Raw genomic sequence first — 115,091 nt, 5'->3', positions numbered from 1 at the left:
TCGTCAGCACCGCGCTGGCCAACGAACTACACCGGCGGTTGACCTTCCATGCCGCCGGCCGGGTGGGCTGGCTGGCCGCACAACTCGAGGGCGGCGGGCTGGCGCTGGCGGGTCTGGCCATCACCTCCGGCGCACTGGCCGTTCTCGATCTGGTGGCGCCGGGACTCGACGATGTGACCGAGGCGATCGCGGTCATCGGTATCACGGCCGCGGTCGGCGCGATGCGCTTCGTCACCCTGCGCTGGTGGGTGTTCTGATCCACCGCCGACGGCCGGCACCTCATGCACGGGGTGCGGCTACAACCTGGTCATTTGTGCAAGGAACCAGGGCGAATTACCCCGCGTCCTAACTCAGCAAACGTTGTTGCTAGTTCTCATCGTGGGAGGTTCGGCAATGCACCAGTGTTCCCGTCACCGCAGGTCATGGCGCAACGGTCTGCTGCACAGCACCACAACACCGCGGCACGGCGCGACGCCGCGCTATCCGCGAGTACAGCCGGCCGCCGCCTGTCGACGGTTGTCCGAGGAGCGTCGTTCCCGGCCGCGGACCGATCCGGATCCGCAGTGAGCGCCGGAAACGGCCGCGCGCACATCGACTTCGCCGACCGGCGCACCGAGACGAGCGAGCGGCCCGGCTCGTCCGGAACCGTCACATATTCGGCGCGCGCTACCGGTGTGCACCGGCGCCGGGACGTGGTGTCCGGCGGCATGAGCGATGACGAGATCCGCCGCCGATGCGCGGGCGGCGCCTGGCGCCGGGTGCGGCGGGGTACCTACGCCGAATCCGACGCGTTCGCGGAGCTGGATCCGGTGGCACGGCATCGGCTGGCGGTCACGGCTCTGTTGCCGGAGATGGCGGCCGACGCGGTGGTGAGCCACCAGTCGGCGGCTGTTCTGCTCGGTGCGCCGATGGCCCCGACGCTGCTGGATCGGGTGCATGTGACCCGCAACCGCCGCAACGGTGGCCGCATCAAGGCGGATCTGCAGGTGCACTGCGCACCGGTCGACCTGGTCGCCGAGCGTGCCGGACTCGCCGTGACCAGTCCGGCACGGACCGTGGTCGATCTGGCCCGGACGGTGGCATTCGAGCCGGCGGTGGTGGTCGGCGATGCGCTCAGCCGGGAATTCGGTGTCACCGCAGCAGATCTCGCCCGCGAACTGGAGGCCGCGCGTGGACGGCACGGCGCCCATGCCGCCCGCCGGATCGCCGGATTCCTGGATCCGGGCAGCACCGGGGTCTCCCAGTCCCGGGCCCGGGTGCTTCTGTGGCGCCTCGGTTTTCCGCCCGCCGGCGCCGGCGGCATCGTCTGCGCCGACGACGGCACGGTGCTGGGCGCGGTCGATATCCACCTGGGCCGCATCGGCGTGGTGATCACGATCGCCGGGACCGCGCAGGACGAGCGCCGGGCCGCGCCCAGCGATGGACTGTTGCGCCGCTACGGATTCCATCTCGTGCGCACCACGCTGCGGGACCTGGCCGCCGGTGCGGCCACCGCCCGTCTACAGGCCGCGCTGGCACGGGCCAGGGCCGAACCCGCTCGCGGGATCGTCCGGCCGGCACCCCCGCCTGCGCCGAGATCTCTCCGGTTACGACGCCTGTGAACCGGTGGTGCCGCCCGGGCGGTCCACCGAGGCGGCACCCACCGGTACCTGTTAGCGTCGCGGTATGGCTGGAGCACTGTGCCCCGGGTCCTTCGACCCGGTCCACAACGGACATATCGACGTCATTTCACGGGCGGCCGCGCAATTCGACGAGGTTGTCGTGACCGTGTTGATCAACAAGAACAAGCAAGGCATGTTCAGCATCGACGAGCGGATGGAGATGTTGCGCGAGGCGACCTCCGATCTGCCCAACGTGCGCATCGAGTCCTGGTACGGACTGCTGGTCGACTTCGCACGCGAACAGGGCATCAACGCGATCGTGAAGGGCCTGCGCGACGCCACCGACTTCGGCTACGAACTGCAGATGGCGCAGATGAACAGGAAATTGACGGGCGTCGACACCTATTTCCTGGCCAGCAATCCGGCCCACACCTTCCTGTCGAGTTCATTGATCAAGGAGGTCGCGGCCTTGAGCGGCGATGTTGCCGACATGCTTCCGCCTGCGGTGCACAAGCGGCTGCTGGCTCGCATCGCCGAACGTCGCGGCTGAGAGGTACCCACTCGGGCACCGCGTGCCCGATCTCGTCGGGGCGACTGCCGGAGCGGAACACACGCGAGGATCACGGCCGGAGCGCAGAGAACAGGCCCCACCACCGTCGGACGCCGTCCGGCACGGACAATGATCCCGAGGGCTCGCGGCCGACCGTCGCCGGGGCGCCCGCGGTGTCGTTCAGGGGCGGTATTCCGCCAGGTCGATGCGGGTTTCGCCGTAGCGGCGGGGCTTCAGCGCCGAATACGGTGCAGGCCAATCGGTTTCCGGTGAGCGGGCCGATCGCTCGACGACGATCAGGGCGTCCTCGTGCAACCACGCGCCGGTGGCCAGCGCCGCGAGATCCGCCTCGATCGCGGCTTCGGTCACGGCGTAGGGCGGATCCGACAGCACCAGGTCATAGGGTTCGGCCGGCGCGGTCGCCAGGACCGAAGCGACTGTGCCCGCACGTAATTCGGCGCCGGAGATGGCGAGGTCGGCGATATTGCCGCGGATGATCGCGGCGGCCTTGCGGTCGGATTCGACGAGCAGCGCGTGAGATGCCCCGCGCGACAACGCCTCCAGCCCCAGCGCACCCGAGCCCGCGTACAGGTCCAGCACCCGGGCGCCGTCGAAATCCATCCGGGCGGCGAGCAGATTGAACAGGGCTTCGCGAACCCGGTCGGAGGTGGGCCGGGTCCCGGCCGGTGGGACGCGCAGCCGCCGCCCACCGGCCGAACCCGCGACGATCCTGGTCACCGCGGGACCTCGATATCGCCTCGGCCGGTCCGAAACACCGTCCGGGTCACTCGGCGGATGCCTCGTTGATCCGCAACTCGACCAGTAGATCTCCGCCTTCGACCTGCTGGACCGGTCCGATGGCCACGCGGGCGACCACACCACCGCGGGGTGCGGTGATGGCGGCCTCCATCTTCATGGCCTCGATGGTGCCGACCGTGCCGCCCGCGGTGACGGTGTCGCCCTCGCCGACGGTCAGTGTCACCACCCCCGCGAACGGTGCCGCGATGTGCGCGGCGTTGTTCTTGTCGGCCTTCTCCGCGACCGGGACGTCGCTGGCGATGGAACGGTCACGCACCAGAACCGGACGCAGTTGCCCGTTGAGGATGCACATGACCGTGCGCATACCGCGATCGTCGGGCTCGGAGATCGCTTCCAGCCCGATGAGCAGGGTGACACCCTTCTCCAGCTCGACCCGGTGTTCCTCGTTGTGCCGCAGTCCGTAGAAGAACTGGTTGGCCGACAATCCGGTCGTATCACCGTATTTCTCACGATGTGCGAGGAATTCGGCGGTCGGCGCGGGGAACAACAAGCGGTTCAGGGTGTCGCGGCGCTGCTGTGAGGTCCCCGCCAGTGCGGCCGAATCCTCGTCGGTGAGCGGCACTTCCGGTTTCGCGGGCCCACGGCCCTCCAGCGCACGGGTGCGGAACGGCTCCGGCCAGCCACCGGCCGGAGTGCCGAGTTCCCCACGCAGGAAACCGATCACCGAGTCCGGGATGTCGTACCGAGCCGGGTCGGCGGCGAAACTGTCCACGTCGACCCCGGATCCCACCAGCGACAGCGCCAGATCGCCGACCACCTTCGACGACGGCGTCACCTTGACCAGTCGGCCCAGCAGCCGGTCCGCCCCCGCGTATTTCGCCTCGACCTCCTCGAACCGATCCCCCAGCCCCAGTGCGATGGCCTGCTGACGCAGATTCGACAACTGCCCGCCGGGAATCTCGTGCTCGTACACGCGCCCGGTCGGGGATGTCAGGCCGGATGCCGCAACATCGAACGGCGCGTACACCTTTCGCAACGCCTCCCAGTACGGCTCGAGGTCGCACACGGCCTCCAGATTCAACCCGGTGTCGCGCGGCGAATGCGCGGCGGCGGCCACGATCGCCGACAGCGCGGGCTGACTGGTCGTACCCGCCATCGGCGCGCTGGCACCGTCGACGGCGTCCGCTCCGGCCTGCCACGCCGCCAGATAAGTCGCCAGCTGACCGCCCGGAGTGTCGTGGGTGTGCACGTGCACCGGCAGATCGAAGTTACTGCGCAGGGCCGTGACCAGGGTGTGCGCTGCGGGAGCCCGCAGCAGTCCGGCCATGTCCTTGATACCGATGACGTGTGCCCCGGCCTCGACGATCTGCTCGGCCAGCTTCAGGTAGTAGTCGAGGGTGTAGAGGTTCTCGTCCGGGTTCGACAGGTCACCGGTGTAGGACAGCGCGACTTCGGCCACCGCCGTACCGGTTTCGCGGACCGCGTCGATCGCGGGACGCATCTGGTCGACATTGTTGAGTGCGTCGAAGATCCGGAAGATATCAATGCCCGTATCGGTGGCCTCTTGCACGAACGCGCGGGTCACCTGTTCCGGATACGGGGTGTAGCCGACGGTGTTGCGGCCACGCAGCAGCATCTGCAGGCAGATGTTCGGGATCGCCTCCCGCAACGCGGCAAGGCGCTCCCAGGGATCTTCGTACAGGAACCGAAGCGCCACATCGTAGGTCGCGCCGCCCCAGCACTCCACCGACAGCAACTCCGGCGTCATCCGCGCCACGTGCCCGGCGACCTGCAGCAGGCCGCGAGTCCGCACCCGAGTGGCCAGCAGCGACTGATGCGCGTCACGGAAAGTGGTGTCGGTGACCCCGACCGCGTCGCGCTCGCGCAGCCAGCGAGCGAAACCCTCGGGTCCCAGGGTCAGCAGACGCTGACGGGTGCCGTCCGGCGGCGCGGCGCTCAGATCGATCGCGGGCAGTTTGTCGTGCGGATACACCGCCGTCCGCCGTTCTCCGTGCGGCTTGTTCACCGTCACATCCGCCAGATAGCGCAGGATGCGGGTGCCGCGGTCGGCGGATCCACGCTGGGTCAGCAGCTGTGGCCGCTCGCCGATGAACGAGGTGGTGATCCGCCCCGCCCGGAAATCCGGATCGTCGAGGACGGCCTGCAGGAACGGAATATTGGTGGCCACGCCGCGAATCCGGAACTCCGCCACCGCACGCCGGGCCCGCGCCACGGCCTGGTCGAAGTCGCGGCCGCGGCAGGTCAGCTTCACCAGCATCGAGTCGAAGTGCGCGCCCACCTCCGCACCCAGATTCGCGCCGCCGTCGAGCCGGATACCACCACCGCCCGGACTGCGGTAGGCGGTGATGCGGCCGGTGTCGGGCCGGAAGCCGTTGGCCGGATCCTCGGTGGTGATCCGGCACTGCAGCGCCGCACCGTGAATCGAGACGCTGTCCTGGCTCAGGCCCAGATCGGTCAGGGTCTCTCCGGCGGCGATGCGCAGCTGTGACTGCACGAGATCGACATCGGTGATCTCCTCGGTCACCGTGTGCTCGACCTGGATACGCGGATTCATCTCGATGAACACATGCTGTCCGCGCTCGTCGAGCAGGAATTCCACGGTGCCCGCACAGGAGTAACCGATCTGGCGGGCGAAGGCCACCGCGTCCGCGCAGATCCGCTCGCGCAGTGCGGGGTCGAGATTCGGCGCGGGCGCGAGTTCGATCACCTTCTGGTGCCGGCGCTGCAGCGAGCAGTCCCGCTCGAACAGGTGCATCACGTTGCCGTGCTGATCCGCCAGAATCTGGACCTCGATGTGACGCGGATCGATCACCGCCTGCTCGAGGAACACAGTCGGATCACCGAAGGCCGACTCCGCCTCGCGCATCGCGGCCTCGATGGCCTCGCGCAACTGGACCCGATCGGCGACCCGGCGCATACCGCGACCACCACCACCGGCGACCGCCTTGACGAAGACCGGGAACTCCATCGACTCCGATGCCGTCAGCAACTCGGCGACGTCCGCCGAGGGCTCGCTGGAGTTGAGCACCGGCAGACCCGCGGCCCGGGCCGCGGCAATGGCGCGCGCCTTGTTGCCGGTCAGCTCGAGCACCTCGGCCGACGGCCCGATGAAGGTGATTCCCTCCGCCGCGCAGGCGGCGGCCAGATCCGGATTCTCCGACAGGAACCCGTACCCCGGATAGACGGCATCGGCACCGGCCGATTTCGCCGCACTCACGATTTCGGGAATCGACAGATAAGCGCGCACCGGATGTCCGGGCACCCCGATCTGATACGACTCGTCGGCCTTCAGGCGATGCACCGAATTGCGGTCTTCATAGGGGAAAACCGCCACGGTGCCGATGCCCAGCTCGTATGCGGCACGGAAGGCGCGAATGGCGATTTCCCCGCGGTTGGCGACCAGCACTTTGGAGAACATTCGACCAAGGTACCCGGCCGCTGAGCGGGCACGAACAGCGAATACGGCTTCGCAGCCATCCTCACAGAGCGGCCCCGGGAATCTGCGAAGTTGTGTTGTCGCGGCCGTAACATCCGGGCACTCCCGGCGACGACCGATCACTCGCGTGGATTACCCTGGACGGCGCAGCTGGTTCGCTGCCGTCGACGAGTTGGAGCCCCGAGCGTCGCGTGCAGCGTCGACACCGGTCCTCGCGGACCGGCGAAGAGGGAACCCGGTGGGAACCCGGGACTGTCCCGCAGCGGTGAACAGGAACGAACGCCGTCATGAGCACTGGAATCTTCCGGGAAGCGACGGCCAGTAGGCGATATCCGGGGCGCATCTCCGGACCGGTCCCCGACCGATGCCTGTGAGTCCGAAGACCTGCCGGTTGTGCCGGATACGCCGTATCCGGCGGTCACCGCCTCGTGGATCGGGCGGGCGGACCCGGTGGGCCGGACCTCGGTGCGGCCAGGTGTGTGGGCTCCGTCCGTCCTTGCGGCGGTGTCCCGTGACTTCCACTACTGGAGAACACCGTGACCGTCACAGACAATCACCATCCGACCGCGCAACATTTCACCGCGACGGTCCTGGGCCTGCCGCGCATCGGGCCACGGCGCGAGCTCAAACGCGCCATCGAAGGCTATTGGGCCGGGCGGATGGACGCCGCCGAACTGACCTCGGTCGGCCGCACACTGCGCACCGAGGGACTGACCGCCGCTCAGGCCGCCGGGCTCGATTCCGTACCGGTGGGTACCTTCTCCCACTACGACCAGATGCTCGACACCGCTGTCCTGCTGGGCGCGCTGCCCTCGCGAGTCGCCGGCATCGCCGATCCGCTGGATCGCTACTTCGCCGCCGCTCGCGGCGCCGACGGGATCGAACCCCTGGAGATGACCAAGTGGTTCGACACCAACTACCACTATCTGGTCCCCGAGATCGGCCCGGACACCCAGTTCGCACTCGATCCGTCGAAGCTGCTGGCCGAATTGGCCGAGGCCCAGGAACTGGGGGTGAACGCCCGGCCGGTGGTGATCGGCCCGCTGACCTTCCTGGCACTGTCCAAGGGAGTCGACGGGGTCGCGCCGGCGGATCGGCTGGGTGAGCTGATTCCGCTCTACCGCGATCTACTGGGACAGCTGGCCGACGCCGGCGCCGGCTGGGTGCAGATCGACGAGCCCGCACTCGTACGCGATCTGTCCGACGCCGAGGTCCAGACGGTGCGTAGCACCTATGCCGAACTCGCGGCGGCGACACATCGCCCGAAGATCCTGGTGGCCACCTACTTCGGCTCACCGGGCCCCGCTCTGGGCGCACTGGCGGCCACCGAGATCGAGGGTGTCGCACTCGACTTCCGTTCCGGCGCCACGGTTTCCGAGGTGGCGGCGATCCCGGCGCTGGCGGGCAAGCTCGTCGTCGCCGGCGTCGTGGACGGCCGCAACATCTGGCGCACCGATCTGGAGTCGGCGCTCGGCGAACTGGGCACTCTGCTGGGATCGTCCGGGACGCTGGCGGTCTCGTCCTCGAGTTCGCTGCTGCACGTGCCGTATTCGCTGGCCGCCGAACCCGATCTGGATCCGGTCCTGCGGACCTGGCTGGCCTTCGGTGCGGAGAAGATCACCGAGGTCCGGATCCTGGCCGAGGCGATCGGCGCGGGTACCGAGTCCGTCGCCGCCGAGCTCGCCGAGGCACGCGCCGCCATCGAGAGCCGGCGCGCGGATCCGCGACTGCGTAACGAGGCCGTCCGCACCCGCCTGGCCGGCCTCGACGACGGGGACACCGGGCGCGCCCCGGCGGATCGGCGCCGGGAGCTGCAGCGCGAACATCTGCGCCTGCCGCTGCTGCCGACCACCACGATCGGCTCCTACCCGCAGACCACGGCGATCCGTACCGCCCGCGCCGCACTGCGTTCGGGTGAGATCACCGACGCGCAGTATCAGGAACAGATGCGTGCCGAGGTCGCCGATGTCATTGCGCTGCAAGAAGATCTGGGTCTCGATGTGCTCGTGCACGGCGAGCCCGAGCGCAATGACATGGTGCAGTACTTCGCCGAGCAGCTCGACGGCTTCGCCGCGACCCACAACGGGTGGGTGCAGTCCTACGGCACCCGCTGCGTGCGGCCCCCGATCCTCTTCGGCGATGTGGTGCGCACCGCGCCGATGACGGTGGAATGGATCACCTACGCCCAGTCGCTCACGCAGAAGCCGGTCAAGGGCATGCTGACCGGTCCGGTCACCATCCTGGCCTGGTCGTTCGTGCGCGATGATCAGCCGCTGGCCGATACCGCGCGGCAGGTCGCACTGGCGATCCGGGACGAAACCGTCGACCTCGAGGCCGCCGGCATCCGGGTGGTCCAGGTCGACGAGCCCGCGTTGCGAGAACTGCTGCCGCTGCGGCGTGGCGATCAGCAGCAGTACCTGGACTGGGCGGTGACCGCATTCCGCCTGGCCACCAGCGGTGTTCGCGACGACACCCAGATCCACACCCATCTGTGCTACTCCGAATTCGGTGAGATCATCGGCGCCATCGCGGCTTTGGATGCCGATGTCACCTCCGTGGAGGCGGCACGCTCGCACATGGAGATTCTCGACGACCTCAATGCCGTCGGTTACGCCCTGGGGATCGGGCCGGGTGTCTACGACATCCACTCGCCCCGGGTTCCGAGTGTGTCCGAGATCGAGACCTCCCTGCGCGAGGCGATGAAAGCCGTTCCCGCCGAACGGCTGTGGGTCAATCCCGACTGCGGGCTCAAGACCCGCGGCCGCACCGAGGTGGAGGCCTCGCTGCGCAACATGGTGAACGCCGCCCAGCTGGTGCGCTGACCCGTACCGGTCGGCGACCCGGCGCATCCGGGTCGCCGACCGGGCGATCCGGATGCCGGCATCGGGTCAGCAGCGACGCACCGGCCGTGTGCCGGATGATTGCGGGGGCGGCGACACGACCGCGCCGCGCACTTGTTCACGTTCGTCGAATCCCCCGCACTTCGCACAATACGCAGGGCTTATGTAGATCAAATACCCCTGTGCCCAGGGCCCTGGATCGCCCACACCCGGCGAAATTGCAATGATTGCGAAGGTTGGTGGGTACCATCTCCGGCGTGCGCAAGATGTATGCGGGTGCCCGGTTACGGCGGTTGCGCGAAGAACGACGAATGACTCAGGCCGCCCTGGCCAAGTCGTTGGAGCTTTCGCCCAGCTATCTCAATCAGCTCGAACGCGACCAGCGGCCACTCACCATTCCTGTTCTGCTGAAATTGAATTCGACCTTCGATCTGGATGTGCAGTTCTTCGCCGCCGATTCCGATGCCCGGCTGGTGTCGGATCTGCACGAGGTGCTGGTGGAGGCGGCCGGCGGCACGGCGCCCCCCGCGGCCGAGGTGGAGGATCTCGCGACCCGGCTGCCCGAAATCGCCAAGACCATCGTCGCCATGCACCGCAGACTGCGGGCGACCACCGATCAATTCGACCTGCTGTCGTCCAGGGTGGCCACGCCGGCCGGTGCCCCCGGTGTGCCGATGCCCTACGAGGATGTGCGCGACTTCTTCTACGACCACCACAATCACATCCCGCAGCTGGATCTGGCGGCCGAGCGGCTGTTCGACGAGTGCGGGCTGAGTATCGGGTCGATCGATCGGCAGTTGGCTCGGGTCGCCGAGGAACGGGCCGGCGTCACGGTGCTGGTGCGCGGTGACGGCGCGGATCCGGGCGTTCCGAAGCGCCGCTACGACCACGAAACCCGCACTCTCACCCTGGCCCGGCGCCTGCGGCCCGGACAGCGGGCCTTCCAGATCGCCACCACCCTGGCATTCCTGTTGCACGGCCGGCTGCTCGACGAGGTGCTCGACGCCACCCCCTCACTGGTCGGTGAATCGCGCGCACTCGCGCGGGTGGGGCTGGCCAACTACTTCGCGGGTGCGCTGGTCCTGCCGTACGGGCGGTTTCTCCGGTCGGCCGAGGAACTCGCCTACGACATCGATCTGCTGTCGTTGCGTTTCGAGGTCGGCTTCGAAACGGTCTGCCATCGGCTCAGCACCCTGCAGCGGCAGGGGCAGCGCGGTGTGCCGTTCTTCTTCGTCCGCACCGATCGGGCCGGAAACATCTCCAAGCGCCAGTCCGCCACGGCCTTCCACTTCTCGCGTGTGGGCGGCAGCTGCCCGCTGTGGGTGGTGCACGAGGCGTTCTCCCACCCCGGCCGCATCCTCACCCAGGTCGCCGCCATGCCGGACGGGCGCCGCTATCTCTGGATCGCCCGGACCACTCATCCCGGTCAGCAGGGATTCGGCACGGCCACCAAGGAATTCGCGGTCGGTCTCGGCTGCGATATCGAATACGCCGACCAGCTGGTGTATTCGAAGGGCCTGCAGCTCGACGAACCCACGGCGGCGGTACCGATCGGCGCCGGCTGCAAGGTGTGTGAACGCCCGGCCTGTCCGCAGCGGGCATTCCCGCAGATCGGCCGTCCGCTGGCGGTCACCGAGAACACCAGTGTCGATCTGCCCTATCCCCCGGCGGTCCGGTAGTCGGTCAGGATTTGGCCAGATATTCCAGGCGCTCGGAGTCGACGGCCGCGTGCATCATGCTCGCCAGGCCAGGGTGACCCGTCAGGCCCGGATCGGCGTCCACGACCTCGCGCGCCAGAACCTGTGCTGCGGTGATGACTTCGAGATCGTCGAGCAGGGACAGCAGCCTCAGGCTGCGCGCGGTACCCGACTGTGCCGAGCCCAGTACATCGCCCTCGCGGCGCTGACGCAGATCCAGTACGGAGAGTTCGAATCCGTCCAGCGTCGCCGACACCGACTCCAGGCGCGCCATCGCGGTTCCCATCGGGGAGGTCTCGGTGATGAGCAGGCACAGGCCGGGATCCTTACCGCGCCCCACCCGGCCGCGCAGCTGATGCAGCTGGCTGACACCGAAGCGGTCGGCGTCCACGATCACCATCACTGTGGCATTCGGCACGTCGACGCCGACCTCGACGACCGTGGTGCACACCAGGACATCGATGTCGCCGTCGTTGAACGAGCGCATCACCCGATCCTTGTCGTCGGTGGGCAATCGGCCGTGCAGCAGCCCGAGGCGCAGATCGGCCAGCGCACCGGTGCGCAGCGTGTCGTAGACCTCGACGGCGGCGTGGGTGGTGGGCCCCTCACCGGTATCGGGTTCGGCGGTTCGCTTGCGGCCCTTGGCCTTCGGCTTGCCGTTCTCGTCTTCCTCATCGCCGATGCGCGAGCACACCACATACGCCTGGCGGCCCTCGGACACCTCCTCGCGGATGCGTTCCCAAGCGCGATCGACCCACGCGGGCTTCATCCGGGCCGGGACCACCCGGGTGGTGATGGGCGAGCGTCCGCGTGGCAGTTCGGTGAGGGTGGAGGTCTCGAGATCGCCGAGTGTGGTCATCGCGATGGTACGCGGGATGGGGGTCGCGGTCATGACCAGCAGATGCGGGGTGATGCCTTCGGAAGCCTTGGCTCGCAACGCATCTCGCTGTTCGACGCCGAAGCGATGCTGTTCGTCGACGATCACCATGCCCAGATCGAAGAATTCCACGGCGTCCTGGATCAGCGCGTGCGTGCCGATCACGATGCCGGCCGTCCCGGTCACCACATCCAGCAGTGCCGCCTTCTTGGCACCCGCCGACATCGAGCCGGTCAGCAGGACGACCTTGGTGGCCTGATCGGCGGCGCCCAGTTCACCGGCCTCGCCCAGATCGCCGAGCATCGCGCGCAGTGACCGGTAGTGCTGGGAGGCAAGGACTTCCGTCGGCGCGAGCAGCGCGCACTGCAGTCCGGCATCGACCACCTGGAGCATGGCGTGCAGCGCGACGATGGTCTTGCCCGAGCCGACCTCGCCCTGCAGCAGGCGATGCATGGGATGCGGCCGGGTGAGATCGGCGGAGATCTCGGCGATGACCTTGTTCTGCCCGGCGGTCAGCTCGAACGGCAACCGCTGCTCGAATTCGGCCGCGATACCGTCGGCGCGCGGTGGGCACGCCCGCGCGGTCCGACCGGCCGCGTCGTGGCGGCGCTCGGCGAGCACCAGTTGCAGCGCGAGCGCCTCGTCGAAACGCAGTCGCCCCCTGGCCTGTTCGATATCGGATTTGCTGTCGGGCAGGTGGATCAGGCGCAGTGCTTCCGACACCCCGAGCAGATCGTGTTCGTCGCGAATGTCGCCCGGCAGTGGATCGTCGATCGGATCGAGCTGATCGAGCACCTGCCGCACACAGGCCAGCACGTCCCAGCTCTGCACCTTGGCGGTGGCCGGGTAGACCGGGATGTACTCGCGCTCGAAGAACGAGATATCCACTCCCCCTGCCCCTTTGGCGCTTTCGGCCAGACCGCGCAGCGCGCCTCCGCCCCGCACCGAGGTGAGCGTATCCACCGATTCGACGGACTCGGGCAGAATCAGATAGGACGGGTGCGACAGATTCCACCGGTCCGGCCGCCACCAGTGCACGGTTCCCGACATCATCGCCCGAACGCCCTGTTTGACAAGGTAATTCACCTTGTCGCCGTTGAAGAAGGTGATCTCCACCGGCTTCGCGGAACCGGTGTCGAGGTCGACCTTGAGCAGTTTGCCGCGGCGCTGGCGCATCGGGCGCAGTTCGGTTCTGCTCACCCGCCCCACGACGGTGATGTGCGTGCCTTCCTCGGGCGCCTCCTCGGTGAGTGGCTGTCCCTGGGTCGCATACCGTGCCGGGTAATGGCGCAGCAGATCCTCGACGGTGTGCATATCGAACGCGTCGGCCAGCGGTTCGGCCGCCTTCACACCCAGTACGTGGTCGAGCCGGTCGCCCAGTGTCGCCATCTATTCCACCCCGATCTGAACCAGGTCCACGGCCTGCCCGCCGTCGTAGATGACGACTTCGACACCCGGGAACTCCGCGGTGATGTGTGCGGTGAGATCGTCGGCCAGCCCGGCCGGGGCCGCGGCCCCCAGCAACAGGGTGACCAGTTCGCCACCCAGGCCGAGCATCCGATCCAGCAGCGTGCCGGCGGCACGGCGCACCTCCGGATCGATCACCACCACATCGTGACCGACCAGGCCGAGCCCGTCGCCCTGTGCACAGGTGCCGACGATGGTCAGCGCGCGCTCGGCCGCGATACGCACCGCACCCCAGCGTGTACTCGCCGACGACTGCGACATCGTCAGGGCGTCGTCGACGGCCGTACTGCCGCTGTCGTGCAGGGCCAGCGCCGCCAGTCCCTGCACCATCGACAGACTCGGCAACATGAAGACCTCACGCCGGGCGGCACGCGCGGCCACGCCGATCGCGACCAGATCCGGCGCCGGAAGTGCACCGTTGGGCAGGACCAGAACCTCGCGCTGGGGCATCGCGCGAATGGCGTCGAGCAGGCGGTCGGCGGTGACCGCACCGGTGAGAACGACCGCACCCGCGTCCTCGAACAGCCGCACCGCACCGGGTCCGGTGGCGATCGCGAGAATTCCGCGGTCGGCCGGACCGGCCGCGGGCGCGGCATCGACGACCAATCCCTCGATCCGGATGGCGCGCAGTGCACCGGCGGCGAGCCCGGCCTCGACGGCGGCCCCGGCGTCGGCACAGTGCACATGTGCCGACCAGGTGGCCGCGCCGTCACCGACCACGACGACCGAATCACCGATCGCCGCCAGCGCCGCGCGCAGCGCGTCGATGCGCTCGCGGTCGGTGGCCTCGATCACGTACATGACCTCGTACTGCGGACCGCCCGGCACGGTCGCGACAGGGCACTCCCGCACCACCGATGCGGTACGGGCCGGGCGTGCCGGGCGAGGATCGGTTCTGCCGTAGACGGGCCGGGCGGGCGGGCGCCCGGTGCAGATCTGTACCAGTGCGTCCAGCAACACCAGAAGTCCGCGCGCACCGGCATCCACCACACCGGCCGCCCGCAGAACTCCCAGCTGCGAGGGTGTCTCACCGAGTGCCTTGGCGGCTCCCTCGGCCGCCGCGGTGGCCACTGCGGCGAGCGTGTCCTCGGCGCAGTCGGCGGCCCGGTCGGCGGCGGCCTCGAGCACTGTCAGCATGGTGCCGTCCACCGGTGCGCTCAGCGATTCCCGGACCAGGATCGCGGCCCGGCGCAGGGCGGCACGCAGGGTGTTCGCCGTCAGTGCCGCGGCACCCGCCGCCTCGGACAGCCCGCGCAGGACCTGGGACAGGATGATGCCCGAGTTCCCGCACGCACCCGCGGTGGCCGCGCGGGCCATCGCGGTGAGCGGATCCGCCGGGGCCGCGCCGTCGGGCACCGCGGCGGCATCCATCGCCGCGCGCATGGTGATCAGCAGATTGGTGCCGGTATCGGAATCGGCCACCGGAAAGACATTGAGGGCATTGATCTCGTCACGGTGTTCGGACAACCGATCGACACACAGATCTCCCCACTGCCTCAGCGCCGCCGCGTCCAGCGTCTCCCGGACCCCGAGCACCGTCACCTTCCTTCCGCCGCCGCTGTGACCCACCTCGAACCGCGACCGCCAGGGTAGTCGCCCGCACCGACACCACCCGCACTCGAATACGCTCGCTACCGGCGGCGCGGGGGCGATTGGACATCGAATACGACCGCCCGCTACTCTTGCAGGGTTGCCTCACGCGACCAATCGTTCGGACGCGTTGACCGGCCGGTAGGGCCGGTAGGCATTGAGGATAAGGTTTCCGGACAGGCTGTCTCTCGACAGCGGTCCCCACATGACATGAAGGAGCTCGCGACTATGGCTGCCGTCTGCGACGTCTGCGCCAAGGGCCCCGGCTTCGGTAAGTCGGTTTCGCACTCGCACCGGCGCACCAACCGTCGCTGGAATCCGAACATTCAGACCGTTCGCGCGCAGGTTGCCCCCGGCAACACCCGCCGGATGAACGTCTGCACTTCCTGCCTGAAGGCAGGAAAGGTTGTTCGCGGCTGAGCTGCGTAAACATCAACGAAGCCCCGGTACACCCACACAGGGTGACCGGGGCTTCGTCATGTCATCCGCCGTCATGTCATCCGCCGCACCGGGGGACAATCGGCCCGTGAGCGAATGGGCAATTCGGGAAGCCACGGCGGACTATGCCCGCGACCTGGCGGTCTGCCATATCGAATCCTGGCGGGAAGCGTATCGGGGCCTGGTTCCCGATCACCTGCTGGACGCTTTCGATATCGACCGCAGAACGCGGCAGTGGGCCCGGATCATCACCGAATTCGGGCCGGCGGGAAATCTCGAAACCACCGGCACCGAGTCGTATACGACAAAGATGGCCGTCGACGACACCCGTGATCCCGGACTACGAGTTCTCGGATTCGCTCATGCCGGGCCCCCGCGCGACGAACCCCGCCCCGCTGAGCGGGAACTGTTCGCGCTCTACGTCCGTGCCGCTCAGCACGGCACGGGGGTCGCCGCGGATGTGATGCGTGCGATTCTCCTCCCCGACATCGACACCGCGTTATGGGTGTTCGAGGAGAATCCACGCGCCAGAAATTTCTATCGGAAGTTCGGATTCGCGGCCGACGGTGCCCGCAGAATCGAACCGTTGTCCATGGCGAGCGAAATTCGAATGATCGCCCGCCGCGGGACTACTGGGCGCCGTTGAAGCAGTCCAGTCCGCCCGCCGCACTGACACTCTGGAAGATGCACAGGCCGCTGGCGCTGACATTGGACGACAACGAGGCCGACCCGGTCTGCGGATCCCACAGCGCGAGCACCGGTCCCGCCTGCTGGGTGGTGGCCTGCTCCTGCGGGGAGGCGGGCTCCAACGCCAGGCCGGCGGCTTGAGCCACCGCCGGTGCGCCCAGTACTGCCGCGCCCGCGGCGACCGCTACGACGGCACCGCGCACGGATGAGATCTGCATACGTCTGCTCCTGTTTCGCTAGAAATCTTGTCACGCCACGGTCAGGGCAAGAGCCAGTCGACCGGGGCGGCACCCAATGTACCGAGCAATTCGTTGGTTCGGGAGAAAGGCCTCGATCCGAAGAACCCGCGCGACGCCGACAGCGGTGAGGGATGGGCGGATTCGATATTGGGCACATCGCCGAGCATCGGCTTCAACGTCGAGGCATCACGACCCCAGAGGATCGCCACCAGTGGCTGGTCACGAGCGACGAGAGCACGAATCGCCTGCTCGGTCACCGCTTCCCAGCCCTTGCCCCGATGTGAGGCGGGTTTGCCCGGCGTCACGGTCAACACTCGGTTGAGCATCAGTATCCCCTGGTCCGACCAGGGCGTGAGGTCACCGCACGACGGTGTCGGATGTCCGAGATCACGCGAGTACTCCGAGAAGATGTTGGCGAGGCTGCGCGGAACCGGCGAAACATCCGGCGCCACCGAGAAACTCAGCCCCATGGCGTGGCCGGGCGTGGGGTAGGGATCCTGGCCGACGATCAGCACCCGGACCTTGTCGAAGGGCCGAGAGAAGGCCCGTAAAACATTCTCTCCCTTGGGAAGATACCCGCGCCCCGCGGAATTCTCCGCTCGCAGGAACTCCCCCATCTCGGCGATTCGGTCGGCCACCGGTTCCAACGCCTCGGCCCAGCCCGTATCGATGATCTCCGGCAATGGTTTCACGCCCATGTGGGGACAAGATAGTCGGCGCCGATCGGCGCGGCGACGCCGCCCACCCACAGCCGCGCCCGCCGGGCACACCGTCACTGCCCGCCGGTGAACGACTCCCAGCCCAGCGGTCCCGCCCACCGCTGCCCGTCGACGAAAACCCCGGTGCCGGAGCGGACCCGGCCGATTCGACGCCAGCCGGGCGGCAGCGAGGCGCCGGCCCGGAACGTCGCGGCGAAGGCATGATCCTCCCCACCGGTGAGTGCCCAGGTCAGCGGGTCGGCGCCGAGCGCCTCGGCGGCCGGGCGCAGGGCCGGATCGGTCACTGCCGCGGCGTCCACGTCGATCGCCGCGCCCGAGGCATCGGCGATATGGGCCAGATCTGCGAGCAGCCCGTCGGAGATGTCGGTCATCGAGGTGACCACCGCGGTATCCGGCAGATCCAGGACCGCCTCGTACGGCGGTCGCGGAATCCGATGCGCGGCAACCAGATCGGCGAAACGATCGCGATCGGCATCGGCGGTCAGTACCGCCAGTCCCGCCGCGGAGAAGCCCAGCCGGCCCGCGACGGCGACGATATCGGTGTCGCCGGCCCCCGAGCGCAGTACCGCCGACTGTCCCGGATCACCGAACGCGGTCACCGACAGCACCAGCAGCGGACTGCTCACCACATCGCCTCCCGCGATCGAGGCCCCCGCGCGGCGCGCCTCCGCCCACATCCCCTCGACCAACCCGTCGACAAAGGCCACGGACGTCTCCCCGGGGCATCCGAGCGCCACCACGAACGCGCTCGGGGCCGCGCCCATCGCGACGACATCGGCGGCGTTCTGCGCGATGGCCTTGGCACCGATCTCGTGCGGGCCCGACCAGTCGAGCCGGAAATGGCGCTGCTCGATGAGCATGTCGGTGCTGACCACATAGCGGCCCGCCGGAGCCGCGATCTCCGCCGCATCGTCGCCGGGGCCGAGCAGGACACCGGGCCCGGGCGACCGGCCCGCGTTCATCCGTGCGATCAACGCGAATTCGCCCAGTTCACGGACGGTCCGCGGGGTGCTCTCGGTGATGTCGCTCTCCTTCTTCCCACCCGGGCGCGCGGCGCCGGGGACATCGCGCACCGACGCTACCCTCCGGCGGGTGGGACGCCCCGGCGACCCGTCCGCGCCGGTTCGATACCCTCGAACTCGCCTTTTCCCGACGAACCAGCCGGTCCGGCGTCGGCCCGCGACACCGGCACGAGTGGAGACGAACCCCGGATGAGCAGCGATACGGACCGGCCGGATACCGACACACCGTCGGCCGACCGACCGGCCCCCGAGCACGGCCCGCGCGATGCGGAGACCCCGGCCGAGCCCACCGGGACCGCTTCGGCATCGCATCCGGGCGCCACCGCCGAGACCGGCACCGCCGATCCCGCGGAGTCGGATGCCGCCGCCGACGATGCCGCCGGCGCATCCGAAGCGGAATCGGAGCCGGACGCCGAGCCGGAGGCCGAAGCGTCGACCGATTCCGGCACCGGTCCGCAGCTGCACCCGGCTCTGATCGCCACCGCGGTGGCCCTGCCCGTCGCGCTGATCGTCGCCGTCCTGGTGATCGCCGTCATGTCCCGTCAATCCGTCGACCGGGAACCACTGGCACTGTCCGCGATCGACGCACCGGCCGCCGGCGGCCAGGAGTGCGCGGCATTGCTGGCCGCGCTGCCCGCCTCGTTGAGCGACGACTACACCCGATCGGAACTCGTCCAGCCCGCCCCGCCCGCGACCGTGGCCTGGCAACTGCCCGATGGCGGCGACCCCATCGTGCTGCGCTGTGGCCTGCAGCGGCCGCAGGAATTCGACCAGGCCTCCGCACTGCAGGTCGTCAACGGCGTCAACTGGTTCGAGGTACGCGACGAAACCAGTGGCGTCACCTCCGGTACCTGGTACGCGGTGGACCGTGGCACCTACATCGCGGTGACCATGCCCAACGAGGCGGGTCCTTCTCCGCTGCAGGAGATTTCGAACATGATCGCCGAGAAGATCCCCGCGAAACCCCTCGACCCCGGGCCGGTTCCGAACTAGTCCGCGCGCCTCATCCGAACCCGGCCGGACGCCAGATCGATACCCGATCCACCCGGTGAACCGTCGCCGGGATTCTCGCGGTGCATGAGGACCGTCCGGCGCTCGTCGAACTCGTATCGCTTACCCGCCTCGAACACGGCGTCGAACTGCTCGAATCCGATCGCGGCCGCACCCGGTCCGGCGGCATCGCGCATCCAGGGCAGCGCCGTGCGACCGGTCACCTTGCGGTAGGCGATCTCGGCGAAGGCGACCGCGATGATCAGCAGCGCCAGCCCGGGCAGGGTCATCGCGAACATCACCCGGCCAGGATACCCGCGGGCCCGGCCGTGGCGGCGCGTCAGCGCAGGCCGGTGCCCCTGGTCAGCGCGGTTTCGATCAGTGTGGTGATCAGCGTGCGATTGTCGATGCCCGTGGCGTCCCACATGCGCGGGTACATCGAGATGGAGGTGAACCCGGGCAGTGTGTTGATCTCGTTGATCACCGGACCGGATTCGGTGACGAAGAAGTCGACCCGGGCCAGCCCCTGGCAGTCCAGGGCCTGGAAGGCGCGCACCGACAACTCCCGGATCTGCTGGGACACATCGTCGTTCAGCTTCGCCGGAATATCGAATTCACAGACATCGTCGAGGTACTTGGTGTCGAAGTCGTAGAACTGTGGTGCGGGAGAAGAGGGTTCGGCGCCGGAGGTCTCGTCCTCGGGCATCCGGATCTCGGCGATCGCACTGGCCTGCACCCGGCCGTCCGGGAATTCCAGTACGCCACACTCGACTTCGCGGCCGACGATCGCGGCCTCCACTATCACCTTGGGGTCGTGGACGCGCGCCGCGGCGACGGCGGCATCGAGATCGCTCCAGTCCCCGACCTTGGTGATTCCGATCGACGATCCACCGCGCGCGGGTTTGACGAAGACCGGCAGGCCGAGCCGATCGCGGTCGGCCTCGGCGACGGTGTCGGTCCCCGGCCGCAACACCACCTGCGTGCCCACCGGAAGTCCCTCCGCGGCAAGCAGTTTCTTGGTGAACTCCTTGTCCATCCCGGTGGCACTGGCGAGCACACCGGGACCGACGTAGGGCACACCCGCCAGCTCCAGCAGTCCTTGCAGCGTGCCGTCCTCACCCCACGGTCCGTGCAGCACCGGGAACACCACGTCGACCACGCCCAGCACCGCCTCGGCGCCGTCGAGTGGTACGAGGCTGCCCGACCGGCTCGGGTCGGCCGCCAGGGTCAGCGGGGTACCGCTGGAATCGACTGCGGGAAGAGCACGCTCACGAATGGCCAGGGCGCGCGAATCCTCACCGCTGAGCACCCACGAACCCTCACGGGTGATACCGATCGGCACCGCCTCGTAGCGCTCCGGATCCAGGTTGGTCAGCACCATGCCGGCAGAAACGCACGACACCGCGTGTTCGCTGCTGCGGCCGCCGAAAACCACCGCCACCCTGATCCGGTTTGTCATAGTCCGAACCGTACCCCGATCGGACCCGAATCATTCATTCCGGTTTGATCCGGCGTCCCAGTAGTTGCCCGACCGCATCCGACACCGCCAGTCCCTCGTGGCAGACCCGGTGTACCGCGGAGGTCAGCGGCATCTCCACCTGATTCGCCTCGGCCAGCGCACGGATCGAGGTGCAGGATTTCACGCCCTCGGCGACCTGCCCGTTCGTCGCGTCCTGGGCGGCCTGCATGGATCCGCCCTCACCCAGCACATAGCCGAAGGACCGATTGCGCGACAGCGGCGATGTGCAGGTTGCCACCAGGTCGCCCACACCAGCCAGACCGGCCAAGGTGACCGGGTTGGCCCCCAGTGCGACCCCGAGCCGGATGATCTCGGCGAGTCCCCTCGTGATCAGGCTCGCGACGGAGTTGTCCCCCAGGCCCATGCCCGCGGCGATACCGCAGGCCATCGCGATCACGTTCTTGCACGCGCCACCGATCTCGCACCCGACCACATCGGTATTGGTGTAGGGACGGAAGTATCCGGTGGCGCAGGAGTGCTGCACCGCCTCGGCCCGTGCGGCGTCACCACACGCCACCACCGAGGCCGCGGGCTGTTCCGCGGCGATCTCGCGGGCCAGGTTGGGCCCCGACAGCACCGCGATCCGGCCGGGGTCGGCGCCGGTGACCTCCTCGACGACCTGACTCATCCGCAGCAGGGTCCCGGTCTCGATGCCCTTGGCCAGGCTCAACAGGGTCGCATCGGCGCCGATGCTGTCCCGCCAGGTGGCGAGGTTGGCACGTAACGACTGCGACGGCACCGCCAGTACGACGATATCGGCGCCGGCCAGGGCCACCCGGTAGTCGTCGGTCGCGGAGATACCGTCGAGCCGCGCGTCGGGCAGATAGGCGGGATTGCGATGTTCGGTCGCCAGCGCCTTCGCGATCTCCGGTCGCCGTGCCCACATCGTCACCTCGGTGCCCGCGTCGTTGAGCACCTTCGCGAACGCGGTGCCCCACGAGCCCGCACCCATCACTGCCGCCCTCGTCATCATTTCAATATGCCACTCGCCCAGGTGTGCTCGCCGTGTACTCGGCAGTTCGCGTGTTCGGTCCGGCCGCGTACCTCGGCCGATCGGACACTGCTCACCGGCGGTGCCCACGCGGAACGTGCGACCATTGGGTCATGCGTCCGGATGCCGTCCACGCCGTGATCGCGGTCAAGAACCTCGACCGGGCCAAGAGCCGCCTCGCCGAGCGATTGCCGGCGCCGGCCCGCTCGCGGCTGGTGCTGGCGATGCTGTCCGATACGGTCGCGGCCGCGCTCGCGGCCGGACTGGGTTCGGTGACGGTGGTGACCCCCGATCAGCGCGTCGCCACGGCGATGGCCGAGCTGGGCGCGGTGGTGCATCCGGATCCCGCGGCCACCCCGCCCGCCGATGCGCCCACCGACTCCGGGGACGGACTCAATACCGCGCTCGCCTCCGCCGCCGCCGCGGTCCGCGAACGGCACGGCGCGGTCGATCTGCTCGCACTGCAGGCCGATCTGCCCGCGGTGCATGCCGAGGATCTGGTGTCGATGCTGGCCACCGCACCACCCACCGGCCGGGCGGTGGTGGTCGACCACACCGGGCGCGGCACCGCGGCACTGCTGGTCCGCGCACCCGGACCCACCGCGCTGATGCCCCGCTTCGGACCGGACTCCGCCCGGCGCCACCGCGAATCCGGTGCGGTCGAGCTGCTGGGTGCCTGGCCGGGCCTGCGGCTGGATGTCGACACCGCCGCCGATCTCGATCGGGCGATCGAACTCGGCGTGGGTCCGGCCACCGCGGCACTGCTGCGAGACATCGGCTGGCCGGGAGGAGTTCACGAGAAACTCATCGGGAGGTGTCCCACACCGTCACACGTGTGCTAGATGATCGCCAGAACCGCAGTGAGGTCGCACAACGGTGGTGTCGAGCAAGACAGCACCCGAGCCGTAAGGAATGATCGTGAGCGTGAGCGATACGGAGACCGCCCCGCAACAGCCCCGACTACCGGCGGCACCGCCGGCGGCCACACCGCCGCCCACCACCACCGCCGCGACTCAGTTGCCCGCCGATCGCTACCTCAACCGCGAGCTGAGCTGGCTGGACTTCAACGCCCGCGTCCTGGCCCTCGCCGAGGACACCTCCGAGCCGTTGCTGGAACGTGCCAAATTCCTGGCCATCTTCTCCTCGAACCTCGACGAGTTCTACATGGTCCGGGTGGCGGGGCTCAAACGCCGGGCCGAGGCCGGGCTCTCGGTTCGCTCGGCGGACGGCCTGTCGCCCACCGAACAGCTCACCCTCATCGCCGAACGCACCCAGGAATTGGCCGGTCGGCACGCGCGCGTGTTCCTCGACCAGGTCGCACCGGCGCTGGGCGACGAGGGCATCGACATCATCGGCTGGGCCGAACTCGACGACGACGAGCAGCGGCGGCTGTCGGGGTACTTCCTCGACCAGGTCTTCCCGGTGCTGACCCCGCTCGCGGTCGACCCCGCCCACCCTTTTCCCTACATCAGCGGCCTGAGCCTCAATCTGGCTGTGACGGTGAAGGATTCCGAGACCGGCGGTGAGCACTTCGCCCGCGTGAAGGTTCCCGACAACGTCGATCGTTTCGTGCGGGTCCGCCGCACCCGCACCGAGAGCCCGCACGCCCGCCGGGATTCCGAGACCGCGGGCCTGCCCCCGCTGGCGGCATTCCTCCCGATGGAGGACCTGATCGCCGCGCACCTCGATCAGCTGTTCCCGGGAATGGATGTGGTGGAACACCATTCGTTCCGCATCACCCGCAACGCCGACTTCGAGGTCGACGAGGACCGCGACGAGGACCTGCTGCAGGCGCTGGAACGCGAATTGGCCCGCCGCCGGTTCGGCTCGCCGGTGCGCCTCGAGGTGTCCGACGACATGACCGAGCACATGCTCGAGCTGCTGCTGCGCGAACTCGACGTCGACCCCGGCGATGTCATCCAGGTGCCCGGCCTGCTCGATCTGTCGTGCCTGTGGCAGGTGTACGGCGTCGACCGGCCCGGCCTCAAGGACGCGCCCTACGTCCCGGCCACCCCACCGGCCTTCGGGGAAAGGGAAACGCCCCGAAACGTTTTCGCCGCCCTGCGCGAGGGCGATGTGCTGGTCCATCACCCCTACGACTCGTTCTCCACGAGCGTGCAGCGTTTCATCGAGCAGGCCGCCGCCGATCCACAGGTGCTCGCGATCAAGCAGACGCTGTACCGCACCTCCGGTGACTCCCCCATCGTCAACGCGCTGATCGACGCCGCCGAGGCCGGTAAACAGGTCGTCGCCCTGGTCGAGATCAAGGCCCGCTTCGACGAGCAGGCCAACATCAAATGGGCTCGTGCGCTGGAGCAGGCGGGCGTGCACGTGGTCTACGGCCTGATCGGGTTGAAGACGCACTGCAAGACCTGCCTGGTGGTGCGCCGCGAAGGCGCCACCATCCGCCGCTACTGCCATATCGGCACCGGTAACTACAACCCGAAGACCGCCCGGCTCTACGAGGATGTAGGACTTCTCACCGCCGCACCGGAAATCGGCGCCGACCTCACCGACCTGTTCAACTCGCTGACCGGATATTCACGAAAGGCCAACTACCGCAACCTGTTGGTCGCGCCGAGCAGTGTGCGCTCGGGCATCGTGGAGCGGATCCAACGCGAAACCGAACTGGCCGCACAGGGCGCGGCGGCCCGAATCCGCCTCAAGGCCAACGCGATCGTCGACGAACAGATCATCGACGCGCTGTATCGGGCCTCACAGGCCGGGGTGCCGATCCAGATCGTGGTCCGCGGCATCTGCGGACTGCGCCCCGGAGTCCCCGGAATGAGCGACAACATCGAGGTGCGTTCGATCCTCGGCCGCTTCCTGGAACATTCACGTGTCCTGCATTTCCAGGCACAGGACGAATACTGGATCGGCAGCGCCGACATGATGCACCGCAATCTCGACCGGCGCGTGGAAGTCATGGCGCAGGTGAAGGATCCGAAGCTGCGCGAGCGACTGGCGGTCGTATTCGATTCGGCGCTGGATCCGGCCACCCGGTGCTGGGTGCTGCAGGCCGACGGCAGCTGGGCGGCCCAGCCCAGCCCGGATGCCGATCTCCTCGGCGTGCAGGTGCGCGATCACCAGGAGTTCCTCATGCGATTGCGCCGGCCGGATCAGCAGTGAAGTCCTCGGCGACACGGGATTTCGGCCGCGCACCCGATGACGGCCACGCCGGCCGCCAGGAATCCGCCGACACCGCGGCCGGTGCCGGCGATCGCCGTGTCACCGCCAACATCATCGCCGCGGGTGCGGTGGTGTGGCGGCGGGCACGGCCCGGCGGACCGGTCGAGGTGGCGCTGGTTCACCGCCCGAAATACAACGATTGGTCATTGCCCAAAGGAAAACTCGATCCGGGCGAAACCGCGATGATCGCCGCGGTGCGCGAAGTGGCCGAGGAAACGGGTCTGGACTGCCATCTGGGCCGCTATCTCGGCCGGGTCACATATCCGGTGCCCGGTCATCGCAAACTCAAACGGGTCGACTACTGGGCCGCGGCTCCCGCCGGCGGTGAATTCAACGCCAATTCCGAAGTGGACCAACTGCGATGGCACCGGGTGGACCGGGTGATGGACGAGCTGTCCTATCCCATGGACCGGCGGATCGTCCGTAATTTCCTGCGGCTCCCCCCGGATACCGAGACACTGCTGCTGGTGCGGCACGCGAAAGCCGGGCGCCGGGCCCGATTCAACGGTCCCGACGAGGAACGTCCCCTGGAAAAGGCCGGTCGCGCCCAGGCCCAGGCGCTGCTGCCGAATCTGCGTGCTTTCGGCCCCACCGAGGTGTATTCGGCGCCGCCGGTGCGCTGTGTGCAAACCGTGGCGCCGGTCGCCGACGCTCTCGGCCTCGAGATCGTGCCCGAGCCGCTGCTGTCGGAAACCGGTTATGCCGCAGACCCGCAGGCCGGCGTCGATCGGCTCCGCGAACTCGTCACGCCGGGTCGGGTACCGCTCGTGTGCAGCCAGGGCAAGGTGATTCCGGATCTACTGCGCCGCTGGGCCGAGGATTCCGGAACGACGCTGCCACCGGCCCGGAATCGCAAGGGCACCGTCTGGGTGCTCTCGATCGCGGACGGCCGGCTCATCGCCGCCGATCATCTCGACCATTCCCTGCGCACCCACTGACCCGCGCGGCGTCACAACGACGATGACCCCGCCGGGGATCACTTCCGGGCGGGGTCATCGCATCATTGCGTCGGCCCTAGCGGCGCGTGGTGCGCTTGGCTGCCGTGCGCTTGGCGGCGGTCTTCTTGGCCGGAGCCTTCTTCGCGACCGTCTTCTTGGCCGCCGTCTTCTTCGCCGTCGCCTTCACGGCGGTCTTCTTGGCCGGGGCCTTCTTCGCCGTCGCCTTCACGGCGGTCTTCTTGGCCGGGGCCTTCTTCGCGACCGTCTTCTTGGCCGGAGCCTTCTTCGCGACCGTCTTCTTGGCGACGGTCTTCTTGGCGACCGTCTTCTTCGCCGCCGTCTTCTTGGCGGCGGCCTTCTTGGCCGTCGTCTTCTTGGCGGCGGCCTTCTTGGCCGCGGCCGATACCGGCGCTGCCACACCGCGTTTCACGGCGGGACCGGCGGCCGCGATCTTCTGCTTGCCCGAGATGATCGCCTTGAACTGCGCACCCGGGCGGAACGCGGGCACCGATGTGGGCTTCACCTTCACCGTCTCACCGGTGCGGGGATTACGCGCCACCCGTGCCGCCCGCTTGCGCTGTTCGAATACACCGAATCCGGTGATTGTGACGCTCTGACCCTTGTTCACCGCACGCACGATCGTGTCGACAATGTGCTCGACTGCCGCAGTGGCCGTGCGCCTGTCAGTACCCAACTTCTCGGTCAGAACATCGATCAGTTCCGCCTTGTTCATTGAATCCTCCGCAGACTAATGGCCCGTCGTCGGACCGACTAGGTACCACGGTAAACCCTGAATGGGCAAGAGTCTATGTGCCACGCCAAATTTCATGTGGTGTGGCACACGCACAGCAACCTCGAATGGTTGCTCTCAGCTAACACACGGGACCGATCAGTCCCGTGAAATAGGCTCCGGAATGGTGGTCGGTTTCCAAGCCGGCCTTACCTTTTCGAACTGCTCAATGGCGTCTTCCTGCCGAAGGGTGAGTCCGATGTCGTCCAGACCTTCCAGCAGCCGCCACCTGGTGTAGTCGTCAATATCGAAGGGCAACACGGTGGTTCCAGCGGTCACCGTGCGTGCTTCGAGATCGACGATCAATTCCAGTCCGGGGTGTTCTTCGATCAACTTCCAGAGCAATTCGACATCATGTTGTGACATCTGCGCGGCCACCAAGCCACCCTTGCCGGCGTTGCCCCGGAAGATGTCGGCGAAGCGGGAAGAGATCACCACCTGGAAGCCATAGTCCATCAACGCCCAAACCGCGTGCTCGCGCGATGATCCCGTACCGAAATCCGGTCCGGCGACCAACACCGTTCCCCGGTCGAACGGGGTGGTGTTCAGAATGAACGACGGATCCGAACGCCAGGCGGCGAACAGACCGTCCTCGAATCCCGTTCGGGTCACTCGTTTCAGATAGACCGCCGGGATGATCTGGTCGGTATCGACATTCGACCGGCGCAACGGCACGCCGATCCCCTTGTGCACCTTGAAGGCTTCCATGACTGCTCCTGTAGTCCTAGCGTGAATTCCGGCCGGTCAGTTCAGATCCGCGGGTGCCGACAACCGGCCGCGTACGGCGGTCGCGGCAGCCACCAGCGGCGAAACCAGATGCGTTCGGCCACCTTTACCTTGACGTCCTTCGAAGTTGCGGTTCGAGGTCGAAGCACAGCGCTGACCGGGCGAAAGCTGATCCGGGTTCATTCCCAGGCACATCGAGCAGCCGGCCTGCCGCCATTCCGCGCCCGCCGCGGTGAAAATCTCGCCCAAACCCTCGGATTCGGCCTGGGCCCGCACCCGCATCGACCCGGGCACGATCAACATCCGGACACCGTCGGCGACCTTGCGACCGGACAGAACGTCGGCCACAGCGCGCAAATCCTCGATACGACCGTTGGTGCACGAACCCACGAAAACCGTATCCACCGGCACCTCGCGAAGCGGAGTACCCGGCTCCAAATCCATATAAGTCAGTGCCTTCTCGGCGGCCGACCGCTCGTTTTCGTCGGCGAAATCGGCCGGATTCGGCACCGCGGCCCCCAGCGGAGCGCCCTGACCTGGGTTGGTGCCCCAGGTGACGAACGGTGTCAGCGAGGACGCGTCGATGTGCACCTCGGCGTCGAATTCCGCGTCCGGGTCGGATTTCAGGGCGTCCCAGGCCGTCAGAGCGGCATCCCAGTCCCCGCCCCGAGGCGCGTGTTCACGGCCCTTCAGGAATTCATAGGTGATCTCGTCGGGGGCCACCATGCCCGCCCGGGCGCCGGCCTCGATCGACATGTTGCACATCGTCATCCGCGCCTCCATCGACATGGCGCGCACGGCCTCACCGCGGTATTCGAGCACATATCCCTGGCCGCCACCGGTACCGATCTGCGCGATGACCGCCAGAATCACGTCCTTGCTCGTGACGCCCGCGGGCACTTCGCCGTCGATATTGATCGCCATCGTCTTGAACGGCCGCAGCGACAACGTCTGCGTGGCCATCACGTGCTCGACCTCGCTGGTGCCGATACCCATCGCCAGCGCGCCGAACGCACCATGGGTCGAGGTGTGCGAATCACCGCAGACCACCGTCATCCCCGGCTGGGTCAGCCCCAATTGCGGGCCCACGACGTGCACGATGCCCTGCTCGATATCGCCCATCGGATACAGCCGCACGCCGAATTCCTCGCAATTGCGACGCAGCGTCTCGACCTGCGTCCGCGAGACGGGATCCGCGATCGGCTTGTCGATATCGACCGTCGGCACATTGTGGTCCTCGGTCGCGATCGTGAGATCCGGCCGCCGCACCGGCCGACCGGCCGCCCGCAGCCCGTCGAAGGCCTGCGGACTGGTCACCTCGTGCACCAGGTGCAGATCGATGTAGATGAGATCCGGTTCGCGATGCGCACCCTCCCCCGCACCCTGTGCGACGACATGCTGATCCCAAACCTTCTCCGCCAGCGTGCGTGGCCGTCCGGCCATGACAATCCTCCTGTGTTGAATGGCGGGGGCTCCGCCCCCGCGGGTTTTCGGCCCCCTGTGCCTCGATTTTTCACTCCTACGGTCGGTCGCTGCGCTCCCTCCCTCCGTCGCTCCACAATCGAGGCGGGCCGAAAACCACCAGGAGTCTTCGATCCGTCCAGGTGCTCGGGCCCGTTCTTCCTCAGGGGCCTTTGGTTGCATCACATTCACGAACCGACTCGACCCGATCGCCTGCGGTATCGGTTTTCGTGGCTCTGTATGGGCCCGTCATCGATCAGCGGGGCGATTCCCACCTCGAGTGTGTCCCGCGGGCTGTGCGGGGCTACTGGTGGGAGCTGGGCAGAGGTTTCACGGGTCCGGATGTCCGGCACTACTGCCTCGCCGGGCGGTCGCGAGATGTGATGCGATTCAGTTGTCGATCTTCCGTTGTCGTGCTCGAACTTGCGCATCCCACTATGCGAGACGCTAATATCGTTCTATGAGACAGCATAGCGGTATCGGGGTGCTCGACAAAGCCATGGCGGTCCTGCAGGCGGTGGCCGATCAGCCGTGTGGCCTGAACGAGCTGTGCGTGCGCACCGGACTACCCCGGGCCACCGCCCACCGACTGGCCGTCGGCCTGGAAACCCACCGCATGCTGGCCCGCGACGCCACCGGCTCGTGGCGGCCCGGCCCCGCGCTGTCGGAACTGGCCACCACCGCGGAGGATCCGCTGCTCGATGCCGCCTCGGTCATCCTGCCGCGACTGCGCGAGATCACCGGGGAGAGTGTCCAGCTCTACCGGCTCGACGGCCACTCGCGCATCTGCGTGGCCGCCCTGGAGCCGACCTCCGGGCTGCGCGACACCGTCCCGGTCGGCGCCCGCATGCCGCTGACCGCGGGCTCCGCCGCCAAGGTACTGCTCGCCTGGGCCGATCCGGACCTGCAGCGCAGCGTGCTCGCCGACGCGGTCTTCGGCGAACGCGCCCTCACCGAGGTGCGTCGGCGCGGCTGGGCGCAGAGTGCCGCCGAGCGCTCCGCGGGCGTGGCCAGCGTCTCGGCGCCGGTCCGTGATTCGGCGGCCGAGGTGATCGCCGCCGTCTCGGTCTCCGGACCGATCGACCGGATGGGCCGGCGACCGGGCGCACGCTGGGCCGCCGACCTCGTCGCCGCCGCGGATGCCCTGCACAAAAGGCTCTGATGCCCCCTATCTCGAGCTGTGATCCCGGCCATACGCCGTAAAGTATCGTGGCCGCATGGGAGTGAACCAACGCGCACAGATCGTGATGTCCGAGACGGAGATCACCGAATTCCTCGAAAGCAGCCGCATCATCACCCTGGCCAGCCTGAGCAAGAACGGAACGCCGCATCTGACAGCGATGTGGTACGGCCTGATCGACGGCGAGATCTGGTTCGAGACGAAGGGCAAGTCGCAGAAGGCGGTCAATCTGCGCCGCGATCCGCGCGTCACCGTGCTGGTCGAGGCCGGCGACACCTACGACCAACTGCGCGGTGTCTCCATCGAGGGCCGGGCCGAGATCGTCGACGATGCCGAAGCGCTGTTCAAGGTGGGTGTGAGCGTCTGGGAGCGCTACACCGGGCCCTATACCGAGGAATTGCGGCCGATGGTGGAGGCGATGCTGAGCAAGCGCGTCGCGATCCGGGTCGTACCCGAACGCGTCCGCAGCTGGGATCACCGGAAGCTGGGTATGCCCGCGATGCCGCCGGGCGGTTCGACCTGGCCGGTCGGGGACTGAATGTCCCAGAGCACGAGAAAAGCCCTCCAGCTGGTGCTGGAGGGCTTTCGACTGTAGCCCCGACGGGATTTGAACCCGCGCTACCGCCTTGAGAGGGCGGCGTCCTAGGCCGCTAGACGACGGGGCCAGAGGACATTTCCCCGAAGGGAGATCTCCGCAGATCTTTCGATCGAGGAGCTCGGCAAGCTTAACCGGCCGAGACCCGGCGACCAAATCGCCGGGATGCTGTTCCGTCCCGATCGAACGAAGCGAAACATTCTCCGCTGGGGTACCAGGACTCGAACCTAGAATGGCTGAACCAGAATCAGCTGTGTTGCCAATTACACCATACCCCAATGACCTGGGCTTTCGGCCTCCTCACCTTGCGGTTCGGGGCCTCGTTCCTGGCCGAGAAGAAGAGTACCAAACCCCTACCCGATTTATACAAATCGGCTGGTCAAGGTACCTATTTGGCCACTCGGACCGCTGCGGCGCGAACCGGCGGCGGGTTTCGCGGGGTTGCGCACCCGCCGCCGGCCGCGCAGCGGGCTCACACCAGTGCGCCGCGCAGCCGTGCCATGGTCAGCTCCCGCCCCAGCAGTTCCAGCGATTCGTACAGCGGCGGGCTGATGTGCGAGCCTGTCACCGCGACCCGCACCGGACCGAACGCCTTACGTGGTTTGAGCCCCAGATCGTCGACCAGCGCCTTTTTCAGGGCCTCTTCGAGAGCGGTCGACGTCCATTCCGAAACACCGTCCAACGCGGTAACGGCGGCCTGGAGGACCGGTACCGCATCGGGACCCAGATTCTTTTGTGCGGCGGCCTCGTCGACGACGAAGTCCTCGGCCGGAACGAACAGAAACTTCAATAGATCCCACGCATCACCGAGGACCACGATCCGGGTCTGCACCAACTCGGCCGCGGCCGCGAAAACTCGGTCGTCCACTTCGGCGCCGATGTGGCCCTGTACGGTCAGGAACTCCCGCAACCGGTGGGCGAAATCTCCGGACTCCAGCAAACGAATGTGTTCGGCGTTGATCGCATCGGCCTTCTTCTGGTCGAAGCGGGCCGGATTCGAATTTACTTTCGATATGTCGAAGGCCTCTACCATCTCCGTCATGGAGAAGACGTCACGGTCCTCGGCGAGACTCCATCCGAGCAAAGCCAGGTAATTCAGCAAACCTTCAGGAATGAATCCGCGGTCCCGGTGCGCGAAGAGATTCGATTCCGGATCACGTTTGGACAACTTCTTGTTGCCCTGGCCCATCACGAAGGGCAGATGCCCGAACTGCGGAGTGAACTCCGAGACCCCGATCCGCTGCAATGCGCTGTGCAACGCCAACTGCCGCGGAGTGGAGGAAAGCAGATCTTCACCGCGCAACACATGAGTGATTCTCATCATCGCGTCGTCGACGGGATTCACCAGCGTATAGAGCGGTTCCCCGGTGCCACGGGTGAGGGCGAAATCGGGCACGGTGCCGACCTTGGCGGTGATCTCGCCGCGCACCAGATCGTCCCAGACGAGATCGTGGTCGGGCATCCGCAACCGGATCACCGCCGGACGGCCCTCGGCCTTGTGCGCGGCGATCTGCTCGGTGGTCAGATCGCGATCGAAGTTGTCGTAGCCGAGCTTGGGATCGCGGCCCGCGGCGCGATGACGCTCCTCGACTTCCGCTGGCGTGGAGAAGGATTCGTAGGCCTCCCCGGCCGCCAGCAACCGCCCGACGACATCGAGATGGAGGTCGCGGCGCTGTGACTGACGGTACGGTTCATAGGGTCCGCCGACCTCCGGCCCCTCGTCCCAGGTGAGCCCGAGCCACCGCAGGGCGTCCACGATCGCGTGATACGACTCCTCGGAATCGCGTGCGGCATCGGTATCTTCGATACGGAAGACCAGGGAGCCACCGTGGTGGCGCGCAAACGCCCAGTTGAACAGTGCGGTCCGAACGAGGCCGACATGGGGGGTGCCGGTGGGTGACGGGCAGAAACGGACCCGTACGTCAGTCATAATCCTTCTCTCGATCAACGTTTGGCAGCAACAGGATTGGTAAGGGTGCCGATACCCTGGACCGTCACGGATACGGTTTGCCCATCCGTCATGGGTCCTACACCTTCGGGCGTACCGGTGAGGATGACATCGCCGGGCAGCAGGGTCATCACCCTGGTGACCCATTCGATCACCTTCGGAATATCGTGCAGCAGAAGTGAAGTCCGGCTGCGCTGACGCACCTCACCGTCGAGCTCGGTGGTGATCTCGAGATCGCCCGGATCGAGTTCGGTCTCGATCCACGGTCCCAGCGGGCAGAAGGTGTCGTATCCCTTGGCCCGGGTCCACTGCCCGTCGTGACGCTGTTCGTCGCGAGCGGTCACATCGTTGGCGACGGTGTATCCGAGGATCACATCGGCAGCCCGAGCCGCGGGCACATCCTTGCACGGGCGGCCGATCACCACCGCCAGCTCCCCCTCGAACTCCACCTGAGACGAGCTGGGCGGCAACAGAATCGGCAGGTTCGGGCCGATGATCGAGGTATTGGGCTTGAGGAAGATCACCGGATCCTCGGGCGCCGGCCCGCCCATCTCCGCCGCGTGTGCCGCGTAGTTCTTGCCGACGCAGACGACCTTGCTGGCCAGAATGGGGGCCAGCAGTCGCACATCGGCCAGTGGCCAGGTTCGGCCGGTGAACGTCGGGGTACCGAAGGGGTGCTCGGCGATCTCCCGGGCGATCTCGGCGGAACCGTCGGATTCGATACTCACGAAGGCGACCCCGTCGGGGCTGGCAACTCGACCTAGACGCATGGCGATGAGTCTATCCACCTGCCCGAATGTGGCCGACCACCCGGTCTGCGACAGAGGGATGTGACATATCCGGGCTTGATTTCCCTGCCCATCCTGGGTGTACGGTGATGCATGTTCATAGAGTAAGACTCTATTCCCAATATGTGAGATTCGAGGTGAGGGTGATGACCACCGTGGCACAACGGCCCGCGACCCGGCGGTGGATCATGCTCGCCCTCGGAGTGTTCGCGCAGAGCTCCAGCGCGGTGATCGTGCACGGCACGCCCTTCCTGTTGCCGGCGCTGACCGATCGCGGAATGCCCTTGGCCACAGCGGGTCTGCTGGTCGCGATGCCGACCGTGGGCCTGGTGTGCACGCTGATCGCCTGGGGCTACGCCGTGGACCGGGTGGGTGAGCGCACGGTCCTGGTCGCCGGTCCGATCGTGATGTGTGTGGCGGGAGTGGCCGCCGCGACGGTCACCGACTACGGCGTGCTGGGAGTGCTGCTGTTCCTGGCCGGAATGGGCGCTGCCAGTACGAACGGCGCCAGTGGCCGGGTGATCGTGGGCTGGTTCCCGCGCGATCAGCGCGGACTGGCGATGGGAATCCGCCAGACCGCGCAGCCGCTCGGCGTCGCCATCGCCGCGCTGTCCATCCCGGCCGTCGCTGCGGCACACGGGTTTTCCACCGCGATCCTGGTGCCGGCCGTGATGGCGGGGGTCGCGGCGATCGGCTGCCTGTTCGGCATCGTCGACCCACCCCGGCCCGCCGCCACCGACGCCCGTCCCGACAATCCCTATCGCGGCGATTCCACCCTGTGGCGCATCCACGCGGTATCGGTGCTGCTGGTCGTTCCGCAGGCCACACTGTGGACCTTCGCGCTGCTGTGGTTGCACCGCGATGCCGGGCTGTCCCTGCCGGTGGCGGGCGCGATCGTCACCGCGACCCAGATTCTGGGCGCGGCCGGCCGGATCGGCGCCGGGATCTGGTCGGATCGGGTCGGCAGCCGGCTGCGGCCACTGCACACCGTGGCGATCGCGGCCCTGATCTCGATGATCGCGCTGGCCGGAGCCGCGTGGTTGCACTGGTGGTGGGCGGCGATTCCGATTCTGTTCGCGGCCTCGATCATCACCGTCGCCGACAACGGCCTGGCCTTCACCGCGGTCGCCGAGATAGCGGGTCCCTATTGGAGCGGGCGAGGGCTCGGCATCCAGAACACCGGACAGAATCTGGCCTCGGCGGCGGTCGCACCGGTGTTCGGAGCGCTCATCACCACAGCCGGATTTCCGGCCACCTACCTGGCGGCCGCGGTGATCGCGGCCGCCGCCGTCCCCCTGGTGCCACTGAGCCGCCGATGAACAAGTCCGCCGGCACACACGGAATGGGAATTATTTTCCCGGCATTGCGAAAATCGGATCAAGGCAATAGTTTTCGATACAGGTGGGGCGCAACCGTGTGATGTCGGCGGCAACCGACCGATATCGCGACGGTCGGTTCACACAGCGGTCGCGCCATCGGCCGATTCGGGCGATATCCCGCAAATGGTTGCCGCCATAGGGTGCGAACTGCGTACCATCACCTCGCTCAACACTGATACCTGATGAAGGATTGACTGTGTCACTTTCGATACAAACCCTCGGCCGCAGCATTGCTGTCGCCGCCATTACTGCTGGTGCCCTGGTCATCGGCACGAGCACGGCCGGCGCCGAGCCTGCCGCCCCGGCCCCGCAGCCGGCTGCTCAGCAGCTCACCACGAACACCGATCCGGCCGCGCACTCGGTGACCGCGACCCTGCCCGTCGGCCACTTCATCTCGAACGAGGCCAACCACTCGATCGACATCGCCGACGCCACCGGCAAGGTCGTGGAGTCCTTCCCGATGACCCTGCGCGGCGAAGCGGTCCCGGTCGCGGCCACCGTCGACAACGACGGCAAGACCCTGAACCTGAAGCAGATCGCCTTCACCGACACCGCCAATCAGCTCGTCAACGAGTGGGTCTGGGGTGTGCAGAACGGTGGCGCGGTCGGCGCCATCATCGGCTGCCTGCTCGGCTTCTGGTTCTTCGTCGTCCCCGGTTGCGCCGTCGGTGCGGCCATCGGTGGTGCCATCGGCAGCCCGAACAGCGGCGAGATCAACGCCACGTTCTTCCGTCTGCTCAGCGGCAACTGATCGACGCATCCACGGTCGCCGTGTCCTCTCCCGAGAGGCGCGGCGACCGTGGCATTTCCGGGTGTGACACGCGCCCCGGCTCAGATCTCCACGACCACAGCACTTTCCGGGCATGCACAATGGGTGCGCTGGTCATGCTGTCAGCCAACAGCTTTCACCGGATTCCCCGGTCCGCGCTCAGAGCTCGATCAGCCCCGCCGGATCGAATTCGACGTGGAATGTCTTGTCGGCCTCGATATCCGCACTGAACGCTGTCCCCTCTCCCACTGCCGGATCCCATCGACAGCCGTCGTACTCCAGCAGCGAACGGTGGACTCGGATGTGTGGCTGATGTTCGACGATCCAGTATTGCGGAATCCCGGCACTCGGTCGGTCGGGTGCGCACGCGACATCCGTGACACATCGGATATGCGAATCCCCCTGTCGCACAGTCGGATACGCGACAGGGGGATTCGGCGGGAACGTCAGACCGCGGCGGCGATGCGGTCGCCGATCGCCACGGTGGAGGCGGCGCCGGTGCGGGCGGCGAGATCCTTGGCGATGGCGGCTTCGATGCGGGCGGCCTCCTCGGTCTTGCCGAGGTGGTTGAGCAGCAGCGAAACCGACAGGATCGCGGCGGTCGGATCGGCCTTGGACTGCCCGGCGATATCGGGGGCACTGCCGTGCACGGGTTCGAACATGCTCGGGTTGGTTCCCGAAGCATCGATATTGCCCGAGGCGGCCAGGCCGATTCCACCCGACACCGCGGCGGCCAGGTCGGTGATGATGTCGCCGAAGAGGTTGTCGGTGACGATCACGTCGAACCGGGCCGGATCGGTGACCATGTGGATGGTCGCGGCGTCGATGTGCTGGTACGCGGTCTCGATGTCCGGGTACTCGGCGCCGACCTCGTCCACGGTGCGCTTCCAGAGCGAACCGGCGAAGGCCAGCACGTTGTTCTTGTGCACCAGGGTCAGGTGCTTGCGGCGCTGCCGCGCGGTCTCGAAGGCGTAGCGCACGACGCGCTCGATGCCGAAGCGGGTGTTGGTGGAGACCTCGGTGGCGACCTCGTGCGGGGTGTTCACGCGGATGGCGCCGCCGGTGCCGGTGTAGGGGCCCTCGGTGCCTTCACGCACGACCACGAAGTCGATATCCGGGTTACCGGCCAGCGGGCTGGTGACACCCGGGTAGAGCTTCGACGGACGCAGATTGACATGGTGGTCCAGCTCGAAGCGGGTGCGCAGCAGCAGGCCGCGCTCGAGCACGCCGGACTGCACCGACGGATCACCGATGGCACCCAGCAGGATGGCGTCGTGCTGCCTGAGTTCGGGAAGCACGGTGTCCGGCAGGATCTCACCGGTGGCATGGAACCGCTTGGCGCCCAGGTCGTATTCGGTCTTCTCGACTCCCGGCAGCACCACGTCGAGCACCTTGAGCGCCTCGGCGATGACCTCGGGGCCGATACCGTCGCCCGGGATGACAGCGAGTTTCATGACAACAAAGCTCCGTTCGGAAAGGGGGTCGCGGCAACGATAGCGGGTGCCGCCACCGTCCCCTTCACCAGGGCGAACGTCTCCCAGCACGTGAGACGGCGGTGACCGGCCGGGCACACCGGTAATTTCGGGGGATGTTCGGAAACAACTCGCTCGAACGCCGGCTCGATCGTCTCGAGCGCAAACTCGATCTCATTCTCACCCACCTCGGAATACCCGATTCGGCGGCCCTGCCCGGATACCCGGTGCTCGACTACGGCGAGATCGACGCGCTGTTGTTGCAGGGAAAGAAGATTCAGGCGATCAAACGCTTCCGCGAGCTGGTCCCGGAAACGAGTCTGGTGGAGGCGAAGCAGGCGATCGAAGCGCGGGAAGGACGAGCCTGAGGTGACGGGCCGGCGGATCCCGGATGCCGGCTGCGGCACCGGATACCTGAGCCGTCTGCGGCCGCTCGTGGCGCCCAGGTCACGGGCACCGAACCGGACTCGACCCCGAGGTGGTGCGCACCGACTCGCGAGCTACGTCCACCTGCCGAATTTCGGATCCTCGCGGCCGAGGTCCGGGTGCATCGGACGTAGAAGACACCCTGCCATACGACAGTGCGCGCGAATCCTGTTCCGTGACAACACGGTCGGATTCGCGCGCACTGTGCGACGCTGGGGCCGAGGAGGCCCGTGGGCTCAGCTCAGGTCGACCTGGGCGACCTTCGCCGCACCGACGGCCTCGGCGATCGCGGACTGCACCTCGGCCGGGACCGAGTCGTTGACGCGCAGGATGACGGTCGCGCCTTCCTGGTCGACGTCCTGGCTCAGCTGTGCGGCCTGGATGTCGATGGCGGCCTCACCCAGCTTGGTGCCGATCCTGCCGAGCGCACCCGGGCGGTCGTCGTAGTTCAGCACGGCCAGGTTCAGGCCCTCGGCGCGCATGTCGTAGTTGCGGCCGTTGATGTTGACGATCTTCTCGACCTGAGCGGGCTCGGTCAGGGCGCCGGCAACGTTGAGGGTGCGGCCGTCACCGAACACGGCACGCAGGTCGACCAGGCTGCGGTGGGTGGGGCTCTCGGTGTGAGTGGTGACCGAGGCTTCCAGACCCCGCTCGGTGGCCAGCGACGGAGCGTTGACGAAGGTGACCGCGTCCTCGATGAGGGCGGAGAACACCCCGCGCAGCGCCGAGAGCTCCAGCACCGCAACATCTTCCGAGGACAGCTCGCCGCGCACCTGGATCTCGAGCGAGACCGGCAGCTCGTCGGCGAGGGCGCCCAGCAGCGCACCCTGCTTGCGGACGATGTCCAGCCACGGGGCGACGATCTCGTTGACCGCGCCACCGGTGACGTTCACCGCACCCGGCACGAACTCACCGGCCAGGGCGAGCTGCACGGACTTGGCGACATCGGTGCCGGCACGGTCCTGCGCCTCGGCGGTGGAGGCGCCCAGGTGCGGGGTGACGACGACCTGCGGCAGCTCGAACAGCGGGCTGTCGGTGGACGGCTCGGTCTCGAACACGTCGATTCCGGCGGCGCGCACGTGACCGGAGGTGATGGCGTCGGCCAGGGCCTGCTCGTCGATCAGACCGCCGCGAGCGGCGTTGACGATGATGACGCCCTTCTTGGTCTTGGCCAGGGTCTCGGAGTTCAGCATGCCCTTGGTCTCGGGAGTCTTGGGCAGGTGAATGGAGATGAAATCGGCGCGCTCGAGCACCTCGTCCAGGGTCAGCAGCTCGATGCCCAGCTGGGCGGCGCGGGCCGGGGAGGTGTAGGGGTCGTACGCGATGACCTTGGTCTCGAAGGCGGCGAGGCGCTGCGCGAACAGCTGGCCGATGCGGCCCAGGCCGATGACACCGACGGTCTTGCCGAAGATCTCGACACCGTTGAACTTGCTGCGCTGCCAGGTGTGCTCGCGCAGGGTGGAGTCGGCGGCCGGAATCTGCCGGGCGGCCGAGAGCAGCAGCGTGACGGCGTGCTCGGCGGCGGTGTGGATGTTCGAGGTCGGCGCGTTGACGACCATGACACCGCGCTCGGTGGCAGCGGGAACGTCGACATTGTCGAGCCCGACACCGGCGCGGGCGACGATCTTCAGGTTCTTGCCGGCTTCGAGCACCTCGGCGTCGACGGTGGTGGCCGAACGGACCAGCAGCGCGTCGGCCTCGGGCACGGCGGCCAGCAGCTCGGGTCGATTGGGGCCGTCGACCCAGCGAACCTCGACACCGTCACCGAGCGCATCGACGGTCGACTGGGCGAGCTTGTCGGCGATCAGAACAACAGGACGGCCATTTTGGCTCACTGTGGGGCACTCCTGGGGAAAGAGGTCGGCATTTACCGGCAACCAGCTTAATGGTCGCGGTTCGGGGGCGGTGTACCGCCCGGTGGGCAGGTGCCCTCACACACTGGTCGGCGCGCCGATCCGGGCCCCTCCACGGGCCCCGTATCCGAGCAGAAGGGCCACTGGGGTGCGCACCCCGGGCGACGAACCCGGCACCGAACGCAGCTGAGGCCCCGTATCTCGAAAGATACGGGGCCCCACTGTAAGTCGCGGACAGTTCACGCTACGTAAAGTGGCGCGCAGTCAGCGGACTCGATCAGAGAACGCTCACGTTCTGAGCCTGCGGACCCTTCTGGCCCTGCCCGATCTCGAACTCGACGCGCTGTCCCTCGTCGAGGGACCGGAATCCACTACCGCTCACAGCCGAGTAGTGCACGAACACATCGGGACCACCGTCGTCCTGAGCGATGAACCCGAAGCCCTTCTCGCTGTTGAACCACTTCACTACGCCTTGCGCCATTTCATACCTTCTGTAGACGAGCCGAGCCGATCAACTTCACGATCGGGCCGGTCTCGATGTTCCAGCCTGCCACGTCCCGCGACATCGCGCCACCATGGTCTTCCCACCGATCGACGCCCGCACCGTCCGGACCGAATTACGCAGTGTGCCACCAGGGCATCGCCGTGATTGTTCCGTGATAGCGCGGACGCGGGGACGAACCAGCCAGGGACGGGCGCCGGAATCATTCGAACAGCCATTTCCGGCCGTAGAAATGGGTCGACCCCGGGCACTCCGGCCCGGGGTCGACCCGAGGTCGCTCATGCGACCGAAATCAGTGGTCAGCCACCGAAGGAGCCGGTCCACAGGGTGTTGAACAGGCCGTGGAAGGCCGCACCCAGGGTGCTGAACAGACCATGAGCAGCAGCGGAACCGGTGTCGATGATAACGGGGATCATAATTTACCTCTTCGTTGTATCAATTCAGTCGAATCACTGACGACCAACATATCGAGGCCGCAAAAGAGCCCGTTAGCCCGAATTGACAAAAAGTGATCCGCCCGACAGACCGATCAGCCTGTGGTGGAAGACACAACTAGTACGGCGCCACGATTCGCACGCCCCGAGCTTCCGGCCCCGCCTTGGTTTGACGGACGTCGAACTCCACACGTTGTCCCTGGACCAATCGCCGGAACCCGTCCCCGTAGACCTCGGTGTATTCGACGAAAACCTCGGGCCCGCCCTCGTCGGAGATTATGAAACCGAAGCCCTTCTCGCTGTCGAACCACTTCACCGTGCCGTACAACTACGCTTCTCACTCACTTCTCGACGTCGGGCCAGGCAGAGGGTAGCCGGGCCCTCACCGACAGTCCAGCGCAGTGACCGGTCCGGCGGTTATCCGCGCCGGCCGGGGAGCTCCCGCTCGCCGCGTGCGGTGTGGATCAGGAAGTGGGGCGGCGCAATTCGTGTTGCAGCGCCTCGAGCTCCGCGCCCCCGGCCATCTGCCGGGTGAGCTCGGGTAGATCGATCTCACTCTTGTCGTAACTCCCCAGCGCACGGCCCCGGCGCAGCAGCAGGAACCGGTCGCCGACCGGGTGGGCATGGTGTGGATTGTGCGTGATCAGCACGACACCGAGCCCTCGATCACGCGCCTGCGCGACGTAGCGCAGCACCACGCCGGACTGTTTGACGCCCAACGCGGCGGTGGGCTCGTCGAGGATCAGCGCTCTCGCGCCGTAGTGCACGGCGCGAGCGATCGCCACGCACTGCCGCTGCCCACCGGACAGTGTCCCGACCGGCTGCTCCAGATCGCGGATCTCGATTCCCATGTCCGACAACGCCGTCCGGGTGATCGCGCGCGCCGTGGCACGATCCAGCAGGCGCACCGGCCCGGCGCCGACGGTGGGTTCGGATCCGAGTACGAAGTTGCGCCACACACTCATCAGCGGGACGACAGCCAGATCCTGATATACGGTGGCGATGCCGTGATCCAACGCCGCACGGGGCGAGGCGAAACGGGTCGGTTCCCCGTCGATGAGCAACTCCCCGGTGTCGTGCTGATGCACCCCGGCGAGGATCTTGATCAGAGTGGATTTCCCGGCGCCGTTGTCACCCAGTACGCAGGTGACCCGCCCGGCCTCGACCAGCATGGAGATGTCCTCGAGCGCGACCACCCCGCCGTAATTCTTTCCGATGCCGACGGTTTCGATCAGAGGACTCATCGTCGCAACCTCTCCGCTCGCTTGGCGAACGCGTTGTTGACCAGTACGGCCGCCAGCAGCAGCACGCCGAGGAACAACATGAACCAGTCGCTGTCCCAGCGCGCGAAGACGATGCCCTGGCGCGCCATCCCGAAGATCAGCGCCCCGATCGCCGCCCCGAGGACCGATCCGAATCCGCCGGTGAGCAGGCAGCCACCGACCACGGCGGCAATGATGTATTGAAACTCCAGTCCCACCCCCTGATTGGCCTGCACGCTCGCGAAGCGCAGCAGATTGCAGGAGCCGACGATCCAGCCCGCGAACGCGGTACCCATGAACAGCAGGATCTTGGTGCGGGCGGCCGGAACACCGACCGCGCGCGCACTCGGCAGCGAACCACCCACCGCGTAGATCCAGTTGCCGAAACGGGTGCGCACCAGCAGCACCGTCGCGACCGCCGTGACCGCGATCCACCACAGCACCGAGGCCTGGATGCGCGCATCGCCCAGATTCGTCGTCGCCGCGAAAACCCAGCCGGCGGAGGAGTATCCGGACGCCGATCGGATCCCCGACACCTGCACGGTGCCGGTCACCAGGCGAGTCACCCCGAGGTTGAGACCCTGCAGCGCGAGAAAGGTACCGAGGGTGACGATGAAGCTGGGCAGCCCGGTCCGCATCACCACCCAGCCGTTCAGCGCACCCACCGCCAGCGCGAACAGCAGCGAGACCGCCAGTGCCGGCCAGATGTTCCATCCGGCGTGCACCGCGAGCATCGCGGTCACCAATGCGGTCGAGGCGGTCATCACACCGGCGGACAGATCGAATTCACCGCCGATCATCAACAGCGCCACCGCGACCGCCATGATGCCGAGGGTGGAAGCGTCGTCGAGCCAGGTGGCGACGCCGAGCGGGCTGAGGAATCGGTCGGTGACGACGGAGAAGAACACGAAGACCACCAGCGCGCCCAGCCCGGCGCCGATCTCCGGCCGCACAATCAGCCGGTTCAGCAGCGAGGTCGTCCACCCCGCCGGCGTGCCGGCGTCGGGAACCATTGTGACATCGGTCATTCGAGACAGTCCTCGCTCCTCATCGGGTGCCCTGGGCGACGAAGCCGGCGATGGCGTCGACATTGCCCTTGTCCACGAAGGCCGGTCCGGTCTGCACCGGCACACCGCCGCCCACGGTGCCGAGATTGCGCCGATACAGCTGCAGCATCACGATCGGCAGATACCCCTGCTCGTACTGCTGCTGATCCACCGCGAACAGCAGCTTGCCCGCGCGAATGGCCGCCACCACATCGGGATTCAGATCGAAGGTCGCGACCACCGCACCCGAATGCGACTCCCCCACCCCGTCCACGGCGCGGGCGGCGATCTGCGAATTCAGCGTCAGCACGGCATCGATGGCACGGTCGGCCTCGAGTGCGCCCTTGATCCGCGACTGCGCATCCGCGGGGTTGTTGATGTCGACCTGCACTGTGGTGGCGTCCGTGCCGAACCCCTCGATCGCCCCGGCGCACCGATCGTTCGCGCCGATATTGCCGGCCTCGTGAATGACGCAGAGCATCTTGGTCTTTCCCGCCTCGCGCAGCCGCTTGCCCGCGGCCGCGCCGGCCTGACGTTCGCTTTGGCCCACATGTCCGATGGCACCGGCCGCAGCGCTGTCGGCCTCACCGGAATTGATCGTCACGACCGGAATGCCCGCCGCCACCGCGTGTTCGACGGACGGCCGCAGCGCCTGCGGATCGGCCATCGACACCACCAGCCCGCCGACGCCCTGTGCCACCGCGTTGTCCACCAGTTTGGCCTGCTCGCCGGGATCGCCCGCGGAGTTGTACTCGACCTGGATGCCGAGGTCCTTGCCGGCCGCTTCGGCCCCGTTCTTCACCACATTCCAGAACGCATCGCCCGGACTGCCGTGCGTGACGACGGCGACCGAGGTCAGCGGGGTCGTGGTGGCCGTCGCGGGACCGGATGATTCGGAGATGTCGGCACCGGGCCCGCTGCATCCCGCGAGCACCGCCGCGGCCGCCAGCCACGCCGGCACACTGCGGCGGAGGTTGCGAATCGGGCTCATCGGTCCCCCCTCGACAGCGAGGCGAGTCCGCTGCCGCCGGATGCGCGGCCCGCCGGATGCGCGGGAGTGGCTAGGCGAGGGTTCCGGTCTGGCAGTTCGGTCATCATGCCTCCGGGCCTTCGTCGATGCGGATCGGGCGCCTGGTCCGAGCGCTCCAGGATGTATTGAACACCACCGGAGCTGGGCGCGAAGGGCAGTACACGCCCAGGCCGCAGGCCTGGCGGCGGTCCGGCTCGAGGACACACCCCGGCTCCCGGCAGCCGTCCCGGGCCGCCTGACCGCGAGGCAGGGGCCCATCGATGAATTCGGCCGGGGCGTGCACGACGGCCGGCGCGGTGGTGGCGGATTACCCTCATCGACATGGTTGCCGGAAGACGCGAGACCGTGGACGGGCCCGGATTCGAGTTGCCGCTGCTGCTGTTCGCGGGCTTCCGATCGCTCATCGACGAACTACACGCCGAACTGGCGCAGCATGGGCATTCGCAGATGCGCCCCGCGCACGGATTCGCCATGCAGGCCATCGGCCCGCACGGCGCGACCGCCAGCGATATCGGCCGGCGGCTGGGGGTCTCCAAACAAGCCGCCGGTAAGACGGTGGACAAGCTCACCGCACTCGGTTACGTCGAACGCGGTGAGGACCCCGACGACGCGCGCCGCAAGATCGTGCGACTGACCCCGCACGGAATCGACGCACTGCGGCAATCGGCGCAGATCTTCGAGCGACTGCGACAGCGCTGGGCCGAGGAGTTGGGGGCGCAGCGAGTCCGCGATATGGAATCGGACCTGCGCCGGATTGTTCCGCCGGAATCCTTCCGGCTCGATGTCGCGGGCTGGTTCGGCAGCTGATGCCGCCGCGCGGCGGCATACCCCGAAAGCGGTCTCCTCGGTACATCCGTCGCTCACCCCTTGTCCATAAAGACAACTTAGTTTACCTTTTAGACAACCAGGTTGTCGAAAGGATCGCCCCATGTATTTCCCCGCCCTCACTCTCGAATCCGCGCCCTCCGACGCACAGCGCGTCATGCGCTCCACCGCCGACCACTTCGGATATCTACCGGCCGCCGTGGCGAAGATGGCGACCTCGCCACATCTGCTCGACGGCTTCCTCAAACTCAACGCCTCGTTCGAATCGTGCACGCTGGATCAGCTCTCCCGCGAAGTGCTGGTCATGACCATCGCCACCCGCAACGAATGCCACGTCTGCGTAGCCATGCACACCGCGGCACTCACCCGCGCGGGCGCGGACCCGGAGCTGATCAACGCACTGCGCGAACAACTCCCGCTACCCGATGCCCGCCTGGCCGCCCTGCAGGAGTTCACGCTGGCAGTGCTGGAGACCGCCGGCAATGTCCCCGATGAGCAGATCACCGCATTCCTCGCCCATGACTACACCACCGAACAGGCACTCGAGGTGGTACTGGGGATCGGCACCTACACCCTGTCGACCTTCGGCAATCGGCTCACCGGGGCGCCGCTGGACCCCACACTGGCGGCATTCACGTGGCCGACGGCGCGAGCCGACACGTAATCCGGGCACCGAGGCTCGGAACACACTCGCGGCCAAGGACTTCCGAAGTCTCCGAAAGGGCCGATCAACAGATGAGCACCCCGATCCAGCCCATATTACAAATTCCGAGTATTATAAATACGCGCGAACCGTAATATAGGAGGTGTGATGGCGACAACCGTACAGATCCCGGAAGAAGTCCTTGCCGAGGCAATGCGCCTGACCGGTCTGACCACCAAGAAGGCGGTGATCAACCTCGCCATGTCCGAACTCCTGCAGGGGTACCGCCAGCGCGAAGCGCTGTCCCGACTGGAACGGCTGGATCACAACCCCTTCCTCACAGCTGAGGAACTCGCTGACGACACGACCGGCGAGCGGTGACAACTCCAGGCGATCGACCGTATCTGTACCTACTCGACCAGTCGGTGATGTCGCATTTCTGGGGCAAGCCGAAGGTCAAGCATGCCGTCAAACAGTTGGCGGTGAGCGGGTTCCTGTGCGCTTGCACGGTAACCATGGACGAAGCACGCTTCAGCGCACGAAACAAGTCCGACCTGGCCGTCATCACCGAGCTGTACGGGTCGGCGTTCCACTGGCTCGGCGGGAACGAAACCATCGACGATCGCGTGGCCGACATCAGGTCCGCACTGTGGTCGATCGGCGCCGGCCGTGGCGCTCAGACCACCGACATTCAGATCGCGGCTGTCGCAATGCATCACAAGGCAGTCGTGGTGCACAACGACACCGACTTCGTCACCATTCAACGAGCCGTGCCGGAACTGCGCCAATTGCGGATCCCACCCGAGGACGAATAAAGGCTCGCCGCTTTGCCGGTCGGCGCCGTGGGAATGCCGCCCGGATTGGACGGCCGGCCCGACAGAGCCGCCGCGATTCCGGCACTCGCCCCGCACACACACCCACCCTTGACCTCAACCGCGGTTCAGCTCATACGGTTCGTTCATGACCTTCACCCCTGTCGAACTGAGCTATCTGTCCTCCCAGCCGTTGGGCCGGCTGGCCACCGTCACCGCCGACGGGCGGCCGCAGATCGTGCCGGTGGGTTTCCGGGTCAACGAGGACGGCACGATCGATATCGGTGGTCCCAGCGCGGCGGCTCAGCGGTATCGGAACGTGCGGAGCAATCCGAATGTCAGCCTGGTGGTCGACGATATGACACCGAACGATCCGGCCGAGGTGAAACCGGGCTGGGGTCGCGGCGTCGAGATCCGCGGTGTCGGCGGGATCATCGACGTCGAGGTGCCACCGGTGAATCCGGAGTGGTTCTGCCCCACCGTCATTCGCATTCACCAGCGCCGGATCCGAAGCTGGCACATCGATCCCGCGAATCCGGACGGCGGCGCGCGAGACGTGCAGTAGCCCTGAGCTTCTCAGCCCTGGGCGTATCCCGGCCGTGACTGATGCGCCCGAATCGGCAAGGGTGGCTGAGCAAGCGAGTTGAGAGGGGCTGGTCGTGTACGCGACTGCCGGATCGGTCGGGGTCCGCCGAACCCTGGCGCGCATCGCGATAGCGGCGCTGATTCTCGTCGGCATGATCACCGGTGCCGGACAGGGTTCGGCGCAATCTCCCCCGGAGCCGGTGGCCGCGCCGAATACGGTCGGTTGGTACTACCCGCAGATCACACCGTTCGATCCGGTGCCGTTGTATCCCTGGTATGGCTGGAATCCGGGGTACCGGCCGTATTACTCCTGGTATCCCTACTATCTTCCGGGCTTGTTCGGCAGTAGCTGAGGTGCCGGGACCGGTCGGTGTCGTATCCGAGACATCTGCCCTCGAACTCGTGTCACCACCCGTGACGCAGCGTCCGATCGGAGAGAGACTGCGTAGGGTGTACTCGATTGGAAGGATAGATACACCTTGACTGGTAGAACCGAACATCGCACCAAACGTACTGTCGCGCGGGTCGCCGTCGCCGGCGCCATCCTCGCGGCTCCCCTTGCCGCTCTCGCGGTTCCGGCGCAGGCCGACGCCGTGGACAACCCGGCCGCCACCGAGATCGCACATCCGGGACACGGGCGCGGACACGGCCACGGCGACTGGGACCGCGGCCGGGATCGTGACTGGAACCGCGGCTGGGACCGCCACGACGACTGGAACGATTTCGACCGGCACGGCAACGGCTGGAACGGTTTCCGCCACTACATGCCTCCGGGCCTGTTCGGCAGCAGCTGATCTTCCCGCGACGCGGCCCGGCATCATCGAAAGGTGCCGGGTCGCTTGCGTTTCTGGTGGCAGACTGCACTGGGTCACCCCTAGCGTGTCGAGATCGGAGCGAACGATGAAAGCGGTCCGTTTCACCCGGTTCGGTGGTCCCGAGGTCCTCGAGATCGTCGATCTGCCCGATCCACATCCCGGCCCCGGCGAGGTCCGGATCTCGGTGCGCGCCGCCGGCATCAACGCCAGCGATTGGAAGAAGCGCCGAGGTCTGATGGACGAGGAACTTCCGCAGACCCTGGGACACGAGGCGGCGGGCATCGTGGACGAACTCGGCGCGGGCGTCACCGATGTCACCGTCGGTGATCGTGTCTTCGGCGTATCCGGCCAACCCACTGCCCAATCCGAGCTGACCGTGCTGTCCCACTACGCACCGATCCCCGCCGGACTCGATTTCCCGGCCGCCGCCGCACTGCCGGCCGCGATCGAAACAGCCACTCGCGCACTGGATCAGCTCGGCGTCACGGACGGCACCACACTGCTGATCAACGGCGCCTCGGGAAGTGTCGGCGCCGCCGCCGTGCAGCTGGCCGTGGTGCGTGGCGCCCACGTGATCGGCACCGCGAGCCCCGCCAATCACGATTACCTGCGCGCCCTCGGAGCCCAGCCCGTCGCCTACGGCGACGGCATGCCCGACCGCGTTCGCACTCTCGCACCCGACGGCGTCGACCTGGCACTCGACGTCGCGGGCAGCGGCGTCCTCCCCGATCTCATCGCCCTCACCGGCAGTCCCGGCCGGGTCCTGACCATCGCCGATTTCCCAGGCGCACAACAGCACCGAGTCCGCTTCAGTCGCGGCGACACCGGCCGCGCCCTGCACGCACTCACCGAGATCGGCGACCTGATCGATACCGGCCGCTTCACCCTCCCCATCATCCGGACCTTCCCCCTCACCGAGGTCGCCGAAGCCCACCGCATCGGCGAAAACGGCGGGATACGAGGCAAACTCGTCCTGGTGATCGACCCCTACTGATCCGCCGCGCCGATCGCGGCGGCGACGCCGTCGAGGATCAGCTCGAGTCCGAAGGTGACAGACTCGATGCACCGCATGCAATCACCAATCCCTGCGAGTAGGCGAGGACAAATAGGATGAGCGCGCAGGGGACCTGGGAAGATCTCGTCACCGATCTGTGCGATCTGGCCGTGAGGCACGATGCGACAACGTTCCTGTACGAGTCAGTGGTCGTACTGTCATCACATTCGGCGAGATTGGACAATGGCGCGGCGGCCAGTATCAGGGTCACTCGATTCGATGACGAGGCGGCACGGGTGGAAGCCGGGTGGTGCCTGGACATGGTCGTGGACTATGTCACCGATGACGCCACCCGCCCCTGCCCCGCATTGGCCCTGGTCGATGCGATCTGTGCGGGTGATGCGGAAGAGCACAGCCTGATCGGTGCCGATGGCCGATGGATCGGAATCTACTGCCACGCATGGGGGCCCACCGGCGCATGGCGCTTGGGAAATCCGGATGCCGCGCCCAATCGTGCGATTCGACGGTTCCCGCGTTGGCTCGGCGCCAAAATCGACTGAGGACCTATCCGGCTGCTCCCGCCGCGTCGATCGCGGCGGCGACGCCGTCGAGGATCAGCTCGAGTCCGAAGGTGAAATCGGCGTCCGGGTCGGCGTCGGCGGGTGTGATGTCGTCGAACAGGCCCGAGGCGAGCAGTGCCGCCATATCGGGCAGCCGCTCGGCGTCCACGAGTACGCGGAGGTTGCGGCTGTAGGTGTTCAGGACTTCTGCTTCGTCCAGATCGGCTGCGGCCCGGCCTTCTTCGAGTTGGCGGGAGGTCACGGATGCTTCGCGGACATAGCCGCTGACCACCATGATGGCGCCGACTCGCGCGGGCCAGCCCAAGGAAGTGTCGCGGAGTGCGCGCAGCCCGGCATCCATCCACGCCACATTTCCGGGGCCGCTGGGCGGACCGGTGATCGGCAGTTGAGTCAGCCAGGGCCGATCTCGATGAACCGCCAATTGAGCTGTTGCCCAAGCACGTAACGACTCCCGCCAGGAATCGACCGGCAGTTCCGGCGGATGGCCCAGCCCGGCATCACTCATCAGGACGAGCAGTTCGTCCTTCGAACCGACGTGCCGGTACAGCGACATCGGCGTAACCCCCAGGGCGGCAGCGATCTTCGGGAGCGTGGCGCCCGCGAGACCGTCACGATCGGCCAGCTCCACCGCCGTGGCCACCACTCGATCGACATCGAGCGCGGCGGGGCGGCCCAGGCGGGTATCCGCCGGCACCCGCCACAGCCGGGCCAGATGTCCGGGCACCTCCCGATCGTTCATGACAATCCTGTCGTCGACGACATTGCCGTCCCGAGTTTAGTATGGGCCTTATAGTATAAGTCATATACTAATGATCGGCCCTGTTCGGAAGGACAAAACCGTGAACACCGAAACCCTCCACCGCACCGCGGGCATCGCCGCCGTCGCCGGTGCGGCGCTCATGCTGATCGAGCTTCCGCTCTACTTCGTCTACGACGGCGCGCCACCGGACTGGAACATCCTGAGCCGCGGTCTGGTGGGGCTCGTCGGGCTCATCGGCATCACGGTCTTCATGTCGGCCTTCGGACATCTGGTGAAGGCCGCCGACAGCAGCTTCGAATGGCTGGGCTCACTGGCCACCACCGCCGGACTGATGTGGATGACAGTGGCTTTCGTCTCGATGGGCATGGAGATCGGCGCCGCCATCCAAGCACCCGATCCGATCGACCCCACCATCACCGTGTCCGGCACCTACGTCCTCTACGGCACGGTCACCAGACTGCTGACCGCACTGTTCATGACCACCGCCGCCATCACGATCCTGCGCACCAGGTTCCTGCCGACGTGGGCCGGGCGGACCGCGGCCGCACTGGCGGTGGTGAATGCGGCGTTCGCGCCGTCGATGTTCTTCGGCAATACGCCCGCGAACTTCTACGCGGCGAACGGATGGGGAAGCACCGCTACGGTTTCCGGACTCACGATCATCTGGCTGCTCGCGGTGGGCATCGCGATGATCCGGAAATCACCGGCCACCGAGCCCGATCGCGTCCTGGCATCTCGGTAAACACCGACCTCGGCGCCCGTTTCGACAGTAGGCTTGCCGAATGGGCGCCGAGGTGCGGTTGGACGAACTCGCGAAGACCATCGAGGGCTACGCGCTGGCCTATCTCGTCACCGTCGGAGAAGATTCGTCACCGCATGTGGTCGCCGTGACGCCGATCCCGGATGCCGGGGCCCTCCACATCGCCGCCCCCGGCCGCCGCACCCGCCGCAATATCGCCGCGCATCCCACCGCCACCCTCGTCTGGGCGCCTCGCGACCCGTCGGACTACTCCCTGATCGTCGACGGGATCGGCACGGTGGACGGGGACCTGCTGACCGTGCGACCCAGCCGCGCGATCCTGCATCGTGCCGTGCCTCCGGAGCAGGCCGCCGACGAAGACGCCTGCGGTAGCGACTGCCGCCACATCCAGCTCTGAGGCCGTCCGGACACTGACGCCGAGTTACCCGGTGCGAGTTATCGATTCGTCTCCGACAAGGCGGTGACGCATGCGGTGAGATCCGCCAGCAGACGCCGTCGCCGCGCCTCGTCGAACGCACCGAGCATCTGCCGCTCGACCTCCGCCACCGCACGGCTGGCGGCACCCAGCACCCGCTCCCCTTCCGGCGTGAGCCGGCTGGGCAGCGCCCGCCCGTGATCGGCGGCAGCCGCCCGCGCCAGCAGACCACGTTCCTGCAACCCGCGCAGCACCTGATTCATCGCCTGCCTGGTGACGAACACACCCCGGGCCAGCTCCGCACTCGACAGCCCCTCCCGCTGACCGAGCAGTTCGAGACAGGCGTACTGCGGCACGGTCAATTCCAGCGGACGCAGCGCCGCATCCATGCGCGTACGCAAAGCACTCGCGGCCTGCTTGAGCACATACCCCACCGACAGATCGACATCTCCGACGCCTTGACTCATGTCAACATCTTGACATAGCCTCATGCATGTCAATACCTTGACATGAAAGGACACTCCCGATGACCGTCACCGGACCGGATTTCATCGCCCTGCAGGTACGCGACCTCGACCGCGCCGCCACCTTCTACCGAACCCACCTCGGTCTCGAACAGACCCCCGGCAATCCGCCCGGCGCCGTCGTCTTCGACACCAGCCCGATCCCCTTCGCCGTCCGCGAGCCACTGCCGGGCGTCGATCTGGATGCCGCGACCCCACGCCCTGGCCTGGGCGTCGCCCTGTGGTTGCACACCGACGACGCCCAGGCGCTGCATGACGAGATGGCCGCGGCCGGCGTCCCGATCGCGGCAAGCCCGATCGACGGACCGTTCGGGCGGATGTTCACCTTCACCGACCCGGACGGGTACGCGGTGACGGTGCACGACAAGCTTTGAGGCACTGGCAAATCCGACAGATAGGACGAGCCCCGGATTCACGCACTCCGATGTTGTCCGGAGCCGACCGCAGACCTCTACGCTCTCTGTAGAGGTCTACACGGAGGAGGCACCGCATGGCTGATGTCGAGTCTCTCTGGGGCGAGCTGGACGATCTGTTGATACCGCTGTTCCAGCGATATCGGCGGAATCTGAGGACTCTGCGTGTCGACACGAAGCCGGACCACACCCTGCTGTCGGAGGCCGACCCAGCAGTTCAGACGGCCATCGCGGAGTCCGTCCTGCGGCACTATCCGGGTTCCAGATTCGTCGCCGAAGAGGACGATGCCTCGTTGCCCACCACCGGTGATCCGATCTGGATCATCGATCCCATCGACGGCACAAGCGAATTCGTCGCCGGAGGCCGCCATGAGTTCTGCAGCGTGGTCTGCCTCTTGGAGGGCGGAACACCCATTGCGGCATACGTTCTGGCACCCGAACTGGGCCCCGACCGCACACCGATCTCGATTCATTGGTCAGCGGGTGCGGTCACCGTCGACGGCCGTCCCGCGACGCCACTCTCTGCTGTCGACAGGCCGAATCGCGCATCGGTAACCCGTAGCGGACACCTTCCGCCACGACCGTTCGAGGCGGAACTCGCCGCCATCGGTTGTGATATGAAGCTGCGCACCACATCCCAGACTCTCGACATGGTGCGCACCTGCATCGACCTCACCCCGTGGACGAACGCGCCGCAACATCAGTTCGATCTGTTCTATCGCCGCGATCAGAAGCTCTGGGACGGAGCCGCCGGCATCGGATTGGCCGCTGCGATGGGCCGGTCGGCGTCGAACGGCTCCGGCGCGAGCCCGTACCCCTTCGGGGACGAGTTACTGAACGAGGCCGAGCCGATCCTGACGGAGACCATCTCCGGAGATCCTCGGTGCGTGCGGTGGTTCGTCGATCTGCTGGGAGAAGCTCGAAACAGATGATGTCCCACAGCGTGATGGTGGATGTCACCACGTTCATCAGCGCGGAAGAATTCCTCCTTTCCCAGAACCACCGAACACCGTTGCGACCCCGCGATCCGTTTTCCGAGCAGTGCTACACGGAGCTGATCCAATCGCTGATCTACTTCGACGAGGTGCTGGTCCCACATCCGACGAAACTGAACCCGGTCCCCTCGGATTTCGGTGAGCACCCACGGATCCTGCGTCTGTTGTTCGACCTCCACATCGCCAAACCGCTCTGTCTGTCCCTCGAGGAGCAGCAGTTGCTCACGCGGGCAGAAGATTTCGCGATGGACACGCTGCAGACCACCGGCGTGCAAACGCTGCTGAGATTCGCGGATGTCACCCGGCGTGCGGACCGCGAAGTCGAGCAGGAGCATGCCGGCCAGCGCATGCTTCCGAAGATCGCGAAATGGGCCGACTACCAATTCGAGAACATCAACAAACGTGACCACCACGGCGCCCGAATCGGGGGCCGGGACGGTGTCGAAGACGACTATTTCGGCAAGTGGGCACGGGCCTCGTCATTCGCGATCGAAGGCCTGCTACGCGAATTGATCCCCGATCGCGAACAGCAACTGTGGCTCGTCGCGACGCTGGTTCGCTCCCTTCGCTACTCGTCGCGAGCCAAGGTGAAGGACGTCGCCTACACACCTCACCCGCTTCGGCGAGACTTCGCGGTCATGTTCGACCTGTTCGATGACGGTGCGCCGCAGAGCCTGGTGGACGGGGTGATTTCGACAGTTCGCGGTATCCCCGGCGAGATCGACCGCATCGCCGCCGCACGGCCCGGTCGCCGGTATTTTGTCCGCGAGCAGGAACTACCGATCCTCGGCGGCCGACTATGGGTCAATTCGGATCGTCAACGCTATGACGACGACCACTGGCTCGAGCTGATATGCGGGCGGATCGACGAATACCGCGCCCGCGCGGTCGACTTTCGGCGCGCACTCTCCATGGCTGACACCACCGACGACTATCGCCGACTCGAAATCGATGTCATGGAGGTGCGCGACGAGCTACTCCGCAAGCTGGGTCTGGAGTCCGCACAGGCCAACGAAACCGAAACCGCTCTACTGGACACCGTGGCCTCCGTGACAGCGGCATCGGTCGACATCCCGACCGGCGTACCGGTGACACAACTACTCAAAGTCGCCTACCACAGCCTCCGGCGCCGAAAGAGCATTCTGGACACGGCGCATCAGAAGTTCCTGTATCGGGAGTTCATCCGAGGGATCTAGCGAATCTGGTCAGCGAACGCGGATCGAGTGTCATGGATGTTGCCTCCCCCTTTCGACATCCCCTTCATCGGGCACCACCAACGGGTTGACGGACCCGCCGTCGGGCGCGTACCCGCCGCCGCGCTCGTGGGTTCTGCCGGTCGAGAGATCGTGAATATCGGTCAGCGCGGCGAGGTCCGGTGGAATTCGACCACGCAGATGCAAGATGCTCGGCACGATCAGCAATTCGACTTCGACCGCCGATACATGGTCGAGCAGAGCTTCCGGCACGATCAGGCTGCAACTCGTCGTCAGCCCGATGTACTCGTAGCCCAGCCGTGCCGCGACCTGGCGGGCACGAAAGTCCTGGCCCACCAGAGTCTTCACGAGGTCCACACAGGCGTAACCCATGGCCCGCGGCGGTGTCTCAGAACTCACAGGTGTCTCCGAAAGGTCGACGGATTCGACGTCGCTCGCTGTACACCCGGCGGTGTATCGCGACGACGGTGTGCTCCGGGGGAATCCGAGGGGGCCAGTAGGCGACGGTGCAGTAGACGAGGACGGCGAGGATGATGCAGCCGAAAAGTAGGAGAATCATCGGCGTCCTTCGAATACGTTGCGGCACTGGAGGTTAGGATCACAGCAACGCGTGGCGGCGCCACGCGTTACGGTCGAAGCTTCGATGCACATTCGTATGATCACTCTCGGTCGAGTCGGGTTGGCAAGCACCCGCCGCCGAGGATTCGGATCCACTGGGCGCCACAGGATCCGAAGCACATCGACCCGACGGCGGGGCTGATTCTCAGCTTCATGCACAAGCTGAGCGAACCGAAGACACAGAACAGCACCGAGGTAATACGGTTCCGCTACTGGACAACGAGATAGATCGATCGGGGGCAAGGATGATCGTCAGCACGTGGACCAGCGTCGAAGTGCGGGCTCTCCGCACCGCAGCACTACGAATCACCCAGGAGCAATTCGCGGAACGGCTCGGTTTCCAGCCCCCGACGATTCGCAAGTGGGAGAGAGCGACGCGCGATCGGCCCGTTCGGGGCGATTCCGCCGCCGCACTGGATGTCGAACTGTCACGACTCACCGAGGAGCAGCGAGCCCGATTCAGGATGACGGTCGCGGCACAACAATCGTCGCCTGGAGCCGCCCGGAACTCGATGACTCCCTTCCCGATAGGCGATAGCCTGGATGCGCACGGTGAGCTGAGCACCTACGGAATTGAGGACGAGGTGAAGCGGCGCGAGTTCGGAATCCTGATCGGTGCTGCGACCCTTTCAGCAGCCGCAAAGTCACCCGTGAACTTGACCAAGATCGAGATGCGCGACATCCGGCAACTTGCCGACCGCGTCACCGATCTCGCTCAGCGTGACCAAGTTGTCGGCGGAGCGGAGTTGGTCACGACCGGTCTCGGTGAATTGGCGCACGCGAAGCGACTCCTGGAGATGTCCACATTCACGGAGCGGACCGGTCGCTCCTTCATGAGTGCAGCCGGTGAGCTGGCGACCACAACTGGTTGGCTGGCATTCGATGCCGATATTCATCCCACGGCACAGCAGTGCTTCGCCGATGCGTTCGCATTGGCCAACCAGGCCGGTAATGACGAGCTGACTGTCCACATATGTCTGAACGCCGCGCACCAATCGATTGCGCTCAGTCGTGATGGAGTAGGCAGCCCTCATCGGGCGCTCGCCTACCTCGATCGGGCACGGCAATTGACCAGGGCACAGCCGCCTGGGCGTATCCACGCCCTCATCGCGATCCGCGAAGCGTTGGCCCGAGCAATCCTGCATGACCATGTCGGCTTCGGTCGCGCGGTGACCACCGCGTGGCGAGAATTGGAAGCCGCGCTGGCCTACGAACCACCCACCGAGTGTCCGCGGTGGCTCCGCTTCGTAACCCCCGCCGAAATCCGGTCTCATGAATCACGAGGATTCCGAGATCTGGGCGCGGCTGAGAAGTCGGTGGACCTTCTGGCCGCGGACAACACACCGGAAGGCATGGGCGCCCGAAATCGAGCGAATTACCGCGCAAGCCTCGCCGCGGCCTTCGCGTGCACCGGCGACGTGAACAATGCGGTGACGCAAGGACTTTCCGTACTCGATGACTTGGAGAACCAAGTGTCATCCACCCGCACATTTCGAATGCTCAGCCCTGTACGGAATGCTGTGGACAACACGCGCCACACCGAGTTCACCGAGCGATACGACGACCTGAAAAGAAAGGTGGTTGGTGTCATATGACCTCCGGCGACGACAATGACATCTACCTCCGGCACTACAACGCAGATGAGGCGCAGGCTCTGCGCGCCCAAGTCCGACTGATCTTTCAAGGCTCGTACATCCCTGACGACGACCCCGGCGACGCCTTCGCATCCACCGATGCGTTCATGCATCGCTTCGATTCCTACACCGACCCGAGTCGGCCTCGAGGGTTCGAACTCGTTGTCGCGTGGCTGAGAGAAGAACCCATGGGCCAAGCCTGGGGCTGGCCACTCGGTTCTGACACCCACTGGTGGTCCGGTCTGCAACTCGATCGGGGTGACGTGCAGAAATTTGTCGCTGAGGACGGCAATCGCACCTTCGCATTGAGCGAGATCATGGTCCGCAACGAGTTCACCGGGCGTGGACTCGCCCACACCCTGCACGATGAGTTGCTGAGCGGCAGGGGGGAATCCCGCGCAACGCTCCTGGTTCGGCCCGCAAATGAGCGAGCGTATGGCGCATACCGTCGGTGGGGATGGTCGCGTGCTGGCACCCTCCGCCCGGCATGGCCCGACGCACCGCATTTCGACGTGCTTGTGCGAGACCTCTGAGCACCGTTTCAAGGAGTGGCCGTTTCGCTCACTCGCGGCGGTTTGTCGACCTCGTTGCCATGCCGACACGTACACTCGACCAGTACGAATCAGAACCGTTTCAAACACAAACGGTTCCTGTCTCGCTAGAAGGTACTGGGATTCAGGGTGTCCGAGTTTGACGAGCAAGCCGGCCGAAGAGCGTGGCTCGCGTTGTTGAAAGAGGATTATCGACGTTTGGGCGCCGATACCCGATACGACGATGATGCCGCCAGCCATTACAGCTGGGACAACCGCGTGCCGAATCATCAGCAGGTGAAAGTCGGCGACATCATCGCGCTCTGGGATGAGCACGAACTGCTCGGCATGTCGGTGATCGAAGCGATCGAACGCGGTGTCGGCACCAAGGACATTTCTCGCTGCAGGACATGCGGGAAGACCAACCTGGAGCGCCGGACCACACTGAGTCCCGAGTACCGTTGCTACAACTGTAAAGAAACCTTCGACGCGCCTGTGATCGAGACCGTCCCTGTCGAGACGTTCCGATCCAATCACAGTCAAGGGTGGATCTCGCTTCCAGGCACTTTGCGTGCCGATGAGCTACGGGCACTCTGTGTGAAACCGAAGTCGCAGAACAGCTTCCGCGAGTTGCGCTGGAGCGACTTCTTGACCGCCATGCGTCTCTCGTCGGACTTCGGGAATCTGCTGGCGCCACTTGAAGTAACCGCGATGCAGCTGAATGGCGGCCACACGATTCGACCGGTCAGAGTCCGCGTCGGACAGACCGGCTTTCGCGCCGAACTTCTGCGCAGATTCGGTGCGGTATGCGCGTTCTCCGGCCCGCTACCGGCACCCGCACTCGATGCGTGCCACTTGTACAGCTATGCCACTGTCGGACATCATGACCCTCACGGCGGCCTCCTATTGCGCCGCGATCTCCACACACTGTTCGACCGCGGACTGATCGCCGTGGACCGCGACTGCCATATCGACGTCAGCTTCGAGCTCCGACCATTCCCGATCTACTCGGAACTACACGGTCGGGACTTCGCCATCGAGCCGGACAACAAGCAGAAGAAGTGGCTGCGGCTCCACTGGGACGAGTTCCGCCCTCGGGCGTCCTGATCGCACAGCCAACTGTAGGGTCTCAAAATTCGTGGCGGAATCTCAGAATGAGTGGCGGTGACGTGGCGGATACGCCACGGTTCTGAGATTCCGTACTCGTCGCTGCGGCTACTGGACGATCACCTGTACGCGATGGGTCCGACGAGCATCGGGCGATCGAGGATTTCCGGGATGAACCGCACTTGGGTGAGCTTCGCGGCCAAGGCGAAAGCACTCGGCAGGGCAGAGACGTAGTCGCTCTCGGCCCTATCGTCCTCGTCTTCCCAGTCGTACTCGTCGTCGCGATCGTTCTCGTCGTCGCGCGAGTTCACCGCCATGCCGAGTTCCCGCATGAACCTGTTGAGCCGGTCGGGCTCGGAGCCGTGTCGAAGGTAGGGGCACCGCAAGGGGTTGTAGCCCGTGACAATCGTGCCGTCGATCGCGTACCTGAGGCTGTCCTCGGCGTAGCCGTGCCGAGTGATGGCCAATACCTCACAATCACGAGACAATTCGGGCAGGACATCGTGGAGCGTGGCCATCCACCCCATCGGCTCGATGGCCACGCTCCACTCACCGACCTGCAAGACACCCACGGTGCCTCCCCCGTACCCTCCGCCGGTTTTGATGGAGAACTCGGTGGCCTGGTCCATGAGCCGGGCGAAGTCCGATTCCTGGCCGTGATCCTCGCCGCGGCTGAAGCGGCGCACCACCTCCGACGGGTCGAGCCTGCGGAAGAAGGCCACGGTGAAGATATCGTCCAGCGGAGAGCCACCGTCGTGGAGCCACCGAAATGGGGCCAAGGGGTCGGGAGACGTCATAGCGTGCATGATGGCAGGCGTTACCGACAATCGGCGGCCTCGTTCCTTCCTTCGCCACAATGATTTCGGCGATCTCCGGCAGCGATTGACGTCTCCCCCAACAGCTTTCACAATCAATCGATGGCTCGCATTCAGAACTTGAAACCCAACGCACAGAGTGTCAGGCCGCACCGAATCGAAAAGGGTGTCACCTGCGAGCATCAGGTCGTCGACGATGGAGAAGGCCGAAAGCTCTTACATCTGACGACGCTCGGATCCAAGACCCGCCAGTCACAACCGAAGAGCAGTCAGTCCCTGCAACTGGACGCAGACGTCGCTGCTCAGCTCATAGACGTGATGCGAGCCGCGTTCGGTGACAGGGCGCTGAATATCCAACCCGCTCTGGACATTGCCTTTCCACCTCCGGACATCGGTGTAGATCCCGATGCGCTCGCGATGGCTTATCAGCAGAGGCCCGAGCTCTTCCGAAAGCTGGTAACCAACGATGCGACCGCCGGGGATGTCGTCGCCATGGCGCACCGACGGCAACAGGTCGCCCGGTTCCGGCGATTACTCGAAGACGACGACTACTTCGATCAGGAGCGAAAATCCCGGTTCCCCAATCGCGGGGGCGAGGCAGTGTGGCAGGAGTTCTTCGAACAGAATCCGTGGATCTTCGGCGTATCGCTGGCCGGTCAATTGCTGACCTCGTGGAGCGATGAGAAGCTCGAACAAGTGGTGGCCGGTTCCTCCATCAGTTCCGTCGGCAAGCGCACTGACGCGCTGCTACGGACGTCGGGTCGCATCAAGTCGATGGTCTTCGCGGAGATCAAGACTCATCGTAAGGAACTGTTGGAACCGATAAAGGAGCCATATCGACCGGGCTGCTGGGCTCCGTCTTTCGAACTGTCCGGTGGAGTGGTGCAAGCCCAAGGCACCGTGCATCTAGCAGTGGCACAGATGAGAGACCGCCTACAGGAGAAGGCATCGGACGGGAGCGATCTCCCCGGCGAGTTCACGTATCTCTTGCGTCCGCGTTCGTATCTCATTATCGGGAACCTCGACAGCCTCAAAGGGGAAGCCGGCGGATACCACGAGACAAAGTTCCGATCCTTCGAGTTGTTCCGGCGGGAGATGATCCAACCCGAGATACTCACCTTCGATGAAGTACTTGCGCGGGCAGAGTGGGCCGTCGAGACCACACAACGCGACGCCATCAGGCAATGAGTCCGCCTGGAGTCCAAGTGATCAGCCCGGTAGTTCACACACGTTTCGTGCTGTGCACCGGGCGATGGCTCTGCTATTGGTCAACGATCACGGGCACCACATCCGGACCTGAGGAGTCGGCTGTTCAATCAATCGCCGAAGCGCGCCACCAACCGCCCGGTGACTTCGTTGCGGCGCAAGCGTTCCAAGCCCTCGCCGATCTCATCGAATGCGATCTCCGTATAGACCGGTTCGATCTCGCGGGCCTGCAACAGATCGAAGACCTCCTCGATGTCATCGACCGTTCCGCCCAGGGAACCGGCGAGTGTCCTGCCGAGGATCGTCGGGGCTTTGACCGTGAAGGTCGGCAGGCCGAGGCCGACGTGGACCACTGTGCCTCCACGCTTGACCGCGTCGAGGGCCTTCTGCGTGGTGTCGAAACCGGCGTAGTCGACAACCAGGTCGAATTTCCGACCGGCCCACTCGGCGGCGTCTCGCACAAGATCGGTCGCTCCGGCCGCACGGGCGAGATCCCACACGGACTCCTTGGTTTCGGCCACGTGCACCTCCGCGCCCGCGAGGACGGCCGCGCGGGTGCCGATCTGACCGAGACCGCCGTAGCCGATGACCCCGACCTTCATCCCGGCCGACGCACGACCCACTTTGATGATGGCGTGATAGGAGGTCATGCCCGCGTCGGTGGCGAGCGCCGCCAAGGCCAGATCGAGTCCTTCGGGTACGCGGGCGAGGTCGGGGGCGTCGGCGACGAGTTTGTCGGCGAACCCGCCGGGAGTGAACATGCCCAGTGGCGGACGGACGCCCGAGGAGCAGACTCCCACGACGTCTCCGATGGCCCAACCCTGCACGCCCTCGCCGAGTGCGCTGATCACCCCGGCGTTCTCGTGCCCCTGGGTCATCGGCAGGAATGGCATGCTCGCGCCGCCGGACTCCATGTACATGATGTCGCTGTGGCAGAGGCCCGCGGCTTTGACATCGATGACGACCTCACCGGGGCCCGGTTCCGGTTCCGGCACCTGGTTCAACGCGATCGGCTTGCCGGCTCCTTCGAACTGCCACGCTCTCACAGCTCATCCCTTCACCACGGTCGGGCCGAACCGGCTCCGGATCCGATGCTACGACGGGACACCTGTGATCGTTTGCGGATTCCGCACCCGAGAACCACTCGACGCCGCTCCGCGTGCACGGACCGCCGGCTCTACCGCGGCCGCAGCACCACGATCCCTGGAACCATCTGCAGATACTCCCCCAACGGTGTGTCCACCACCTGGTTGTTGGCCGCCAGCGACGACGCGTTCCGGAAGACCGGACCGTTCGGTGTCGACACGATGATTCCGACGTGGGTCACGTCCAGACCGGGCGCATCGGCATACGCCCCGACGAAATCCCCGGTCTGCAAACCACGCACGACGTTGTCGTCTACCGCCCCACTCGGGATGTAGGTGATATCCCGGTCCACCACCGGGATCCCCGGCAGGTACACGCTCCCGTCGCCCTTGGCATTGAGCTGTTTGTGCACGGTCACCGCCGCCGGCGACAGGCTCCCGGTGATGTCGGTGGCCGCCACATTCGCCACCTGAGCCCAATCGGTGAAGAAGTGCTTCCGGTGGGCGAAGTCGACTTGGTCGCCGGCGTAGCGGGTGTCGATCAGGTTGGCTGTGAACTGGTTTCGGTCCGTGGTCCGGGTCAGGGCTTCGACGTTGTCCAGCAGGGTGAAGCAGTCCACCTGGCGGAAGTCGACGACGAGCTGTTCGGGTTGGGTCGCGGAACCGATGAGGGTGTCGGCGGCATACGGGGTGCCGAGGAATTGCTTGGACAGTAGGTCCAGCAGCTGGCCTTTGTTCGCTCCCGCCGCGCCCACGCGCATGGCGACGAGTTCGTCGAGGCGGTGCGATGTGGTGTCGTCGATGGCGACGTCAGCGCCCGCACGCACTGGCGACAACAGGGCCGCGGCGAACAGGGCCAGCAGGATCGGCAGTATGCGCGTGGTGGAGCGCAAGACACCTCCCGGGTGACGAGTCGAACGGTCGCTGACCACCGTAGCCGAGGGGTGGTCGTCTCGTGGGCGGGCCGGGCGACGAACCACCCATCGGGAACAGGTGGGCGGTTCGTCGCGTGGGCGGTGACAGCTGTCGGAGCTGCGTCAATGGGCCGCCCTGGCAGCGCGAGCCCGTTCGGCCGCCGTTTCCGGATGATCCTCCCCCGGCAGGTCGACACGCACATGATGCAACCGCCCGGTGAACGCGAACCGGCCGGTGATGTCGTCGCAGACCGGGCTGCCTCGGTTGATGCCGATGTCGAGTTGTTCGTTCATGCTGAAGATCGCGCGGGTCGTCGCCTCGATCCGGGCGCGGGCCACCTCGTGGTCGTCGACGGACAGGATCGCGGTGCCGCCCTTGCCGATTCCGCCGCCGTCGTAGACGAACCGGACGCACACGGTTCGGGTGTCGGCGCTCAATTCGGTATCGGAACGGACGAAGGTGCGCCCGCCGCCGCTGAAGTTGTAGCAGAACACCGGCTTCGACTCCACGACGTAGAGTGCGAGACCTCCGAAACGTCCACCGACACTGGCCAATACGCCCTCGCACCGTTCACCGCGAGTGTCGAGAGTGGCGGTGATGACGTAGGAGCGGTTGAAGAACGGCGGCGCCGCCTTCTCCGGCAGCCCGTTCATGTGCGGATAGAGCGTGATCGATGTGCGGCCGCGCAGTGGATGCGGTGGCCGGTCCTTCGGGGCCGCGTTGCGGGTGATCGTCCGGTCGTCGAGCGGTAGTACCTGGTAGCGAGCGGCTTCGTCGAGGAATTTGCGCTGTAGTTCCGCGAGCTTGTCGGGAAACTCCGCGGCCACGTCGCGGGCCTGGGACCAGTCGACGGTTGTGTCGTACAGCTCCCAGCGGTCCTCGTCGAAGGTGGGCAGGGTCAGCCCGGAGGTGGCCATCAGCCAGGGGGCTCGGTGCAGGGTCACCGCGGTCCAGCCGTTGTCGTAGATTCCGCGGTTGCCGTAGATCTCGAAATATTGTGTGGTGTGCTGGTCCGCGGCCTCCGCGTCGGTGAACGTGTAGTTCAGCGCCACGCCCTCCATCGGCTGCTGTGGGACGCCGTCGACGGTGTCGGGCACGGGGATGCCGGCTGCGGCGAGGATGGTCGGGGTGATGTCGACGCAGTGGTGCCACTGGCTGCGTAGGCCGCCGACATCGGTGATCGTCTCGGGCCAGTGCGCGATCAAACCGTTGCGGGTGCCGCCGTAGTGCGAGGCCGCCTGTTTCGTCCACTGGTACGGGGTGTCGAGTGCCATCGCCCACGAGGCCGGATGGTGCGGATAGCTGGTCGGGGTGCCCAGTTCGTCGAACCGCTCGAGTACCTCCGCGGCCGTCTGCCGGTAGCCGTTGAGTCCGGCGAGATAGTTGAACGATCCCTCCATACCGCCCTCGGCGGAGGCGCCGTTGTCACCGAGCATGTACAGCACCAGCGTGTTGTCGAGTGCTCCCGAATCACGCAATCGGTCGACCAGGCGGCCGACCTGATCGTCGGTGTGCTCGAGGAAGGCCGCGTAGAGCTCCATCAGCCGCGCGGCGACCTTCTGCTGATCGGCGTCCAACTCGTCCCAGCGCGGCAGGCCCGGCGCCCACGGCGCGAGTTCGGTTTCCGGTGGTACCACCCCGAGTCGTTTCTGGTTGGCCAGCGTGATCTCGCGCTGCCGATCCCAGCCGTGATCGAACGCGCCCCGGTATTTGCCGAGGTAGCTGTCGGGCACCTGGAGTGGTGCGTGGCACGCGCCGAACGGCAGATAGCAGAACCACGGCTTGTCGGGGTCCATGGTGGTGACCGATTCGATCCACTCGATCGCGTTGTCCACCAGGTCTTCCGACATGTGGTACCCGTCCTCGGGCGAGCGTGGCGGCTCGACGACGGTGAAATCGCGGTACAGCACCGGCGAGAACTGGTCGGATTCGGCGCCGAGGAATCCGTAGAAGCGGTCGAAACCCTCCCGTGTGGGCCACCTGTCGAACGGGCCCGCCTCGCTGATCTCCCAGGTCGGCGTCTGGTGCATCTTGCCGAACGCGCCGGTGGCATATCCGTTGCCCTGCAGGATCCGCGCGACCGTCGCCGCGGAATCGGGGCGGGTCCCGTTGTAACCGGGTGCCGCCGTGGCCTGTTCGGCGATGACACCGAAGCCGACGCTGTGGTGGTTACGCCCGGTCAGCGTGGCCGCCCGGGTGGGCGAGCACAGGGCGGTGGTGTGGAATCTGTTGTATCGCACACCGTCTGCGGCCAGCCGATCGGCTGTGGGGGTATTGCACGGACCGCCGAACGCCGACGCGGCGCCGAATCCGACGTCGTCGAGCATGACGAGCAGGACGTTGGGAGCCCCCGCGGGCGGGCGCACCGGCTCGGGCCGGGTGAACGGCTGCGACTGGTCACGGTAGTCGACGGCCGCCGGAGGCTGTGGTTGCGAGCGGATGATCGGAATCGAATGACGGTTCATGACTGGCTCTTTCAGGTCGCAGGGCTGGCGGTGGGGTCGGCGGATCGCATGGGCGCGGGCGCCTCGTCCAAGCCGCCGGTGGCCGGGCTACGCCCGTGCCGCATCAGCGCGGCGATCACGACCCCGGCGAGGCCGACGACCCCGGCCACCAGGAACCCCTGGGTCAGTGCGGAATCCGCGTAGAGCACCGCGTGGGTCCTCGGATTCACCGCGGTCACATGGTGTGACATCACCACCCCGGTGCACGTCACCGCGACAGCCGAGACGAGCTGCATACTCACTCCGGCGATCGATGTGCCCACCCCGCTGTCGGCGGCGGGCAGGGCGTCCTGTACCAGATTCGCATTGGACGAATGCAGGAAACCGACCGCGAATCCCGCGATGGCACTCAGGATTCCGATCTGCCATCGCACCGTCAACAATTGCGCGCCGAGCACCATCACGCCGACGAACAGGATGCCCGCCGCCAGCAGGACGTGCCGGGCGCCGAACCGTCTCGCGAGCCAGCCACCGGCGGGGCCCGCGACCATCGCGACGATTCCCAGCGGGCAGGTCCACACCGCGTATTCGGTGGCGGTCAATCCCGCACCGTAGGAGAGGCCGGGCAGGCCGGTCGGAGTCTGCAGCAGGGTCGGCATGAGCAGCGACTGCGCGTTCATCATGTACGACACGCACGCCACCGCGAGGATCGTCGGGCCGAAGCGCCGCCCGAACAGAATCCCGAGGTCGATCAGCGGATGCGGCGCGACCCGCTGCCATGCCACGAAACCCGCGAGCATCAGCGCACCGACGATGAACAGAGTGAGGGTGCGCGCCGAATCCCAGCCCCACGCAGCACCTTTCGTCACCGCCAGCAGCAGGACGGCGATGCCCGGGCCGAGCAGCGCGGTCCCCAGATAGTCCACCGGCCGGTCGGACCGAGCGGGACTCTCGGGGATCACCAGCCAGTACACCGGCAGCAACACAGCGATATAGATCGCCATGAACCAGAAGATCCCCGCGAATCCGAAACCGTCGATGAGCCATCCCGCGACGAACGGCCCCGCGACCGCGGACATGCCGATCCCGGTCGCGACCATGCCGAGCGCGATCGGCACGAACTCGCGGGGCATGATTTCGCGCACCAGACTGTAGGACAGGGCGACGATCCCGACGAGCACGCCCTGCATCGCACGCCCGGCCAGGAGCACGGCGAACGAGGTGGACAGCGCGCAGGTCACGCTGCCGAGGACGAACACGACGCCCAGGATCAGGATGATCCGCTTCTTACCCCAGCGATCGGCGGCCTTGCCGATCAGCGGAATCAGCGTCGCACCGGTCAGGGTCACGATGGATACCGCCCAGGCGATGTTCAGCGTCCGGTAGGCCGGCGCCATATGTGGCATGGCCGGGTAGATCATCAGAATCTCGAAGGTGGCGATTTCCGAGAACAGGATGATAACCGCGAGTACGGCGAATATTCGGCGCCTCGGCACCGGGCCGTGGTCTGGATTCAAATTGAGCGCCATCGTGGTCCTTTGTTCGAAGGATTCGGCGGTGATGACCGGAGCGACAGGCGAATCCGCGAGTGCGGCTCGAGAAGTGGTTCAGGAGTTCCCGAGCGGCGCGAGGGAATTTCGAACCTCGGACCCGAGACGATAGTCACATCTGCCGCCGCCGCAACGCCACTCCCGCTCAGTGGAACACGTGACACCGGGAGCCATTCGCAGCGAATTATGAAGGCCGAGAACAACATCGGAAAGTTTAAGTCAGTGTCTTGACGATTAAGTCAATGACTTATACCGTCGATGGCATGGCTGATGTCAACGGGGCACGGGCCGCGATGATCGAAGTGGCGGAGCGGATGTTCGCCGAGCGCGGCATCGACGGAGTATCGATGCGCGATGTCGCCGCCGCTGCCGGGCAACGCAACAATTCCGCGGTTCAATACCACTTCAACGGGCGCGACGGCCTCATCCGCGAAGTGTTCCGCTATCGAATGAGCGATATCAATCAGGCTCGCCACCGCTATCTCGCGGAGATCGACCGGGACGGGCGCGGCGAGGATGTCCGGGCGCTCGTCGAAGCTGGAATCCTACCGCTCACAAGGTTTCTCGGTTCGACACCGGAGGGGAGCCACTACGCCCGGTTCATCGCCCGGGTGTCCCCCTCGGTGGATTTCTTCGGCGGGGAGTTCGACGAGGTCAGCGACGCCAACGGCGAGGTGGTCGCGCGCCTGATCCGCGCGCTGGCACACCTGTCGCCGCGCACCGCACACGAGCGCGTGGACCTGATGTTCAACATGGCCGTCTCCGCGCTCGCGGTCTACGAACAGCGACGAGCCGAGGGACTCCCGGTCGTGAAGGCGACCTTCGACGAGACCGTCGACCATCTGATCGACATGGCCGTGGGCTCACTCGTGGCCGGCCAATCCGAGCGTCCACGACGCCGGCGGCGAACCACGGCCACCACACGATGACCACCTGCGCGAAGGGCTGCCCATGAGCACGACAACCTCATCCCGAACCGTCGAAATCGGCGACCACACCATCGAATTCGGCCCGCGCGGAATGCGCCGCAACCCGGAGTCCTTCGTCCCCGCGCCGTATCGCGCGATCGACCTGCACCCGGTCACTCCGTTCATCGGGGCCGAAGTGCGGGGCGTCGATCTGCGGGATCCGGGCGACGACGTCATCGCGGAACTGAAGACCGCCCTGCTGGAATGGAAGGTGCTGTTCTTCCGGGATCAGGACATCACCGGGACACAGCACCGCGATTTCGCTCAGCACTGGGGCGAACTCGAGGTGCACCCACTGCTGCCGCAGGGCGAGGTGCCATCGGTGGTCCGATTCGAACGCGGTGAGGACAGCCCGGGAACCGAGAACATCTGGCATGTCGATGTGACCTGGCAGCAGCGTCCCCCGCTCGGGTCGGTACTGCGAGCGATCGACGTGCCGCCCGCCGGCGGCGATACCCTGTGGGCCGATATGGGCAATGCGTACGACTGCCTGTCCGACGAGGTCAAGTCCCGGATCGACGGCCTCGACGCGGTGCACGACTTCATGCCCTCCTTCGGCCGCTCGATGCCGCCGGAACAACAGGCGCGGATGCGGGAGCAATACCCGCCGGTCCGGCACCCGATCGTGCGCGTCCACCCCGAGACCGGACGCCGGACGCTGTTCGTGAACAGCCTGTTCACCACCCACATCCCCGACCTCGACCCCGAGGACGGCAACCGGCTGCTGCAGCACCTGTTCGACCAGGCCAAGGTGCCCGATTTCCAGTGCCGCCTGCGATGGCAGCCGAATTCGATTGCGTTCTGGGACAATCGGGCCACTCAGCACTACGCCGCCAGTGACTACTTCCCGCATCGTCGCGTGATGGAGCGAGTGGCCATACTCGGCGATGTCCCCCGCTGATCTGCCGAGCTCCGCCGCGAAGGAGCGTTGGCGGCCCCGCGCATTGCGCGACGGCGACGATCCGGACCCCCGATTCACCCTCGCGAACGAACGCACCTACCTCGCCTGGATACGGACGGCGATGGGGTTGACCGCCGGCGCCGTGGGACTCGAGGCGCTGGGCACCGAAATACTCTGTCCGACAATGCAACTCGTGCTGATACCGGGCATGTTCGCGGGTGCGGCCCTGACGGCCGGGTTCGCGTTCGCCCGGTGGCTCGGTATCGAACGGGCGATGCGAACCGGGCGCAGCCTGCCGGTGCCCACCCTCGGTCTGCTGATGGCCGTGCTCGTGGGCGGGGTGGCAGTCACGATGCTCGTCGCCGTGGCGATCCGATGATCGACGCTCGCCTCGACCGAGGCCTGCAACCGGAGCGCACGACATTGTCCCGGGTGCGCACCGCCGCCGCCCTCGCGGTGCTCGGCGGGCTGTTCATTCGATACGGTCCGATCGAGGTGGGGATCATGCTGGCGGTCTGCGCGGGGGCGATGCTCGCCGCTGCGCCCCACCGTCACCGGCGACTGCGCGAGCAGTTCGAGCGAGGGCGGTTGCGAGCAGACTGGTGGTGGAATGTCTTTCTGCTGGCGGCGGTACTGGTCGCGGCCGGGGCGATGCCGGTGCTGTCCGGAGCACGATGAGACGCACCTGCGGTGATACAGGGTACGGATCAATCACCGCACCGGTGTCGGTCCGGACACGCCCGCATCGGCGGCTCGGCGATACCACGCTTCGGCCTCCCCCGCCTGCCCTGCCTCACTCAGTGTGATCGCCAAGTTGTACATCGCCTTGGGATGACCGGCAGCGGCGGCCTTACGCCACCAGTCTTCGGCCTCTCCCGTCCGGCCCGATCTGCCCGCGAGCACTCCCAGGTTGTGCATCGAGTTGAGATGGCCCCTGTCGGCGGCTCGGCGGAACCACAGCTCAGCAGGCTCGACCCGGCCGGCATCTTGGAGCAGCAGACCCAGATTGAACATCGCCCCGGCGTTACCGGAATCAGCTGCCTTGCGGTACCACCCTTCGGCAGATTCCAGCTTTTCGGCTGTCTCGAGAAGTACGGCGAGATTGTTCATCGCGGCGGTGTCCCCCAGCGCGGAGGCCCTGCGATACCAGCTCTCGGCATCAGTCAGGCGATCCGAATTCTGCAACCACACACCCAGGTTCGACATCGCTGTGATGTCGCCGAGATCGGCGGCCAGGCGGTACCACTCCTCGGCATCCGCTGTCCGGCCCGTTTCTTCCAGAAGCAGTCCCAGGTTGTTCATCGCCACCGGGTGCCCCGCGCCGGCGGCGCTGCGGTACAGGGCTTCGGCCTCCTGGCCCCGGCCCGCGTCCTCGGCGTCGACCGCGAGAGCGAACGCTGCTGCTGCGTCGTCGTAGCGCGTCGGCGACGCCGGCGTCACGACGACCGCTGTGCCCGGAAGACCTCGCGGGGCCCGCTCCGCGCCATCCATCGCGTGCAGAACACGCAGGGCCGCCGCCTTCAGCTCGCGGTCGCCCGCGGCACCGGCATCTTCGAGATCCTCGGCCAGCGACGCCTTCTTGGCATCTGAACTCGGTCTCCGTTCGAGCCCGGAAACATCCACGTGCCGGTACCTCCCTGCGATCAGCCCTTTCAGCTGCTCACAGGCATCCGTAACCGGTTTTGCCACAACCTCTTTCACCCCCTTCGACGCTATCGCCGAGACCACGAGCGCAACCACGGAGTCCATATCGATTCCTCCCGCCTCACCCTGGAATCAGTATCGTCGAACCCACCGACAAGACCGCGCGGGCAGAGCGTCGACGCACCTCCTGGAGGTGAGGACCCGGCACACAGTGAAGACGAGCTCACCTGGACCGTTCTCGCCGATCCACAAGTGCGTCCTACGCCGAGAACGTTCGAGCTCGCTCCGGCGCGACAGCCAGCGAGCCGGCCAGTCAATAGCTGCCCGGCCGCCGCCGGCCACCCTGCCTGGTAGAACTGACTTCGACCGTCGTCAGTTCTGCTCCGCAGAGTGACGCCCAGCAGAGAGGCCGATCCATGGACCGCAGCTCATTCCAGAAGTTGTTCGACTTGAGCGGCCGCACCGCGATCGTCACCGGCGGCACCCGGGGTATCGGCCTCGCACTGGCCGAGGGTTTCGCCTGCGCCGGAGCGAATGTCGTTGTGGCCAGCCGGAAGCCGGAGGCGTGTGAGAAGGCCGCCCGGCGGTTGCGGGAGCTGGGAGCCGAGGCCATCGGGGTACCGACGCATCTGGGTGAGATCGAGGGATTGCGGGCGCTGGTCGCGACGACGGCAGAGACCTTCGGCGGGGTCGACATCGTGGTCAACAACGCGGCCAATGCACTGGCTCAGCCGTTGGAGAGTATGCAGAAGGCGGCGATCGACAAGTCGTTCGCGGTCAACGTGCAGGGGCCGTTGTTCCTGGTCCAGGCGGCGTTGCCGTATCTGCGGCGCAGTGAGCACGCCGCGGTGCTGAACTTCGGGTCGATCGGGGCGTTCGGGTTCTCCGGCGGACTGTCGATGTATTCGGCGGGTAAGGCGGCGTTGTTGTCGTTCACCCGGTCCATGGCGGCCGAATTCGCCGCCGACGGGATCCGGGTCAATGCCATCGCTCCCGGGGCGGTGGATACCGATATGGTGCGCAACAATCCGCAGGAAGTCGTGGACGCGATGGCGGGTGCGCCGTTGCTGCGGCGGCTCGGCGAGCCGGACGAGCTGGTCGGGCCCGCGCTGATGTTGTGTTCGGATGCCGGCAGTTTCGTCACCGGGCAGACCTTCCTCATCGACGGCGGTACCGTTCCGCACTGACCTCACCGCGACAGTTCGGGCGGTCGGGTTCGGGTCGAGATCGCCGAGCGCTTCCACGCGGCATCGTCTTCGCCGCAACCGTTTCCGTGAAGGAGTCCTCCATGTCCGCTCTGTCCGTCGACTACCGGGCCTCGGGTGTCGTGGTGCTGACCATCGACCGGCCGCACCGGCGCAATGCGCTCGACAATCAGACCGTCGCCGAGTTGCATCGGGTGCTCGACGAGGTCAACGGCAAGCCCGAGGTCCGGGCAGTGGTGATCACGGGGGCCGGTGCGGGGTTCTCCTCCGGTGCCGATCTGAAGGCGAAGCCGGAGGATTTCACCGCCACCGATGCGACGCCGACCGCCGCGCTGCTCGATGCGGCGCAATCGCCGATCGCGCAGATCTATGCCGGCCAGGAATTGATGGCCTCGGCGTTCGAGAAGATCCACCGGCTACGGCAGCCGGTGATCGCCGCGGTGAACGGCGCGGCCGTCGGTGGCGGGTTCGCGCTGGCACTGGCCTGCGATATCCGGTACGCGAGCCGCAGTGCCCGGTTCGGCGCGGTGTTCATCCGGCACGGCATCTCGGCGTGCGACATGGGCACCAGTTACCACCTGCCGCGGCTGGTGGGCGCGTCTCGTTCGGCCGAACTACTGCTCACCGGGCGGATCTTCGATGCCGTCGAGGCCGAGCGGATGGGACTGGTGCTCGAGGTCGTCGACGAGAGCGAACTGCTGGACCGGGCCATCGCGAAGGCGGAGGAGATCGCCGCGAATTCGCCACTGGCGGTGTGGATGACGAAGGAAACCATGTGGCAGACGGTGGACGCACCGAGCCTGCGTCACGCCCTCGACATCGAGAACCGGACACAGGTGATGTGCAGTGCCACCGGGGAACTCGCGGAATCGTTCGGGGCCTTCCGCGATGGCGAGAACTTCAGCTGGGGTCCGCTGTGAACATCTGAGATCTGCTGGTTCACAGCAGGACCCGCCCTCGGCTACCGCGCGGGATCAGCCGCCCGAACCGGTCGGCATCGGCGCCGGGTTGTCGACCAGTGCCGCCTTGTAATACGCGTCGACCACGCTGCCCTCCACGAGGTCGTCGCCATCCCGACGCGGGTGATGGTGACGGCCACCCGGACCATCCAGCAGCCGTTCGAACGGACACCCGGCATCCATGAAGACGCGGCTGTGCGGGCGGACCCATTTACGGGAGGGAACAACTGTCCGGGGCTCATCGGTCCCGGGCGCGAAACATATTGCGTCCCATTCGATTCGATAGGTGTCATCGGTGTTGTTGGTACAGGTGAACCCCTCGCAGTCGACACCCGGTGCGAGGCCCGGAGCGGACTGGGCGACCGCCTGGGGAACGAACATTCCGGTGGCCCCGATGCTGAGCGCGGCAACAACCAGGCCCCGACCCCATCGCTGATTCATTGTCGGTCAACTCCCATTCGAAGAAACGATACGACGCCCCCGTCGCGTGAAACGCCGCCGATACTAGTGCCCGGCAGTTCTGCGGCGGGCCGACACGTACCCCCCTTGCTGGGGAGACACCCTCCGCGACAGCCCGGCCAGGACCACACCGACGATCGTCCCGACCGCCATCCGGCCAGAACGTCCGTCGGCGGCGATGACCGACTTCAGCTCGGGTTCGCCGCGAGCGCTCGGTTCGCCGCGATCCGGAAGAGGTTCGGCCCCGCATCCTCCGGCACCGCACTGGCCGGCGTGAAATCCTCCACCACGGAACGCAATTCGATCAGATGACGGGCGTGGGCGTCCAGTTCGACGTCTTCCGCCGACACCGGAACCCACTGCCGGATGGACCGGGCCTTGGCCTCCAGATCGAGCGCCACGACCACGGCCAGCCCGTGCGCCGCCAGCTCGGGTTCACCCGAGTGCGCGTCCATCGCGGTGACGTGCACGCTGATGTGCATACTGCGCGGACCGGTATGGATGAGCCGTGCGGTGACCTCCACCGCGTGGCCGATGACGATCGGGCGGTAGAAGCGGATACCGCCGAAATACGAGGTGAGCACATGCTGCCCGGCCCAATTCGCACCGCAGACGTAGGCGGCCTCGTCGATCCACTGCATGGTCCGGCCGCCGTGGACCTTTCCGCCCCAATTGATGTCGGAGGGTGCGGCGAGGAAACGCAGGGTGGCGCTGGGGCCGGTGCCGTCGGCGGTGTAGCGCTGGGCGGCCATCGCGGCCTCGATCTCCTTGCGGACCGCCACCCGTGCCCGCGCCTGGCGGTGACGCTGTAGTTCCAGAATGCTCGTCGGATTCCATTGCGGCACTTCGACGGTGCGGCGGTCGTCGTCGACGGCGACGAAGATGGTCAGGCACTGCGCGCTCTGCACGGGCTTCGCCCGGGTCGGGTCGGTGGAGTAGACGGTCACCAGGATGTGCATGCTGGTGCGGCCGGTGTGCACCAGATTGGCATGCAGTTCGACCAGTTCACCGACCTCGATGGGCCGGTCGAGGTGGATGTTGCCGACGTAGGCCGTGACGCAGTAGTGGCCGCTCCACTGCGCGGCGCCGGCGTAGGCGACCTTGTCGATCCATTCGAGGAGTTTGCCGCCGTCGACGGCACCGACGATTCCGGCGTCGGCCGGTTTGACCAGGAAGCGATGGGTCACCTCCGACCGGGGTCCCGCGGCGACGGGGGCGGGCAGATCCATGGTCGATACATTCGGCACAGCGAAGGTCCTTTTCCGAGAGGTTGTCGAATCGCCGACACCGTTGTCCCGAGCACCCTAGGCCGCCCCGGCCGTTACGAGCGAGTAGGCATTACCCGTGGTGGCAGGCGTATGGCGGCCCCATCCAGGACTCGCCGCCACCGCGTGGCCGAGGTTCAGTACGCCGATGCGGCGGCCGCCACGCGTCCGGAGTCGATGGCGCGCAACAACTCTCGATGGTCGGCGACGGTCTGGTCGGCATAGGTGAGAGCGAACTGTGCCATCGCCTTGTCGAATGCCTCTCCCCCACCGAGATAGTCGGCGATCGCGATGCGGTCACCGGAGCGGGCGTGCGCCCGGGCGAGGGTGTGACCACAGATCCTGGCGTAATCGCGCAGGGCGGACTTGGTCAGCACGCTGATATCGGCACCGCCCTTCATATCGCGCAACTGCCGGAAGTAGTAGTGCCGATCGTTGGGGCCCGAGACCCAGCCCAGGAAGATGTCGCTCGACGTCTGCAGCAGACGCTGCCCGTGGACCACCCGATGGCCCTGATGCCGGAACCGGGTCGCGGCGAGATGCGGTTCCAGCACCGACTTCTCGGCCTCCTTCATCTGCAGGAACAGTGGGCCGCCGGTGTCGCGGTCGACGGTCAGCACCACGTAGCAGCGGGTACCCACACTGCCCACGCCGACCACCTTGTGCGCGTAGTCCACGATCCGATACCGATCCACCAGCACCCGCCGCTCCTCGGGCAGCGAGCTCCGATACGCGACGAAGACCTGCTCGACGGTCTGCGCGTCGACGTAGTCGACCGGCGTCAGCAGCGGGGGCCGATGCCGGATCCGGGTGACACCGTCGGCATCGGTACAGGCGAGTTTGCGCAGTGCGCCCAGGCTGGTGCGTTTGCGGGCGGCCTCGAACGTCTTGTCCACACCCTCACGAAACTTGGGGCGGCTCACCATGTTCGCGACGGTGTCCTCGTCCATCTGCTCGTACCAGATGGTGAGCGAGTCGAGCCCGGCCAGCCGGCGCATGCATTCGCGATAGGACGTGGCGGCGGCGCGGGCGGCATCGACGGCCTCCGCATCGGTCAGCCCGCGCTCACGCGCGGCCACCACCACGCTGGCGACCAGTCGTTTCACATCCCATTCGAACGGGCCACGCAGCGTCTCGTCGAAATCGTTGAGGTCGAACACCAGCGATCGTTCCGGTGAGGCGAAGATGCCGAAGTTCGACAGGTGCGCGTCGCCGCACAGCTGGACCGTGAGCCCGGTGTGCGGTGTGGTGGCGAGGTCGGCGGCCATGATCGCGGGCGCGCCACGCAGGAACGGGAACTGCCCGGCCGCCATCCGCGCGTATCGGATCGGGACGAGCTCGGGAAGCCGGGTCCGCGCCTGCCGCTGCAGAATCGCGATCGGATCGCAGTCGGGCGCACGATGGAACTCACCCAGCGACGAGCGGGGAACAGCTGCTCGCGCCGAACGTCCCGCGGACATGGTCGCACCGGCAACGGGGTCGGCAACCGTCTTCGTCATGCACCAAGTTTTGCCCCCGAACGCGCCGACAGCAACCATTTGGCGAATTGACCGCCGCTCGGCGTTTCCTGACGTCGGGCGCACGATGGCGGCGGCGCCGAACCCGGGCGCTGACGGCCCGGACGGCGAATACAGCGAGGGCCCGCACGCCACAGCGCGCGGGCCCTCGAAAGTGTCGAAACCTCAGGCGGTCTCGGTGATCGGCCGGTCGACCCAGCTCATCAGGTCGCGCAGCTTCTTGCCGGTGACCTCGATCGGGTGCTCGGCGTTGGCCTTGCGCAGGCCCTCGAGCTCCTTGTTGCCGCCCTCGACGTTGGCGACCAGGCGCTTGACGAAGGTGCCGTCCTGGATGTCCTTCAGGATGGCCTTCATCCGCTCCTTGGTGTCGGCGTCGATGACCCGCGGGCCCGACAGGTAACCACCGAACTCGGCGGTGTCGGAGACCGAGTAGTTCATCCGCGCGATGCCACCCTCGTACATGAGGTCGACGATCAGCTTCAGCTCGTGCAGCACCTCGAAGTAGGCCATCTCCGGCGCGTAACCGGCCTCGACCATGACCTCGAAACCGGTCTTGACCAGCTCTTCGGTACCACCACAGAGGACGGCCTGCTCACCGAACAGGTCGGTCTCGGTCTCTTCCTTGAAGGTGGTCTTGATGACGCCGGCGCGGGTGCCGCCGATGCCCTTGGCGTAGGAGAGCGCCAGGGCCTGTCCCTCACCCTTCGGGTCCTGATCGACGGCGATCAGAGCCGGAACGCCCTTGCCGTCGACGAACTGACGGCGCACCAGGTGGCCGGGGCCCTTGGGGGCGACCATGCCGACGGTGACGTTGGCCGGAGCCTTGATCAGGTCGAAGTGGATGTTGAGGCCGTGGCCGAAGAACAGCGCGTCGCCGTCCTTCAGGTTCGGCTCGATGTCATTGGTGAAGATCGACGCCTGCGCGGTGTCGGGGGCGAGCAGCATGATGACGTCCGCCCACTCCGAAACCTCGGCGGGGGTACCGACGGTCAGGCCGGCCTCCTCGGCCTTCGCCCGCGACTTGGAGCCTTCCTTGAGGCCGATGCGCACCTCGACGCCGGAGTCACGCAGGCTCAGCGAGTGCGCGTGGCCCTGGGAGCCGTAGCCGATCACGGCGACCTTGCGGCCCTGGATGATCGACAGATCGGCGTCGTCGTCGTAGAACATCTCGACTGCCACTGTGATTGTGTCCCTTCGTTGATTCTTCTGAATAAGTGTTAACGGGTCGCGGTGATGGATTTCGGTCCACGCCCCACGGCCACCACGCCGGACTGCACGATCTCACGGATTCCGTACGGTTCCAGCATCCGCAGCAGCGCCTCGAGCTTGGACCGGGTACCGGTCGCCTCGACGGTCAGCGCGTCCGGCGACACGTCGATGACCTTAGCCCGGAACAGGTTGGCCGCCTCGATCACCTGGGTGCGCACACTGGCATCGGCGCGCACCTTCACCAGGATCAATTCGCGGGCCACCGAGGCATCGGCGTCCTGCTCCACGATCTTGATGACGTTCACCAGTTTGTTGAGCTGCTTGGTGACCTGTTCCAGCGGCAGATCCTCCACGGTGACCACGATGGTCATGCGCGAGATCTCGGGAACCTCGGTGCCGCCCACGGCCAGGGATTCGATATTGAATCCACGCCGGGAGAACAGGCTCGCCACCCGGGCCAGCACACCGGGTTTGTCCTCCACCAGCACGCTGAGGGTATGGGTCGTGCTCACAGGTTGGTCCCCTTCTGCGAAGCCCGTTCGTGCGCCGACACGCTCGCCTGGTCATGTGACATGGCCTCGTGGATGACGGCGGGCTCGGAGGCCTGCTCGTCGTCGTCGAACAGCGGGCGGATGCCGCGCGCGGCCATGATCTCGTCATTGGAGGTGCCGGCGGCGACCATCGGCCACACCTGCGCGTCCTTGCCGACGATGAAGTCGATCACCACGGGGCGGTCGTTGATGGACTGGGCCTCGCGGATCGCGGCCTCCACCTCCTCTTCCTTCTCCACGCGAATTCCGTGGCAGCCCAGCGCTTCCGCGAGCTTGACGAAATCGGGGATGCGCAGGGTGTGGGTGCCCAGGTCGGTGTTGGAGTACCGCTTCTCGTAGAACAGCGTCTGCCACTGCCGGACCATGCCCAGGTTGCCGTTGTTGATCAGCGCGACCTTGATCGGCACGCCCTCCACGGCACAGGTGGCCAGTTCCTGGTTGGTCATCTGGAAGCAGCCGTCACCGTCGACCGCCCACACCTCTTTGTCCGGCGCGCCCATCTTGGCGCCCATGGCGGCGGGCACGGCGTAGCCCATGGTGCCCAGACCACCGGAGTTCAGCCAGGTGCGCGGCTTCTCGTACTTGACGAACTGCGCGGCCCACATCTGGTGCTGACCGACGCCGGCGACATAGACGGCCTCGGGTCCGGCCAGGCGGCCCAGGGTCTCGATGACGAACTCCGGCGACAGCGAACCGTCGGAGGTCGGGCCGTAGCCCAGCGGGTACTGCTCGCGGATCCCGCCGAGGTAGGTCCACCAGGATTCCAGGTTCAGCATCGGAGCGGAGCCTGCGGAGCGACCAGAAGACTCGGTCGCCTTTTCCGCAGCCAAGACCGGATCGGCCTTGAGGGTCTCGATCAGCTCGGTGATGACCTCGCGGCAGTCACCCACGATCGGCACGTCCGCGTGGCGGTTCTTGCCGATCTCGGCCGGGTCGATATCGGCGTGGATCACCTTGGCGTGCGGTGCGAAGGAATCCAGCTGCCCGGTGACGCGGTCGTCGAAACGAGCGCCCAGGGTGATCAGCAGATCCGACTTCTGCAGCGCCGCAACCGCTCCCACGGTGCCGTGCATACCCGGCATACCCATGTTCAGGGTGTGGCTGTCGGGGAACGCGCCCCGCGCCATCAGCGTGGTGACCACCGGGATGCCGGTGAGCTCGGCCAGCTCCAGCAGCTCCGACGAGGCATCGGCCTTGATCACACCGCCGCCGACGTAGAGCACCGGCGCCTTGGCCTCGGCGATGAGCCGGGCCGCCTCGCGCACCTGCTTGCCGTGCGGCTTGGTGACCGGGCGATAGCCGGGCAGCCGCATCTCCGGCGGCCAGCTGAAGGTGGTCTGCGCCTGCAGCACATCCTTCGGGATGTCGACCAGCACGGCGCCGGGCCGGCCGGAAGAAGCCAGGTGGAATGCCTCGGCGATGAGACGCGGGATGTCGATCGCGTCGTTGACCAGGAAGTTGTGCTTGGTGCACGCCATGGTGATGCCGGAGATGTCGGCTTCCTGGAAGGCGTCGGTCCCGATCAGACTGCGGCCGACCTGTCCGGTGATCGCCACCAGCGGCACCGAATCCATCTGCGCGTCCGCGATCGGGGTGACCAGGTTGGTCGCACCGGGACCGGAGGTGGCCATGCACACACCGACCTTGCCGGTGGCCTGGGCATAGCCGGTCGCCGCGTGACCGGCGCCCTGCTCGTGCCGGACCAGGACGTGACGCACCCGGGTGGAATCGAAGAGCGGGTCGTAGACGGGAAGGATCGCACCGCCGGGAATACCGAATACCGTGTCGACGCCGAGCTCCTCGAGGGAGCGGACGACGGACTGGGCCCCGGTCACCTTCTCGGGCGGGACCTGGCGGCGGTTTCCGGTCGCGGCGGCAGCCGCGGGAGTCGGCGAAGAGGCCGAAGGCGCGGGCCTGCGGGCCGAGGGCCCGGGCCGGGCTGTTGGTGCGCTCACCGTCTTTTCCTTACTGCTTGTCGTTCACGGTTTCGGTCTTCTCACGGCGCCTGCGGGGCGTTCGCGAGCATCGAAGCCCTGAACACAACTTGTCCGAACACAAAAAAGCCCCCGTCAGCCGGTGGCTGAGCGAGGGTGGCGCGTCGCAGTTGCGAGCTGACGTATTCGACCTCAGTCGTCAGGCTCAGCGCTGGACGCGCCGGCCGATTACGAGAAGCTCGTTTCGATTCACGCGCTCGACGGTAGGCGCGCGCAAGTCGATGAGTCAAATTCCTTGACGTACGGTGTCTCATTATGTGAGACGGGGCGGTTCGAGTGTCGCTTCACCATGATGCGAGGATGTGGGTGTGTCATCGCCGCAGCAGTCCGTGCCACCAGCTCAATCGTCCCACACCGCCGAGGGCGGAACCGATACGGGGCGTGTGATCCGTATCCCTCGGCTCGGCCATCTCGCGGTGTTCATCCTGCTGATCTGTGCGGCGTTCCCCTTCTTCGGCTGGCCCGCGGTGCTGTGGATCCTGTTCCTGATCCCGATCGCGGCGGCCTGGTGGGTCGAGCGCACGCAGACCACGGTATCGGCGGCGGGCCTCGATACGCGCACGGTCTTCGGATCGGGGCATATCGACTGGGCACAGATCAAGGGCCTGCGAATTCCCAAGCGCGGCTTCGTGCGGGTGCATCTGACCGACGACTCCGAGAAGGCCCTGCCCGCGGTGAGTTACGACCGGTTGAAGGACCTGATCGCGGCATCGGGTGGGCGGATTCCGGATCCGTTCGCACAACCGGCTGCGAGTGCCACGGCGCCCGCCCGGGCGGACGAGGCGACCTCCGACAGCGCTGCTCCCGGCGACGCCACCGCCGGTGACACGACTTCGGACGACACGGCCGCCACCGACCCGGCTCCCGGCGGCGTGACCTCCGATGACGCGGCACCCGACGACACCACCCCCGGTAACACCGCTCGCGACTGAGCCGGGTCCCGGACCCGGCGCACCCACTCTCGGCCGTTTCGGCGACACCTGGGATCCGCACTCGATCACTCGGCCCGGACGTGGGATCTTTCACACTCCACAGGCCCGGCTGTGGGGAACAAATCGGGCAGCAGGAGGCGCTGCCCACAAGGTGCGCCCGATCATCGGGCGCACGATCGCCGTGACGAACCGGTCGCGGCGAGGTCCGTGGCCGAAGCCCACCGGTACCGGCCGTTCGGACCGCTCGACGACGTCGCGCGCCGCACAACCCCGCGGCGCTCGGCTCCCCCGCCTCCGGTGAGGACAATCCGGTGACGGGAGTAACGTGACGATGCCGAACAGACACTCTGCTCCTGGCGACCAGACCACTCTGCCGACGACACCTCGCCGACGAGACGCTCAGCGCGCAGGCCGATCAGCCCTCGGCCGCGCGACCGGAGACCAGCCGGACGAGTACGGCCGCGACGCGCAGAGGCGCTGCGACAAGTAGAGCCGCTCCGGCCACCGTGCCGCCCGGCGGCGACGTCAGTTGCCGTCCAGAGCCGACCATCGAGGACCGAATACATGCCACCGCTTCGCTCACGAACCACCACCGCCGGACGCAATGCCGCAGGCGCACGCGCACTCTGGCGGGCCACCGGCCTCACCGATTCCGACTTCGGTAAGCCGATCGTCGCGATCGCGAACTCCTACACCCAGTTCGTGCCCGGCCATGTGCATCTCAAGGATGTCGGCGAGATCGTCGCCGACGCGGTCCGCGCCGCGGGCGGTGTCCCGCGCGAATTCCACACCATCGCCGTGGACGACGGCATCGCCATGGGCCACGGCGGCATGCTCTACTCGCTGCCCAGCCGCGAGATCATCGCCGACTCGGTGGAATACATGGCCAACGCGCACACCGCCGACGCGCTGGTGTGCATCTCCAACTGCGACAAGATCACCCCCGGCATGCTCAATGCCGCCATGCGCCTGAACATTCCGGCGGTGTTCGTCTCCGGCGGTCCGATGGAGGCCGGTAAGGCAGTGGTCGTCGACGGTGTCGCGCAGGCGCCCACCGATCTGATCACCGCCATCTCCGCCAGCGCCTCCAGTGCGGTCAGCGACGACGGCCTCAGCGAGGTCGAGCGCAGCGCCTGCCCCACCTGCGGTTCCTGTTCGGGCATGTTCACCGCCAACTCGATGAACTGCCTCACCGAGGCGCTGGGCCTGGCACTGCCGGGCAACGGCTCCACCCTGGCCACCCACGCCGCGCGCCGCGCCCTGTTCGAGCGGGCCGGATCGGCGATCGTCGACATCGCCACCCGCTGGTACCGCGACGACGACGAGTCGGTGCTGCCGCGAAACGTGGCCAACGCCAAGGCCTTCCGCAACGCGATGGCGCTCGACGTCGCCATGGGCGGCTCCACCAACACCGTGCTGCACACCCTGGCCGCCGCGCAGGAGGGTGAGATCGACTTCGATCTGGGCACCATCGACGAGATCAGCCGTCGCGTGCCGTGCCTGTCGAAGGTCTCGCCCAACTCCGATTACCACATGGAGGACGTGCACCGCGCCGGCGGCATCCCCGCCATCCTGGGCGAACTGCGGCGCGCGGGCCTGCTGGAGACCGACGTCTCCACCGTGCACACCCGCAGCTTCGACGAATGGCTCGACAACTGGGACATCCGTTCGGGCAAGGCCTCCGACGAGGCGCTCGAGTTGTTCCACGCCGCACCCGGCGGGGTCCGGACCACCGTGCCGTTCTCCACCGAGAACCGCTGGTCGTCACTGGATACGGATGCCGTAGGCGGCTGCATCCGCGATATCGAACACGCTTACACCGTCGAGGGCGGCCTGTGCGTGCTGCGGGGCAACATCGCCCTCGACGGCGCGATCCTCAAGACCGCCGGTATCGACGAGGACCTGTTCACCTTCGAGGGCCCGGCCGTGGTGCTGGAGTCCCAGGAGGACGCGGTCTCGGCCATCCTCGGCAAGAAGATCCAGCCCGGCGATGTGGTCGTGATCCGCTACGAGGGCCCCTCCGGTGGTCCCGGTATGCAGGAGATGCTGCACCCCACCTCGTTCCTCAAGGGCCTCGGCCTGGGCAAGGTGTGCGCGCTGATCACCGACGGCCGCTTCTCCGGCGGCACCTCGGGCCTGTCGATCGGCCACATCTCCCCCGAGGCGGCCAGCGGCGGCGCCATCGGCCTCATCGAGGACGGCGACCGCATCCGGGTCGACGTGCACACCCGCGCACTGGAACTGCTGGTCGACGACGAGGTGCTGGCCGAGCGCCGCGCGAAAATGGAAGCGCGGGAACGCCCGTGGCAGCCGGTGAATCGCGAGCGGCCGGTCACCACCGCGCTGCGCGCGTACGCCGCGCTGGCGACGTCGGCCGACAAGGGAGCCGTCCGCCGCGTGCCGTAGCCGGCTGTAGCCGCCTCCCCGGGTTTTCAGCGTGTCGTTGGGCACGGGGCCACTCCGGGTCGCCGGTCTTACGTCAGGTGGTTGTTGCGATCTGGCCTTGCCCGGTGAGTTACCCATGTGCGTCCGAGATCAGTTGTTGCGCTGGGTGAAGAGACCAGTCGATCCCGGACGACCGGGATCGACGATGTGACAGCTGGAAAGGCCGCTCCCGTTGTGGGGGCGGCCTTTCGTTTCGTTGCGGGACGTGGACAGCCGTTCAGTGCGCGAAACGCCCGCTCTCTCGAAGGGAGCGGGCGTTTTCCTCGGGTCACTCGGGAGCAGCCAGCTCTGCGGCGCAGAGTGCTGTGCCTACCGGCGCAGGTGGCGGCTGAGGTCGCCGATCAGATCCATCGTCACCGCGCGTTCCGCGAACGCCCACTGCTCTCCGGCGCGGTGGAAGCGGTCGTCGTAGCGGCCGCTGACGATGGGTTGCAGCGGCAGATCGGTCGTGGCTTGCAGGACCGTGAAATACGATCGGCCCGTTGCGGTTCCCCGGTCCTCGTCGACCTCGATCACCAGGTTGGTGACCAGGTGCTTGGTGCGGGGCGTGCCGTCGTCGTAGCGGATCACGGTGCCGGTCAGCAGCTGCTCCACGGCGGCACTGCCCTCGATCCGCGCACCGCTGCCGCCGAATGTCGCGGTGGCGAACAATTCGCCGACAGCGCTGAAATCGCCTCGGTCGACGAACAGCGCGTAGTCGGCGATCAGGCGTTCGATCGCGCGATGACTGGATGATTCGGCGGCATGCGACATGCGGGCGACTCCTGGAACCGGTGGCGAGCGGGTGTCAGAAGATGCCGACGAACGGGTTGCCGCCGTGCAGGACGAACCACCCGCCGGCCGCCGCCGCGAGACCGAGGATCAGGCAGACGAACGAACCCCAGGACGGGCGGACGGCCCAGCCACGGTTGCGGTCGAAGGACAGGCGACCGGGCCCGGTGAGGATGAGGGTGGCCGCCAGAGCGGCGAGGATCGACTCCAACTCGACTGTCTTGTACTGGAAATCGGGAGCCATCCCCTGCTTCCACAGCCACGCGGTCGAGATGGAGGCGAGGACCGCACCGGCTGCCAGCGGTGTGGCCAGGCCGAGCACGATCAATGCGCCACCGCCGACCTCGGAGACGGTGAGCATCGCCGTGGACAACTCGATGTGCTTCCAGCCGCCCTGTTCGAGCATGTGCCGGGTGCCGTCCAGGCCGGGGCCGTGGAACCAGCCCGCCAGCTTCTGCATCCCGTGGTAGAGGAAGGTGAGGCCGAGGGTCAGGCGCAGCACGAGCAGGCCCAGATCCAGGGTGCCGCGCCGGTATTCGCGTGGGCGACGGAGACGTTCGGTATCGCCGTTGGTCCGCGCCGGTGGGATGCTCGCGAACGCATAGGTGGGCGCCTCGGCGCCCGGTTCGGCCCCTGCCGCAGCGCCCGGTTCGGCGGCCGCCGCAGCGCCCGGTTCGGCGCCCGCCGGCTTCGCCGCGCCCGAGGACGGAACCTCCGGGTCCAGGCCCAGATCGTCCTCGGTGCGTGGAACGTCCTTGCCCGCGGCCGGTTTCACCGAGGGGAATTCACCGGTCGGATTGTCGTAGGGGCTGCGCGCCAACGGTCCGGTCGCCGGCGGCTGCGGCTGGTTGGATTCCGGTGGTTGTTTCGGCTTGTCCGTCACGGGCACAGAGTATGACGGGAAACGCGCGGGTGCGTAGTCCGTTCTCGGCGTGTCCGACGACGGCGGGCGGGATGACCAGTGCCTTGGCCAGGGTGCGCCACCCCCTGCGAGCGCGCGCCGCCGTATTTCCGTAACGTTTGGGCAATGAGTGTGGTTGTCGTCGGCCGTGTCGCGTCGATCCTCGCCGTCACCGCCGGCCTGGTGGCGGGCTGTGCTCAATTCGACGATTCCGCGTCCGGCCCGTTCTCGCCCGCACCGACCATCCAGCCCGAGGGACAGGGCCCGAGCAGCGAACCGAAGGCACCACCCACCGGACAGCGTCCGGCCGGGCCGTGTATCGACCCCGATCCGTCGGTCGTGGTGTCGTGCCTGGACACCACGGGTGGGTTGACGGTGCTGCCGGACGGGCAGCAGGCACTGGTCACCGAGCGCGTCACGGGACGCATTCTGAAGGTCACCGCCGTCGGGCCGAGCGATACGCCACCGCCGCCGCTGGAGGTCACCCGCGTCGATGTCGACGCCGCCGGCGACGGCGGGCTCGGCGATGTCGCGCTCTCGCCGAGTTATGGCGAGGACGGATTGATCTACGCCTACATCACCACCGCCTCGGACAATCGCGTGGTGCGGATCGGCGCGGGCGGTGAGCCGAAACCCATCCTCACCGGAATCCCCAAGGGCGCCGACGGAAATCACGGTTCACTGGCCTTCGTCAGCCCCACCAAACTGGCGGTGCTGACCGGCGACGCGGGCGATCCGGGGTCGGCGAACGATCCGGGATCACTCGCCGGGAAACTGCTCGAAATCGACGATCCGGCCCCGGGCAACGCGAATCCGAAGGTGCTGGCGTCCGGAATCGGCTCCGCCGGCGGAGTGTGCCCCGATCACAAGGACAGCGTCTGGTTCACCGACCGCACCGCCACCCAGGACCGCCTGCAGCGACTGGCCGAGGACGGCACCGTCTCGACCGCGTGGACCTGGCCCGACAAACCGGGAGCGGGCGGCTGTGCCGCCGCCGTGGACGGTGTGGCGGTCGCCATGTCGGGGCTGAAGGCACTGGCCTTCGCCGACGCCGACCCCAAGACGCACGCGGTGACCACGGCACCGACGATGGTCGCGCAGAACAAGTACGGCTCGCTGGGCGGCGCGGCACTCGGCGGGGACGGCAATGTGTGGGTGGGCACGATCAACAAGTCCGGCAACCCCGGACCACTGGACGACCGCATCGTCCGCATCCCGCCGCCGCAGGGTGGCGGCGGTGGCGGACCGGACTGACGGTGACGACGAAGGCCCGGTCCGGGCGGACCGGGCCTTTCCCGTTTCGGTGTGGCGGTGCGCTCAGGCGGCGCCGCAGGCCGCGAGGACCAGCTCGCGCACGCGGGCGGCATCGGCCTGGCCGCGGGTGGCCTTCATGACATCGCCGACGATCTTGCCGGCGGCCTGGACCTTGCCGGAGCGGATCTTGTCGGCGATATCCGGGTTCGCCGCCAGCGCCTTGTCGACCTCGGCCTGCAGCGCGGAATCGTCGGACACCATGCCCAGGCCCTTGGCCTCGACGATCTGTCCCGGATCGCCCTCACCGGCCAGCACGAAATCGACGACCTGGCGCGCGACCTTGGAGTTGATGGTCTTGGCGTCGACCAGTGCGACGACCTCGGCGACCTGCTTCGGCGTGATGGCCAGATCCTCGAGGGTGACCTCACGCTCCTTGGCCTGTTCGGTGAGGTAGTTGACCCACCAGGCGCGGGCCGCGTCCACCGTGGTGCCGGCGTCGACCGTGGCGATGATCAGGTCCAGTGCGTCGGCGTTGACCAGATCGCGGAACACCTCATCGGACAGACCCCATTCGGCCTGGATACGTGCCCGGCGCAGCCATGGGTACTCGGGGATGGTGCCGCGCAGTTCCTCGACCCAGCCGGCGTCCGGGGCGATCGGCTCCAGATCCGGTTCCGGGAAGTAGCGGTAGTCCTCCGCGGACTCCTTGGGGCGGCCGGGCGAGGTGGTGCCGTCGGTCTCGTGGAAGTGCCGGGTCTCCATGAGGATGGTGCCGCCGTCGGCGAGCACCGCGGCCTGGCGACGCATCTCGAACCGCACCGCGACCTCCACACTGCGCAGTGAGTTGACGTTCTTGGTCTCGGTGCGAGTGCCGAATTCCTTGGCGCCCTTGGGCATCAGCGAGACGTTGGCGTCACACCGCAGCGAACCCTGCTCCATCTTCACATCGGAGACGTCGAGCGACTTGAGCACCTCACGCAGCGCGGTGACGTAGGCGCGGGCCACCTCGGGAGCACGCTCACCGGCGCCGGTGACGGGCTTGGTGACGATCTCGATCAACGGCACGCCCGCGCGGTTGTAGTCCAGTAGCGAGTGGCTGGCACCGTGGATCCGGCCGGTGGCGCCGCCCACGTGCAGCGACTTACCGGTGTCCTCCTCCATGTGGGCGCGTTCGATGTCGACGCGGAAGACGGAGCCGTCGTCGAGCACCACATCGAGGTAGCCGTCGGTGGCGATCGGCTCGTCGTACTGGCTGATCTGATAGTTCTTCGGCTGGTCGGGGTAGAAGTAGTTCTTGCGCGCGAACCGGCCCCACGGAGTGATCGAGCAGTTCAGCGCGAGACCGATGCGGATCGCCGATTCGACGGCCTGCTGGTTGACCACCGGCAGCGCGCCCGGCAGGCCGAGGCAGACCGGGCACACCTGGGTGTTGGGCTCGGCACCGAACACGGTGGGGCATCCGCAGAACATCTTCGTCGCGGTGCCCAGTTCGACGTGCACCTCCATGCCCAGCACCGGCTCGTACCGGTCGATGACGTCGGCATAGTCCATCAAGTCCACCGTGGGTGCAGTCATGTCGACCAGTTTAGGGAGCAGCCCCACACGCCCGGCCGTGTGGGGCTTCCCCTCCTGCCCGGATCAGTCGACGGCGATGGCCTCGACGATCGGCATCCGCGCCGCGCGCAGCGACGGCGGAATCGAGCCCAGCAGCGCCAATATCAGCGCGGCGAGCGCGTAGATCGGCAACATGGGACTGGGCCGGTAGACGACGTCGATGGTCATCGCCTGGCCCATCGCCATCGTCGCCAGGTATTGCACCGCCGCACCGACCAGCAGGCCGAGGATCGCACCGGTCGATCCGATCCCGGCCGCCTCGGTGAGCACCGTGCGCAACAGGAATGTGCGGCTGGTACCCATCGCGCGGAGTACGCCCAGCTCACGTCTGCGCTCCAGGACCGACAGCATCAGTGTGTTCAACAGTGCCGCGGTCGACACCAGCACCACGATCCACAGAATCGAACCCGACAGCGACGTGCCCTGTTGCACGCCGCGAGCGACCGCCGCGAGTGCCTCCGGGCCGGTGTCGACGTGCATACCCGGCGCGACCGCCCGGATCGCCTCGATCACCTTCGCCTTGTCGACACCGGGGTCCATCCCCACGCCGAGAACGGTCTCACCGGGCCGCTCGTACCACTGGCGCAGGACGTCCAGATCCATCAGGACGATGCCCGACAGCGCCGAGAAGTACGGGACCACCTTCAGCACCTCGACCGAATGGATCCCGCTCGTCGTCGGCAGTTGGATGCGCGCGCCCTGCCCGACACCCAGCGAACGCGCCACATCACGTGACAGCACCACGCCCTCACCGGTCGACATCCGGTGCAGGACATCGGCTCCCAGACCGTCGAGGATCGAGGACCGGATATTCGACTCGTAGGCCTGCAGCATCACCCGGTCACCGCCGACGGTCGCGAAGGCCATCTGTCCCGAGCCCACCCGGGCCACGCCCGGCACCCGCTGCACCTTCTCCTTCAGATCCGCGGGAAGGAGCGGGCCGGTGGGGAATTGAGCGAGCGAGGTCGGGCTGACGTAGGCATCGCGTTCTCCCAGATCGGAGAACGAATCGGTCGCCGAATCGACGAGATTGGCCGAGGCGCCGCCCATTCCGACCACCGCGGTGACACCGATCATCACTGTCATCGAGGTGGCCCACACCCGCCGCGGCGCCCGTTCGACGGTGGTGGCGCCCAGAGCTCCCGGCGCACCGAAGATCCGGGCGATCGCGGCCGCCATCGCGACCATCGGGCCCATCGCCGCGAAGCACACACCGACCGCGCCCGTGATGGACAGCGAGATCGCGACCAGCGAGACCCGGCCGAGATCCGCACGGGCGATGAAGATCGCCGCGACGATCAGCGCCGCACCGCCGATGAACGAGGCCACCTTCAACCACGGCCCGATCGCGTCGGCCTTGCCCACGCCTACCGGCGCCAGTGCCTCGATCGGCTGCACCTTGTAGACCTGCCGGGCGGCGATGGCCGAGGCGGCGACACTGGCCACCACACAGGCCGCGATCGCGGCCGGAATCGCGTACCACGGCACGATGTATTCGGTGCGGGTCTCGATGGCGGCCATCATGGCCGAAGGGATCTGGTTGATCGCGGTGCGTCCGGCGAAGATGCCGATCACCGAGCCGATCGCCCCGCCGAGCAGGCCGACGACCGCGGCCTCGGCGATCAGGTCGCGCACCATGGGCCCCCGTCTGCCGCCGATCGCGCGCAGCAGTGACAGCGTCGGACGCCGTTGTGCCACCGCCATACTCATCGCGTTGTAGATCAGGAACGCCGAGACGATCAGGGCGGCGGCCGATGCCATCGTGGTGGAGAAGCGCACCAGTTGGATGGCGCCACCGGCCTGAGCGGCGCGCAGACTCGGATCGGCCACCACCGCCCGGCCGTCGACCGCGGCGGTGAGTGCCGAACGCAGCTGTCCCAGATCGGCTCCCGGCTCGGGGACGATCTGGACGGAATCGAGCATGCCTGGGCGGCCGGCGATTTCCTGAGCGATCGGCAGCGTGGCGACCACGAGATGACCACTGTTGATCTTGTGGGCGGTGCCGTCGTCGATCACCCCGGCGACGGTCACCTCGGTCGAACCGAGGGTGAACTTCTCCCCCTCGTGATGCCCCAGCGCGGCGCCGACCAGCACACCGTCCGGCACCGACAGCAGTTTCGCGGCCTGATCGCGCATGGCGCCGTCGACATCGCTGCCGAGGGCCGAGACGGAGGCATCCGCGCCGATCAGCAGGGTGTGCTCCGCCCGGTCGCCGACGCCGGTGCGGATCATCGGCACCGCGGCCTGCACACCGGGCACCTGGCGCACCTTCGGCAGCATGTCCTGGGTGAATCCGCTCTCGGTGATCCCGGAGATCTCGAGCTGGGCCTTACCACCCAGGGCCGCCGTGAGCCGGTCCACCGAACCGGTGACCGAACCGGAGATGCTCAGCACCGCCACCAGCAGACCCGCCGAGACCCCCATGACCGCCATGGACATCGCGGTGCGGCCCTTGTGGGTGAACAGTTCACCGATATTGAACAGCCGCAGCCGATCCCAGCCGGCCGTGATCACGCGCGCACCACCTCGTCGCCGTCACGGACCTCGTCGTCACCCGCCGTGGCGCGCCGGCCGCCGACCGGCTCGTTGGAACCGATGCGTCCGTCGCGCAGTGTGATCACCCGATCGCAGTACTCGACCGCGACCATGTCGTGGGTGACCATCACCACCGAATTTCCGGCACCGGAGATGTCGCCGAGCAACTCCAGAATGGCCGCGCCCGTTCTGGAATCGAGATTGCCCGTGGGCTCGTCGGCCAGGATCAGCGGCGGATCCATGATCAGCGCCCGCGCCACCGCGACGCGCTGCATCTGCCCGCCCGACATCTCGGCGGGACGATGGTCGGCGCGATCGGCGAGGCCGACTCGATCGAGCAGTTCCAGCGCTCGCGGTTTGGCCTTGCGTAATCCGGTGCCGTCCAGCAGTTTCGGGACCGCCACATTCTCCCAGGCCGACAGCGTCGGAAGCAGGTTGAAGAACTGGAAGACGAAACCCACACGGTGGCGGCGGAATTCGGATTGGCGGTCGTCGTCGAGTGCGCCGATCTCCTCACCCCGGAATCGGATCGAACCCGAATCCGGTGAGTCCAGCGCGCCGAGCAGATGCAGCAGCGTGCTCTTGCCCGAACCCGACGGGCCGATGATCGAGGTGAACTCCCCCGCCTCGATCCGCAGGCTGATGCCGTCGAGAGCACGAACCCGCTGGTCGCCCACTCGGTATTCCCTCACGATGTCGGTCAATTCCAACATGGTGGCGGTCCCACCCCTCTTTCTTTCTCCTGTCGGTCCGGTGACGACGCGACTGCATCACATCGCGACCGGTCGGATTGTCGCTCAGCGTGCCAAGGCGGGCTCGCGCCGCCACTGCCGGATCTCGTGCGCATCGAGTACTGCGCGCAGAACCGGCTGTTCAGCAGATAGTTCGGCATACGCCTCGGCCGGCGACTGCCCGTCGGTCAGCGCCTGATCGAGTTTGGCGTTCAGATGGTTGTCCCACCGATACCGCAGTGCGTCGAGCAGTCCGGCGGGGCCGCCGAACAAGCGATCACATTCGGGCAGATCGTGGAACAGGCCGGGAGCGGCTGGATCCGCCGCGGCGCGGGTGAGTACCTCGTGCAGGATTTCGGTCCGAGCGTGCTGGTCTTGCCAAGTCATCGAACTCGTCCCCTCGAGTCGGGCATCCGGACCTCACATCCGGACGCTGTGCGATTCACGCTACGGACGCGACCCTGCCGATTCGTCGTGCCGCGGACGAGACTCGAGGTCCTACCACGGTAGGAGCGTGGGCCCTTTCCGGGAATGATGCGACGGCGCCACGACGGCGACTAGCCTTGGACCATGGACCTGACCAGCGCCCACGGTCGCCGGGGCGGGCCTGCCCGGGCCGGGTCGGCCACTCCGGCGGCGTCGGATGCCCCGGCACAGCCGGAGGCGGACGGTCCGGGGACATCGCAGCCTCCGGCCGAACCACCCGGCGCATTGCCCTTGGCCCTGAGCCGGTTCGGGCGCCGGATCGTCGATCTGATCCACGATCCCGCCGGCACCATGCGCAGGCGCGTCGAGGAGATGTCCTACGGCTACCCGATGTCGGTGGTAGTGACCGCCGACATCGCGGTCATGATCGCGGCGATCGCGGCCGCCGCACTGCGCACCCACTACTTCGCCACCGGGGTGCCCTTCCTGGCGGTGGTGCTGCTGTTCGCCTGCTATCCGGTGATGTTCTTCTTCGATCTACCGCCGAAGCCGGTGGTGTTCGGCCTGTCCGCGCTCACGGCGCAGGCACTGTTCTTGCTGCAGCCGGTCTCGCCCGACTGCTCGTCGCTGGTGCTGACGGTGATGGTGGGCATGATCGCGGCCATCGCCCCGAAGCGGGTCAGCGCGTTCTGGCTGGCGGCCGCGATCGCGGAGATGCTGCTGTTCTACGCCCTCGGCTACGGCGATCGCCAGGTACAGATATACGTGGTCGGGATCGTCCTGGGCTGGATGGTCGGGCTGATGCTGCAGTTCCAGCGGCAGTCGCTCGATCAGGAACGGGAGAACCAGGAGATCCGCGCGGTGCAGGCCGCCGACGACGAGCGCCGCCGCATCGCGCGCGAGGTGCACGATGTGATCGCCCACTCGCTCAGCGTCACGCTGCTGCATCTCACCGCGGCCCGGCACTCACTGGAAACGGACCGCGATGTCGACGAGGCCATCGACGCACTCGGTGACGCGGAACGACTCGGCCGCCAGGCGATGGCCGACATTCGTCACACGGTGGGACTGCTGGATCAGCGCCCGTCCGCGACGACGCCGGAACCGGGACTCGACGATGTCGCCGATCTGGTCGCCGATTTCGTGGGTGCGGGCCTGCCGGTGAACTACACCCTCGCCGGCGACGCCGGATCGGTGTCCGCCTCGACCGGGCTGGCGTTGTATCGGATCAGCCAGGAATCACTGTCCAACATCGCCAAGCACGCGCCCGGCGCCGACGCCACGCTCGAGATCACCGTCACCCATGCCGAGGTGTCGGTGCGGGTACGCAACACCCTGCCCGCCGGACCCGCGCCGCGCACCGGCCGCGGGATGGGAATCAACGGGATGCGCCAGCGCACCACCGCGCTGGGCGGCAGTCTGACGGCCGGGCGGGCCGGTGCGGACTGGCAGGTCAGCGCGCGCATCCCGGTCGAGCGCCCGGACGCGTGCCGGGTCACCGGACTCGAGGATCCGCTGGCGCTGGTGCAGGAGGCGATCACGGCGCTCACTCGTAAGCGACAGGAGGGCATGTGAGCGACACTCGCGCAGCGGCTCATTTGCCCGACCGGGCGCGGGTGTCCCGCAGAACACAGGAGGGCATGTGAGCGACACTCGCGCAGCGGCTCACCTGCCCGACCGGGTGCGGGTGTCCCGCAACATACAGGAGGGCATGTGAGCGACGATCCCGCAGCGGCTCACCTGGACACAGGAGGGCATGTGAATTCGGGCCAGGTGCCGATCACCGAGACCGCGACCACGTCCGTGCTCGTCGTCGACGATCAGGAACTCGTACGCGGTGGTCTGCGCCGCATCCTGCGCCGCCGCGACGGCTTCGTGGTCACCGAGTGCGGTGACGGCGACGAGGTACCGGCCGCGCTGGCCGACCATCGGCCGGATGTGGTGCTGATGGATCTGCGGATGAAGCGGGTCGGCGGTATCGACGCCACCCGCCGGCTGCGCGACCGCGAGGATCCGCCGCCGGTGCTGGTACTCACCACCTTCGACGACGACAACCTGCTCTCCGGGGCACTGCGGGCGGGTGCCGCCGGATTCATTCTCAAGGACTCCCCCGCCGAGGATCTGATCCGTGCGGTGCGCACCGTGGCCGAGGGCGGGTCGTGGCTGGATCCCTCGGTCACCGGCCGGGTCCTGTCGGCCTATCGCACCGCGCGCCCGGTTCCGGCCGAAGGGCACTCCCGGATGCGAGAGCTCACCGCGCGCGAACTCGAGGTGCTCACATTGATCGGCCGCGGCCGGGTCAATTCCGAGATCGCCGGCGAGCTCGGCATCTCGGAAGTGACGGTAAAGAGCCACGTAGGACATATTTTCGGCAAGCTCGGGTTACGGGATCGGGCGGCCGCGATCGTCTTCGCGTTTGACCACGGCGTGGTCGCACCCGGAGAATCGGCGTTCTGAGGGGCAGGCAACCCGGTTCGGCGCCGGGCAGGTTGGCCACCTTGCCCAGGAGTTGGAGGTTCACCGGTGGAAGTGCCGAGATCCCTGGCCGGTACCAGGTTCGGCCCGTACGAGGTGCGTTCGCTGCTCGGTCGCGGCGGTATGGGTGAGGTGTACGAGGCGTTCGACACCGGCCGGGATCGCGTCGTCGCGCTGAAGGTGCTGCCCGAACAACTCGCGATGGACCCCGCCTACTCGGAGCGTTTCCACCGGGAAACCCAAGCGGTGGCCGGGCTGGCCGAACCGCATATCGTTCCGGTCCACGATTCCGGTGAGATCCGTGGCGTCCTGTTCGTCGACATGCGGTTGGTGCGCGGGGAGAATCTGCGCACGCTGTTGCGGCGTCAGGGCCCGCTGGCACCGGACCGCGCGGTCGCGATCGTCGAACAGCTGGCCGCCGCGCTGGACGCGGCCCATGCCGCCGGTCTGACGCATCGCGATGTGAAACCCGCCAATGTCCTGGTGACGCCCTCGGATTTCGCGTATCTCGCCGATTTCGGTATCGCCCGCAGCGATGGCGAATCCGCGGTCACCACCGCCGGCCACGCCGCCGGCACCTACACCTACATGGCGCCGGAGCGGTTCGATTCCGGCTCGATCACCGCGCGCGCCGACATCTATTCGCTGGCCTGTGTGCTCTACGAATGCCTCACCGGCGCGACGCCGTTCTCGGCGCAGAGCGTCAGCGTGCTGATCCGCTCCCACCTGTCCGAACCGCCACCACGTCCCAGCGCCGAACGGTCCGATGTCCCGGCGGCGTTCGACGCGGTGATCACGCGCGCGATGGCGAAGGCACCGGCCGATCGGTACCAGACCGCGAGGCAGTTCGCCGGGGCGGCACGGGCGGCGCTGGCCGCGGGCACGCGAACCACCGCCCCGGACTCCGTCATCGATCCACCCACGACGATTTTCGGCGCGGAACTGCTCGCGGACCCGCCGCCCGCCGCGGAAACCCCACCGGCCGAGACCTCGTCCTCGTCCTCCGGACCGACCGCGGCCGAGGTCGCGGCCGCGGGTGCGAACGACTATCGCCGCGCACCGGAACCGACGACGTTCCAGCCGTTCGGCCCGGAGGGGCCGACCATCGCCGCGCGGTTCCAGCCGCGCGGCGGCGACGCCGGGGACACTCCCGCCGCGGCACCGTCTTCCACTCCCGCGTCGACAGAGGCGAATTCTGCTGCCGCGCAACCAATTCCGGAAGCCTCGGCGACGTCCAGGAGCGACAGCGCCGGTGCTCCCCCGGCGACCTCTCCCGCTTACGAGACCACCGGAACGCTGCGCATCATCGCGCCGGCGAGCACGGACGAGCAGGACACCACCGGCGATCTGCCGGTGATCCAGCCGTCCGGCGCCAGCTCGGTGCGGCCGGGTGAATTCCACTTCGACCAGCTACGCGAAGACGCACCACCGGCTCCCGCCACCGGTCGGCGGTCATCGGTGCCCGTGCGCCCGGCCGAGCCGGCCCGCGTGCACGGCGCCGGCGGCGGCCATGACGAACCGCACGAGGCCGGCGTTCAGGATTCCGGCGGCGATCCCCGGACCCAGCTGCTGGATCCCGCACAGTTGCGCAGCACGCCCCGGACCGACCCGTACTCCGGCTACGGCGCCCGGACGCCGGCTGCCGAGACCGGAGCACCGGGCGGCGACACCCAATTCCTGGACGTGTCGCAGCTCGGCGCGGGAACCGGTAAGGACGGCGACACCCAGTTCCTCGATATCGCCGGGTTGACCGGGGAGCGATCCTTCGACGACGGCGGCTACGACGAGGCCCGCGCCGACGACTCGCAGTACGACGATGCCGAGTACGACCGCGACTACGACGATGCCGGCTACCGCGACTACGACTACGCGGATTCGCGCGACGGCACCGACGACCGCGGCACCGGCTACCGCGATGACGACTACGACGACTCCGACGAAGGTGTCATCCGGCGCTACGAGGACGATCTGCGCTACGCCGAACCCGCGGCGCGCACGGACGATGACGACGACGAGTTCGCCTTCGCCGCAGCCGATTACGACGACGACGCGGCCACCACGCGATCCCGTTCGGTCCGGGTCCCGGTGGTCCTGGGCGTCTTGGGTGCGGCCGTGGTCGTCGGTATCGGCGTGGTCTGCTGGCAGGTGTTCGGGTCTTCGCCGAGCACCGATCGACCGGATGCGGCGGCCGCCCCGGTCACCGCGGCCCAGCGCTCGGGCGCGCCCATCGCGCAGCCCACCACGAAGGCCTCGCCCACCACCACGACCGGCGGCGCCGCGGCCCTGCCGGTGGGCGCCAGCCCGTGCTCGCAGACGACTGCCTCGGCGGACAGCTCGTTCGGCAAGACCGCCACCGGCTCCTCGGTCACCTCCTGCGGATTCGCCGAAGCGGTGCGCCAGGCGTATGCCGAGACCGCCGAATCCCACGGCGCGACCAGTGCGGCGAGCGCCGATGCCAGCACCTCGATCATCGCGGTGAGCCCGGTGACCGGCCGGTCCTATCCGATGACCTGCACCAGTTCCGGAAAGGTCGTCACCTGCACCGGTGGCGACAATGCGGTGGTCTATGTCTATTGACCCGACGCCCTTCGGGCGCCCGGGTTTGCGGCGGTTGTTCACGGCAGGTTTGGCACTTCTCGTTTCGGCATGTTCGGCACACAGCGTGGCGGTCGGCACCGACCCGATCGCCTCTGGACCGGTCACGGAAATGGTTCGCCCGGCACCGGTTCCCGACAAGGCGCTCACACTCCCCGGCGGTCTCGTCGCGGATTTCGCGAAACTACAGAGCGAACTCCCCGGGCACATGGGCCTGGCGGTGACGGCCGTCGGCAGCGACCGGGTCCTGACCGTCGGCGACTGGAGTACCGGAATCGCCTGGTCGACGATCAAGGTGCCGCTGGCGCTGGCCGCCCTGCGCCGCGATCCGATCGGCCTGGCCGATACCGCACGCGCGGCGATCACCGAATCCGACAACGATGCGGCGCAAGCACTCTGGATCGCGCTGGGCGGTGGTGAGCCCGCCGCGGAGGCGGTGGAGGCGGTGCTGCGCGAGGCCGGTGACACCACCACCGATGTCGCCGATCGGCACGATCCGGATGCCGCCCAGGCCATCGACGACCCGATGGTTTTCGGCGCCACCCCGTGGAGCCTGGTCGAGCAGTCGCGCTTCGCGGCCCACCTGCCGTGCCTGCGCAACGCGTCCCGGGTGATCGATCTGATGCAGCAGATCACCGAGAGTCAGAGCTGGGGCCTCGGCTCGTTCGTGGGCGCCGAATTCAAGGGCGGCTGGGGCCCCGACGACGAGACCGGGGCGTATCTGGTCCGCCAGTTCGGCCTGATCCCGACCTGGTCCGGGCAGGTCGCAGTAGCCATTGCCGCCCAACCGGACTCGGGCAGCTATGACGACGCGATCACGATGATGGACCGGATGTCGGCGGTGGTGGCCAAACATGTCCACGAACTGCGCGGCGGTGAGTGCACGGCGTGAACGGACCGGCGTCGCATATGCGCCGGTGGCGGGCGATCCATTTGACCAGCGCCCCGCGACCGCACAGAATTCCACGTCTGACGGGTGGTGTCGTTACGGGCCATCCGGAGATGTGGAGGTGAACGGGTGCACGCATCACACCGGCGGCAGCACCGGCCCAATTCGCCGAGAATGAAGCGGGCCAAGGGTTTTCGTTGTACGGCGGCCGTGGCCGGGCTGATGGTGCTACTCGGTTCGGCGGCGTGTTCCACCACCGCCGACACCACGGAGACGACCACGAGCTCGGCGGCCGCCTCCGTCGCGGCCGCACCGGCCACGATGTTCGCGCTACCGGGATCACTCGCCGCCGATTTCACCGATTTGCGGCCGAGCCTGAACGGCCGGGCCGGAATGGCCATCATGGCGGTGGGCGGGCAGCGCATCGCCCAGATGGGCGACTGGAACTCCGGCCCGGCCTGGTCGACGATGAAAGTCCCGCTGACCCTTGCGGTTCTGCACACCAACGGCAATACCGGCACTTATCAGATGTCGGCCGCCATCACCGAATCCGACAACTCCGCCGCCGACGCCCTGTGGCAGTCGCTGGGCACACCCGATGTGGCGTCCCAGGCGGTCCAGGCGATACTGCGCGAAGGCGGCGACAGCAAGACCACCGTGCCACCGAGCCGATCCCGCGCCGAGTACTCGGCCTTCGGGCAGGCCGACTGGGCACTGGGCGACCAGGTGCGCTTCGCCGCTCAGCTGCCCTGCCTGCGCGACGCCGACACGGTCACCTCACTGATGGGCAAGGTGGTCTGGGGGCAGCAATGGGGCCTCGGGCATCTCGAGAACACCCGGTTCAAGGGCGGCTGGGGTCCCGACGGCAGCGGCAGCTACCTCGTCCGGCAGTTCGGCCTGGTCACCACGCCGAACGGGGATGTCGCGGTCGCCCTTGCCGCACAGGCGAATTCGGGCACCTTCGATGATGGCACCCAGATTCTCAACCAGATGTCCGGCCTGCTGACCAAACATCTCGGCGATCTCCCCGCCGGCCGCTGCGCGCCCGCGCGCTGATCACCCACCTGCGGTAGCAGGTTGCTGTAACCCATGGTTAACGGGGGCGGGGCTGCGGTGCGCGGCTGGACGCGGCAAGATAGCGGCATGCGCATCGGAGTCTTGACCGGAGGCGGGGACTGCCCAGGCTTGAACGCGGTCATCCGAGCTGTCGTCCGCACCGCGAACGGCCGCTACGGGGACGCGATTGTCGGTTTCCAGGACGGTTGGCGCGGCTTACTGGAGGATCGCAAGATCCAGATCCAGAACGACGACCGCACCGACCGCATCCTCACCAAGGGCGGCACCATCCTCGGCACCGCACGGACCAACCCCGAGGTACTGCGCGAGGGCCTGGGACGGGTCAAACGCACCCTCGACGACAACGGCATCGACGCCCTGGTGCCGATCGGCGGCGAAGGCACCCTCACCGCCGCGCACTGGCTGTCCGAAGAAGGGGTGCCGGTGGTCGGTGTCCCGAAGACCATCGACAACGACATCGATTGCACCGATACGACTTTCGGCCACGACACCGCGGTCACCATCGCCACCGACGCCATCGACCGGCTGCACACCACCGCCGAATCGCATCAGCGCGTCATGCTGGTGGAGGTGATGGGCCGGCACGCGGGGTGGATCGCGATGAACTCCGGAATCGCCTCCGGTGCGCACCTGACCCTGGTCCCCGAGGTGCCCTTCGACGTCGACGAGGTGTGCACCATGATCAAGCGCCGGTTCCAGCGCGGCGACTCACATTTCATCTGCGTGGTGGCCGAGGGCGCGAAACCGGCGGAGGGCGCGTTCCACCTGCGTGAGGGCGGGGTCGACGAATACGGTCACGAGCGGTTCACCGGGGTCGCGCATCAACTCGGTGTGGAGATCGAACGCCGGATCGGCAAGGAGGTCCGCACCACCGTGCTGGGCCATGTGCAGCGCGGCGGTTCACCCACCCCCTACGACCGGGTGCTGGCGACCCGGTTCGGCCTGCACGCCGCCGAAGCCGTCCATCACGGGCACTTCGGTCAGATGGTCGCCCTGCACGGCACCGAGATCAGCCTGGTACCACTCGCCGAGGCCACCAAACAGCTCAAGCTGGTGCCCGGGGACCGGCACGCGGAGGCCGCCGCCTTCTTCGGGTGAACCGGGGTCAGCCGACCGCCGATTCCGGGACCCGTGCCGATTCCGGCACCGGCACGGTATCGGCGAGGGCGGCCGGTTCGCGGGGCTCGTCGGCACCCGACCGGCTGCTGCGATCGCGGTAGCGCAGCAGCGCCCACAGCAGCACCGCCTCGGCGATCGCGGTGAACACGGTCAGGAACTGACTGAAGTAACTGGCGAAGACGTTCACCACGGTGAGCGATACGACGCTGGTCCAGATCCCCAGGCGCACACCGCGATCCTCGTTCCCGCGCAGCCACGCGACCGCCCCCGCGACACAGCCGATACCGACCACGGCCTCGGCGATGGCCGCGATTCCCAACCCCGACAACGCTTTCCAGCCGTGCCCGTCGGTGACATCGAGCATGTGGTCGAGTTCCGACCAGGGTGAGGACCAGCCGGAGATGACGACCACGGCCAGCACCAGCCGTAGCAGCGTCCACAGTCCGTGGCCCAGCAGTACCGTGATGAGCAGCACCCGTACCAGCGGCAACGGCAGCAGCCGCCGCTCGGCGCCGCGGGCGATGCCCAGGGCGCGAGCGGTCAGCGGTGGCTCGGTATCGCACGGCACCGCCCGCAGGTAGGCGCGCAGGGCCGCCGCCAGCTCGCGGCGCGGTTCGTCGAGCCGGTCCACCCGCACCAGATCCAGTTCCGCGAGCAGGGTTTCGCGCCTGCGGCGGGTCATCCGGGCCGACACCATATCGCCGACCTCCTCGGTCAGCGCGCCGAGCATCAGGTCCGCCGATCGCAGCCGCCGGCTCGCCGCGTAGCGCGCGGCGGCGACGATGATCAGGAAGGCCAGGTAGATGATCGGTGCCGCCAGTGGAAAGAAGTAGTCGTTGTCGGCGGTGATGAACTTCCCGACCTCGTCGATGAACAGGCCCAGCCCCACACCGGCCAGGATCGCCGCCCACACGATGGCCGTGCGCCCGGACGACATCAGTTGCAGCACACAGGAAATCACCAGCAGCAGACCGCCGAACAGGGCGTGCGCGATGTGATAGGTGCTACCACCGATCTTGGGATATCCCGAGGCCATCAGATAGAGCCGGGTGATCACGACCGTCATCCCGAATCCGATGGCCATCAACGTGACCAGGCGCCCCGCATCGGGCCGCCACTGCATCCTCATCCGCGTACCGGGCACGGGATTCACCTTTTTCCCACTAGGACATCGGCAACTTGTTGCACCAGGTATCGAATTCCTGGTACGTCTTCCCCTTCTGCAATACCGTCCAGTACTGCTCGTGCGCGATGATCAGGAACCGTGACCGGGTGTCGTCCCGGAAGGCGATGACCTTCCAGAATTCATTGGGGACAGCCGAATCCGAGGTCCGCCACATATAACTGTTGTAGCCGACGCCGTCGTCGCTCACGCCGAAACCCTTGGTGTTGTCCGGAAGCCCGGAGATCACGGTCTGCACATCGGACCGGGAATCGTAGCCCAGCACAGCGTAAGCGGGTGTGCCGGAGTTCCCCCAGCAGTCATAGGCCAGTTTCCAGGAGCCGAGGCGCAGATCGGTGGCAGCGGTACCCGGCGTGCGCAGGTCCTTCCCGTCGTGTTCGGTGTAGCAGACCTGATCGTCGTATCCGTTGCCGCCGAAGGAGCTTGCCTTCTGCACCAATTGCGGGAACGCCGACTGCATCGCATCGGCATCGCCCTTCGAGCTCTTGTGGGTCACCACGACCACGACCGTGACGACGATCGCCACCGCCACCATCGCCGCGACGATGGCCGCCGCGATCAGGCCACCCGACCGTTTCCGTTGTGGCGGTGGATAACCGGGCGCGGGACCGTATCCCACGGGCGGTCCGGGCGGTCCCGGATAGTGTGGCGGCGCGGCCATCGGCCCCCGCATCGGTTCCCGTGGCGCGTTCGCGGCGCCGACATGCGGCAACCCCGATACCGGCGGAGTCGCCAGCACCGCGGCCGGGGCACCCGGCAGCTGCGCACCCGTCGTCCCGGCGGCACCGCCCCGGCCGCCGGTCGAGAAGTGCTGCTGTCCGCCGCCCGCCCCCGTGGGCATCACGCCGGCCGGTCCCATCGGATGCGAGCCCGCCCCGGAGATGACCGTCGGCGCCGCGCCCGGCACCGATGCGGGCGCCATCGGAGCGGTCAACGCCGTGCGGGCCGCGGCCGCGAATTCCCTGCAGTTGCCGAACCTTTCGGCGGGGCGCTTGGCCATGGCCCGCGAGAGCACCGCGTCCATCGCCGGGGACAGCCCGGCGCGGCGCGCGCTCGCCGGCGGGACCGGCAGTTGCAGATGTCCGCGGATCACCTCGGTGGGATGTTCGGAGTCGAAGGGTCCGATGCCGGTGAGCAGCCAGTACAGCGCGCAGGCCAGCGAGTACTGGTCGGAGCGGTGGTCGAGTTCGGCGCCGGTCATCTGTTCGGGTGAGGCATAGGCGAGGGTCGCGGTGAACATCCCGGCCTGGGTGAGGTGCGTGGAATCCTCACGCAGCCTGGCGATTCCGAAGTCGGTCAGGAACACCCGCTCGCCCTTACCGCCGACCGCCCGGGCCAGCAGGATGTTCGCGGGCTTCACATCGCGATGCATCACACCGTTGTCGTGCGCGTAATCCAGTGCGGACGCGACACCCTCGATGATCTGCACGGCCCGCTCGAGCGGCAGCGACCGCGGATTCACCCCCGCGGCGTCGATGCCGTCCACATACTGCATGCAGATCCACAGCTGATCGTCTTCCACCCCACGGTCGTAGACGGCGACGATGCCGGGATGATCGAGCTGCGCGCACAGATCGGCCTCCCGCTCGAATCTGGCCCGGATCTCGGCATCGGTGTAGAGCTCGCGATTGAGCAGTTTCAGAGCGGTCAACCGGGGCAGCCGGGGATGCCGTGCCAGATAGACCGACCCCATCCCACCCTGACCGAGCATTCGCTCCACGGTGAACCCGGCAAATACGTCACCGTTGTTCAGCACCTACGTTCCCCCTTCAGGCAACCACCAGGTCGCGATCCTACCCGGGGTGCTCAGCCTGGTGTGACCAGACCGGATTCGTAGGCGATCACCACGGCCTGTGCGCGGTCGCGAAGATCCAGCTTGGAAAACACCTTGGAGACATGGGTTTTCACCGTTTGCTCGGCGACGAACAACGCCTGCGCGATCTCGGTGTTGGACATACCCTTGGCGATCAGTTCCAGCACCTCCCGCTCCCGGGGAGTCAGCGAGTTCAGCGCCGGAGCGGGCCGGGGACGGGCGCGGCGCCGGGTCACATCGGCGATCAGGCGTCGCGTCACCGTCGGCGCCAGCAGCGCCTGCCCCTCGGCGACCACCCGCACCGCACGCACCAACTCGTCGGCGGGTGCGTCCTTGAGCAGGAATCCGCTGGCCCCCAATCCCAGCGCCTCGTAGACGTAGTCGTCGATGTCGAAGGTGGTGAGCATGAGCACCCGCACGGGCGGTTCGAATCCGGCGTCCAGGATGGCGCGCGCGGCATCGAGACCGTTCATCTCGGGCATGCGCACATCCATCAGCACCACATCGGGGCGCAGTCGCTTGGCCTCGGTCACCGCGACCACACCGTTGGGTGCGTCGCCGATGACACTGATATCCGGCTGGGCGGCCAGCAGCGCCCCGAATCCCTGCCGGACCATCGCCTGGTCGTCGGCAATCAGAACGGTGATCGACATCCGGGCCTCAGATGAATCTGACGATCGACAGCAACCCCGCGACGAGGCAGTAGATCGCGAACGGCAGCAATGTACGGGTCTTGAAGAACCGCTCCAGGAAACGCACCGCCAGCCAGGCCGCCACACCCGCGACGATCGCTCCGACCAGTGCCTGGCCGTGGATACCCGCGGCCTGCGGACCGGCCAGCTCCGGCAGTTTCAGCACACCCGCGGCCAGAATCACCGGGGTGGCGAGCAGGAAGGCGAATTTCGCGGTGTCCTCGTGATCGAGACCGCGCAGCAGACCGCCGACCATCGTCAGCCCGGACCGGCTGAAGCCGGCCAGCAACGCACCCGACTGGGCCAGACCGATGCCCAGGGCGTCCTTCACCGACAGTGCCGCGAGCCGTTGGCTGGACTCCACCTCGACCTCGTCCTGGGTGGTGACACCGTGGGCCCGCGCCTCTTGCCTGGCCTCGTCCGCGGCGAAGCGCCGGCCGTATTCGGCGAGGCTGGGGGCGTTGCGCCGACGCAGGCCCTCACCGACGATCAGCACCACGCCGTTGAGGGTGAGGAAGATACTCGCGTAGATCGGTGTCGCGAACATGGTGCGCAGCGGATGCTCGAGCAGGAGGCCGAGAATGCCCACCGGAATGGTCGCCAGCACGATCAGCCAGGCCAGTCGCTGGGACGAGGTCTCGACGCGCCGGGTGCGCAGCGTCGTGACGAAGCCGATGATGATGTCGCGCCAGTCCCGCCAGTAATAGCCCAGCAGCGCGATCGCCGTGGCGACGTGCAGGGCCACCACGAAGGCCAGATACGGCGTTCCGTTCTCGGAGTCACCGTCGGTGACCAGCTTTTCCCAGCTCCCGCCCAGCCAGGCCGGAATCAGCACGGAATGGCCGAGGCTCGAGATGGGGAACAATTCGGTGACGCCCTGCAGCGCGCCGATGACGATGGCTTGGAAATAGGTGAGCATCGCCGCTAAGTGTTACACGAGCGCGGCCGCCACCCCATGCGTGCACCATGTCGCACACCTGCGAATCTCTTCGCGCTGACGCCAGATTCGGACATACGACGCAAGACCGGTGCGCTCATCCGGACAAGCCCGGCAGCGCGGTGGCCGGGACCGCGATCGCGGCGCCGATCGGCAGTCGGGCATACACCTGGAATCCACCCTCGGACCGAGGGCCGGCCACGAGCATGCCGCCGATCGATTCGGCACGCGCGCGCATCCCCGCGATTCCGCTACCACCGGATGCCGAGTCCGATTCCGGAGTTCCGGACCCGGCCTCGTTACCGACGAGCAGTTCGACCGATTCCGCGCTCACGGTGATCGTCACCGTGACCGGAGCGCCGGACGCGTGCCGCGAAACGTTCGACAGCGATTCCTGCACGATCCGATACAGCGCCAGCCCGGCGGTGTCCGGGATCCCCGACAGCGGGCCCTCGATCGTCCACTCGATCGGCACACCCGCGCGACGCACGCCGTCGAGCATCGCCACCACATCGGCCGCCACGGGCTGCGGTGCGTGTTCGGGCAGCTGCCCGTCGCTGCGTAGCACGCCGAGCATGCTGCGAACCTCGTTGAGCGCCTCGCGCGCGGAGGCGCCGATGGCCTCGAACTCCGCCTGTGCCGCGGGCGAGACCTCCGCGACCCGGTAGGGCGCGGTCTGGGCCTGCACCACCACCATCGACATGTGGTGGGCGACCACATCGTGCAGGTCACGGGCGATGCGGGCCTTCTCCTCGAGGATCGCCCGCCGGGCCCGCTCCAGCTCGTTCTGTTCCTCCTGCCGGACCAGAGCCTGGCGTGACAGCACCAGCCAGCGCACCAGCAGACCGAATCCGACCAGGCCGGTCATCGCCAGCGGCCAGCCGAAACCGGCCTCGGCGAAGGAGTCCCCGCTGCCCGCCATGGTGGTGGCGAACAGCAGCGAGGACGAGACCCACGCGATCAGGACGACCTGGATCGGGGCGCGCACCGCCACCGCGAACAGCAGGACGAACAGCACCAGGATGTGGACCACCTGGAAGGGCAGGTCGTTACCCGGCTGGTGCGGTATCGCCAGCGTGATCAGCAGGGCGGCGCCCGCGGAGATCGCCCACCCGAGGGCCGGATTGACACGGACCAGGGCCAGGGGGAACACCGCCAGCGCGGCGATGAACGGCTGTGCCGCCGCCGGGACCTGGTGGGTGATGTGCAGGGTCGGCCAGCCCACCGAGAACAGCGTCACGAGGGCGACGAACGTCACGATGTCGATCCACAGCCGCGCCCGGGCGGGGGTACGCGCGGTCGTGCCGATGCGCCGCGCCGTTCGTGTCACCCATGTCATGGTGACGAGCCTAGAAAGCTCGCGGCGATTCGTCCTCACCCCGAAGTCCGACATCACACCCCCTACCGGGGTATGACCCGCGCCGCGCCGCGCACCCCGGTAGCGGTGGCGAAATCGATCCGCGGCGGGAGGTGCCGCCCGGCTCCGGATTCCTACCTTCGACCACCATGAGCGATGCAGTGGCAGTGGATGCGGCCGGAATCCGGACCCGCCGTCCGCGCACACCGGGGCCGACGCCGCGATCCCGATGTGCCGAAACAGACCGTGACACAAAGTATTTGCGGACGCAGCCGCGGATCGGGCATCGCGGGCGGCGGCGGATCGCCGGTGTCGTCGCCGCCGTTCTGGCGCTGGGCTGTGTGGCGATGACGCTGTCGCCCACGGCCGGCGCGGCCGATATTGCCCCCGCCGCCGAGAATCCCGGCGCGCGCGGCGCGGTGCTGGCCTTGACCGGCCCGCACCCCGAGCGCGCGGTGATCCCGGCGGATTTCGGTGCGGCACAGGGGTATCTGCCGGTCGAGGTGGACGGTGTGCCGGTGGATCCGGGCGGCCAGTGCTCCTCGCCCATCCCGCTGCCCGCCGAATTCGATACCGCCTGCAAGGCTCACGACCTGGGCTACGACCTGCTGCGCTATGCCGAACTGCACGGCCACCCCCTGGGCCCGTGGGCTCGCCGCGCCGTCGACGCCACCCTCGAACAGCACATGTACGACGCCTGTGCCACCCGCGACGGCACCCTGGCCCGCCTGCACTGCGACACCATGGCGGCCATCGCGACCGGCGCGGTGGACCTGAACTCACGGCGGCAGAACTACGCCGCGCCGATGCCCGAATATCTGTTCGGCGCACAGCTTTCCGGTAGTGAACTCGGACCCCAACTGGTGCGCGTACTGGCGTCGGTCGCCATGGTGCTGCTGCTCGTCGCCGCCTTGTTCGCGGTGGTGCGACGACTGATCCGCCCGGCCCGCAATCGCCCCGGCACCACATCCTCGCCAGCCCGCACGGCACCCGCCGATGGACCGGCGGCGTCCGGGCACCCGGCCACACCGGTGAAACCCGCGATGGCACCGTCGCCCCTGCCGCACGGCGACGCCCCGGTGAGCGGCGGCACCGGAGTTCGATGGCGGCACCACCGGCCGGGCCGCCTCATCGACCGCGCGGTGCTCCGGCGCGATCATCGCGCCGATGACTCCACCGTCGTGGAACGAGCGATCGCCGGCCTCCGGCGCGCGTTCGCGACACCCGTGCCGGTCGTCGCCATAGCCGCCGCGGGCGGACTCACCGCGGTACCGCGGCCGGGCTGGGGACTCCGGACGGCGGCACTGCGCACCTCGCAGCCGAACCGTCGCGCGGGAGTGGCCGGCCCCGACACCTCCGTCGATCCGGCCCGGCGGTTCCGTGACGCGATCACACCGCCGGTGCGCGCCATCGCCGATCGGGCCCGCGTGATCGGCCGACGGGCCCGCGTGATCGGTCACCCGCGGATCGGAACTCTCGTGGCGAGCGCGGCCGGAATCATCACCTCACTGTGGCCCGGGTTGTTGCCGCGGACCTCGATCGCACAGGCCTTGCTCACCGCCGTTCTGATACTCGTCCCACTCGCGGTGGCGGGACTGGGCCGGAAGATACTGGGGCGCTTCGGAATCGATGTGGATCGCCGGCTCGCACGGCATCGGGTTCCGATCGCCGTGGCCTGCGCGATCGGTAGCGGTGGCGCACTCGGCTACGCGTGGTACTGGCAGAACCGGCTGCGCGCGGCCATGGATTTTCCCGCCACCGGCCCCGCGTACTGGCTGCACTGGGCGCTCGGAGTCATCGCGGTCGTCATCCCGATTCTGCTGGTGCTGCGCGGATTGCGCCGGGCCGCGCGATATGTGGGGCGACTGCGGGCGGCGGCACTGATCACGGCCACGGTGCTCGCCTGCCAGTTCGCACTGCTGCCGGCGGCGGTGAACTGGCAGCGCTCGGCCTTCGCAACCGCGGATACCGCCCTGGATCCCGATGTGGTGCAGCCGGTGTCGTTCACCCGCTCGGGCAGTCCGGAGTCCGCCGTGAGCTGGTCCTCGCTCGGTGCCGAGGGCCGCAAGTTCGTCTCCGAACGCGGCCTGTCCGCGCGGGTCTACATCGGCCTGCGCTCGGCACCGGATCTGGATTCCCGTGTCGCCCTGGCCATTCGGGAACTCGAACGGTCGGGCGGATTCGAGCGCGGCAATCTCGTGATGATGGTGCCCACCGGATCGGGCTGGCTCGACGCCAACGCGGCGCACGGACTCGACCAGCGCTTCGGCGGGGACGCCACGCTGATCGGCATGCAGTATTCGCAGGCGCCGAGCTGGGCGACCTTCCTGTTCGCCCGGGCCGACGCCGAACGGTCCGCACGCGCGCTGTTCACCGGCATCGAACGACATCTGGCCGGGATGGCACAACCGCCGAAACTCTACGTCTACGGTCAGAGCCTGGGGGCCACCGCGGGCAGCGCGATCTTCGCCGACGACCGCGACGGGACCCAACGGGTGTGCGCCGCGCTGTGGGCCGGTCCGCCCGCCGCGGCCGTCCATCGCGGCGGTGCGGCCGTACTGGCGAACTCCTCCGACCCCGTGGTGCAGTGGTCACCCCGATTGCTCTGGCACGCACCGGATCTCGGCGGAACCCGCCGCGACGCACCACATCCGCCGTGGCTGCCGGTCCTCGGCTGGTTGCAGACCACCGCGGATATGCTCTCGGCCCTCGCACCGGGCCCCGGTCACGGACACCGCTACGGCACCGATCAGGGCACCGCGCTCGGTTCCTGCTGATCAGTACACCCCGCCCAGCGGTCCGAGGCCATGTGCTATACCGGTTCTCGCAGGTCAGAACTGGAAAATCGGCGGAAGGACGGCATGGACAAGCCCACGGATCTGGTGGAATTCGAGACCATGCTGCTCGGCCGTTACACCATTCACCCGCGCTACCGTCGCGATGGCACCCGGCTCGATCGCAGTGCGTATCTGGTGCTGAGCCGGCTCTCGATCGAGGGGCCCATGTCGATCGGTCAGCTGAGCGAGGCGTTCGGGCTCGATGCCTCCACCCTCAATCGCCAGACCGCCGCACTGCTGCGGTCCGGTCAGGTGGAGCGGATACCGGATCCCGAGGGCGGGATGGCCCGGAAATTCCGCATCACCCCGGCCGGCGAGGCCGATCTGGACACCGAACGCAATGCCAACGTCGAGGGCCTCGGCCGGGTGCTGGAGGACTGGTCACCCGAGGACGTCGCTCGATTCGCCGATTTCCTGCAGCGGTTCAACACCGATATCGAACGTCTCGACGGCCGCCCCTGGCCGCGCCCCTGACACCGCGGGCCGGCGGAGCACATCGGCTCCACCGGCCCGTTCGGACGGTGTGATGATCAGGCGATCGGACCGCGCGCGGCCTCGTAGGCGGCGCCCACCCGGTAGAGCCGATCGTCGGCCAGCGCGGGTGCCATGATCTGCAGCCCCACCGGCAGCCCGTCGTCGGCGGACAGCCCCGAGGGCACCGACATGGCGCAGTGGCCGGCCAGGTTGGTCGGGAGTGTGCACAGGTCCGACAGGTACATCGCCAGCGGATCGTCCACCTTCTCCCCCAGCTTCCACGGCGTGAACGGGCTGGTCGGCGAGACCAGCACATCGACGCTCTCATAGGCCTTGTCGAAGTCCCGCGCGATCAGGGTCCGGATCTGGAGCGCCTTACCGTAATAGGCGTCGTAGTAACCGGCCGACAGCGCGTAGGTGCCGATCATGATGCGGCGCTTGACCTCCGGGCCGAACCCGGCGTCGCGGGTCAGCGACATGACCTGCTCGGCGGAGTGGTTGCCGTCGTCACCGACGCGCAGCCCGTAGCGCATGGCGTCGAACCGGGCCAGGTTGGAGGAGACCTCGCTGGGCAGGATCAAGTAGTAGGAAGCCAGCGCGTACTCGAAGTTCGGGCACGACACCTCCACCACCTCGGCGCCCAGATCCTTCAGCTGGGCGACCGCCGCGTCGAAGGAGGCGAGCACACCGGGCTGATAGCTGTCGGAGTGCAGTTCCTTCACCACACCGACCTTCAACCCGGCCAGATCACCGCGCGCACCCTCGCGAGCGGCGGCGACCAGGTCCGGCACCGCGGCCTTGCGCGAGGTCGAGTCCCTCGGGTCGTGCCCGGCGATCACCTCGTGCAGCAGCGCGGTGTCGAGCACCGTGCGACCGCACGGACCGCCCTGGTCCAGCGAGGACGCGCAGGCCACCAGGCCGTAGCGGGAGACGGTGCCGTAGGTGGGTTTGGTGCCGACGGTCGCGGTGACCGCGGCGGGCTGCCGGATCGAACCACCGGTGTCGGTGCCGATCGCCAGCGGTGCCTGATACGAGGCCAGCGCCGCCGCCGAACCGCCGCCGGATCCACCGGGGATGCGGGTGGTGTCCCACGGGTTGCGGGTCGGGCCGTAGGCGGAGTTCTCGGTCGAGGACCCCATGGCGAACTCGTCCATGTTGGTCTTGCCGAGAATCGGGATGCCGGCGGCCCGCAGTTTCGAGGTCACGGTCGCGTCGTAGGGCGAGACCCAGCCCTCGAGGATCTTCGAACCGCAGGTGGTCGGCATGTCCGTGGTGGTGAAAACGTCCTTGAGCGCCAACGGAACTCCCGCCAGCGGCGAGGCCACGGTTCCGGCGGCGATGGCCGCGTCCACCTCGGCGGCGGTGAGCAGTGCCTGCTCCCCGGCCACATGCAGGAAGGCGTTCAGCTCACCGTCGACCTCTGCGATGCGCTGCAGATGCGCCTCGGTGACCTGTACCGAGGACACCTCACGGGCGTGGATCTTGTCCGCCAGCTCGGCTGCGGACAGTTGGGTCACGTCGGTCATGCCGCACCTCCTCGCGAACGACCGGGAGCCCGCGTGGTCACGCTCGGCTGTCGCATTCGGCCCTGATCGATCATTCGCCCTCTCCCAGGATCTGCGGCACCATGAAGCGCTGCTCGTCGACGGCGGGCGCACCGGACAGCGCCTCGTCCGGGGTGAGGCACTCGGCCGGCTCGTCGGGCCGGGTGACGTTCACGGTCGGATTCGGCGAGGCCGTGGCGGGTACGTCGGCGGCCACCTCGGTGATGACCCGCACGTGACTGAGGATCGAATCCAGCTGACCGGCATACACATCGAGCTCGTCTTCGGTGAGGGCGAGCCGGGAGAGCCGGGCGAGGTGTGCGACCTCGTCGCGGGAGATGGCGGGCACCGCGAAACCCCTTTCGGCAGGTTGGTGCGTATCGGTGGCGCAGGGTGTTGCGCACCGGACAGCCTAGTAGGTTGGTAGGAGGGGCCGCGCACAGGAGCCGGTCACAACCCCGATCGGTGACCGTCGGGCATACCGCACGTCGTAGTCGGCGCGGTATCCGCCGGACACAAGGTTGACACCACAACGTCATCTGTGCGGCACTGGCACGCCACCTGCTGTTCGGCCGACAATAGGTGGTGTGGCACAACTCACTGCGTCCGCTTCGAGTGGTTCACGGAAAGCAGTGGGTGTAAGTATTGCGAGACTCGGGTATCCGTCCGAAAGTCTCGGTCGCACAGGAAAGGAAGGCAAGCACGTGTCATTTCTGCTTCGCGTGCAACTTCCGGATCGCCCAGGAAGTCTCGGTTCACTCGCAGTCGCACTGGGCTCCGTCGGCGCCGACATCCTCTCGCTGGATGTCGTCGAACGCGGAGCCGGTTACGCGATCGATGACCTGGTGGTGGAGGTCGGGTCGGGCGCTTTGCCCGATACCCTGATCACCGCCGCCGAATCCCTCACCGATGTGCGGGTGGACTCTTTACGGCCATATTCCGGGATTCTCGATACCCACCGGGAGCTGGAACTGATCGATCAGGTCGCCACGGCGCGTGACGATCGGTTGCAGGTCCTGGTGGACGGCGTCCCGCGAGTGCTGCAGGTGGGCTGGAGCACGGTGATGGAGATGGGTCCACACGGTGGTCAGCGCCTGGTCGGCAGCGCCAGCGCGCCGGAGACCCAGGCCGGTTCGGTGCCGTGGATGCCGCTCGAGAAGCCGGTCAACCTCGACCCGGAGGCCGACTGGGTGCCGCAGATCTGGCGAGATATGGACACCAAACTCGCCGCTGCGCCGCTCGGTGACACCGGTAAGGCGATACTCCTCGGCCGTCCCGGTGGACCGGATTTCCGGCCCTCCGAAATCGCTCGCCTGGGCTATCTGGCCGGAATCGTCGCCACCGTCCTGACCTGAATCCGGGTGCCGCCCAGTACATCCGGGCGCACCCGTGATCGTCCGCATCGCACCATGGGTACGGGCCGTTCGGCGCAGGGTGCCACCGCCGAACGCGCACCGTCTCCCGCGCCGACCGATTCAGTCGGTGCGCCGCAGGACGGTCAGTGGTATGCCACCTGGGGTGGACCAGTCCCGTTCCGGCACGTGCCGGAACCCCAGTCGCTCGTAGATGCGGCGGGCGGCGGCCATCCCGGGCATGGTTGTCAGCACCACGGCCGCGAAACCCTCGTTGCGCGCGACATCGATGACGGTGCGCACCAGGGCCGTGCCGACACCGGCACCCCGGGCCTGCCCGGCGACCGCCAGCATGCGGAACTCGAGCTCATCCACCCGGGCGACCTCGGCGTAGGGCGTACCCGGCCGGGCGATGGTGAGCGAACCCAGCAGCTGTGAATCCCGCACCGCTACAAGCACTTCGGCGACTCGGGCGCGCGATTCGGTGTCGGCGAGTTCGGCGACATACGAGCTCTCGGGATGGACGTGCCCCTCGCCGACATAGGTCTCGACGGTCAATTCCGCGATCGCCGCGAAATCATCGCCCACGGCGGGACGGATGTGCACCCGGGTATCGGACTGTGTCATATCAGGCACTCACTCCTCGGACTCGCCGGCCGGCTCCGCCTCGGGCCGCACCGCGTCGGGGCCTTCGGCCAGCAGTAGGCGGAAGGCGTCCTCATCGAGGATCTGCACACCCAGTTCCTCGGCCTTGGCGGCCTTGGATCCGGGCGCCTCACCGATCACCACGAACGCCGTCTTCTTCGACACCGAACCGGCGGCCTTGCCGCCCCGCACCAGAATGGCCTCCTTGGCCTCGTCCCGGGAAAACCCTTGCAGCGAACCGGTTACGACGATCGACAGGCCCACGAGATTGCGATCGATGGATTCGTCGCGCTCGTCCTGCATGCGTACCCCGGCCGCACGCCACTTCGCCACGATGGTGCGATGCCAGTCGACGGTGAACCATTCCCGCACGGCCGCGGCGATGGTCGGGCCGACACCGTCGGTGGCCGTGAGCTCCGCCACCGTGGCCGACTCGATCGCCGCGAGACTGCCCAGCTCCCCGGCGAGCGCCCGGGCGACCGGTGGCCCGACGTGGCGGATGGACAAGGCGACCAGCACCCGCCACAGCGGTTGGTCCTTCGCGGCGGCCAGATTCTGCAGCAACCGGTTGCCGTTGGCCGACAGGGTGCCGTCCTTGTTGACGAAAAGCGTTGTGCCGAGCAATTTCTCCTCGGTCAGATCGAACAGGTCGCCCTCGTCGGTGATGGCACCGGACTTCAGCAGATCCGCCGCCGCCTCGTAGCCGAGCGCCTCGATGTCGAAGGCGCCGCGCCCGGCCATGTGGAAGACCCGCTCGCGCAACTGCGCCGGGCAGTGCTGCTGGTTCGGGCAGCGGATATCGGCGTCGCCCTCCTTCTCCGGAGCGAGTTCGGTTCCGCATTCGGGACAGTGCGTGGGCATGACGAATGCCCGCTCGGAACCGTCGCGCACGTCGACCACCGGCCCGAGCACCTCGGGGATGACGTCACCGGCTTTGCGAATGGTGACCGTATCGCCGATCAATACACCCTTGCGCTGCACCTCGGAGGCATTGTGCAGGGTGGCCATCGCGACCGTAGACCCGGCGACGGTGACCGGCTCCATCACCGCGTACGGCGTCACCCGGCCGGTGCGGCCGACATTGACCTGGATGTCGAGCAGCCGAGTCGTGGCCTCTTCCGGCGGATATTTGTAGGCGATGGCCCAGCGCGGGGCCCGCGAGGTGGCGCCGAGCCGGCGCTGCAGCGAGAATTCGTCGACCTTGACCACCTGGCCGTCGATCTCGTGCTCGATATCGTGACGGTGCTCGCCCCAGTATCGGACGCGCTCCACGACCGCATCGGCCCCCTGCACCCGCACGGTGTGCGCCGAGACCGGCAGTCCCCAGGCCGCCAGCGCCTGGTACGCCTCATACTGCGAGGACGGACTGAAGCCGACCATCCGGCCGAAACCGTGGCAGATCATCCGCAACCGGCGACGCGCGGTGACCGACGGATCCTTCTGGCGCAACGAACCCGCCGCGGTATTGCGCGGATTCGCGTAGGGCGGTTTGCCCTCCGCCACGATGGCGGCATTGAGACTCTCGAAATCCTCCAGCCGGAAATACACCTCACCACGTATCTCGAGCAGTTCCGGAATCGGGAATTCGGCTGTGGCGCCGAGCTCTTCGGGGATGTCTTCGATGGTGCGGGCGTTGAGTGTCACATCCTCACCGGTGCGGCCGTCACCACGGGTGGCGCCGCGGACCAGATGCCCGTTCTCGTAGACCAGATTCAGCGCGACCCCGTCGATCTTCACCTCGCAGACGAAGTGCGTGGCCGGACCGGTCTCCGCCTCGACCCGGGCGACCCAGGCGCGCATCTCCTCCTCGTCGAACACATTGTCCAGCGAGAGCATGCGCTCGAGATGGTCGACCGCGGTGAAATCGGTGGCGAAACCACCACCGACCAGCTGCGTCGGCGAATCGGGCGCGCGCAGATCCGGATGCGCCTCCTCCAGCGCGAGCAGGCGCTGGAACAACGTGTCGAACTCGCCGTCGGAGATGATCGGCGCATCGCGCACGTAGTACCGGAACTGGTGCTCGCGGACCTGTTCGGCCAGCTGCTGCCATTCGGTGCGCTGCTCGGCGGTGGCCGCATCCGCGGCATCGCGCGCTTCCGCGGCGCGGGCGCTGTCGATTCCGGTTTCGCTCACAGGTGGCACAGTAGCCGAGCCCGCCGACATCACCGCGGCACATCCGGGCACGTCGCGCCCGGTCGAGCGGTGCCCCGCGGGAAATCCGCTGTGCCCGAGACAAATAACGAGGACGGGGCCGCAGCTAACCTTCCGCAGCTGACCCCGTCCTCGTATGCGGACGTGTTTTCAGAACACCGGTATCAAATCCAGAGTGGATCGCCGTATACGACTCCGACATCGTCGAGGCTGTCCGTGTGCAATTGCATCAGCGCGTATTGACGCACCACCGCCGGGCCGATGCAGCCGTTGACCACCAGATGGATGTCACGCATGTTGATGCGGGCCGGAACGCCGGAGACGGCGTCCTTCTTCAGCAGCGGCACATCGCTCACACTGCCCGGCGCGACATTGACCGACACCGTCGGGCCGAGATCCTCCTGCGAGAGCATTCCAGGGTTCAGGTACGCGGTAGGCCCCAGGCCCGCACCGCCTCCCTGCAGCTCAACGGCACAGCCGACGTGATAGCCGACCATGAGGGTGCCGCCACTGGGAGCATCGGACCGGGTGTAGGCACTGCCCGAGACGAAGACTTCACGGACGCCGCCCGAAGCGTTCAGGGGCGGAACCTTGTTGATCAGCTCGTCTTGACTGCCGACCACGAAGGTGGGACCGCCCGGAGAGGTGAAGGTCTTTTCGTGCGGAGCCATGGGAACGACCTCGGCGACCGACGGTTGCGCGGAAATCACCGGTATCGCAAGGGCCGCCGCCGACAACGCGCACGACAGAACAGATCTGGCGAGGCTGAATGACATGAGGGGATCGTAGCCCGATTTTCTCGGGTTTCAGCAATTTCGAAGCTATCGGAGAGGCGGGGTCGAATCCACGAAGTCACCGGATGCGTCGCGCCAATCGTCGGGCGCGGCCCCGAAGGCGTTGCCCGCGTTGGCGAGCACGGCCCGGCCGAGGGCGAAATTGCCGGTGCCGCCGATGATCGCGCCGATTCCGGCGGGTAGCGCCCGGCCGAACAACAGCGCACCACGTTTGGCGATGAATCCGACGACGAAGCGCCGTGCCATCGGATTGTCGATCGAGCGGACCACCGGCAGTTTGTCCGCCACCGCCGAGGCCCAGTCCCTGGCCGATTGGCCCGCACCCTTGCCCAGCAGTTGCGCTCCGCCCTCGCCGAGCACCACCGCGACCACGAGCGCCCGCCGCTGCTGTGACGACATCTCGGACATACCGTGCAGTTCGCCGACCGACACCGCGTACAGCGCCGAGGCCTCCATGAAGAACACCGATTCCACACCGCTGGCGGCCAATCCGACGACCGTGCCGACACCGGGCACCGCGGCCGACAGGCCCGCGAGTGTCCCACTGGTGGTCACCGCGGCCAGATAACGCCATTGCAGTCCACGTTCGATGTCGCCGGGTGTGCGTTCGGGGTGGCGGCGACGCAACCGGGCCACGTACTTCGCGGCCAGCGGCGCCTGCACACCCGTTCCGGCCCGCACCATCGTCTCCACCGACTTCTGCACTACCCGCTCGAACATGACGACCGGCCCCTTTCGGCGATATCGGCGGACACCGGCGACCCTACGGAGGTTGTACCGACCCGCGCCACATCGACACGAGCCGATGCGCCGGAGACGGGTCAGCCGGCGGCGGACTCGGGAAGTGTCTCCCCCGTTTCGAGCAGGGTCTTCAGATTCGACAGGATGCTCGGCCAGCCCTGGCTGATACCGGCGCGCACGCCACTGCCCTCCGGGAACCCGTCGTGTACGACGGTCAGTTTCACGACCTCGCCCATGGGCTCGAGCTCGAAGGTCACCGTCGACCGCGGTTCGGCGGCCCACGCCGCGACCTGATCGGCGGGCATGTCCATGGCCTCGGCGAAGGATGGGCCGAAGGTGTGCCAGGTGTAGGACAGCCGCCGGTAGGGATCGGCCGTCAGCACCATCTGCGCCGGATCCTTGCTCGTCCAATCGCCCTGGTGCCACACCATTTCCGAACCGGCCCGCCAGTCGGTATCGAAACTCGCACCCCAGTACCGGCCGGTGAAGGCCGGTTCGGTGAGGGCCTGCCACAGTTTTTCCGGCGTGGTCCGGATCAGGGTCGTGTAGACGAATTCCTCGCTCATGGTCGCGCTCTCCAATGCGGTTTTGAGATCGGCGAGTGCGTGCACCCGCGCGCGGTCGTATCGGTTGATCCAGCGATCGGCGATGGCGTTGATGGGTT

Annotated in this window: 107 protein-coding genes, 2 tRNA genes and 1 riboswitch (2 of these 110 cut by a window edge); of the genes, 52 read left to right on the top strand and 57 right to left on the bottom strand. The window is 67.2% G+C overall.

Translation table 11 applies throughout. The features are described from left to right. The 3 genes from AB0L57_RS11055 to coaD form a co-directional block, all read left to right on the top strand. A protein-coding gene (locus AB0L57_RS11055) for a GtrA family protein (protein WP_364960037.1) crosses the window boundary here: on the top strand, positions 1-257 show its 3' end. It extends 289 nt beyond the left edge of the window; the window shows 257 of its 546 coding nt (coding positions 290-546); the start codon falls outside the window, past its left edge; the stop codon is at positions 255-257. Between the two features lie 306 nt (positions 258-563). Beyond that, on the top strand, positions 564-1,601 hold the full coding sequence (locus AB0L57_RS11050) for a hypothetical protein (RefSeq protein ID WP_364960035.1): 1,038 nt from the start codon (positions 564-566) through the stop codon (positions 1,599-1,601). Positions 1,602-1,665: 64 nt separating this feature from the next. Beyond that, positions 1,666-2,151 carry a pantetheine-phosphate adenylyltransferase gene (gene coaD / locus AB0L57_RS11045; RefSeq protein WP_364960032.1) on the top strand — a complete coding sequence of 162 codons (486 nt, stop codon included), beginning with the start codon at positions 1,666-1,668 and terminating at the stop codon, positions 2,149-2,151. A 180-nt stretch (positions 2,152-2,331) separates the two neighbouring features. On the opposite strand, the gene rsmD is transcribed toward coaD, so the two are convergent. Together rsmD and AB0L57_RS11035 are read right to left on the bottom strand one after the other, a co-directional pair. Next, on the bottom strand, positions 2,332-2,889 hold the full coding sequence (rsmD, locus tag AB0L57_RS11040) for a 16S rRNA (guanine(966)-N(2))-methyltransferase RsmD (RefSeq protein ID WP_364960029.1): 558 nt from the start codon (positions 2,887-2,889) through the stop codon (positions 2,332-2,334). Positions 2,890-2,935: 46 nt separating this feature from the next. Then, positions 2,936-6,349 carry a pyruvate carboxylase gene (locus AB0L57_RS11035; protein WP_364960026.1) on the bottom strand — a complete coding sequence of 1,138 codons (3,414 nt, stop codon included), beginning with the start codon at positions 6,347-6,349 and terminating at the stop codon, positions 2,936-2,938. A gap of 207 nt (positions 6,350-6,556) precedes the next feature. Beyond that, a riboswitch (cobalamin riboswitch) is annotated at positions 6,557-6,774 on the top strand. Between the two features lie 129 nt (positions 6,775-6,903). Here AB0L57_RS11035 and metE point away from each other — a divergent pair. Both metE and AB0L57_RS11025 read left to right on the top strand, forming a co-directional pair. After that, positions 6,904-9,189 carry a 5-methyltetrahydropteroyltriglutamate--homocysteine S-methyltransferase gene (metE, locus tag AB0L57_RS11030; RefSeq protein ID WP_364960023.1) on the top strand — a complete coding sequence of 762 codons (2,286 nt, stop codon included), beginning with the start codon at positions 6,904-6,906 and terminating at the stop codon, positions 9,187-9,189. Positions 9,190-9,464: 275 nt separating this feature from the next. Further along, positions 9,465-10,886 carry a short-chain fatty acyl-CoA regulator family protein gene (locus AB0L57_RS11025; RefSeq protein WP_364960020.1) on the top strand — a complete coding sequence of 474 codons (1,422 nt, stop codon included), beginning with the start codon at positions 9,465-9,467 and terminating at the stop codon, positions 10,884-10,886. 4 nt (positions 10,887-10,890) lie between these two features. On the opposite strand, the gene recG is transcribed toward AB0L57_RS11025, so the two are convergent. Further along, positions 10,891-13,170, bottom strand: a complete 2,280-nt coding sequence (recG, locus tag AB0L57_RS11020) for an ATP-dependent DNA helicase RecG (protein WP_364960017.1) — start codon at positions 13,168-13,170, stop codon at positions 10,891-10,893. Further along, complete coding sequence (locus AB0L57_RS11015; protein ID WP_364960563.1) at positions 13,171-14,784, bottom strand: DAK2 domain-containing protein; 1,614 nt, start codon at positions 14,782-14,784, stop codon at positions 13,171-13,173. It lies immediately after the preceding gene. A 282-nt stretch (positions 14,785-15,066) separates the two neighbouring features. Here AB0L57_RS11015 and rpmB point away from each other — a divergent pair, with 282 nt between their 5' ends. Continuing rightward, the gene (rpmB, locus tag AB0L57_RS11010) at positions 15,067-15,258 is read left to right on the top strand and encodes a 50S ribosomal protein L28 (protein WP_011210730.1); all 192 of its coding nucleotides are present in this window, start codon (positions 15,067-15,069) and stop codon (positions 15,256-15,258) included. A 106-nt stretch (positions 15,259-15,364) separates the two neighbouring features. After that, positions 15,365-15,922 (top strand): GNAT family N-acetyltransferase, encoded by a 558-nt coding sequence (locus AB0L57_RS11005; RefSeq protein WP_364960014.1) that lies wholly within the window; start codon positions 15,365-15,367, stop codon positions 15,920-15,922. On the opposite strand, the gene AB0L57_RS11000 is transcribed toward AB0L57_RS11005, so the two are convergent. The 3 genes from AB0L57_RS11000 to AB0L57_RS10990 form a co-directional block, all read right to left on the bottom strand. Continuing rightward, complete coding sequence (locus tag AB0L57_RS11000; RefSeq protein WP_364960012.1) at positions 15,906-16,181, bottom strand: hypothetical protein; 276 nt, start codon at positions 16,179-16,181, stop codon at positions 15,906-15,908. The two genes, AB0L57_RS11005 and AB0L57_RS11000, sit on opposite strands and share 17 nt — an antisense overlap. Before the next feature lie 41 nt (positions 16,182-16,222). Further along, positions 16,223-16,900, bottom strand: a complete 678-nt coding sequence (locus AB0L57_RS10995; protein WP_364960009.1) for a uracil-DNA glycosylase — start codon at positions 16,898-16,900, stop codon at positions 16,223-16,225. Positions 16,901-16,974: 74 nt separating this feature from the next. Beyond that, the gene (locus AB0L57_RS10990) at positions 16,975-17,994 is read right to left on the bottom strand and encodes a thiamine-phosphate kinase (protein WP_364960006.1); all 1,020 of its coding nucleotides are present in this window, start codon (positions 17,992-17,994) and stop codon (positions 16,975-16,977) included. 138 nt (positions 17,995-18,132) lie between these two features. On the opposite strand from AB0L57_RS10990, the gene AB0L57_RS10985 reads away from it, so the two are divergent. Next, on the top strand, positions 18,133-18,936 hold the full coding sequence (locus AB0L57_RS10985) for a DUF3515 domain-containing protein (RefSeq protein ID WP_364960003.1): 804 nt from the start codon (positions 18,133-18,135) through the stop codon (positions 18,934-18,936). Here AB0L57_RS10985 and AB0L57_RS10980 read toward each other — a convergent pair. Genes AB0L57_RS10980 through AB0L57_RS10970 form a run of 3 tightly spaced genes read right to left on the bottom strand, consistent with a single transcriptional unit; the run spans position 18,933 to position 21,422 of the window. Further along, the gene (locus tag AB0L57_RS10980) at positions 18,933-19,232 is read right to left on the bottom strand and encodes a DUF6191 domain-containing protein (RefSeq protein WP_364960561.1); all 300 of its coding nucleotides are present in this window, start codon (positions 19,230-19,232) and stop codon (positions 18,933-18,935) included. The two genes, AB0L57_RS10985 and AB0L57_RS10980, sit on opposite strands and share 4 nt — an antisense overlap. A gap of 41 nt (positions 19,233-19,273) precedes the next feature. Further along, positions 19,274-20,392 carry a D-alanine--D-alanine ligase family protein gene (locus AB0L57_RS10975; protein ID WP_364960000.1) on the bottom strand — a complete coding sequence of 373 codons (1,119 nt, stop codon included), beginning with the start codon at positions 20,390-20,392 and terminating at the stop codon, positions 19,274-19,276. 34 nt (positions 20,393-20,426) lie between these two features. Then, positions 20,427-21,422, bottom strand: coding sequence for an NAD(P)H-dependent glycerol-3-phosphate dehydrogenase (locus AB0L57_RS10970; RefSeq protein WP_364959997.1), 996 nt, complete (start codon positions 21,420-21,422; stop codon positions 20,427-20,429). Between the two features lie 134 nt (positions 21,423-21,556). Here AB0L57_RS10970 and cofC point away from each other — a divergent pair, with 134 nt between their 5' ends. The 3 genes from cofC (at position 21,557) to AB0L57_RS10955 (ending at position 25,570) form a co-directional block, all read left to right on the top strand. After that, positions 21,557-22,285, top strand: coding sequence for a 2-phospho-L-lactate guanylyltransferase (cofC, locus tag AB0L57_RS10965; RefSeq protein ID WP_364959994.1), 729 nt, complete (start codon positions 21,557-21,559; stop codon positions 22,283-22,285). A gap of 70 nt (positions 22,286-22,355) precedes the next feature. Beyond that, on the top strand, positions 22,356-24,572 hold the full coding sequence (locus tag AB0L57_RS10960; protein ID WP_364959992.1) for an RNA degradosome polyphosphate kinase: 2,217 nt from the start codon (positions 22,356-22,358) through the stop codon (positions 24,570-24,572). A gap of 110 nt (positions 24,573-24,682) precedes the next feature. Then, on the top strand, positions 24,683-25,570 hold the full coding sequence (locus tag AB0L57_RS10955) for an NUDIX hydrolase (RefSeq protein ID WP_364960559.1): 888 nt from the start codon (positions 24,683-24,685) through the stop codon (positions 25,568-25,570). 76 nt (positions 25,571-25,646) lie between these two features. Here AB0L57_RS10955 and AB0L57_RS10950 read toward each other — a convergent pair whose 3' ends face one another. The 3 genes from AB0L57_RS10950 to leuC all read right to left on the bottom strand — a co-directional run bounded on the left by AB0L57_RS10950 (position 25,647) and on the right by leuC (position 28,529). Beyond that, on the bottom strand, positions 25,647-26,303 hold the full coding sequence (locus AB0L57_RS10950) for an HU family DNA-binding protein (protein ID WP_364959989.1): 657 nt from the start codon (positions 26,301-26,303) through the stop codon (positions 25,647-25,649). Positions 26,304-26,459: 156 nt separating this feature from the next. Continuing rightward, positions 26,460-27,068 (bottom strand): 3-isopropylmalate dehydratase small subunit, encoded by a 609-nt coding sequence (leuD, locus tag AB0L57_RS10945; protein WP_364959986.1) that lies wholly within the window; start codon positions 27,066-27,068, stop codon positions 26,460-26,462. Between the two features lie 36 nt (positions 27,069-27,104). Next, positions 27,105-28,529, bottom strand: a complete 1,425-nt coding sequence (gene leuC, locus AB0L57_RS10940) for a 3-isopropylmalate dehydratase large subunit (RefSeq protein ID WP_364959983.1) — start codon at positions 28,527-28,529, stop codon at positions 27,105-27,107. Positions 28,530-29,007: 478 nt separating this feature from the next. Here leuC and AB0L57_RS10935 point away from each other — a divergent pair, with 478 nt between their 5' ends. Then, positions 29,008-29,709: an IclR family transcriptional regulator gene (locus AB0L57_RS10935; RefSeq protein ID WP_364959980.1), complete on the top strand. Its 702-nt coding sequence runs from the start codon at positions 29,008-29,010 to the stop codon at positions 29,707-29,709. Positions 29,710-29,764: 55 nt separating this feature from the next. Continuing rightward, positions 29,765-30,265: a PPOX class F420-dependent oxidoreductase gene (locus tag AB0L57_RS10930; RefSeq protein ID WP_364959977.1), complete on the top strand. Its 501-nt coding sequence runs from the start codon at positions 29,765-29,767 to the stop codon at positions 30,263-30,265. Positions 30,266-30,319: 54 nt separating this feature from the next. On the opposite strand, the gene AB0L57_RS10925 is transcribed toward AB0L57_RS10930, so the two are convergent. From AB0L57_RS10925 to AB0L57_RS10910, 4 genes are all read right to left on the bottom strand, one after another. Next, positions 30,320-30,392 (bottom strand) — tRNA-Glu (locus AB0L57_RS10925). Positions 30,393-30,528: 136 nt separating this feature from the next. Next, positions 30,529-30,600: transfer RNA gene (locus tag AB0L57_RS10920), tRNA-Gln, on the bottom strand. Positions 30,601-30,794: 194 nt separating this feature from the next. Continuing rightward, positions 30,795-32,252 carry a glutamate--tRNA ligase gene (gene gltX / locus AB0L57_RS10915; RefSeq protein ID WP_364959974.1) on the bottom strand — a complete coding sequence of 486 codons (1,458 nt, stop codon included), beginning with the start codon at positions 32,250-32,252 and terminating at the stop codon, positions 30,795-30,797. A 14-nt stretch (positions 32,253-32,266) separates the two neighbouring features. After that, the gene (locus AB0L57_RS10910) at positions 32,267-33,040 is read right to left on the bottom strand and encodes a fumarylacetoacetate hydrolase family protein (RefSeq protein ID WP_364959971.1); all 774 of its coding nucleotides are present in this window, start codon (positions 33,038-33,040) and stop codon (positions 32,267-32,269) included. 164 nt (positions 33,041-33,204) lie between these two features. Between AB0L57_RS10910 and AB0L57_RS10905 the strand changes: the two genes are divergently transcribed. Together AB0L57_RS10905 and AB0L57_RS10900 are read left to right on the top strand one after the other, a co-directional pair. Next, a complete protein-coding gene (locus AB0L57_RS10905) occupies positions 33,205-34,377 on the top strand; it encodes an MFS transporter (protein WP_364959968.1) in 1,173 nt (390 codons plus the stop codon). Positions 34,378-34,633: 256 nt separating this feature from the next. Continuing rightward, the gene (locus tag AB0L57_RS10900; RefSeq protein WP_364959965.1) at positions 34,634-35,188 is read left to right on the top strand and encodes a hypothetical protein; all 555 of its coding nucleotides are present in this window, start codon (positions 34,634-34,636) and stop codon (positions 35,186-35,188) included. A 464-nt stretch (positions 35,189-35,652) separates the two neighbouring features. Here AB0L57_RS10900 and AB0L57_RS10895 read toward each other — a convergent pair whose 3' ends face one another. After that, on the bottom strand, positions 35,653-36,660 hold the full coding sequence (locus tag AB0L57_RS10895; RefSeq protein WP_364959963.1) for a 3-isopropylmalate dehydrogenase: 1,008 nt from the start codon (positions 36,658-36,660) through the stop codon (positions 35,653-35,655). A 134-nt stretch (positions 36,661-36,794) separates the two neighbouring features. Between AB0L57_RS10895 and AB0L57_RS10890 the strand changes: the two genes are divergently transcribed. Further along, positions 36,795-37,046, top strand: a complete 252-nt coding sequence (locus AB0L57_RS10890; protein WP_364959960.1) for a hypothetical protein — start codon at positions 36,795-36,797, stop codon at positions 37,044-37,046. A 294-nt stretch (positions 37,047-37,340) separates the two neighbouring features. On the opposite strand, the gene serA is transcribed toward AB0L57_RS10890, so the two are convergent. The 6 genes from serA to AB0L57_RS10860 all read right to left on the bottom strand — a co-directional run bounded on the left by serA (position 37,341) and on the right by AB0L57_RS10860 (position 43,192). After that, on the bottom strand, positions 37,341-38,939 hold the full coding sequence (serA, locus tag AB0L57_RS10885; protein WP_364959959.1) for a phosphoglycerate dehydrogenase: 1,599 nt from the start codon (positions 38,937-38,939) through the stop codon (positions 37,341-37,343). A 295-nt stretch (positions 38,940-39,234) separates the two neighbouring features. Continuing rightward, positions 39,235-39,438 carry a cold-shock protein gene (locus tag AB0L57_RS10880; RefSeq protein ID WP_030512990.1) on the bottom strand — a complete coding sequence of 68 codons (204 nt, stop codon included), beginning with the start codon at positions 39,436-39,438 and terminating at the stop codon, positions 39,235-39,237. Between the two features lie 573 nt (positions 39,439-40,011). Beyond that, positions 40,012-40,221 carry a cold-shock protein gene (locus tag AB0L57_RS10875; protein ID WP_364959954.1) on the bottom strand — a complete coding sequence of 70 codons (210 nt, stop codon included), beginning with the start codon at positions 40,219-40,221 and terminating at the stop codon, positions 40,012-40,014. Positions 40,222-40,357: 136 nt separating this feature from the next. After that, complete coding sequence (locus AB0L57_RS10870; RefSeq protein WP_364959952.1) at positions 40,358-41,137, bottom strand: ATP-binding cassette domain-containing protein; 780 nt, start codon at positions 41,135-41,137, stop codon at positions 40,358-40,360. Continuing rightward, positions 41,134-42,183 (bottom strand): ABC transporter permease, encoded by a 1,050-nt coding sequence (locus tag AB0L57_RS10865; protein ID WP_364959950.1) that lies wholly within the window; start codon positions 42,181-42,183, stop codon positions 41,134-41,136. Before AB0L57_RS10865 ends, AB0L57_RS10870 begins: the two co-directional genes overlap by 4 nt. Before the next feature lie 19 nt (positions 42,184-42,202). Continuing rightward, positions 42,203-43,192: a sugar ABC transporter substrate-binding protein gene (locus AB0L57_RS10860; protein WP_364959947.1), complete on the bottom strand. Its 990-nt coding sequence runs from the start codon at positions 43,190-43,192 to the stop codon at positions 42,203-42,205. Between the two features lie 360 nt (positions 43,193-43,552). On the opposite strand from AB0L57_RS10860, the gene AB0L57_RS10855 reads away from it, so the two are divergent. From AB0L57_RS10855 to AB0L57_RS10815, 9 genes are all read left to right on the top strand, one after another. Then, positions 43,553-44,038: a MarR family winged helix-turn-helix transcriptional regulator gene (locus AB0L57_RS10855; RefSeq protein WP_364959945.1), complete on the top strand. Its 486-nt coding sequence runs from the start codon at positions 43,553-43,555 to the stop codon at positions 44,036-44,038. Between the two features lie 121 nt (positions 44,039-44,159). Beyond that, positions 44,160-44,720 carry a carboxymuconolactone decarboxylase family protein gene (locus AB0L57_RS10850; protein ID WP_364959943.1) on the top strand — a complete coding sequence of 187 codons (561 nt, stop codon included), beginning with the start codon at positions 44,160-44,162 and terminating at the stop codon, positions 44,718-44,720. 147 nt (positions 44,721-44,867) lie between these two features. Further along, entirely contained in the window at positions 44,868-45,080 is a 213-nt protein-coding gene (locus tag AB0L57_RS10845; RefSeq protein ID WP_364959940.1) for a type II toxin-antitoxin system VapB family antitoxin, read from the top strand. Beyond that, on the top strand, positions 45,077-45,514 hold the full coding sequence (locus tag AB0L57_RS10840) for a PIN domain-containing protein (RefSeq protein WP_364959938.1): 438 nt from the start codon (positions 45,077-45,079) through the stop codon (positions 45,512-45,514). Before AB0L57_RS10845 ends, AB0L57_RS10840 begins: the two co-directional genes overlap by 4 nt. Positions 45,515-45,659: 145 nt before the next feature. Beyond that, positions 45,660-46,076 (top strand): PPOX class F420-dependent oxidoreductase, encoded by a 417-nt coding sequence (locus AB0L57_RS10835; RefSeq protein WP_364959935.1) that lies wholly within the window; start codon positions 45,660-45,662, stop codon positions 46,074-46,076. Positions 46,077-46,170: 94 nt separating this feature from the next. Continuing rightward, positions 46,171-46,449: a hypothetical protein gene (locus tag AB0L57_RS10830; RefSeq protein WP_364959932.1), complete on the top strand. Its 279-nt coding sequence runs from the start codon at positions 46,171-46,173 to the stop codon at positions 46,447-46,449. Positions 46,450-46,575: 126 nt separating this feature from the next. Beyond that, complete coding sequence (locus AB0L57_RS10825) at positions 46,576-46,890, top strand: hypothetical protein (RefSeq protein WP_364959930.1); 315 nt, start codon at positions 46,576-46,578, stop codon at positions 46,888-46,890. 106 nt (positions 46,891-46,996) lie between these two features. Then, a complete protein-coding gene (locus AB0L57_RS10820; protein WP_364959927.1) occupies positions 46,997-47,905 on the top strand; it encodes an NADP-dependent oxidoreductase in 909 nt (302 codons plus the stop codon). A gap of 116 nt (positions 47,906-48,021) precedes the next feature. Next, on the top strand, positions 48,022-48,465 hold the full coding sequence (locus AB0L57_RS10815) for a hypothetical protein (protein ID WP_364959926.1): 444 nt from the start codon (positions 48,022-48,024) through the stop codon (positions 48,463-48,465). A gap of 4 nt (positions 48,466-48,469) precedes the next feature. Here AB0L57_RS10815 and AB0L57_RS10810 read toward each other — a convergent pair whose 3' ends face one another. Continuing rightward, positions 48,470-49,225 carry a TetR/AcrR family transcriptional regulator gene (locus AB0L57_RS10810; protein ID WP_364959923.1) on the bottom strand — a complete coding sequence of 252 codons (756 nt, stop codon included), beginning with the start codon at positions 49,223-49,225 and terminating at the stop codon, positions 48,470-48,472. Positions 49,226-49,325: 100 nt separating this feature from the next. Here AB0L57_RS10810 and AB0L57_RS10805 point away from each other — a divergent pair, with 100 nt between their 5' ends. Beyond that, entirely contained in the window at positions 49,326-49,988 is a 663-nt protein-coding gene (locus tag AB0L57_RS10805) for a hypothetical protein (protein WP_364959920.1), read from the top strand. A 40-nt stretch (positions 49,989-50,028) separates the two neighbouring features. After that, entirely contained in the window at positions 50,029-50,403 is a 375-nt protein-coding gene (locus tag AB0L57_RS10800) for a pyridoxamine 5'-phosphate oxidase family protein (protein WP_364959917.1), read from the top strand. A 38-nt stretch (positions 50,404-50,441) separates the two neighbouring features. Here AB0L57_RS10800 and AB0L57_RS10795 read toward each other — a convergent pair whose 3' ends face one another. Continuing rightward, the gene (locus AB0L57_RS10795; RefSeq protein WP_364959914.1) at positions 50,442-50,888 is read right to left on the bottom strand and encodes a MarR family transcriptional regulator; all 447 of its coding nucleotides are present in this window, start codon (positions 50,886-50,888) and stop codon (positions 50,442-50,444) included. Positions 50,889-50,947: 59 nt separating this feature from the next. On the opposite strand from AB0L57_RS10795, the gene AB0L57_RS10790 reads away from it, so the two are divergent. The 3 genes from AB0L57_RS10790 (at position 50,948) to AB0L57_RS10780 (ending at position 53,549) form a co-directional block, all read left to right on the top strand. Next, complete coding sequence (locus AB0L57_RS10790) at positions 50,948-51,319, top strand: VOC family protein (protein WP_364959912.1); 372 nt, start codon at positions 50,948-50,950, stop codon at positions 51,317-51,319. Positions 51,320-51,435: 116 nt separating this feature from the next. Continuing rightward, positions 51,436-52,290, top strand: coding sequence for an inositol monophosphatase family protein (locus AB0L57_RS10785; protein ID WP_364959911.1), 855 nt, complete (start codon positions 51,436-51,438; stop codon positions 52,288-52,290). Beyond that, positions 52,287-53,549, top strand: coding sequence for a hypothetical protein (locus AB0L57_RS10780; protein WP_364959909.1), 1,263 nt, complete (start codon positions 52,287-52,289; stop codon positions 53,547-53,549). The genes AB0L57_RS10785 and AB0L57_RS10780 overlap by 4 nt, the downstream gene beginning before the upstream one ends. Before the next feature lie 30 nt (positions 53,550-53,579). Here the strand turns inward: AB0L57_RS10780 and AB0L57_RS10775 are convergent, their stop codons facing one another. Beyond that, the gene (locus tag AB0L57_RS10775; protein WP_364959907.1) at positions 53,580-53,966 is read right to left on the bottom strand and encodes a hypothetical protein; all 387 of its coding nucleotides are present in this window, start codon (positions 53,964-53,966) and stop codon (positions 53,580-53,582) included. A 464-nt stretch (positions 53,967-54,430) separates the two neighbouring features. On the opposite strand from AB0L57_RS10775, the gene AB0L57_RS10770 reads away from it, so the two are divergent. The 3 genes from AB0L57_RS10770 to AB0L57_RS10760 all read left to right on the top strand — a co-directional run bounded on the left by AB0L57_RS10770 (position 54,431) and on the right by AB0L57_RS10760 (position 57,456). After that, a complete protein-coding gene (locus tag AB0L57_RS10770; RefSeq protein ID WP_364959905.1) occupies positions 54,431-55,780 on the top strand; it encodes a helix-turn-helix transcriptional regulator in 1,350 nt (449 codons plus the stop codon). Further along, positions 55,777-56,352, top strand: coding sequence for a GNAT family N-acetyltransferase (locus AB0L57_RS10765; protein ID WP_364959903.1), 576 nt, complete (start codon positions 55,777-55,779; stop codon positions 56,350-56,352). Before AB0L57_RS10770 ends, AB0L57_RS10765 begins: the two co-directional genes overlap by 4 nt. 147 nt (positions 56,353-56,499) lie before the next feature. After that, positions 56,500-57,456, top strand: a complete 957-nt coding sequence (locus AB0L57_RS10760) for an HNH endonuclease (RefSeq protein WP_364959901.1) — start codon at positions 56,500-56,502, stop codon at positions 57,454-57,456. A 119-nt stretch (positions 57,457-57,575) separates the two neighbouring features. On the opposite strand, the gene AB0L57_RS10755 is transcribed toward AB0L57_RS10760, so the two are convergent. After that, positions 57,576-58,253, bottom strand: a complete 678-nt coding sequence (locus AB0L57_RS10755; protein ID WP_364959899.1) for a DUF6461 domain-containing protein — start codon at positions 58,251-58,253, stop codon at positions 57,576-57,578. Positions 58,254-58,373: 120 nt separating this feature from the next. Here AB0L57_RS10755 and AB0L57_RS10750 point away from each other — a divergent pair, with 120 nt between their 5' ends. Further along, positions 58,374-59,459 carry a Shedu immune nuclease family protein gene (locus tag AB0L57_RS10750; protein WP_364959897.1) on the top strand — a complete coding sequence of 362 codons (1,086 nt, stop codon included), beginning with the start codon at positions 58,374-58,376 and terminating at the stop codon, positions 59,457-59,459. Between the two features lie 128 nt (positions 59,460-59,587). Here AB0L57_RS10750 and AB0L57_RS10745 read toward each other — a convergent pair whose 3' ends face one another. From AB0L57_RS10745 to AB0L57_RS10730, 4 genes are all read right to left on the bottom strand, one after another. After that, entirely contained in the window at positions 59,588-60,523 is a 936-nt protein-coding gene (locus AB0L57_RS10745) for an alcohol dehydrogenase catalytic domain-containing protein (RefSeq protein WP_364959895.1), read from the bottom strand. Positions 60,524-60,654: 131 nt separating this feature from the next. Beyond that, positions 60,655-61,455: a DUF1460 domain-containing protein gene (locus AB0L57_RS10740; RefSeq protein ID WP_364959893.1), complete on the bottom strand. Its 801-nt coding sequence runs from the start codon at positions 61,453-61,455 to the stop codon at positions 60,655-60,657. 144 nt (positions 61,456-61,599) lie between these two features. Next, entirely contained in the window at positions 61,600-63,942 is a 2,343-nt protein-coding gene (locus AB0L57_RS10735; RefSeq protein ID WP_364959891.1) for an arylsulfatase, read from the bottom strand. 11 nt (positions 63,943-63,953) lie between these two features. Then, positions 63,954-65,450 carry an MFS transporter gene (locus AB0L57_RS10730; RefSeq protein ID WP_364959889.1) on the bottom strand — a complete coding sequence of 499 codons (1,497 nt, stop codon included), beginning with the start codon at positions 65,448-65,450 and terminating at the stop codon, positions 63,954-63,956. A 284-nt stretch (positions 65,451-65,734) separates the two neighbouring features. Here AB0L57_RS10730 and AB0L57_RS10725 point away from each other — a divergent pair, with 284 nt between their 5' ends. From AB0L57_RS10725 to AB0L57_RS10710, 4 genes are read left to right on the top strand one after another with little or no spacing between them, the layout of a single operon-like run. Beyond that, positions 65,735-66,400 carry a TetR family transcriptional regulator gene (locus tag AB0L57_RS10725; RefSeq protein ID WP_364959887.1) on the top strand — a complete coding sequence of 222 codons (666 nt, stop codon included), beginning with the start codon at positions 65,735-65,737 and terminating at the stop codon, positions 66,398-66,400. Positions 66,401-66,422: 22 nt separating this feature from the next. Continuing rightward, a complete protein-coding gene (locus AB0L57_RS10720; RefSeq protein WP_364959885.1) occupies positions 66,423-67,340 on the top strand; it encodes a TauD/TfdA family dioxygenase in 918 nt (305 codons plus the stop codon). Further along, complete coding sequence (locus AB0L57_RS10715; RefSeq protein WP_364959883.1) at positions 67,327-67,719, top strand: DUF202 domain-containing protein; 393 nt, start codon at positions 67,327-67,329, stop codon at positions 67,717-67,719. The genes AB0L57_RS10720 and AB0L57_RS10715 overlap by 14 nt, the downstream gene beginning before the upstream one ends. After that, positions 67,716-68,018: a DUF202 domain-containing protein gene (locus AB0L57_RS10710; protein ID WP_364959881.1), complete on the top strand. Its 303-nt coding sequence runs from the start codon at positions 67,716-67,718 to the stop codon at positions 68,016-68,018. Before AB0L57_RS10715 ends, AB0L57_RS10710 begins: the two co-directional genes overlap by 4 nt. Before the next feature lie 33 nt (positions 68,019-68,051). Here the strand turns inward: AB0L57_RS10710 and AB0L57_RS10705 are convergent, their stop codons facing one another. Beyond that, the gene (locus AB0L57_RS10705) at positions 68,052-69,080 is read right to left on the bottom strand and encodes a tetratricopeptide repeat protein (RefSeq protein ID WP_364959880.1); all 1,029 of its coding nucleotides are present in this window, start codon (positions 69,078-69,080) and stop codon (positions 68,052-68,054) included. 320 nt (positions 69,081-69,400) lie between these two features. Between AB0L57_RS10705 and AB0L57_RS10700 the strand changes: the two genes are divergently transcribed. After that, positions 69,401-70,171 carry an SDR family oxidoreductase gene (locus AB0L57_RS10700; protein ID WP_364959878.1) on the top strand — a complete coding sequence of 257 codons (771 nt, stop codon included), beginning with the start codon at positions 69,401-69,403 and terminating at the stop codon, positions 70,169-70,171. A gap of 101 nt (positions 70,172-70,272) precedes the next feature. Beyond that, positions 70,273-71,109 (top strand): enoyl-CoA hydratase/isomerase family protein, encoded by an 837-nt coding sequence (locus AB0L57_RS10695; protein ID WP_364959876.1) that lies wholly within the window; start codon positions 70,273-70,275, stop codon positions 71,107-71,109. A 54-nt stretch (positions 71,110-71,163) separates the two neighbouring features. Here the strand turns inward: AB0L57_RS10695 and AB0L57_RS10690 are convergent, their stop codons facing one another. The 6 genes from AB0L57_RS10690 to AB0L57_RS10665 all read right to left on the bottom strand — a co-directional run bounded on the left by AB0L57_RS10690 (position 71,164) and on the right by AB0L57_RS10665 (position 78,104). Continuing rightward, positions 71,164-71,589 carry a hypothetical protein gene (locus AB0L57_RS10690; RefSeq protein ID WP_364959874.1) on the bottom strand — a complete coding sequence of 142 codons (426 nt, stop codon included), beginning with the start codon at positions 71,587-71,589 and terminating at the stop codon, positions 71,164-71,166. 206 nt (positions 71,590-71,795) lie between these two features. Beyond that, positions 71,796-72,854, bottom strand: coding sequence for a hotdog domain-containing protein (locus AB0L57_RS10685; protein WP_364959873.1), 1,059 nt, complete (start codon positions 72,852-72,854; stop codon positions 71,796-71,798). A 155-nt stretch (positions 72,855-73,009) separates the two neighbouring features. Continuing rightward, positions 73,010-74,371 (bottom strand): DUF2252 domain-containing protein, encoded by a 1,362-nt coding sequence (locus AB0L57_RS10680; protein ID WP_364959871.1) that lies wholly within the window; start codon positions 74,369-74,371, stop codon positions 73,010-73,012. A 183-nt stretch (positions 74,372-74,554) separates the two neighbouring features. Beyond that, positions 74,555-75,556 carry a ketol-acid reductoisomerase gene (gene ilvC, locus AB0L57_RS10675; RefSeq protein WP_364960558.1) on the bottom strand — a complete coding sequence of 334 codons (1,002 nt, stop codon included), beginning with the start codon at positions 75,554-75,556 and terminating at the stop codon, positions 74,555-74,557. 50 nt (positions 75,557-75,606) lie between these two features. Then, positions 75,607-76,110 carry an acetolactate synthase small subunit gene (ilvN, locus tag AB0L57_RS10670; protein WP_364959869.1) on the bottom strand — a complete coding sequence of 168 codons (504 nt, stop codon included), beginning with the start codon at positions 76,108-76,110 and terminating at the stop codon, positions 75,607-75,609. Continuing rightward, positions 76,107-78,104, bottom strand: a complete 1,998-nt coding sequence (locus AB0L57_RS10665; RefSeq protein WP_364959867.1) for an acetolactate synthase large subunit — start codon at positions 78,102-78,104, stop codon at positions 76,107-76,109. Before AB0L57_RS10665 ends, ilvN begins: the two co-directional genes overlap by 4 nt. Positions 78,105-78,526: 422 nt before the next feature. On the opposite strand from AB0L57_RS10665, the gene AB0L57_RS10660 reads away from it, so the two are divergent. Together AB0L57_RS10660 and ilvD are read left to right on the top strand one after the other, a co-directional pair. Beyond that, the gene (locus AB0L57_RS10660) at positions 78,527-79,075 is read left to right on the top strand and encodes a PH domain-containing protein (RefSeq protein WP_364959865.1); all 549 of its coding nucleotides are present in this window, start codon (positions 78,527-78,529) and stop codon (positions 79,073-79,075) included. A gap of 564 nt (positions 79,076-79,639) precedes the next feature. Beyond that, a complete protein-coding gene (ilvD, locus tag AB0L57_RS10655) occupies positions 79,640-81,481 on the top strand; it encodes a dihydroxy-acid dehydratase (RefSeq protein ID WP_364959863.1) in 1,842 nt (613 codons plus the stop codon). A gap of 348 nt (positions 81,482-81,829) precedes the next feature. Here the strand turns inward: ilvD and AB0L57_RS10650 are convergent, their stop codons facing one another. Next, positions 81,830-82,273 (bottom strand): nuclear transport factor 2 family protein, encoded by a 444-nt coding sequence (locus tag AB0L57_RS10650; protein ID WP_364959861.1) that lies wholly within the window; start codon positions 82,271-82,273, stop codon positions 81,830-81,832. Positions 82,274-82,307: 34 nt separating this feature from the next. Further along, positions 82,308-83,174 carry a DoxX family protein gene (locus tag AB0L57_RS10645; RefSeq protein ID WP_364959860.1) on the bottom strand — a complete coding sequence of 289 codons (867 nt, stop codon included), beginning with the start codon at positions 83,172-83,174 and terminating at the stop codon, positions 82,308-82,310. A gap of 144 nt (positions 83,175-83,318) precedes the next feature. Between AB0L57_RS10645 and AB0L57_RS10640 the strand changes: the two genes are divergently transcribed. Beyond that, entirely contained in the window at positions 83,319-84,446 is a 1,128-nt protein-coding gene (locus AB0L57_RS10640; protein WP_364959858.1) for a PQQ-dependent sugar dehydrogenase, read from the top strand. A 63-nt stretch (positions 84,447-84,509) separates the two neighbouring features. Here AB0L57_RS10640 and gatB read toward each other — a convergent pair whose 3' ends face one another. From gatB to AB0L57_RS10620, 4 genes are all read right to left on the bottom strand, one after another. Then, positions 84,510-86,021, bottom strand: coding sequence for an Asp-tRNA(Asn)/Glu-tRNA(Gln) amidotransferase subunit GatB (gatB, locus tag AB0L57_RS10635; RefSeq protein WP_364959856.1), 1,512 nt, complete (start codon positions 86,019-86,021; stop codon positions 84,510-84,512). Positions 86,022-86,084: 63 nt separating this feature from the next. After that, entirely contained in the window at positions 86,085-88,574 is a 2,490-nt protein-coding gene (locus AB0L57_RS10630) for an FtsX-like permease family protein (RefSeq protein WP_364959854.1), read from the bottom strand. Then, positions 88,571-89,308, bottom strand: coding sequence for an ABC transporter ATP-binding protein (locus AB0L57_RS10625; RefSeq protein WP_364959852.1), 738 nt, complete (start codon positions 89,306-89,308; stop codon positions 88,571-88,573). The genes AB0L57_RS10630 and AB0L57_RS10625 overlap by 4 nt, the downstream gene beginning before the upstream one ends. A gap of 84 nt (positions 89,309-89,392) precedes the next feature. Continuing rightward, on the bottom strand, positions 89,393-89,713 hold the full coding sequence (locus AB0L57_RS10620; RefSeq protein WP_364959850.1) for a hypothetical protein: 321 nt from the start codon (positions 89,711-89,713) through the stop codon (positions 89,393-89,395). A 183-nt stretch (positions 89,714-89,896) separates the two neighbouring features. Between AB0L57_RS10620 and AB0L57_RS10615 the strand changes: the two genes are divergently transcribed. From AB0L57_RS10615 to AB0L57_RS10590, 6 genes are all read left to right on the top strand, one after another. Further along, complete coding sequence (locus tag AB0L57_RS10615) at positions 89,897-91,327, top strand: histidine kinase (protein WP_364959848.1); 1,431 nt, start codon at positions 89,897-89,899, stop codon at positions 91,325-91,327. A 228-nt stretch (positions 91,328-91,555) separates the two neighbouring features. Continuing rightward, complete coding sequence (locus tag AB0L57_RS10610; RefSeq protein ID WP_364960557.1) at positions 91,556-92,209, top strand: response regulator transcription factor; 654 nt, start codon at positions 91,556-91,558, stop codon at positions 92,207-92,209. 66 nt (positions 92,210-92,275) lie between these two features. Next, positions 92,276-94,804, top strand: a complete 2,529-nt coding sequence (locus tag AB0L57_RS10605) for a protein kinase (protein ID WP_364959846.1) — start codon at positions 92,276-92,278, stop codon at positions 94,802-94,804. 130 nt (positions 94,805-94,934) lie between these two features. Beyond that, the gene (locus AB0L57_RS10600) at positions 94,935-95,714 is read left to right on the top strand and encodes a hypothetical protein (protein WP_364959844.1); all 780 of its coding nucleotides are present in this window, start codon (positions 94,935-94,937) and stop codon (positions 95,712-95,714) included. A gap of 126 nt (positions 95,715-95,840) precedes the next feature. Continuing rightward, positions 95,841-96,767, top strand: a complete 927-nt coding sequence (locus AB0L57_RS10595; RefSeq protein WP_364959842.1) for a hypothetical protein — start codon at positions 95,841-95,843, stop codon at positions 96,765-96,767. Between the two features lie 87 nt (positions 96,768-96,854). After that, positions 96,855-97,886 (top strand): ATP-dependent 6-phosphofructokinase, encoded by a 1,032-nt coding sequence (locus tag AB0L57_RS10590; protein ID WP_364959840.1) that lies wholly within the window; start codon positions 96,855-96,857, stop codon positions 97,884-97,886. 7 nt (positions 97,887-97,893) lie between these two features. On the opposite strand, the gene AB0L57_RS10585 is transcribed toward AB0L57_RS10590, so the two are convergent. The 5 genes from AB0L57_RS10585 to AB0L57_RS10565 all read right to left on the bottom strand — a co-directional run bounded on the left by AB0L57_RS10585 (position 97,894) and on the right by AB0L57_RS10565 (position 103,871). Beyond that, positions 97,894-99,051, bottom strand: coding sequence for a hypothetical protein (locus AB0L57_RS10585; protein ID WP_364959838.1), 1,158 nt, complete (start codon positions 99,049-99,051; stop codon positions 97,894-97,896). 19 nt (positions 99,052-99,070) lie between these two features. Next, positions 99,071-100,846 carry a serine/threonine-protein kinase gene (locus AB0L57_RS10580; protein WP_364959836.1) on the bottom strand — a complete coding sequence of 592 codons (1,776 nt, stop codon included), beginning with the start codon at positions 100,844-100,846 and terminating at the stop codon, positions 99,071-99,073. A gap of 50 nt (positions 100,847-100,896) precedes the next feature. Then, the gene (locus tag AB0L57_RS10575) at positions 100,897-101,556 is read right to left on the bottom strand and encodes a response regulator transcription factor (protein ID WP_364959834.1); all 660 of its coding nucleotides are present in this window, start codon (positions 101,554-101,556) and stop codon (positions 100,897-100,899) included. 7 nt (positions 101,557-101,563) lie between these two features. Continuing rightward, on the bottom strand, positions 101,564-102,514 hold the full coding sequence (locus AB0L57_RS10570) for an undecaprenyl-diphosphate phosphatase (RefSeq protein WP_364959833.1): 951 nt from the start codon (positions 102,512-102,514) through the stop codon (positions 101,564-101,566). Between the two features lie 115 nt (positions 102,515-102,629). Then, the gene (locus AB0L57_RS10565) at positions 102,630-103,871 is read right to left on the bottom strand and encodes a sensor histidine kinase (protein WP_364959832.1); all 1,242 of its coding nucleotides are present in this window, start codon (positions 103,869-103,871) and stop codon (positions 102,630-102,632) included. A 278-nt stretch (positions 103,872-104,149) separates the two neighbouring features. Here AB0L57_RS10565 and AB0L57_RS10560 point away from each other — a divergent pair, with 278 nt between their 5' ends. Further along, the gene (locus tag AB0L57_RS10560; protein WP_364959830.1) at positions 104,150-106,666 is read left to right on the top strand and encodes an alpha/beta-hydrolase family protein; all 2,517 of its coding nucleotides are present in this window, start codon (positions 104,150-104,152) and stop codon (positions 106,664-106,666) included. Between the two features lie 84 nt (positions 106,667-106,750). Then, positions 106,751-107,200 (top strand): MarR family transcriptional regulator, encoded by a 450-nt coding sequence (locus AB0L57_RS10555; protein WP_364959829.1) that lies wholly within the window; start codon positions 106,751-106,753, stop codon positions 107,198-107,200. Positions 107,201-107,256: 56 nt separating this feature from the next. Here AB0L57_RS10555 and gatA read toward each other — a convergent pair whose 3' ends face one another. Both gatA and gatC read right to left on the bottom strand, forming a co-directional pair. Beyond that, entirely contained in the window at positions 107,257-108,726 is a 1,470-nt protein-coding gene (gatA, locus tag AB0L57_RS10550) for an Asp-tRNA(Asn)/Glu-tRNA(Gln) amidotransferase subunit GatA (RefSeq protein WP_364959828.1), read from the bottom strand. Between the two features lie 70 nt (positions 108,727-108,796). Then, positions 108,797-109,093 (bottom strand): Asp-tRNA(Asn)/Glu-tRNA(Gln) amidotransferase subunit GatC, encoded by a 297-nt coding sequence (gatC, locus tag AB0L57_RS10545; RefSeq protein WP_364959825.1) that lies wholly within the window; start codon positions 109,091-109,093, stop codon positions 108,797-108,799. Between the two features lie 355 nt (positions 109,094-109,448). On the opposite strand from gatC, the gene AB0L57_RS10540 reads away from it, so the two are divergent. Next, the gene (locus tag AB0L57_RS10540; RefSeq protein ID WP_364959823.1) at positions 109,449-110,099 is read left to right on the top strand and encodes an amino acid-binding protein; all 651 of its coding nucleotides are present in this window, start codon (positions 109,449-109,451) and stop codon (positions 110,097-110,099) included. 120 nt (positions 110,100-110,219) lie between these two features. Here the strand turns inward: AB0L57_RS10540 and AB0L57_RS10535 are convergent, their stop codons facing one another. From AB0L57_RS10535 to AB0L57_RS10515, 5 genes are all read right to left on the bottom strand, one after another. After that, on the bottom strand, positions 110,220-110,723 hold the full coding sequence (locus tag AB0L57_RS10535) for a GNAT family N-acetyltransferase (RefSeq protein WP_364959822.1): 504 nt from the start codon (positions 110,721-110,723) through the stop codon (positions 110,220-110,222). Positions 110,724-110,732: 9 nt separating this feature from the next. Continuing rightward, positions 110,733-112,874 carry an NAD-dependent DNA ligase LigA gene (ligA, locus tag AB0L57_RS10530; RefSeq protein ID WP_364959820.1) on the bottom strand — a complete coding sequence of 714 codons (2,142 nt, stop codon included), beginning with the start codon at positions 112,872-112,874 and terminating at the stop codon, positions 110,733-110,735. A 182-nt stretch (positions 112,875-113,056) separates the two neighbouring features. Further along, a complete protein-coding gene (locus tag AB0L57_RS10525; RefSeq protein ID WP_364959819.1) occupies positions 113,057-113,668 on the bottom strand; it encodes an MspA family porin in 612 nt (203 codons plus the stop codon). Between the two features lie 45 nt (positions 113,669-113,713). Next, positions 113,714-114,406 carry a hypothetical protein gene (locus AB0L57_RS10520; RefSeq protein ID WP_364959817.1) on the bottom strand — a complete coding sequence of 231 codons (693 nt, stop codon included), beginning with the start codon at positions 114,404-114,406 and terminating at the stop codon, positions 113,714-113,716. 101 nt (positions 114,407-114,507) lie between these two features. Continuing rightward, positions 114,508-115,091, bottom strand: partial view of a metalloregulator ArsR/SmtB family transcription factor gene (locus AB0L57_RS10515; RefSeq protein WP_364959815.1) — the 3' portion only. 211 nt of this gene lie beyond the right edge of the window; only the last 584 of its 795 coding nucleotides appear in the window; the start codon falls outside the window, past its right edge — the gene reads right to left on this strand; it ends in the stop codon at positions 114,508-114,510.

Origin of the sequence: Nocardia sp. NPDC052254 (assembly GCF_040679495.1) — a bacterium.
In the GTDB taxonomy this organism is placed as follows: domain Bacteria; phylum Actinomycetota; class Actinomycetes; order Mycobacteriales; family Mycobacteriaceae; genus Nocardia.
The sequence above is the reverse complement of the archived record's forward strand: the minus strand, read 5'-3'. Positions and strand labels throughout refer to the sequence as shown.

Excerpts from the sequence above, each read along its gene's own strand:
- coaD (WP_364960032.1), top strand. The coding sequence starts at position 1,666 with ATGGCTGGAGCACTGTGCCCCGGGTCCTTCGACCCGGTCCACAACGGA.
- AB0L57_RS11035 (WP_364960026.1), bottom strand. The coding sequence starts at position 6,349 with ATGTTCTCCAAAGTGCTGGTCGCCAACCGCGGGGAAATCGCCATTCGC.
- recG (WP_364960017.1), bottom strand. The coding sequence starts at position 13,170 with ATGGCGACACTGGGCGACCGGCTCGACCACGTACTGGGTGTGAAGGCG.
- rpmB (WP_011210730.1), top strand. The coding sequence starts at position 15,067 with ATGGCTGCCGTCTGCGACGTCTGCGCCAAGGGCCCCGGCTTCGGTAAG.
- AB0L57_RS11000 (WP_364960012.1), bottom strand. The coding sequence starts at position 16,181 with ATGCAGATCTCATCCGTGCGCGGTGCCGTCGTAGCGGTCGCCGCGGGC.
- AB0L57_RS10995 (WP_364960009.1), bottom strand. The coding sequence starts at position 16,900 with ATGGGCGTGAAACCATTGCCGGAGATCATCGATACGGGCTGGGCCGAG.
- AB0L57_RS10985 (WP_364960003.1), top strand. The coding sequence starts at position 18,133 with ATGAGCAGCGATACGGACCGGCCGGATACCGACACACCGTCGGCCGAC.
- AB0L57_RS10980 (WP_364960561.1), bottom strand. The coding sequence starts at position 19,232 with ATGTTCGCGATGACCCTGCCCGGGCTGGCGCTGCTGATCATCGCGGTC.
- AB0L57_RS10975 (WP_364960000.1), bottom strand. The coding sequence starts at position 20,392 with ATGACAAACCGGATCAGGGTGGCGGTGGTTTTCGGCGGCCGCAGCAGC.
- AB0L57_RS10970 (WP_364959997.1), bottom strand. The coding sequence starts at position 21,422 with ATGACGAGGGCGGCAGTGATGGGTGCGGGCTCGTGGGGCACCGCGTTC.
- cofC (WP_364959994.1), top strand. The coding sequence starts at position 21,557 with ATGCGTCCGGATGCCGTCCACGCCGTGATCGCGGTCAAGAACCTCGAC.
- AB0L57_RS10960 (WP_364959992.1), top strand. The coding sequence starts at position 22,356 with ATGATCGTGAGCGTGAGCGATACGGAGACCGCCCCGCAACAGCCCCGA.
- AB0L57_RS10950 (WP_364959989.1), bottom strand. The coding sequence starts at position 26,303 with ATGAACAAGGCGGAACTGATCGATGTTCTGACCGAGAAGTTGGGTACT.
- leuD (WP_364959986.1), bottom strand. The coding sequence starts at position 27,068 with ATGGAAGCCTTCAAGGTGCACAAGGGGATCGGCGTGCCGTTGCGCCGG.
- leuC (WP_364959983.1), bottom strand. The coding sequence starts at position 28,529 with ATGGCCGGACGGCCACGCACGCTGGCGGAGAAGGTTTGGGATCAGCAT.
- AB0L57_RS10935 (WP_364959980.1), top strand. The coding sequence starts at position 29,008 with ATGAGACAGCATAGCGGTATCGGGGTGCTCGACAAAGCCATGGCGGTC.
- AB0L57_RS10930 (WP_364959977.1), top strand. The coding sequence starts at position 29,765 with ATGGGAGTGAACCAACGCGCACAGATCGTGATGTCCGAGACGGAGATC.
- gltX (WP_364959974.1), bottom strand. The coding sequence starts at position 32,252 with ATGACTGACGTACGGGTCCGTTTCTGCCCGTCACCCACCGGCACCCCC.
- AB0L57_RS10910 (WP_364959971.1), bottom strand. The coding sequence starts at position 33,040 with ATGCGTCTAGGTCGAGTTGCCAGCCCCGACGGGGTCGCCTTCGTGAGT.
- AB0L57_RS10905 (WP_364959968.1), top strand. The coding sequence starts at position 33,205 with ATGACCACCGTGGCACAACGGCCCGCGACCCGGCGGTGGATCATGCTC.
- AB0L57_RS10895 (WP_364959963.1), bottom strand. The coding sequence starts at position 36,660 with ATGAAACTCGCTGTCATCCCGGGCGACGGTATCGGCCCCGAGGTCATC.
- AB0L57_RS10890 (WP_364959960.1), top strand. The coding sequence starts at position 36,795 with ATGTTCGGAAACAACTCGCTCGAACGCCGGCTCGATCGTCTCGAGCGC.
- AB0L57_RS10880 (WP_030512990.1), bottom strand. The coding sequence starts at position 39,438 with ATGGCGCAAGGCGTAGTGAAGTGGTTCAACAGCGAGAAGGGCTTCGGG.
- AB0L57_RS10870 (WP_364959952.1), bottom strand. The coding sequence starts at position 41,137 with ATGAGTCCTCTGATCGAAACCGTCGGCATCGGAAAGAATTACGGCGGG.
- AB0L57_RS10865 (WP_364959950.1), bottom strand. The coding sequence starts at position 42,183 with ATGACCGATGTCACAATGGTTCCCGACGCCGGCACGCCGGCGGGGTGG.
- AB0L57_RS10860 (WP_364959947.1), bottom strand. The coding sequence starts at position 43,192 with ATGAGCCCGATTCGCAACCTCCGCCGCAGTGTGCCGGCGTGGCTGGCG.
- AB0L57_RS10855 (WP_364959945.1), top strand. The coding sequence starts at position 43,553 with ATGGTTGCCGGAAGACGCGAGACCGTGGACGGGCCCGGATTCGAGTTG.
- AB0L57_RS10850 (WP_364959943.1), top strand. The coding sequence starts at position 44,160 with ATGTATTTCCCCGCCCTCACTCTCGAATCCGCGCCCTCCGACGCACAG.
- AB0L57_RS10845 (WP_364959940.1), top strand. The coding sequence starts at position 44,868 with ATGGCGACAACCGTACAGATCCCGGAAGAAGTCCTTGCCGAGGCAATG.
- AB0L57_RS10835 (WP_364959935.1), top strand. The coding sequence starts at position 45,660 with ATGACCTTCACCCCTGTCGAACTGAGCTATCTGTCCTCCCAGCCGTTG.
- AB0L57_RS10820 (WP_364959927.1), top strand. The coding sequence starts at position 46,997 with ATGAAAGCGGTCCGTTTCACCCGGTTCGGTGGTCCCGAGGTCCTCGAG.
- AB0L57_RS10815 (WP_364959926.1), top strand. The coding sequence starts at position 48,022 with ATGAGCGCGCAGGGGACCTGGGAAGATCTCGTCACCGATCTGTGCGAT.
- AB0L57_RS10810 (WP_364959923.1), bottom strand. The coding sequence starts at position 49,225 with ATGAACGATCGGGAGGTGCCCGGACATCTGGCCCGGCTGTGGCGGGTG.
- AB0L57_RS10800 (WP_364959917.1), top strand. The coding sequence starts at position 50,029 with ATGGGCGCCGAGGTGCGGTTGGACGAACTCGCGAAGACCATCGAGGGC.
- AB0L57_RS10795 (WP_364959914.1), bottom strand. The coding sequence starts at position 50,888 with ATGAGTCAAGGCGTCGGAGATGTCGATCTGTCGGTGGGGTATGTGCTC.
- AB0L57_RS10790 (WP_364959912.1), top strand. The coding sequence starts at position 50,948 with ATGACCGTCACCGGACCGGATTTCATCGCCCTGCAGGTACGCGACCTC.
- AB0L57_RS10785 (WP_364959911.1), top strand. The coding sequence starts at position 51,436 with ATGGCTGATGTCGAGTCTCTCTGGGGCGAGCTGGACGATCTGTTGATA.
- AB0L57_RS10780 (WP_364959909.1), top strand. The coding sequence starts at position 52,287 with ATGATGTCCCACAGCGTGATGGTGGATGTCACCACGTTCATCAGCGCG.
- AB0L57_RS10770 (WP_364959905.1), top strand. The coding sequence starts at position 54,431 with ATGATCGTCAGCACGTGGACCAGCGTCGAAGTGCGGGCTCTCCGCACC.
- AB0L57_RS10765 (WP_364959903.1), top strand. The coding sequence starts at position 55,777 with ATGACCTCCGGCGACGACAATGACATCTACCTCCGGCACTACAACGCA.
- AB0L57_RS10755 (WP_364959899.1), bottom strand. The coding sequence starts at position 58,253 with ATGACGTCTCCCGACCCCTTGGCCCCATTTCGGTGGCTCCACGACGGT.
- AB0L57_RS10750 (WP_364959897.1), top strand. The coding sequence starts at position 58,374 with ATGGCTCGCATTCAGAACTTGAAACCCAACGCACAGAGTGTCAGGCCG.
- AB0L57_RS10735 (WP_364959891.1), bottom strand. The coding sequence starts at position 63,942 with ATGAACCGTCATTCGATTCCGATCATCCGCTCGCAACCACAGCCTCCG.
- AB0L57_RS10730 (WP_364959889.1), bottom strand. The coding sequence starts at position 65,450 with ATGGCGCTCAATTTGAATCCAGACCACGGCCCGGTGCCGAGGCGCCGA.
- AB0L57_RS10725 (WP_364959887.1), top strand. The coding sequence starts at position 65,735 with ATGGCTGATGTCAACGGGGCACGGGCCGCGATGATCGAAGTGGCGGAG.
- AB0L57_RS10720 (WP_364959885.1), top strand. The coding sequence starts at position 66,423 with ATGAGCACGACAACCTCATCCCGAACCGTCGAAATCGGCGACCACACC.
- AB0L57_RS10715 (WP_364959883.1), top strand. The coding sequence starts at position 67,327 with ATGTCCCCCGCTGATCTGCCGAGCTCCGCCGCGAAGGAGCGTTGGCGG.
- AB0L57_RS10710 (WP_364959881.1), top strand. The coding sequence starts at position 67,716 with ATGATCGACGCTCGCCTCGACCGAGGCCTGCAACCGGAGCGCACGACA.
- AB0L57_RS10700 (WP_364959878.1), top strand. The coding sequence starts at position 69,401 with ATGGACCGCAGCTCATTCCAGAAGTTGTTCGACTTGAGCGGCCGCACC.
- AB0L57_RS10695 (WP_364959876.1), top strand. The coding sequence starts at position 70,273 with ATGTCCGCTCTGTCCGTCGACTACCGGGCCTCGGGTGTCGTGGTGCTG.
- AB0L57_RS10690 (WP_364959874.1), bottom strand. The coding sequence starts at position 71,589 with ATGAATCAGCGATGGGGTCGGGGCCTGGTTGTTGCCGCGCTCAGCATC.
- AB0L57_RS10680 (WP_364959871.1), bottom strand. The coding sequence starts at position 74,371 with ATGACGAAGACGGTTGCCGACCCCGTTGCCGGTGCGACCATGTCCGCG.
- ilvC (WP_364960558.1), bottom strand. The coding sequence starts at position 75,556 with ATGTTCTACGACGACGACGCCGATCTGTCGATCATCCAGGGCCGCAAG.
- ilvD (WP_364959863.1), top strand. The coding sequence starts at position 79,640 with ATGCCACCGCTTCGCTCACGAACCACCACCGCCGGACGCAATGCCGCA.
- AB0L57_RS10650 (WP_364959861.1), bottom strand. The coding sequence starts at position 82,273 with ATGTCGCATGCCGCCGAATCATCCAGTCATCGCGCGATCGAACGCCTG.
- AB0L57_RS10640 (WP_364959858.1), top strand. The coding sequence starts at position 83,319 with ATGAGTGTGGTTGTCGTCGGCCGTGTCGCGTCGATCCTCGCCGTCACC.
- gatB (WP_364959856.1), bottom strand. The coding sequence starts at position 86,021 with ATGACTGCACCCACGGTGGACTTGATGGACTATGCCGACGTCATCGAC.
- AB0L57_RS10625 (WP_364959852.1), bottom strand. The coding sequence starts at position 89,308 with ATGTTGGAATTGACCGACATCGTGAGGGAATACCGAGTGGGCGACCAG.
- AB0L57_RS10620 (WP_364959850.1), bottom strand. The coding sequence starts at position 89,713 with ATGACTTGGCAAGACCAGCACGCTCGGACCGAAATCCTGCACGAGGTA.
- AB0L57_RS10615 (WP_364959848.1), top strand. The coding sequence starts at position 89,897 with ATGGACCTGACCAGCGCCCACGGTCGCCGGGGCGGGCCTGCCCGGGCC.
- AB0L57_RS10600 (WP_364959844.1), top strand. The coding sequence starts at position 94,935 with ATGGTTCGCCCGGCACCGGTTCCCGACAAGGCGCTCACACTCCCCGGC.
- AB0L57_RS10590 (WP_364959840.1), top strand. The coding sequence starts at position 96,855 with ATGCGCATCGGAGTCTTGACCGGAGGCGGGGACTGCCCAGGCTTGAAC.
- AB0L57_RS10575 (WP_364959834.1), bottom strand. The coding sequence starts at position 101,556 with ATGTCGATCACCGTTCTGATTGCCGACGACCAGGCGATGGTCCGGCAG.
- AB0L57_RS10570 (WP_364959833.1), bottom strand. The coding sequence starts at position 102,514 with ATGCTCACCTATTTCCAAGCCATCGTCATCGGCGCGCTGCAGGGCGTC.
- AB0L57_RS10565 (WP_364959832.1), bottom strand. The coding sequence starts at position 103,871 with ATGACATGGGTGACACGAACGGCGCGGCGCATCGGCACGACCGCGCGT.
- AB0L57_RS10555 (WP_364959829.1), top strand. The coding sequence starts at position 106,751 with ATGGACAAGCCCACGGATCTGGTGGAATTCGAGACCATGCTGCTCGGC.
- gatA (WP_364959828.1), bottom strand. The coding sequence starts at position 108,726 with ATGACCGACGTGACCCAACTGTCCGCAGCCGAGCTGGCGGACAAGATC.
- AB0L57_RS10535 (WP_364959822.1), bottom strand. The coding sequence starts at position 110,723 with ATGACACAGTCCGATACCCGGGTGCACATCCGTCCCGCCGTGGGCGAT.
- AB0L57_RS10525 (WP_364959819.1), bottom strand. The coding sequence starts at position 113,668 with ATGTCATTCAGCCTCGCCAGATCTGTTCTGTCGTGCGCGTTGTCGGCG.
- AB0L57_RS10520 (WP_364959817.1), bottom strand. The coding sequence starts at position 114,406 with ATGTTCGAGCGGGTAGTGCAGAAGTCGGTGGAGACGATGGTGCGGGCC.